General features: G+C 67.8%; 98 protein-coding genes, 2 tRNA genes and 2 pseudogenes (2 of these 102 running past the window's edge). 46 read left to right on the forward strand and 56 right to left on the reverse strand.

The genetic code is table 11. The features are described from left to right. The 3 genes from BM310_RS18715 to BM310_RS18725 all read right to left on the reverse strand — a co-directional run. A protein-coding gene (locus BM310_RS18715; RefSeq protein WP_394328075.1) for a cbb3-type cytochrome c oxidase subunit I crosses the window boundary here: on the reverse strand, positions 1-813 show its 5' portion. The gene continues 1695 nt to the left of window position 1, outside the view; only the first 813 of its 2508 coding nucleotides appear in the window; it begins with the start codon at positions 811-813; its stop codon lies off the left edge, out of view. Between the two features lie 212 nt (positions 814-1025). Next, positions 1026-1760, reverse strand: coding sequence for a cytochrome c oxidase subunit II (gene coxB, locus BM310_RS18720; RefSeq protein ID WP_089810673.1), 735 nt, complete (start codon positions 1758-1760; stop codon positions 1026-1028). A 132-nt stretch (positions 1761-1892) separates the two neighbouring features. Further along, on the reverse strand, positions 1893-2408 hold the full coding sequence (locus BM310_RS18725) for a DUF6789 family protein (protein WP_177232704.1): 516 nt from the start codon (positions 2406-2408) through the stop codon (positions 1893-1895). A 160-nt stretch (positions 2409-2568) separates the two neighbouring features. Between BM310_RS18725 and cyaB the strand changes: the two genes are divergently transcribed. Both cyaB and BM310_RS18735 read left to right on the forward strand, forming a co-directional pair. Next, a complete protein-coding gene (gene cyaB / locus BM310_RS18730) occupies positions 2569-3144 on the forward strand; it encodes a class IV adenylate cyclase (RefSeq protein ID WP_089810676.1) in 576 nt (191 codons plus the stop codon). Between the two features lie 93 nt (positions 3145-3237). Beyond that, on the forward strand, positions 3238-4443 hold the full coding sequence (locus BM310_RS18735) for a methionine adenosyltransferase (RefSeq protein ID WP_089810678.1): 1206 nt from the start codon (positions 3238-3240) through the stop codon (positions 4441-4443). On the opposite strand, the gene ppk1 is transcribed toward BM310_RS18735, so the two are convergent. Then, on the reverse strand, positions 4440-7004 hold the full coding sequence (gene ppk1, locus BM310_RS18740) for a polyphosphate kinase 1 (RefSeq protein ID WP_089810680.1): 2565 nt from the start codon (positions 7002-7004) through the stop codon (positions 4440-4442). The genes BM310_RS18735 and ppk1 overlap by 4 nt on opposite strands. 224 nt (positions 7005-7228) lie before the next feature. Here ppk1 and solA point away from each other — a divergent pair, with 224 nt between their 5' ends. The 5 genes from solA (at position 7229) to BM310_RS18765 (ending at position 11469) form a co-directional block, all read left to right on the forward strand. Then, on the forward strand, positions 7229-8359 hold the full coding sequence (solA, locus tag BM310_RS18745; RefSeq protein WP_089810682.1) for an N-methyl-L-tryptophan oxidase: 1131 nt from the start codon (positions 7229-7231) through the stop codon (positions 8357-8359). Positions 8360-8436: 77 nt separating this feature from the next. Continuing rightward, entirely contained in the window at positions 8437-9600 is a 1164-nt protein-coding gene (locus BM310_RS18750) for a tRNA sulfurtransferase (RefSeq protein ID WP_089810684.1), read from the forward strand. 133 nt (positions 9601-9733) lie between these two features. Continuing rightward, the gene (locus tag BM310_RS18755) at positions 9734-10006 is read left to right on the forward strand and encodes a hypothetical protein (RefSeq protein WP_089810686.1); all 273 of its coding nucleotides are present in this window, start codon (positions 9734-9736) and stop codon (positions 10004-10006) included. A gap of 55 nt (positions 10007-10061) precedes the next feature. Continuing rightward, entirely contained in the window at positions 10062-10517 is a 456-nt protein-coding gene (locus BM310_RS18760; RefSeq protein ID WP_089810688.1) for a DUF5804 family protein, read from the forward strand. 79 nt (positions 10518-10596) lie between these two features. Beyond that, the gene (locus BM310_RS18765; protein WP_089810690.1) at positions 10597-11469 is read left to right on the forward strand and encodes an alpha/beta fold hydrolase; all 873 of its coding nucleotides are present in this window, start codon (positions 10597-10599) and stop codon (positions 11467-11469) included. Here BM310_RS18765 and BM310_RS18770 read toward each other — a convergent pair. Continuing rightward, the gene (locus BM310_RS18770; protein ID WP_089810693.1) at positions 11442-12443 is read right to left on the reverse strand and encodes a PLP-dependent cysteine synthase family protein; all 1002 of its coding nucleotides are present in this window, start codon (positions 12441-12443) and stop codon (positions 11442-11444) included. The two genes, BM310_RS18765 and BM310_RS18770, sit on opposite strands and share 28 nt — an antisense overlap. A 160-nt stretch (positions 12444-12603) precedes the next feature. Here BM310_RS18770 and BM310_RS18775 point away from each other — a divergent pair, with 160 nt between their 5' ends. Then, positions 12604-12990: a thioredoxin family protein gene (locus BM310_RS18775; RefSeq protein ID WP_089810695.1), complete on the forward strand. Its 387-nt coding sequence runs from the start codon at positions 12604-12606 to the stop codon at positions 12988-12990. 53 nt (positions 12991-13043) lie between these two features. Further along, positions 13044-13862 carry a hypothetical protein gene (locus tag BM310_RS18780; RefSeq protein WP_089810697.1) on the forward strand — a complete coding sequence of 273 codons (819 nt, stop codon included), beginning with the start codon at positions 13044-13046 and terminating at the stop codon, positions 13860-13862. 20 nt (positions 13863-13882) lie between these two features. Here BM310_RS18780 and BM310_RS18785 read toward each other — a convergent pair whose 3' ends face one another. Beyond that, entirely contained in the window at positions 13883-16051 is a 2169-nt protein-coding gene (locus BM310_RS18785) for a thioredoxin domain-containing protein (protein WP_089810699.1), read from the reverse strand. A gap of 76 nt (positions 16052-16127) precedes the next feature. Next, positions 16128-17519 carry a PQQ-binding-like beta-propeller repeat protein gene (locus tag BM310_RS18790; RefSeq protein ID WP_089810701.1) on the reverse strand — a complete coding sequence of 464 codons (1392 nt, stop codon included), beginning with the start codon at positions 17517-17519 and terminating at the stop codon, positions 16128-16130. A gap of 183 nt (positions 17520-17702) precedes the next feature. On the opposite strand from BM310_RS18790, the gene purD reads away from it, so the two are divergent. The 3 genes from purD to BM310_RS18805 all read left to right on the forward strand — a co-directional run bounded on the left by purD (position 17703) and on the right by BM310_RS18805 (position 20698). Further along, positions 17703-18995: a phosphoribosylamine--glycine ligase gene (gene purD / locus BM310_RS18795; RefSeq protein ID WP_089810704.1), complete on the forward strand. Its 1293-nt coding sequence runs from the start codon at positions 17703-17705 to the stop codon at positions 18993-18995. Between the two features lie 74 nt (positions 18996-19069). Beyond that, positions 19070-20077: a CPBP family intramembrane glutamic endopeptidase gene (locus BM310_RS18800; RefSeq protein WP_177232705.1), complete on the forward strand. Its 1008-nt coding sequence runs from the start codon at positions 19070-19072 to the stop codon at positions 20075-20077. Positions 20078-20128: 51 nt separating this feature from the next. After that, on the forward strand, positions 20129-20698 hold the full coding sequence (locus BM310_RS18805) for an acyltransferase (protein WP_089810706.1): 570 nt from the start codon (positions 20129-20131) through the stop codon (positions 20696-20698). Positions 20699-20719: 21 nt separating this feature from the next. Here BM310_RS18805 and BM310_RS18810 read toward each other — a convergent pair whose 3' ends face one another. The 6 genes from BM310_RS18810 to BM310_RS18835 form a co-directional block, all read right to left on the reverse strand. Then, positions 20720-21100 (reverse strand): hypothetical protein, encoded by a 381-nt coding sequence (locus BM310_RS18810; protein WP_089810708.1) that lies wholly within the window; start codon positions 21098-21100, stop codon positions 20720-20722. A 2-nt stretch (positions 21101-21102) separates the two neighbouring features. Further along, a complete protein-coding gene (locus tag BM310_RS18815) occupies positions 21103-22137 on the reverse strand; it encodes a sensor histidine kinase (protein ID WP_089810710.1) in 1035 nt (344 codons plus the stop codon). A gap of 51 nt (positions 22138-22188) precedes the next feature. Next, the gene (locus BM310_RS18820; RefSeq protein WP_089810712.1) at positions 22189-22905 is read right to left on the reverse strand and encodes a hypothetical protein; all 717 of its coding nucleotides are present in this window, start codon (positions 22903-22905) and stop codon (positions 22189-22191) included. A gap of 93 nt (positions 22906-22998) precedes the next feature. Then, positions 22999-23817, reverse strand: coding sequence for a mechanosensitive ion channel family protein (locus BM310_RS18825; RefSeq protein WP_089810715.1), 819 nt, complete (start codon positions 23815-23817; stop codon positions 22999-23001). Next, on the reverse strand, positions 23817-24632 hold the full coding sequence (dacZ, locus tag BM310_RS18830; protein ID WP_089810717.1) for a diadenylate cyclase: 816 nt from the start codon (positions 24630-24632) through the stop codon (positions 23817-23819). The genes BM310_RS18825 and dacZ overlap by 1 nt, the downstream gene beginning before the upstream one ends. Before the next feature lie 322 nt (positions 24633-24954). After that, positions 24955-25039 (reverse strand) — tRNA-Leu (locus BM310_RS18835). Between the two features lie 100 nt (positions 25040-25139). Here BM310_RS18835 and BM310_RS18840 point away from each other — a divergent pair. Continuing rightward, the gene (locus tag BM310_RS18840) at positions 25140-25448 is read left to right on the forward strand and encodes a cyclin family protein (protein ID WP_089810719.1); all 309 of its coding nucleotides are present in this window, start codon (positions 25140-25142) and stop codon (positions 25446-25448) included. A 1-nt stretch (position 25449) separates the two neighbouring features. Here BM310_RS18840 and BM310_RS18845 read toward each other — a convergent pair whose 3' ends face one another. The 6 genes from BM310_RS18845 to BM310_RS18870 form a co-directional block, all read right to left on the reverse strand. Continuing rightward, entirely contained in the window at positions 25450-25956 is a 507-nt protein-coding gene (locus BM310_RS18845; RefSeq protein WP_089810721.1) for a phosphopantetheine adenylyltransferase, read from the reverse strand. 73 nt (positions 25957-26029) lie between these two features. Beyond that, a complete protein-coding gene (locus BM310_RS18850; protein WP_089810723.1) occupies positions 26030-26566 on the reverse strand; it encodes a winged helix-turn-helix transcriptional regulator in 537 nt (178 codons plus the stop codon). 51 nt (positions 26567-26617) lie between these two features. Then, positions 26618-27694 carry a glutamate--cysteine ligase gene (locus BM310_RS18855; RefSeq protein WP_089810724.1) on the reverse strand — a complete coding sequence of 359 codons (1077 nt, stop codon included), beginning with the start codon at positions 27692-27694 and terminating at the stop codon, positions 26618-26620. 113 nt (positions 27695-27807) lie between these two features. Next, positions 27808-28443, reverse strand: a complete 636-nt coding sequence (locus BM310_RS18860; RefSeq protein ID WP_089810727.1) for a fibrillarin-like rRNA/tRNA 2'-O-methyltransferase — start codon at positions 28441-28443, stop codon at positions 27808-27810. Further along, positions 28440-29294 (reverse strand): NOP5/NOP56 family protein, encoded by an 855-nt coding sequence (locus tag BM310_RS18865; protein ID WP_089810729.1) that lies wholly within the window; start codon positions 29292-29294, stop codon positions 28440-28442. The genes BM310_RS18860 and BM310_RS18865 overlap by 4 nt, the downstream gene beginning before the upstream one ends. A gap of 212 nt (positions 29295-29506) precedes the next feature. Further along, positions 29507-30163 carry a helix-turn-helix domain-containing protein gene (locus BM310_RS18870; RefSeq protein WP_089810731.1) on the reverse strand — a complete coding sequence of 219 codons (657 nt, stop codon included), beginning with the start codon at positions 30161-30163 and terminating at the stop codon, positions 29507-29509. Between the two features lie 114 nt (positions 30164-30277). On the opposite strand from BM310_RS18870, the gene BM310_RS18875 reads away from it, so the two are divergent. From BM310_RS18875 to BM310_RS18890, 4 genes are all read left to right on the forward strand, one after another. Beyond that, complete coding sequence (locus BM310_RS18875; RefSeq protein WP_089810733.1) at positions 30278-31918, forward strand: NADH-quinone oxidoreductase subunit D; 1641 nt, start codon at positions 30278-30280, stop codon at positions 31916-31918. After that, the gene (locus BM310_RS18880) at positions 31915-32223 is read left to right on the forward strand and encodes a DUF7562 family protein (protein WP_089810736.1); all 309 of its coding nucleotides are present in this window, start codon (positions 31915-31917) and stop codon (positions 32221-32223) included. Before BM310_RS18875 ends, BM310_RS18880 begins: the two co-directional genes overlap by 4 nt. Further along, entirely contained in the window at positions 32210-32911 is a 702-nt protein-coding gene (locus BM310_RS18885) for a class I SAM-dependent methyltransferase (RefSeq protein WP_245778548.1), read from the forward strand. Before BM310_RS18880 ends, BM310_RS18885 begins: the two co-directional genes overlap by 14 nt. Positions 32912-34025: 1114 nt before the next feature. After that, a complete protein-coding gene (locus BM310_RS18890) occupies positions 34026-39248 on the forward strand; it encodes a PAS domain S-box protein (protein ID WP_177232706.1) in 5223 nt (1740 codons plus the stop codon). Between the two features lie 19 nt (positions 39249-39267). On the opposite strand, the gene BM310_RS21960 is transcribed toward BM310_RS18890, so the two are convergent. Continuing rightward, positions 39268-40698, reverse strand: coding sequence for an FAD-dependent oxidoreductase (locus BM310_RS21960; protein WP_143105192.1), 1431 nt, complete (start codon positions 40696-40698; stop codon positions 39268-39270). A 243-nt stretch (positions 40699-40941) separates the two neighbouring features. Between BM310_RS21960 and BM310_RS18900 the strand changes: the two genes are divergently transcribed. The 8 genes from BM310_RS18900 (at position 40942) to corA (ending at position 47523) form a co-directional block, all read left to right on the forward strand. Continuing rightward, positions 40942-41289 (forward strand): ArsR/SmtB family transcription factor, encoded by a 348-nt coding sequence (locus BM310_RS18900; protein ID WP_177232707.1) that lies wholly within the window; start codon positions 40942-40944, stop codon positions 41287-41289. Between the two features lie 221 nt (positions 41290-41510). Further along, a complete protein-coding gene (locus BM310_RS18905) occupies positions 41511-41930 on the forward strand; it encodes a winged helix-turn-helix domain-containing protein (RefSeq protein ID WP_089810744.1) in 420 nt (139 codons plus the stop codon). Between the two features lie 984 nt (positions 41931-42914). Continuing rightward, the gene (locus BM310_RS18910) at positions 42915-43946 is read left to right on the forward strand and encodes an alpha/beta fold hydrolase (RefSeq protein WP_089810746.1); all 1032 of its coding nucleotides are present in this window, start codon (positions 42915-42917) and stop codon (positions 43944-43946) included. A 567-nt stretch (positions 43947-44513) separates the two neighbouring features. Then, the gene (locus BM310_RS18920; RefSeq protein WP_089810748.1) at positions 44514-44972 is read left to right on the forward strand and encodes a hypothetical protein; all 459 of its coding nucleotides are present in this window, start codon (positions 44514-44516) and stop codon (positions 44970-44972) included. 45 nt (positions 44973-45017) lie between these two features. Continuing rightward, entirely contained in the window at positions 45018-45455 is a 438-nt protein-coding gene (locus tag BM310_RS18925; protein WP_089810750.1) for a hypothetical protein, read from the forward strand. A gap of 139 nt (positions 45456-45594) precedes the next feature. Then, positions 45595-46239, forward strand: a complete 645-nt coding sequence (locus BM310_RS18930) for a DUF6517 family protein (protein WP_089810752.1) — start codon at positions 45595-45597, stop codon at positions 46237-46239. A 127-nt stretch (positions 46240-46366) separates the two neighbouring features. Next, positions 46367-46528, forward strand: coding sequence for a hypothetical protein (locus BM310_RS21570; RefSeq protein ID WP_177232708.1), 162 nt, complete (start codon positions 46367-46369; stop codon positions 46526-46528). Further along, on the forward strand, positions 46525-47523 hold the full coding sequence (gene corA / locus BM310_RS18935; protein WP_089810754.1) for a magnesium/cobalt transporter CorA: 999 nt from the start codon (positions 46525-46527) through the stop codon (positions 47521-47523). The genes BM310_RS21570 and corA overlap by 4 nt, the downstream gene beginning before the upstream one ends. A gap of 46 nt (positions 47524-47569) precedes the next feature. Here the strand turns inward: corA and BM310_RS18940 are convergent, their stop codons facing one another. Continuing rightward, the gene (locus tag BM310_RS18940; RefSeq protein ID WP_089810756.1) at positions 47570-48553 is read right to left on the reverse strand and encodes an alkaline phosphatase family protein; all 984 of its coding nucleotides are present in this window, start codon (positions 48551-48553) and stop codon (positions 47570-47572) included. Between the two features lie 293 nt (positions 48554-48846). Between BM310_RS18940 and BM310_RS18945 the strand changes: the two genes are divergently transcribed. Both BM310_RS18945 and BM310_RS18950 read left to right on the forward strand, forming a co-directional pair. Next, the gene (locus BM310_RS18945; RefSeq protein ID WP_089810758.1) at positions 48847-49851 is read left to right on the forward strand and encodes a transcription initiation factor IIB; all 1005 of its coding nucleotides are present in this window, start codon (positions 48847-48849) and stop codon (positions 49849-49851) included. 68 nt (positions 49852-49919) lie between these two features. Then, positions 49920-50099 (forward strand): DUF7836 family putative zinc-binding protein, encoded by a 180-nt coding sequence (locus BM310_RS18950; protein WP_089810760.1) that lies wholly within the window; start codon positions 49920-49922, stop codon positions 50097-50099. Between the two features lie 48 nt (positions 50100-50147). Here the strand turns inward: BM310_RS18950 and BM310_RS18955 are convergent, their stop codons facing one another. Further along, on the reverse strand, positions 50148-50555 hold the full coding sequence (locus BM310_RS18955; RefSeq protein ID WP_089810761.1) for a translation initiation factor IF-2 subunit beta: 408 nt from the start codon (positions 50553-50555) through the stop codon (positions 50148-50150). Between the two features lie 285 nt (positions 50556-50840). Between BM310_RS18955 and BM310_RS18960 the strand changes: the two genes are divergently transcribed. Continuing rightward, entirely contained in the window at positions 50841-51077 is a 237-nt protein-coding gene (locus tag BM310_RS18960) for a UPF0058 family protein (RefSeq protein ID WP_089810763.1), read from the forward strand. A gap of 138 nt (positions 51078-51215) precedes the next feature. Here the strand turns inward: BM310_RS18960 and BM310_RS18965 are convergent, their stop codons facing one another. The 3 genes and pseudogenes from BM310_RS18965 to BM310_RS18975 form a co-directional block, all read right to left on the reverse strand. Beyond that, complete coding sequence (locus BM310_RS18965) at positions 51216-51635, reverse strand: DUF555 domain-containing protein (protein ID WP_089810765.1); 420 nt, start codon at positions 51633-51635, stop codon at positions 51216-51218. A 107-nt stretch (positions 51636-51742) separates the two neighbouring features. Then, the gene (locus tag BM310_RS18970) at positions 51743-52663 is read right to left on the reverse strand and encodes a DNA-3-methyladenine glycosylase family protein (RefSeq protein ID WP_089810767.1); all 921 of its coding nucleotides are present in this window, start codon (positions 52661-52663) and stop codon (positions 51743-51745) included. 68 nt (positions 52664-52731) lie between these two features. Further along, positions 52732-53688 (reverse strand): annotated as a pseudogene (locus tag BM310_RS18975) (mechanosensitive ion channel family protein). Between the two features lie 79 nt (positions 53689-53767). Here BM310_RS18975 and BM310_RS18980 point away from each other — a divergent pair. After that, positions 53768-54328, forward strand: coding sequence for a DJ-1/PfpI family protein (locus tag BM310_RS18980; RefSeq protein WP_089810769.1), 561 nt, complete (start codon positions 53768-53770; stop codon positions 54326-54328). Between the two features lie 9 nt (positions 54329-54337). Here the strand turns inward: BM310_RS18980 and BM310_RS18985 are convergent, their stop codons facing one another. Both BM310_RS18985 and BM310_RS18990 read right to left on the reverse strand, forming a co-directional pair. Then, positions 54338-54661: a hypothetical protein gene (locus tag BM310_RS18985; RefSeq protein ID WP_089810771.1), complete on the reverse strand. Its 324-nt coding sequence runs from the start codon at positions 54659-54661 to the stop codon at positions 54338-54340. A 68-nt stretch (positions 54662-54729) separates the two neighbouring features. Next, positions 54730-55845 (reverse strand): CNNM domain-containing protein, encoded by a 1116-nt coding sequence (locus BM310_RS18990; RefSeq protein ID WP_089810773.1) that lies wholly within the window; start codon positions 55843-55845, stop codon positions 54730-54732. Positions 55846-56010: 165 nt separating this feature from the next. Between BM310_RS18990 and BM310_RS18995 the strand changes: the two genes are divergently transcribed. The 3 genes from BM310_RS18995 (at position 56011) to BM310_RS19005 (ending at position 59560) form a co-directional block, all read left to right on the forward strand. Next, complete coding sequence (locus tag BM310_RS18995; protein WP_089810775.1) at positions 56011-56472, forward strand: Lrp/AsnC family transcriptional regulator; 462 nt, start codon at positions 56011-56013, stop codon at positions 56470-56472. A 165-nt stretch (positions 56473-56637) separates the two neighbouring features. Then, positions 56638-57345: a universal stress protein gene (locus BM310_RS19000; RefSeq protein ID WP_089810777.1), complete on the forward strand. Its 708-nt coding sequence runs from the start codon at positions 56638-56640 to the stop codon at positions 57343-57345. Between the two features lie 31 nt (positions 57346-57376). Then, positions 57377-59560 carry an amino acid permease gene (locus BM310_RS19005; protein ID WP_089810779.1) on the forward strand — a complete coding sequence of 728 codons (2184 nt, stop codon included), beginning with the start codon at positions 57377-57379 and terminating at the stop codon, positions 59558-59560. 15 nt (positions 59561-59575) lie between these two features. Here the strand turns inward: BM310_RS19005 and malQ are convergent, their stop codons facing one another. Further along, on the reverse strand, positions 59576-61108 hold the full coding sequence (gene malQ / locus BM310_RS19010) for a 4-alpha-glucanotransferase (RefSeq protein WP_281246526.1): 1533 nt from the start codon (positions 61106-61108) through the stop codon (positions 59576-59578). A 28-nt stretch (positions 61109-61136) separates the two neighbouring features. Continuing rightward, positions 61137-62057, reverse strand: a complete 921-nt coding sequence (locus tag BM310_RS19015; RefSeq protein ID WP_218156501.1) for an endonuclease/exonuclease/phosphatase family protein — start codon at positions 62055-62057, stop codon at positions 61137-61139. Between the two features lie 199 nt (positions 62058-62256). On the opposite strand from BM310_RS19015, the gene thrS reads away from it, so the two are divergent. Further along, positions 62257-64182, forward strand: a complete 1926-nt coding sequence (gene thrS / locus BM310_RS19020; RefSeq protein WP_089810785.1) for a threonine--tRNA ligase — start codon at positions 62257-62259, stop codon at positions 64180-64182. Positions 64183-64315: 133 nt separating this feature from the next. Here thrS and BM310_RS19025 read toward each other — a convergent pair whose 3' ends face one another. From BM310_RS19025 to BM310_RS19045, 5 genes are all read right to left on the reverse strand, one after another. Next, positions 64316-64684 (reverse strand): hypothetical protein, encoded by a 369-nt coding sequence (locus BM310_RS19025; protein ID WP_143105193.1) that lies wholly within the window; start codon positions 64682-64684, stop codon positions 64316-64318. A 291-nt stretch (positions 64685-64975) separates the two neighbouring features. Then, positions 64976-66457: an alpha/beta fold hydrolase gene (locus BM310_RS19030; protein ID WP_089810790.1), complete on the reverse strand. Its 1482-nt coding sequence runs from the start codon at positions 66455-66457 to the stop codon at positions 64976-64978. A gap of 104 nt (positions 66458-66561) precedes the next feature. Further along, positions 66562-67116: a hypothetical protein gene (locus BM310_RS19035; protein ID WP_089810793.1), complete on the reverse strand. Its 555-nt coding sequence runs from the start codon at positions 67114-67116 to the stop codon at positions 66562-66564. Between the two features lie 99 nt (positions 67117-67215). Beyond that, positions 67216-68496 (reverse strand): MFS transporter, encoded by a 1281-nt coding sequence (locus BM310_RS19040; RefSeq protein WP_089810795.1) that lies wholly within the window; start codon positions 68494-68496, stop codon positions 67216-67218. Between the two features lie 77 nt (positions 68497-68573). Then, on the reverse strand, positions 68574-69533 hold the full coding sequence (locus tag BM310_RS19045) for a DMT family transporter (protein ID WP_089810914.1): 960 nt from the start codon (positions 69531-69533) through the stop codon (positions 68574-68576). Between the two features lie 196 nt (positions 69534-69729). On the opposite strand from BM310_RS19045, the gene BM310_RS19050 reads away from it, so the two are divergent. Both BM310_RS19050 and BM310_RS19055 read left to right on the forward strand, forming a co-directional pair. Continuing rightward, the gene (locus BM310_RS19050; protein ID WP_089810797.1) at positions 69730-70215 is read left to right on the forward strand and encodes an Lrp/AsnC family transcriptional regulator; all 486 of its coding nucleotides are present in this window, start codon (positions 69730-69732) and stop codon (positions 70213-70215) included. Positions 70216-70340: 125 nt separating this feature from the next. Further along, positions 70341-70697 (forward strand): hypothetical protein, encoded by a 357-nt coding sequence (locus BM310_RS19055; protein WP_089810799.1) that lies wholly within the window; start codon positions 70341-70343, stop codon positions 70695-70697. A gap of 352 nt (positions 70698-71049) precedes the next feature. Here BM310_RS19055 and BM310_RS19060 read toward each other — a convergent pair. Next, positions 71050-71123, reverse strand: a tRNA-Lys gene (locus BM310_RS19060). Positions 71124-71336: 213 nt separating this feature from the next. Between BM310_RS19060 and BM310_RS19065 the strand changes: the two genes are divergently transcribed. Beyond that, on the forward strand, positions 71337-72791 hold the full coding sequence (locus tag BM310_RS19065) for a DHH family phosphoesterase (RefSeq protein WP_089810801.1): 1455 nt from the start codon (positions 71337-71339) through the stop codon (positions 72789-72791). A gap of 49 nt (positions 72792-72840) precedes the next feature. On the opposite strand, the gene BM310_RS19070 is transcribed toward BM310_RS19065, so the two are convergent. The 3 genes from BM310_RS19070 to BM310_RS19080 form a co-directional block, all read right to left on the reverse strand. Next, entirely contained in the window at positions 72841-73137 is a 297-nt protein-coding gene (locus BM310_RS19070; protein WP_089810803.1) for a PRC-barrel domain-containing protein, read from the reverse strand. Positions 73138-73321: 184 nt separating this feature from the next. Then, positions 73322-75157 (reverse strand): Nramp family divalent metal transporter, encoded by a 1836-nt coding sequence (locus tag BM310_RS19075; protein ID WP_177232709.1) that lies wholly within the window; start codon positions 75155-75157, stop codon positions 73322-73324. Between the two features lie 93 nt (positions 75158-75250). After that, positions 75251-75877, reverse strand: coding sequence for a helix-turn-helix domain-containing protein (locus BM310_RS19080; protein WP_089810805.1), 627 nt, complete (start codon positions 75875-75877; stop codon positions 75251-75253). A 351-nt stretch (positions 75878-76228) separates the two neighbouring features. Between BM310_RS19080 and BM310_RS19085 the strand changes: the two genes are divergently transcribed. Together BM310_RS19085 and BM310_RS19090 are read left to right on the forward strand one after the other, a co-directional pair. Beyond that, on the forward strand, positions 76229-77989 hold the full coding sequence (locus BM310_RS19085; protein WP_089810807.1) for an L-lactate permease: 1761 nt from the start codon (positions 76229-76231) through the stop codon (positions 77987-77989). Positions 77990-78135: 146 nt separating this feature from the next. After that, positions 78136-81270 carry an FAD-binding and (Fe-S)-binding domain-containing protein gene (locus tag BM310_RS19090; protein WP_089810810.1) on the forward strand — a complete coding sequence of 1045 codons (3135 nt, stop codon included), beginning with the start codon at positions 78136-78138 and terminating at the stop codon, positions 81268-81270. 49 nt (positions 81271-81319) lie between these two features. Here the strand turns inward: BM310_RS19090 and BM310_RS19095 are convergent, their stop codons facing one another. The 3 genes from BM310_RS19095 to BM310_RS19105 form a co-directional block, all read right to left on the reverse strand. Further along, positions 81320-82435 (reverse strand): pyridoxal phosphate-dependent aminotransferase, encoded by a 1116-nt coding sequence (locus tag BM310_RS19095; protein WP_089810812.1) that lies wholly within the window; start codon positions 82433-82435, stop codon positions 81320-81322. A gap of 266 nt (positions 82436-82701) precedes the next feature. Continuing rightward, positions 82702-83205: a GIY-YIG nuclease family protein gene (locus BM310_RS19100; RefSeq protein ID WP_089810814.1), complete on the reverse strand. Its 504-nt coding sequence runs from the start codon at positions 83203-83205 to the stop codon at positions 82702-82704. Next, a complete protein-coding gene (locus BM310_RS19105) occupies positions 83206-83634 on the reverse strand; it encodes a DCC1-like thiol-disulfide oxidoreductase family protein (protein ID WP_089810816.1) in 429 nt (142 codons plus the stop codon). A gap of 99 nt (positions 83635-83733) precedes the next feature. On the opposite strand from BM310_RS19105, the gene BM310_RS19110 reads away from it, so the two are divergent. Continuing rightward, positions 83734-86112, forward strand: coding sequence for a DEAD/DEAH box helicase (locus BM310_RS19110; protein WP_089810818.1), 2379 nt, complete (start codon positions 83734-83736; stop codon positions 86110-86112). On the opposite strand, the gene BM310_RS19115 is transcribed toward BM310_RS19110, so the two are convergent. Further along, positions 86073-86564, reverse strand: coding sequence for an HPP family protein (locus BM310_RS19115; RefSeq protein ID WP_089810820.1), 492 nt, complete (start codon positions 86562-86564; stop codon positions 86073-86075). The two genes, BM310_RS19110 and BM310_RS19115, sit on opposite strands and share 40 nt — an antisense overlap. 102 nt (positions 86565-86666) lie before the next feature. On the opposite strand from BM310_RS19115, the gene BM310_RS19120 reads away from it, so the two are divergent. The 5 genes from BM310_RS19120 (at position 86667) to BM310_RS19140 (ending at position 94099) form a co-directional block, all read left to right on the forward strand. After that, positions 86667-87836 carry an alpha-1 4-glucan-protein synthase gene (locus BM310_RS19120; RefSeq protein ID WP_089810822.1) on the forward strand — a complete coding sequence of 390 codons (1170 nt, stop codon included), beginning with the start codon at positions 86667-86669 and terminating at the stop codon, positions 87834-87836. A 76-nt stretch (positions 87837-87912) separates the two neighbouring features. After that, entirely contained in the window at positions 87913-89115 is a 1203-nt protein-coding gene (locus BM310_RS19125; RefSeq protein ID WP_089810824.1) for an extracellular solute-binding protein, read from the forward strand. Between the two features lie 15 nt (positions 89116-89130). After that, positions 89131-90738: an ABC transporter permease gene (locus tag BM310_RS19130; protein ID WP_089810826.1), complete on the forward strand. Its 1608-nt coding sequence runs from the start codon at positions 89131-89133 to the stop codon at positions 90736-90738. Then, complete coding sequence (locus BM310_RS19135; protein ID WP_089810828.1) at positions 90728-91891, forward strand: ABC transporter ATP-binding protein; 1164 nt, start codon at positions 90728-90730, stop codon at positions 91889-91891. The genes BM310_RS19130 and BM310_RS19135 overlap by 11 nt, the downstream gene beginning before the upstream one ends. A gap of 6 nt (positions 91892-91897) precedes the next feature. Next, complete coding sequence (locus BM310_RS19140; protein WP_089810830.1) at positions 91898-94099, forward strand: DUF7846 domain-containing protein; 2202 nt, start codon at positions 91898-91900, stop codon at positions 94097-94099. On the opposite strand, the gene BM310_RS19145 is transcribed toward BM310_RS19140, so the two are convergent. The 3 genes and pseudogenes from BM310_RS19145 to malA all read right to left on the reverse strand — a co-directional run bounded on the left by BM310_RS19145 (position 94100) and on the right by malA (position 99052). Beyond that, positions 94100-94348 carry a hypothetical protein gene (locus BM310_RS19145; RefSeq protein ID WP_089810832.1) on the reverse strand — a complete coding sequence of 83 codons (249 nt, stop codon included), beginning with the start codon at positions 94346-94348 and terminating at the stop codon, positions 94100-94102. Positions 94349-94609: 261 nt separating this feature from the next. After that, complete coding sequence (gghA, locus tag BM310_RS19150) at positions 94610-97027, reverse strand: glucosylglycerol hydrolase (RefSeq protein ID WP_089810835.1); 2418 nt, start codon at positions 97025-97027, stop codon at positions 94610-94612. A 38-nt stretch (positions 97028-97065) separates the two neighbouring features. Beyond that, a pseudogene (gene malA / locus BM310_RS19155) lies at positions 97066-99052 on the reverse strand (alpha-amylase MalA). Between the two features lie 209 nt (positions 99053-99261). On the opposite strand from malA, the gene BM310_RS19160 reads away from it, so the two are divergent. Next, positions 99262-103791: a glycoside hydrolase family 15 protein gene (locus BM310_RS19160; protein WP_089810838.1), complete on the forward strand. Its 4530-nt coding sequence runs from the start codon at positions 99262-99264 to the stop codon at positions 103789-103791. A 71-nt stretch (positions 103792-103862) separates the two neighbouring features. Then, on the forward strand, positions 103863-104357 hold the full coding sequence (locus BM310_RS19165) for an SRPBCC family protein (protein ID WP_089810840.1): 495 nt from the start codon (positions 103863-103865) through the stop codon (positions 104355-104357). 88 nt (positions 104358-104445) lie between these two features. Here BM310_RS19165 and BM310_RS19170 read toward each other — a convergent pair whose 3' ends face one another. The 11 genes from BM310_RS19170 to BM310_RS19220 form a co-directional block, all read right to left on the reverse strand. Next, positions 104446-106398 carry a hybrid sensor histidine kinase/response regulator gene (locus BM310_RS19170; protein WP_089810842.1) on the reverse strand — a complete coding sequence of 651 codons (1953 nt, stop codon included), beginning with the start codon at positions 106396-106398 and terminating at the stop codon, positions 104446-104448. A gap of 108 nt (positions 106399-106506) precedes the next feature. Further along, positions 106507-107511, reverse strand: a complete 1005-nt coding sequence (locus BM310_RS19175; protein ID WP_089810844.1) for a DMT family transporter — start codon at positions 107509-107511, stop codon at positions 106507-106509. Positions 107512-107646: 135 nt separating this feature from the next. Beyond that, positions 107647-108885 (reverse strand): MFS transporter, encoded by a 1239-nt coding sequence (locus BM310_RS19180; RefSeq protein WP_089810846.1) that lies wholly within the window; start codon positions 108883-108885, stop codon positions 107647-107649. A 214-nt stretch (positions 108886-109099) separates the two neighbouring features. After that, positions 109100-109816 (reverse strand): 7-cyano-7-deazaguanine synthase QueC, encoded by a 717-nt coding sequence (gene queC / locus BM310_RS19185; RefSeq protein WP_089810848.1) that lies wholly within the window; start codon positions 109814-109816, stop codon positions 109100-109102. Between the two features lie 4 nt (positions 109817-109820). Then, positions 109821-110591 (reverse strand): 7-carboxy-7-deazaguanine synthase QueE, encoded by a 771-nt coding sequence (locus BM310_RS19190; protein ID WP_089810849.1) that lies wholly within the window; start codon positions 110589-110591, stop codon positions 109821-109823. Next, a complete protein-coding gene (locus tag BM310_RS19195) occupies positions 110591-111076 on the reverse strand; it encodes a 6-pyruvoyl trahydropterin synthase family protein (protein WP_089810852.1) in 486 nt (161 codons plus the stop codon). Before BM310_RS19195 ends, BM310_RS19190 begins: the two co-directional genes overlap by 1 nt. Positions 111077-111183: 107 nt before the next feature. Next, the gene (locus BM310_RS19200) at positions 111184-111582 is read right to left on the reverse strand and encodes an acyl-CoA thioesterase (protein WP_089810854.1); all 399 of its coding nucleotides are present in this window, start codon (positions 111580-111582) and stop codon (positions 111184-111186) included. Positions 111583-111646: 64 nt separating this feature from the next. Continuing rightward, positions 111647-112681, reverse strand: a complete 1035-nt coding sequence (locus BM310_RS19205) for a 3-oxoacyl-ACP synthase (protein WP_089810856.1) — start codon at positions 112679-112681, stop codon at positions 111647-111649. A gap of 57 nt (positions 112682-112738) precedes the next feature. Beyond that, positions 112739-114019: a branched-chain amino acid ABC transporter permease gene (locus tag BM310_RS19210; protein WP_089810858.1), complete on the reverse strand. Its 1281-nt coding sequence runs from the start codon at positions 114017-114019 to the stop codon at positions 112739-112741. A gap of 31 nt (positions 114020-114050) precedes the next feature. Further along, positions 114051-115067, reverse strand: a complete 1017-nt coding sequence (locus BM310_RS19215) for a branched-chain amino acid ABC transporter permease (RefSeq protein WP_089810859.1) — start codon at positions 115065-115067, stop codon at positions 114051-114053. 7 nt (positions 115068-115074) lie between these two features. Next, a protein-coding gene (locus BM310_RS19220; RefSeq protein ID WP_089810862.1) for an ABC transporter ATP-binding protein crosses the window boundary here: on the reverse strand, positions 115075-115343 show its 3' portion. It continues 436 nt past the right edge of the window; only the last 269 of its 705 coding nucleotides appear in the window; its start codon lies beyond the right edge, outside the window; it ends in the stop codon at positions 115075-115077.

A 115343-nucleotide genomic window follows, 5' to 3' on the forward strand; every position in this document is an offset into this window, starting at 1 on the left:
CCCGACGATGCGCCGACCGGTGAACGTCTGGAACACCTCCGCCATCACGCCGAGGGCGGGGAAGAAGACGATGTACACCTCGGGGTGGCCGAAGAACCAGAACAGGTGCGCCCACAGCATCGACCCGGCAGGCGACTCCAGCGCGAAGTAGGTGGTCCCGAGCAGTCGGTCCGACGAGAGGATGATGAGCGCCGCCAGTAGGGCGGCGAACGCGAACAGCATCATCCAGACGGTGAGCAGGATGGACCACGTGAACAGGGGCAACCGCCTGAGCGTCAACCCCTCCGCCCGCATCGTGTGCATCGAGGTGAGGAAGTTCACCGACGAGACGGTGACGCTGGCGACGAACAGGACGAGCGCCAACACCGCCGTGCTCGCCCCCACGTCCGGCGTGAACGTGGGGACGTTCAACGGCGCGTACATCGTCCACCCGCCGGCGAACGTGCCGCCCTGGAAGAAGGAGACGCCGAACAGGATGCCCGAGAACAGGTAGAGCCAGTACGACAGCGCGTTCAGACGGGGGAACGCGAGGTCCTTCGCCCCTATCTGGAGGGGGACGACGTAGTTGGCGAAGCCGAACGCGAACGGCGAGAGGAACCAGAACACCATGATGAGCCCGTGCGCGGAGACGGCCTGATTGTACGCCAGCGGTTCGAGCACCGTCGTCGTCGGCGTCCGCGGCGCCCACAGTTGGACGCGGAGCAACCACGCGAGGACGCCGCCGAGGACGAGGAAGAACAGCGACGTGACGATGTAGAGGATGCCGACGTCCTTGTGGTTGGTCGTGACGAACCACCGGCGAATCGTCCCCATGCCGGGGAACCCCGACTCCTCCTCGGCCGGGTAGTCGTCCGTCGTCGCGGGGACGGTCAGTTCGCTCCCGACGGCCGTCCCCCCGTCCGACCGGTGGCCGCCGTCGCCGCGGCGGTCCGCGTCGGACGCCGGTTCGGTCGCGTCGTCGCCGTCGGGGTGGTACTTCGTGTCGGTCCGTCGGTCGTCGGTGTCGTCGGTCCGGTCGTCGTGACTCATGCTCCGGCCTCCGTGGTGGCGTTCTCAGCGCTGGCGTTCCGTTCGGTACTCGCGTACCACGATTCGTACTCCTCGGGTTCCATCACGACGACGTCCGCCGTCATGAACGAGTGGCCGGCCCCGCAGAGTTCGTAACACTGCGCGGTGTAGGTGCCCGTCTCGTTCGCGCGGAACCACGTCTCCGTCTCCTGACCGGGGATGGCGTCCGTCTTCACGCGCAACTCCGGGATACCGAAGTTGTGGAACACGTCGTCGGAGGTGACGACGAGTCGGACGGACCGGTTCTCCGGCACCCGCAGGACGCCGTCGGTGGTGTGGCCGTTCGGGTAGGTGAACCGCCAGCCGAACTGGTAGCCCTCGACTTCGACCTCCATCGTGTCGTCGGCCTGCGGCCCCTCCTCGACGAACAGGAGGGTGCCGTACGTCCACGAGACGAGCGAGATGACGACGATGGTACTCAGGAGGAAGGAGGTGAACAGTTTCTTCCCCCCGCCGCCGCCCGTCGGGAGTTCGCCGAGGACGGGGCGGTCCACGTCCGCGTCGTATCCGTTTCCGGCGCGGTACTTGTACGCGTTGTACAGCATGTAGCCGATGACGACGACGGCGACGACCGCCCCGAGGAGCAGGAACACCTCGTAGATGCTCCTGAACACGTACGCGCGTGTCCCCCGGGGAACCAACCCCGACTGCAAGAGGACCGGGACGGCGTCACCCGCGGTACCGTGGTACATGTGAACTCTTGTCGATAATTATTATTAATCGTATTTATCTATTGCGTGGCGACCGGCCCGGACGACGCCGGACCGGCCGCTATCGAAGGGCGGCCGAGAGCGAAGACGGAACGAGGAGAACCGAGCGCGCGGTCAGACCTGATGCTGCGGGATGCCGGTCGTTCGGTGGAGGACCACGCCGAGCGTCAGTCCGTACACCCAGTGTGCGAGGAGCGAGAAGAGGAGGAAGACGACGACGGTGACGGCTGCCGCGTCGGGCCAGAAGGCCGGGACGAACCCCGTCCAGAAGAACGTCGCGAACGTCGCGCCGCGGAGGTACCGCGGTTCCGCCGGCGGGAGGAACGCGCCGAGGACGAGGAACGTCAACGGCAGGACGATGGTGCCCCCCAACCCGAACAGGAGGACGCCGAGCGCCAGCGTCGGTTCGAGGCCGAAGAAGCCCGCGAACCCGGCGAACTGGGTTATCGGTTCGGTCTGGAACAGCCCCAACAGCCCCGGGACGCCGACCAGTACCGGCAGCATCAGTACCGTCCCGGCGAAGCCGCCGAGCATCGCGACGAGGACGACGTTCCTCGTTATCGGTATCTCGAACGACTCCAGCGTCTCCTCGACGCCGACTGACTCTCGTTCCGTGAGTTCTCCACTCATGGTATCACTTGTCACGATAGAGTGTAGCAGATGATAAATGATTACATTTGTAAGATGATGAGAATCGGGACCGGCTCGACGGGAGGCGCGGGGCGGGTCGAACGGCCGACGACGACGGCAGAGCGCACACCTTTTGGTCGGGCGCGGAAAGCCTGCGTACATGTACGAAGTCGAGGTCAAACTCCCCGCCGACCACGAGGCGGTCCGCGAGCGACTCGTCGACGCGGGCGCGGCCCACGAATCGAGCGTCACGCAGCGTGACACGTACTACGGCGCGCCGCACCGCGACTTCGCGGAGACGGACGAGGCGCTTCGCGTCCGCCGCGAGACGCGGTACCCCGGCGAGACGACCGACCCCGACGAGGGCGACGGGTCGGAGACGACGACGAAACTCACCTACAAGGGACCGCGCGTCGACGCCGACTCGAAGACGCGCACCGAACACGAGACGGTCGTCGGCGACGACGAGAGCGCCGACGGCGTTCTCTCGGGACTCGGCTTCGAACCCGTCGCGACGGTGGAGAAAGAGCGCGACTTCTACCGCCTCGACGGCTACACCGTCACGCTGGACGCGGTGACGGACCTCGGTGAGTTCGTGGAAGTCGAGACGGCGGCGCGGTCCGAAGACGAGATAGACGCCGCGCGCGACGGCGCGTTCGCCGTCCTCCGCGACCTCGGCCTCGACCCGGACGACCAGATTCGCACCTCCTACCTCGGCCTCCTCCTCGACGACTGAGCCGCATCGCGGCGGGGTAATGCCCCATAGTAATACTTCGGTGGCCGATGTTTTCCGCAAGTTATAGCACCGAGTGGGTCCGAGGGGCAGTCAATGACCGAGCGGAACATCAAAATCGAGGCGGTCGAGCGACTGGCCGTCGAAGACCAGAGCGTCGAAATCGTCGAGCGAAAGGGCATCGGCCACCCCGACTCTATCGCCGACGGCATCGCAGAGAACGTCTCCCGCGCCCTCTCGAACCTCTACCTCGACCGGGTCGGTAAAGTCCTCCACTACAACACCGACGAGACCCAACTCGTCGCCGGCGAGTCCTCGCCCGCCTACGGCGGCGGCGAGGTCATCGAACCCATCTACATCCTCCTCGTCGGGCGCGCGACCAAGAAGTACGACGGGAAGAAACTCCCCGTCGACGCCGTCGCCCTGAAGGCCGCCCGCGACTACCTCCGGGAGAACATCCCCGAACTGGAGTTCGGGACGGACGTCATCGTGGACGTGAAACTCGGCGAGGGGTCCGGCGACCTGCAGGACGTCTTCGGCGAGGAGACGGCCCAGATTCCGATGTCGAACGACACGTCGTTCGGCGTCGGCCACGCCCCCCTGACGGAGACCGAGAGCATCGTCCTCGACGTCGAACGGCAACTGAACGGGCCGTACGCCGAGCGGCACCCCTACCTCGGGCCGGACGTGAAGGTGATGGGCAAGCGCGAGGACGACCAGATAGACATCACCGTCGCCGCCGCGATGGTCGACAGCCACATCGACACGCTGGCGGAATACAAAGACGCCGTCGAACACGTCCGGGGCTACGTCTCCGACGTCGCCACCAAACACACCGACCGCGGGGTGAACGTGGACGTGAACACCGCCGACGACTACGACGAAGGGTCCATCTACCTCACCGTCACGGGCACGAGCGCAGAGATGGGCGACGACGGGTCCGTCGGGCGCGGCAACCGCGCGAACGGCCTCATCACGCCCAACCGCCCGATGAGCATGGAGGCGACGTCCGGGAAGAACCCCGTCAACCACATCGGGAAGATATACAACCTCCTCTCGACGGACATCGCCGAGGCCGTCGTCGCCGACGTGGACGGCATCCGCGACCTGCAGGTGCGTCTGCTCTCGCAGATCGGTCGCCCCATCGACGAACCGCACGTCGCCGACGCGAAAGTCGTCACCGACGAGGGCGTCGAACTCGGCGACATCGAGGCCGACGTCGAGGCCATCATCGACGAGAAACTCGCGAACGTGACGAACGTGACGCGCCGCGTCATCGACGGCGAGATGTCGACGTTCTAGGCGTAGTACCGGCGCAGTAACTTCTCCGCCGCCTCGCGCGTCTTCCGGTACTGGCGGTCCCCCTCCGGCGTCCGAACCGCGTAGTCGTAGCGGCGACTGTCGGGGACGTACCAGCGGTCCGCGTGGTCGCGCATCACCTGCGGCAGGTCGGGGTCGTCGGGGCCCCCGTCTCTCGCGACGCCCGTCGCCGAGGGCGACTCCTCGGGTTCGTCGCCGGCGTCGCTCTCGGCGCTCGCGTCGCTCCCGTTACCGAGGGCCACCTCGTCGCCGGCCTCCACTTCGTCGCCGGCACCGGCCCCGTCGCTGCCGTCCTCGCTTCCCGTCTCGGACCGGGGCGCGACGAGGAGTTCTTCGGACACGGCCGGGTGGCCGGTGGGGATGCCGCGGGTCGCGTCCCGGCCGTGCGCGGACGCCGCCTGCTCCATCAGAATCGACTGCATGTTGACGACTGGTTCGCCGTCCGCGGGGTGTTGCTGGTCGTACGACCCGTCCGCGTTCATCGTCCACCGCTTGCGGTTGTCGGTCATCGACAGTTCGAGGACGAACCGGAGTTGCTCGCGGATGTCGCGGTCCTCGACCGGCGCGACGGCCTCCACGCGCTTGTCGAGGTTGCGTTCCATCCAGTCGGCCGACCCGATGAACCACGCGGGGTCGCCGCCGGCGTCACCGGTCGCCCGCGAGGGCGGGGGGCTCCCGCCGTTCTCGAAGTAGAAGATGCGCGAGTGTTCGAGGAAGCGGTCCACGACGCTGTGGACGGTGACGTTCTCGCTCACGTCGTCGAGTCCCGGGCGGAGGCGGCAGATGTCCCGCACCACGAGGTCGACGTCCACGCCGGCCATCGACGCGCGGTACAACTCCTCGACCATCTTCGGGTCCTCCAGTCCGTTCACCTTGACGACGATGCGGGCGTCCTCGCCGTGTAGCGCGTACCGGGCCTCCTTGCGGATGTAGCGGGTGAACTCCTCGCGCATCGTCACCGGCGCGATGAGGAGTTTGCGGAACTGCTCGTCCAGCGAAGGGCCGGTGAAGAAGTTGAACACCTTCACGAGGTCCTGCCCGATGTCTCGGTCGGCCGTGAGCAGACCGAGGTCGACGTAGCCCTTCGCCGTCTCGGAGTGGTAGTTGCCGGTGGCGACGTGCGAGTACAACTGCACGCCGTCGTCCTCCTCGCGGACGACCAGCGCCGTCTTCGTGTGCGTCTTCAGGCCGATGGTGCCGTAGGCGACGTGGATGCCCTCCTCCTCCAGTCGGCGGACCCACTCCAGGTTGTTCTGCTCGTCGAACCGCGCCTTCAACTCGACCATCACCGCCACCTGCTTGCCGTTCTCGGCGGCCTCGATGAGGCTCTGGATGACCTGCGAGTCCGAGGCCGTCCGGTAGATGGCGGCCTTGATGGCGAGGACGTCGGGGTCCGTGGCCGCCTCGTCGAGGAACCGCTGGACGGTGTCGTCGAAGGAGTGGTACGGGTGGTGCAACAGGATGTCGTCGCGGCGAATCTCCGAGAACACCGTCGGCGTCGACTCCGCCGACACCTCGGTCGGTCCGGTGCCGCGTTCGAGTCGCGGGTGCAACTGCGGCGTCCACGAGTCGAGTTTCAGGTCCGGTCGGTCGAAGTCCACGAGCGACATGAACTCGCGGTGGTCGAGGGGCCCGGGGAGACGGAACACCTCGTCCTCGGCGATGTCGAGTTGCTCCCGCAGGAGGTCCACCACGACTTCGGGGGCGTCCTCCTCGACTTCGAGGCGGACGACGGTGGCGAAGCGGCGTTGCTCGATGACCTCCTGAATCATGTCGATGAGGTCCTCGGCGACTTCCTCGTTCCGCCGCACCTCCGCGTTGCGCGTGAGGCGGAACACCGTGGTGTCGACGACTTCGACGTTCGGGAACAGGAGGTCGAGGTTCGAGCGGATGACCTCCTCCAGCAGGACGTACTCGTCGTCGTCGACTTCGACGAGTCGCGGGCGGTTCTGCGGAATCTTCACGCGCGTGAACGTCGGTTCCTCGCCGGCGTCGGGCCGCGTCATCACGGCCAGCGAGAGGCTGAGATTGGAGATGAACGGGAACGGATGCGCGGGGTCGAACGCAAGCGGCGTCAGCGTCGGGAGGACCGACTCCTCGAAGTACTGTCGCATCCGCTCCCGTTGGGACGCGGTCAGGTCGTCGTAGCCGTGGACGTAGATACCCTCGTCGGCGAGGGCGCCGCGAATCTCGTCGAGGTAACACTCGGCCTGCGCGCGGAACATCGGCCGGGCCTTCTCCAGCACCTCCGTCAACTGCTGTCTCGGCGTGCGACCGTCCACGGTCTGTTCGGTCACGTCGGCGTCTATCTGCTGTTTGAGCCCGCCGACCCGTTTCATGAAGAACTCGTCCATGTTCTTCGTGAACAGCGAGAGGAAGCGGACGCGTTCGAGGAGCGGTTGCCGGTCGTCCAGCGCCTCGTGGAGGACGCGGCGCTGGAACTCCATCTCGCTCAGTTCACGGTTGAGGTAGAACTGCGGGTCGGTCAGGTCGACGTCGATATCGTCCGGTTCGTACGGTTCGATTCCCAATGTATCTTCCATCAGCGGAGTTCGGCAGTAGATGTTCGAACGTACGGCACGTTTTCCGCGGTCACTCGTTACGAACCGATGACCACGACCGCATTAAGCGTTTTATATTGGTAACCTATGCGCCACACCTTGATATTAGTTCACAAACGTGGAGTATATAGACGCACGACCCCGTCGGGGTACGCCGGCGACGCGTTCGACAGCAGTTACTTTACCGCCGGCCGGGAACGGCGACCATGCAGAGTCGATACGACGCCGTCGTCGTCGGCGTCGGCGGCATGGGAAGTGCGACGGCGTTCCACCTGGCGGCCCGCGGGGCGGACGTCCTCGGACTGGAGCGCTACGACATCCCGCACGAGAGGGGTTCCTCGCACGGGGTGACCAGAATCATCCGGAGAGCGCAGTACGAACACCCGGCGTACGTCCCCCTCGTCGAACGGTCCTACGACCTGTGGCGGGCGTTGGAGGAGCGAACCGGACGCGACCTGCTCTTCGTCACGGGCGGCATCGACGCCGGACCGCCCGACAGTCAGGTGTTCGACGGGTCGCGGCGGTCCTGCGAGGCCCACGGAATCGACCACGAACTGCTCTCGGCGGCCGAGGTGAACGAACGGTTCCCGGGGTACGACCTGCCCGAGGGCCACCGCGCCGTCTACCAACCCGACGGCGGTTTCCTCGTCCCAGAGCAGTGCATCGTCGCCCACGTCGAGGCCGCGCAGGCCGAGGGCGCGGAGATTCGGGCGCGCGAACCGATGCGGCACTTCGCGCCGTTGCCCGACGGCGGCGTGCGGGTGACGACGCCGAAGGGGACGTACGAGGCGGACCGACTCGTCGTGACCGCGGGCGCGTGGGCGCCGAAACTCGTCCCCGAACTCCGCGGCGTCGCCGTCCCCGAACGGCAGGTGCTCGCGTGGCTTCAGCCGACCGACCCGGCGGCGTTCGACCCGGAGAACTTCCCAGTGTTCGTCCACGAAGACGGTGACGCCCACTACTACGGCTTCCCCAGACACGACGTTCCGGGCTTCAAGTTCGGGCGCTTCAACCACTTCGAGGAGACGGTCGACCCCGACGAGATGGACCGCGAACCGCGCCCCGCGGACGAACGGGTGCTCCGAGACTACGCCGAACGCTGCTTCCCGACGGGGGCCGGGCCGACGATGAAACTCGCCACGTGCCTGTTCACCAACACCCCGGACGGCCACTTCGTCCTCGACAGACACCCCGACCACCCGCAGGTCACCGTCGGCGCGGGCTTCTCGGGTCACGGCTTCAAGTTCGCGAGCGTCGTCGGGGAGGTACTCGCGGACCTCGCCCTCGACGGGACCACCGACCACGACACCGACCTGTTCCGGATGGACCGGTTCTGAGTGCGGACCGGGAGGCGTCATCGGTCGCGACTCGGCCGAGACGCTAGCCTCATATCGGTGGACACAGTAGCCCGTCTGTGACCGAAGCGGACGCCGTCCTCGTCGGATTCGGCGAGTTCGGAACCAAGAGCAGCGAGGTGCGCGCGAAGATGGCCGACCGGTTGGCCGGGAGCGTCCGCTCACTCCTCGAAACCCGCGGCATCGCTGGCGAGGTGGACCGGCGGTGGTCCCGTCTCGTCGTCCGCACGCCCCGTCCGGAGGCCGTCGCCGAAGCGGTGGCGACGCTCCCCGGCGTCGCGTTCGCCCGCCCCGTCCTCGTGGTCGAGGCGACGCGGGACGCCGTCTTCGACGCACTCCGAACGCTCGCCCGCGACCACGGACCCGAGGAGTCGTTCGCCGTCGACGGCACGCGGGTCGGCCCCGCGGACAGACACGCGTTCTCCGGTCGGGACCTGAACGTCGAGGGCGGCCGACTCGTCGAGGAACTGACGGGCGCGCCCGTCGAGTTGGACGACCCCGACCGGACGTACCGAATCGAGGTCCGCGGCGACGACGCGTTCGTCTCCACCGTCCGGTTCGAGGGCCCGAACGGGCTCCCCCTCGGCACGCAGGGGCGCGTGGCAGTCCTCGTCAGCGGCGGCATCGACTCGCCCGTCGCGGCGTGGCGACTGATGCGTCGCGGGTGCGTCCCGCTACCCGTCTACGTGGACCTCGGCGACTACGGCGGGGCGGACCACCGCGCCCGGGCGTTCGAGGTGATACGGACGCTCGCCGAACGCGCCCCCGGCGAGGACGTCCGCCCCCGCGTCGTGGACGGGTCGGCGGTGGTGGACCGACTCGTCGCCGACGTCGGCGACACCCGCATGCTGTCGCTCCGCCGGGCCATGCTGGTGATGGCGGAGGCAGTCGCCCGACGGGACGGCGCCCACGCCGTCGCGACGGGCGAGTCCCTCGGACAGAAGTCGAGTCAGACCGGCGCGAACATCGCCGCGACGGACGCGGCGGCGACGATCCCGGTCCACCGCCCCCTCCTGACGGCGGACAAGTCCGACATCGTCGCCGAAGCCCGGCGAATCGGCACGTACGACGACTCGACGCTCCCCGCCGGCTGTGAGCGTGTCGCGCCGGCGCACCCGGAGACGAACGCCTCCCTCGACGCGGTGGTCGACCGCGAACCCGACGAACTACTCGCGATGGCGCGCGACGCCGGCGAGTCCGCCTCGGTGGCGGACCTCGACTGAGCCGACCGCGGCGGTCCGGCGGTTGTGTGAGTATCTGTCCCGTGCCGAGAGATAACTACACGAACGTACGTGTTTTCCAATGAACGACCGGTGTAAAATGGATTTACATAGCTGAAGCGCGTACGTTCGTCCGATGACAGAGACTCGTCGCCCCTCCTCCTCGAACGCCGGTGCGGGGTGGACCGTCAGGCAGGTCACTCCCCGTGCCCGGTGGCGTCGCGGGAGCGACACCTGCCCGGCGTGCGATGCGACCGTCGAACTCGACGACGCCCACTATCAAGTAGAACTCGACCGCGAACGTCCGCGGACCCGCCGCGAGAAGTTGACGCGGGAGCGCAGACTCCTCTCGTTCTGTGACGAGACGTGCGCGGACGAGTGGGTGTCGACGTTCGACCGCATCGACTGACGGCGCGGCCGCCGCATCGGAACCGATAAAGCCCGCCCGCGTCAGGTGACCGAACGTGACGCGGGTCTGTTTCGTCGGGTCGCCCGACGTGAACGTGCAGTACGAACTGCTGTCGAGAGACACGGCGCGGGCCGCCCTCTCGACCTACGAGATTTACGACCCGTTCGAGAACTCGCTTGCCGTCGACACCGTGAGCATCGGCGCCGCCGTCTCGCTGTGTAACGACCTGAACTGGTATCTCGTCCGCTTCGTCGACCACGTGTTCGTGATGGAGCCGAGCATCTCCGGCGACGAGTGGCTCTCGCGCCGCCTCGCGGAGGGCGTCCGCGACGGCGACGTCCGCCCGGAGGAGACGAAGGAACTCCTCGCCGTCTACGGCGTCGAGGACGGACGACTGGTCGAACCGATGTACGTCTCGCGCCGCCCGGACGGGTCGATACCGTCCTACGACCTCCGCGACGTGGCGGAGACGGTGGTCGTTCGCGTGGCCGAGTCGGAGTTCGGCGGGTAGTCGGCGGGTCGTCGTCGCGGCCGGGCGGACAGTCAGACGCGCCTATATCTTTTTTTCCCAGAGCGCAGAAGGGACCCGTATGCAGGTCCCCCACGGCGCGACGAGACGCGAGACGACGCTCGACGGTCTCCGCATCTCCTCGCTGGTCGCCGGAGAACCGTCGGACCCGTCGGTCGTCCTCGTCCACGGCGGGGGACTCGACAGCGCCGAACTGTCGTGGTGCGAGCTGATACCGGCGCTGAGCGACGATTACCGCGTCTACGCCGTCGACCTCCCGGGGTACGGCGACAGCGACCCGCCCGAACGCGTCCCGACGACGGACTACTACGTGCGCGTCCTCGAACGGTTCCTCGACGCCGAGGGCGTCGAATCCCCCGCGCTCGTCGGCGCCTCCCTCGGCGGCGCCATCTCGCTCGGCTACGCCCTCGAACACCCCGACGACGTGTCGGCGCTGGTCGCCATCGACAGTTACGGGCTCGGCGGGTCGGTGCCCGGCGGTCCGCTCGGCGCGCTGTTCGTCCGCCTGCCCCGCCTCTCGGAGTGGTCGTGGCGCGCCACCGCGCGGAGTCGGACGCTCGCGTACTTCGCCGTCCGCGCCATCGTCGCCTACGGGAACGTCCGGCGACGCGTCGTGGACGAGGTGTACGAGGCGGCCGCCGAGAACGACGGGAGCGCGTGGCGCGCGTTTCAGCGGGCCGAAGTCGGCTTCACCGGCCCCCGGACGAACTACGTGGACCGACTCCCGGACCTCGCGGTGCCGACGCTGTTCGTCCACGGCGAGGACGACAGGTTCGTCCCCTCGGCGTGGTCGGTGCGCGCGGGGTCGCTGGTGCCCGACGCCGAGGTGCGAATCCTCCCGGAGTGCGGTCACTGGCCGCCCAGAGAACAGCCGCAGCGCGTGAACTCGCTCGTCCGCCTGTTCCTTCAGTCGAACATGCCGGTGGACATGTAGCGCTCGCCGCTGTCCCAGAACACCGTGACGACGAGGGGGCAGTCGTCGGCCGACTCGGAGCGGCCGGGGCCGCCGTCCGCGCGGGCGTCGCCGTCCTCGGGCACGTCCTCGACGACGTAGCGTTCGGGCGGTTCGGGGCAGTTCGCCTCCGGCGTGGCGAGTCGTTCGGCGACGCGCTTGGCCGCGAGGTTCGACGCACCCGAGGACTGGCCGACGAGGATGCCCTCCTCGCGGGCGAGGCGGCGACACTCGGCCTCGGCGTCTTCGAGCGGGACCGTCTCCACGTGGTCTATCAGGTCCGTGTCGAGGTTCGGGCTGACGAACCCCGGTCCCATCCCCTGGTAGTCGTCGCTGCCGGCCTCGCCCGTCGACAGGACGGGGTTCTCGGCGGGTTCGACGGCGACGACCTCCATCTCGGGGAACTCCTCGCGGAGGCGACGGCCGTTGCCCGAGAGCGTCCCGCCGGTGCCGACGCCGGCGACGAGGGCGTCTATCTCTCGGTCGCCCACCTGTTCGAGAATCTCCTCGGCCGTCGTGCGGTAGTGCGCACGGGGGTTCGCCTCGTTCTCGAACTGACGGAGTTGGGTCATCCCCTCGGCCTCCAGTTCGTCCGCTCGGTCCTTCGCGGCGGAGATGTCGCCCTCGACGAGTTCGATGTCCGCGCCGTAGGCGCGCATTATCTCGCGTCGCTCCTTCGAGGCCGACGCCGACATGACGATGGTCAGGTCGTACCCCTTCGCGGCGGACACCATCGCCAGTCCGATGCCGGTGTTGCCGCTGGTCGGTTCGACCAGTCGGTCGCCGGGCGCTATCTCGCCGGCGCGTTCGGCCGCCTCGATCATGGCGAGTGCCGGGCGGTCCTTCGCCGACCCGCCGGGGTTCTTCGACTCCACCTTGGCCGCTATCGTCGCGCCCTCGGGCGACGACACCTCGACCAGCGGGGAGCCGATGGTTTCGAGAATGTTGGCGTCCATCGTCGTCCGGTAGTAGGTTCGGCCCGAAAACGGTGGCGGACGGGGGCAAGAGACGCCGATACCCGCCGCGGCCGGTACGAATCCGCGTCGCACCGCGCGACGGACGGCGAACCTCTCCGCCACCGCGCGCTTTACGTCGCCGCGGCCGCTACCCGGTCGCATGGCCGACGCCGAATCCGGAACGCTCGACACGATGCAGCCGAACCCCGCGTGGGACGCCGCCTCCTACGAGGACGCAGTGGACGCCCTCGCCGAGGACGGACTCGTCTTCAAGGTGTGGGGCGGCGACTGGTGCAAAGACTGCCGCACTCAACTGCCGGACTTCGCCGCCGCCCTGCGGGCCGCGGAGGTACCCGAGGAGAACGTCGAACACTACCCCGTCGAGAAGGCCGACGACGGCAGCAAGGTCGGCCCCCTCGTCGAGGAGTACGACGTCGAACGCATCCCCACCGTCGTCGTCGAACGCGAGGGGAAGGAAGTCGCCCGCTTCGTCGAGGAGGAACGCGTCTCCGTCGCCGTCTACCTCGCCCGACGGCTCTCCGAGTAGCGCGTCTCCAGCCCCGTCCCCGCTCCGGACCTATCTACCCCTCCCCTCCACAGATGCCCGCAGACGACTTCGAAGGCACGCACACGCTCCTGAGCGACGACTACGCCGGCGCGCTCGCGCGAACGGTCGACTCGCTGGTCCCGTACGCCGACCGAGGACTCGTCAGACTCGACGAACCGTGGCTGGAGGAAGAACCGGACGGCGAGGACTGCCGCGAGGCGTGGGAGGCGGTCCGCGACCGGTTCGAGCGCGCGCCGGACGACGACGCGAGTTCCCGAGAAGCGTGGCGCGTCGAACTCGTGGACGACGGAACGGGTTTGGATGCACTTTCACGTCTGGTCGAACTGGCGGGCGGCATCGCGGGCCGACACTTCGTCTTCGAGGTGGAACTCGCGCGCGAGGGGCGGACCGCGCTGAGCGCGATGCCGCACCACTCCGACCTCCGAGCCGACGCCGACGCGCTCCCCGAGGCGGCGTTCGCGGCCGCCGAAGACGCCCTCTCGGGCCTCGACGCCTGCCTCGTCGCCGACGACCCGGTCGCCGAGTGGGTCGCCCGCGACCGACGGTGGAGCGTCGGTCCGGCCGTCTGCGAGGAGACGCTGGACGAACGGCGGGCGAGTTGCTACGGCATCGCCAATCTCCGCGGCGTCGCCGTCGCCGCCGACGGGACGACGCTCCGACTGTCGTGGGGACTGGACGGCCCCGTCTCCGACGACCCCATCGGGAAGGCGCTGACGTGGACGATGGAGAAACTGTACCGCCCGCCAGCGGCGCTTCCCTGTGGAGACGCCGAACGGGCGGAGCGAGTGGCGACGTTCCTCGCCGAGACGCTCCGGCGGTTCGACGGCCGAGAGATACGCGGCGAGGCGTGAGCGACGGCCGGACGAGCGGGTCAGTCGAAGTCCGCGTCCACGTCGTCCAAGTCCACGTCCGAGTCGAGGTCCACGTCCGGGCCGCCCTCGAACCACGAGAGCGCTTCCTCGACGGAGTGGGCGGGCGGCGAACAGGCGCGGCCCTCGCAGGCGTAGACGGTCGGTTCGCCGTCGCGCATCTCCCGGCCCCGCCAGACCGGCGGCACCTCGTCCAGACTCAGCGCGTCCAGCCACGGCGACAGGTCGTCGTCCGTCGGCGGCCGAACCGAGAGGACGGCGTCGGGCACGTAGCGTTCGGCCAGCGACCGGCGGAACGACTCGGGCAGGCCGTCGGCCGCGACGACGACTTCGGACCCGCCGCGGGCGCGCTTCTCGGCAGCCAGCGCCAGCGAGACGTGTTCGAGCGGCCGGCCGCGGATGCGGTCGGCGTGCGTGTCGAGCACCGTCCCCGCGACGGCGGCGAAGTCGGCGTCCGGGGCGAAGGCGTCGAGGTCCGACAGCAGGGAGACGGCGACGCCGACGCTGGACGGCGTCGACTGGTCCTGTAGCTCCTGCGGCCGGGTGACGAGCGCTTCGCCGTCGGCGGGGGTGAAGTAGAGCGTCCCCGCCGCCTCGTCGTAGAACGACGCGACGATTTCGCGGGCGAGGTCGACGGCGAACGCGAGGTGGGCCACGTCGCCCGTGGTCTGGTACAGGTCGAACGCGCCGCGGGCGAGGAAGGCGTAGTCCTCGAGGTAGCCCGCACCTTTCACGTCGCCGTCCTTGAACCGGCGGGAGAGCCTCCGCTCGTCGGCGTCCCAGAGGCGGTCGCGGACGAACTCGAGCGCGTCGGCCGCGAGTTCGGCGTACTCGTCGCCGAGGACGAGGCCGCCGCGCGCGAGGCTCGAAATCATCAGGCCGTTCCAGCCGGCCAGCACCTTCTCGTCGCGGGGCGGCCGCGTCCGCGACTCGCGGGCCTCGAACAGCGTCTCGCGGGCGGCGTCGAGGTGGTCGACGACGTCCTCGGTCGTCAGCCCGTGCGCCTCGGCCACCTCGTCGACCGGCGTCGAGACGGTGAGGACGGTGGTGCCGTTCTCGAAGTTCCCGCCGGACGTGACGCCGTAGTAGTCGCAGAACACGTCGGCGCGCGTCTCGTCGGCCAGCGCATCCCGCACCTGCTCGGGGGTCCAGACGTAGAACGTCCCCTCCTCGCCGCCGCTCTGCGCGTCGAGCGTGCTGTAGAACCCGCCGTCGGGGTGGCGGAGTTCCCGCGCGACGAAGTCGAACGTCTCGCGGGCGACTTCGGCGTAGTCCGCGCGGCCCGTGAGGCGGTGCGCGGCGAGGTAGGCGCGGGGAATCTCGGCGTTGTCGTACAGCATCTTCTCGAAGTGCGGGACGGTCCACTGTCGGTCGGTCGCGTAGCGGTGGAAGCCGCCGCCGACGTGGTCGTACAGGCCGCCGTTCGCCATCGCGTCCAGCGTCTCCATCGCCACGGCGAGCGGTTCGTCCTCGCCGGAGTGGACGGACGACCGGAGGAGGGCCTCGACGCGGCCGGGTTGGGGGAACTTCGGGCCGCCGGAGCCGAAACCGCCGTACTCGCGGTCCGCGCCGCGGATGGCGGCCTTGGCCACCTCGCCGAGAATCTCGGTGCCGGGCGACTCGCCCGGGTCGTCCGGCGTCTCCTCCAGTTGGTCGCGAATCGCGCTCGTCCACTGCTCGGCGCGGTTCTCTATCTCCTCGCGGTCGTTCTCCCACGCGTCGGCGAACGACCGGCAGAGGTCGAGGAAGCCGGGGACGTTGCCCCTGTCCCGCCGTTCCTCCTTCGGGAAGTACGTGCCGACGTAGAACGGCTTGCCCTGCGGCGTGAGCCAGACGGAGAGGGGCCACCCGCCGCCGCCGGAGACGAGTTGGCAGATGGTCTGGTAGATTCGGTCCAGGTCGGGTCGCTCCTCTCTGTCCACCTTGACCGGGACGTACGACTCGTTCAGCACCTGCGCCACCGCCTCGTCCTCGAAGCTCTCGTCGGCCATGACGTGACACCAGTGACACGCCGAGTAGCCGACCGAGAGGAAGATGGGGCGGTCCTCCTCGCGGGCGGCCTGCAGGGCCGTCTCGTCCCACGGTTGCCAGTTCACCGGGTTGTCGGCGTGTTGCTGGAGGTACGGGCTCTGCTCGTCGGCCAACCGATTGCGCCCCAACGCGTCGCTCATACCCGAAGGACGGTGCCGCGGCGACTAAAGGACCGTGGAGACGGCGACTCGGTGCGCCGCCGGCGGGTCGGCCGCGTCAGGGCGTCAGGGCGAGGAGGGTCGACCGGCCGTCGGCGAGGTAGGCGGTGTCGGCGACGCCGACGGCGTCGAAGACGGTGTCGCGGCCGAACGAGGCGGTGGCCTCGCCCGCGGAGTCGACGGCGTAGACGGTCTTGAACGGGTCGTCGGCGTCCTCGGCGGTGATGGCGGTGGCGACCAGCGAGTCGTTCGTCGCCGCCTCCGGCCACGCGTTGTTCGACGGCGGGGCGAACGTCCAGCGTTCGCCGCCCGCGGCGTCGTACGCCGTCGCGGCGTCCTGCCGGACGCCGGACCGGGTGTAGAGCGTGTCGCCGTCGGGGTCGAAGAGCAACCACTGCCCGTAGTCGTCGTCGCGCCAGACGACGGTGCCGTCGGCGTCGACTGCGACGACGGCGTCGCCGCCGGCGTACAGTCGGTCGCCGGCGAGGCGGAGTTCGTGGACCGGCGCGTCGTACCGCCAGTCCACGTCGCCGTTCGCCGCGACGCCGGACAGGGTCGCCCCCTCGTCCTCGCCGGTGAGGACGAACGCTCGGTCGCCGGCGACTTCGACCCGCGTCGCCGGGCCGTCGCCGACGGTGAAGCGCCTCGCACCGTCGCGGCCGAGGGCGACCAGTCCGCCGTCGGTGGCGACGACGACGCCCCACTCGCCGACGGCGACGTCGTCGACGGCGGCGAACGTCCGTTCCCACGCGACCGTTCCGTCGGTGGGGTCGACCCCGTAGACGACCGTCGTGAGCGGTTCCTCGGGCGTCTGATGGCTCATCGGCGTCTCGTCGGCCGGCGGGAAGAACTCCAGACCGGTGGCGACGAGGAGGCCCGCGGAGACGCCCGCGACGCCGAGTTCCCGGTCGCGTTCCAGCGACCACCGTTCGTCGCCGGACGCCCGGTCGAACGCGTGGAGGGCGGTCCACTCCCGTTCGTCGGCCCGGCCGGCCACCGCGTAGACGGTGTCGCTGTCGAGCGTCACGCCCCACCCGCCGCGGGCGATTCGCTGGTAGGAGGCGTGGGACCCGCCGACCGCCTCGCCGTCCATCGGCGTTCGCCACCGGACCGACCGGTCGCCGGGGTCGACGGCCGCGACGGCCGAGTCGCCGCCGTCCCGACTCAGCGTCACGTACAGGGGCCCGCCGGCGTCCGCGGCGTCGGCGGCGTCCAGACCCAAGACGTGCCAGTCGTCGAACGACAGCGTCCAGTCGGGCGACCACGTCGGTAGGTCGCCGGGCGTCGTCGTCGGGGCGTCGTCGGCCCCGTTCGGGGCCGATTCGGTCGCGTTGGCGGTGTCGGCCGAGGCGGTGCCGTCGCCGCGGCGTGGACTGCCGACGCACCCGGTCGTCGTCGCCCCCGCTATCGCGCCCGCGCCCAGTCGGAGGAAGCGTCTGCGAGAGACCATACACCCCGTCTCGGAGGGACCAGAAAGGGCCTTCCGGTGAGTGAAAGGGGCGTTTGAGAGTTCCTCGCGCGGGCCGGGACGCGGAGTCGCGAGCCCCCGCCGGCCCAAGAATATGCACGAACGTGGTCAGAACCGGTCGTGAAAAGAACAACCTTTACACTCTCGTGCGAGGTGGCTTCGCGTATGACGGAGACGGCGCTTCTCGTCGGCGGCGGCGGCCGCGAACACGCCATCGCGCGTGCGTTGACTGCCAGCCCCGACTGCGAACTGTACGCGTGTGCGAGCAACCGCAACCCCGGCATCGCGTCGCTCGCGGCCGGGTTCGAGCAGGTGTCGGAGACGGCGGCCGACGACATCGTCGCCTACGCGACCGAGGTGGGCGCGGACGTGGCCGTCGTCGGCCCCGAGTCGGCCCTCGAAGCGGGCGTCGCGGACGCCCTCGACGACGCCGGCGTCTACACGTTCGGCCCGCGGGCCGACGACGCCCGCATCGAGACGGACAAGGCGTTCCAACGGGAGTTCATGGCCGAAGAGTCGATTCCGGGCTGCCCCGACTTCGCCGTGTTCGAGGACACCGAGGCCGCCTGCGAGTACGTCGACGACTACGACGGCGACCTGGCGGTCAAGCCCGCCGGTCTGACCGGCGGCAAGGGCGTGAAGGTCACCGGCGACCAGGTGACGAAAGAGGAAGCCAAAGCGTACCTGCGCGACTCCGACTACGACGAAGTCGTCCTCGAAGAGCGACTCGTCGGCGAGGAGTTCACCGTGCAGGCGTTCGTGGCGAACGGCGACGTGCGCCCGACGCCCGCCGTACAGGACCACAAGCGCGCCTACGAGGGCGACGAGGGGCCGAACACCGGCGGCATGGGCAGTTACAGCGACGCCGCCGCGGAACTGCCGTTCATGTCGTTCGACGACTACGCGGCGGCCGTCGAGATTCTGGAAGCCACCGTGGCGGCGTTGGACGACTACAAGGGCGTCCTCTACGGCCAGTTCATGCTCACGGCCGAGGGCGTGAAGGTGGTGGAGTTCAACGCCCGGTTCGGCGACCCCGAGGCGATGAACACGCTGCCCGTCCTCGAGACGCCGTTCCTCGACGTGGTGACGGCCGGCCGCGACGGCGACGAACTGCCGGAACTCGAGTTCGCGGGCAAGGCGACGGTGTGCAAGTACGCCGTCCCCGACGGCTACCCGGCGGACCCCGATTCGGGGGCGCGCATCGAGGTGGACGAGGAGAACGTCGGCGACGCCCTCCTGTTCTACGCCAGCGTCGACGCCCGCGAGGACGGCCTCTACACGACCACCTCGCGGTCGTTCGCCGTCGTCGGCGTCGAAGACACCATCGAGGCGGCCGAACGGTCGGCGGAGGCGGGACTCGCCGCGGCGGGCGAGGGCCTGCGCGTCCGGCACGACATCGGTAAGCCCGAACTCGTGCAACGCCGCATCGACCACGTGGCCGAGTTGCGCGACGAGTAACCGCCTTCTCGGGGGCTGACAATCGGGCGTCGGATTGTTGCTCCGGCGCGACGAACGACGAGTCGGTGGTCGCGATGGACGACACGCGCGGCGTCGACGACGGCGGACGCAACGACGACAACGGACGTAGCGACGGCGACGGCGGACGCAACGACGACAACGGACGTAGCGACGGCGACGGCGGACGCAACGACGACAACGGACGTAGCGACGGCGACGACGGACGCGGGCGGGACGGACAGGTCGCCCGACTCCGCGGCCGCGGCGTCGGTTCGCCGTGGGCGTTCCCCGTCGTCTATCTCGGTTGGACGTACGCCTGGTGGGCGCTCGTCGTCGCTTCCGGGGAGTCGGTGTGGTCGTTCCCGAACGTGGCGTTCTTCCTCGTCGGGGGTCTCAGCCCCGTCATCGCCGGACTGGGTCTCACGTGGCTCGCCAGCGGACGGACCGGACTCCGTGACCTGTGGCGTCGGCTGACCGACGTGCGTCGCGTCCGTCCGCGCTGGTGGGCGGCGGCGCTGCTGGTCTACCCCGCGCTCAACCTCGTCGTCGCCGGCGTGGGCCTGGTCACCGGCGTCACGGACGCACCGCTCGAAGTCGCCGGCCTCGACCGCCTCCTCGACCCGATAGGGCTGTTCGGCCTCCTCGCGTTCTCGCTGCTGCTCCCGTTGCCCGAGGAAGTCGGCCTGCGGGGGTACTGGCTCGACCGGCTTCAGGCGCGGTGGACGGCGCTCGTCGCCAGCCTCGTCCTCGGGGTGACGTGGGCGGCGTGGCACGTGCCCCTGTTGTTCATGGAGGGGTACTACAGCACGACGACGTTCCAGCCCGAACCGGTCCCGTTCCTCGGGAGCATCGTGTTCGGCGCGGTGCTCTACACGTGGCTGTACAACAACACCGGCCGGAGCCTGCTGGTCGTCGTCGCCTTTCACTTCTCGGGTAACCTCGCCGGTGAACTCGTCGGGCTGACGCCCGCCCTGTACGGCTACGGGTTCGCCGCGACGGCCGTCGCAGCGCTCTTCGTCACCGTCTGGTGGGGCGGGGGCACGCTTCGGCGCGGGGAGGAACCGGTCTCCGACCCGGCGTGAGGCGGCCCCGGGACGCGGAGCCTTTTATCCGAACGGGACCAATCGACGGCCGTGAGCGACGACAACGACGCGGCGGGCGGCCGACACCACCGAGTGCAGCGCCATCCGACGCCCGGACCGCTGAACTCCCTGCAGTACTGGACGGACGCCAAGCCCGTCTGGCGAGTCGTCCTGAACTACCTCCTCGTGTGGGTGGCGCGTATCGCCCCCTTCCTCCGGTGGAAGAACTGGGCGCTGCGCCGACTCGGCGTCACCGTCGGCCGCGGCGTCTCGTGGGGGCTGGAGGCGACGCCGGACGTGTTCTGGCCGGAACTCATCACGCTCGGCGACGACGTCATCGTCGGCTACGACTCGGTCATCCTCTGTCACGAGTTCCTGCAGGACGAGTACCGCACCGGCGAAGTCGTCGTCGAAGACCGGGCGATGATCGGCGCGAAGGCCGTGCTCCTGCCGGGCGTCCGCGTCGGCGAGGGCGCGCAGGTGGCCGCGAACTCCCTCGTCACGCGGGACGTGCCGCCGGGGACGACGGTGGCGGGCGTCCCCGCGCGGCCGATGTCGGGCGCGGAACTGGACGACGGAGACGACGCGGACGCCGGAACCGACGCGGGCGACGGCGCGTGACCGTCGCCGGGACGCGGTGACTCACGCCCGGTGGAACGCGTAGTACGAGAGGGGGAGTGCGACGAGGAGCGACGGCCAGAACCACCGCACCTGCGTGAGTGGGTCGGGCGGGGCGAAGACGGCTCCCGCGACGAACGCGGCGGCGACGGCACCCGCGGCCGTGCGCGCCAGTCGCTCGCGGTCGGTCGGCGGGCCGCGCGCGCCGAGTCGGCGGCGGACGAGGAGGTAGACGAGGGCGAACGGCGAGACGGCGCAGACGACGGCCCAGAACCGCGCGTGGTCGCTCCCTCGGGCCGCTGCGTCGGCGAAGACGGCGTACGCGAGTGCGACGCCGCCGGCGGCGGCCGCGACGGCCGCGAGACCGAACCCGACGAACGCGACCGGTCCGGGTTGGAGGAGCATCCTCAGGGGCGCGTGAGCCGAATCTTGAAGACGGCGCCGCGGGGGTCGTTGTCCTCGACCCAGATGTCGCCGCCGTAGCTATCGAAGACGCTGTCGGCGAAGAAGAGGCTGATGCCCGTCCCGTGGTGCAGTTGGTCGTACTCCTCGCGCCCGAAGATGAGGTCGCGTTGCGACTCGGGGACGCCGGGGCCGTTGTCCGCGACGGCGAGGACGACGTGGTCGTCGCGTACCTCGACGGAGACTTCGACGACCGGGTCGTCGGCGTCGTTGTGCGCGACGGCGTTCTCCAGAACCGCCTCGACGGCGGCCGACAGCAGGTCGTCGGCGCGGACGACGACTTCGGGGAACACCTCGAAGTTGAACTCGGCCTCGGGGAACTCCTGCATCACCTCGACCAGCGTGTTGTTGAGGACGATGTCGAGGCGGACCGGGCGGTTCGACGCGTCGTGGGACCGTTCCAAGAGGTCCCGCAGGTCGCGGGCCCGTTCGGTCTTGTGGACGATTTGGAGTATCTTCTCCTGCGCTCGCTCCAGACTCTCGGCGGCCTCGTCGCTGGACGTCTCCGACTGCGCTCGCTGGACGTGGCCGTACATCACGTTGAGTTCGTTGCGCAGGTCGTGTCGGAGCAGTCGGTTCAGCACCTCCGAGGCGTTCTCGTACTGCTGCTGTTTCGTCGTGTCGACGAAGATGGCGACGGTGCCTTCGACGGTGCCGTCGACGACGATGGGCGCCGCGGAACCGCGGCCGTACACCTTCTCGCCCGACCTCGTCTCCGCGACGAACTTCCCGGACCACGTCTCGCCGCGCGAGAGGTGGTCGACGATGTCCTCGTAGATGCGGTCGTCGCCGGAGATGACCGCCGCCGACTCGCCGACGAGGTCACCGGAGTCGTAGCCCAGAAACTGCAGACCGCTGGCGTTGACGTCGCGGATGACGAAATTCGTGTCGGCGATGAGAACCGGAGCCCCGGTGCTCCGGAACGCCTCGCGGTAGACGTTCCCGCCGAGACGGTGTTCGTCGTCGGAACTCCAATCCACAGCACTACCTCGTACTCGGAGTATTTCATTCTCCGGGTTTGACCGGTCGGATCAGAGACGGGGAATCTTGCCGCGCAACTCGAAGATGCGCTGGTAGTACGCGGCGACGACGCCGCGAATCTCGCCGAAGTCCCGGTCGCGGTCGGTCCGACCCCACTCGTCGTGTAACTCGACGCCCAGAACGAACTGCCGCGCGAGTCGCTCCGCCTCCTCGTCGGAGCATCCCGGAACCATCGCCCGCACCTTCAGGCGGTGGGCCGCCAGCGCCGTCCGTCGCCACCCGGCCTCACGCTGACCGTGTCGCCGCCAGAACTCCGTCTGTCGGCGCGCGTACGTCTCGTCGATGCCCGCGTCCGAGCAGACAGCGGACAACAGGTCGCGAACGTCGTCCCACCGCGGGTCGTCGAGAACGTCGGCCCCGCGCGGTGCCGGGCCGCACGTCAGGACGAGGTCCGACGGCAACTGGGACCGGTCGGCTTCGACCGCCGCCCAGTTCTCTATCTCGTCCTGCAGAAAGAGGGCCTGGACGAACGTCTCGCCGGCGCGTTCGGCGTGCCGCCGGGGTCGGCCCGGAAACTCCGCACAGAACACGGTCGACATCGCCGTCGTCGCGGTTTCGGCCGCGGTCCGCGCGCCGTCGGCGTCGCCGCACAGCAGACAGTCCTCTCGGAGGTCCTGGTGGAAGAACGCGTCGAGCAGTCGCTCGCTGACTTCGCGGGCGGTCGGCGAGACGTCTGCGACGTCTCCGAGCGGGAGGTTTCGGCTCATGGCGACATCGGGGACCGTAGCACGACTATTCATCAGTCTATACAGGTCTCGTATCAAAACAGTTTCGGGGAGAGATGTGTCACCGCGCCAACGTCATCGGAGGCGGACGAGCCCCACCTCGAACACCTTCCGGTTGGGGACGATGTACTCCTCGCCGTCGTCTTCGATGTGCGTGACGAACAGGTCCACCTCCTGGACGATGCCGCCCGTGTCGCCGACGCGAACCTCGTCGCCGATGGCGTACGGTTGCGTCAAGAGGAGGTACGTCCCCGCCGCACCCGACTTGAGCAGGTCCGCGAAGGCGATGCCGCCGAGGAAGACGATTGCGAACAGGTAGGCCGCCAGGAGGACGACCAGCGCCAACGTCGCCACCCCGAGTTGCGAGAGGGCGATGAGGAACGCGAGGAAGAACACGGTGTACTTCGCGGCGGCGGGGATGACGCCGACCTGCGGGAGTTTGACGCCGCGCAGTCGCTCTTGGACCAGCAGTCCGACCTTGTCGCCGACGACGATACCGACGATGAGGATGACCACCGCGAAGAACAGCATCGGCAGGAACTCGACGACCTGACTCCAGAACCGGTCGGCGTAGTTCACGTTGGCGATGGACAACGCGGCGAGGACGGCGACGCCGACGACGAAGTAGCGGACCAGCCAGCCGAGGAGTTCGACCGTCGAGGTGTCGAAGTTCCGCGCCGTCCGCTCGAACGCCGTCCCCTCGATGGCGTCGGGGACGCCGAGTCCGTCCAGAACGCGGCGGGTGAGCGTGCCGAGGACGATGGCGACGACGAAACCGGCGACGAGGACGACCAGTGCGAACCAGACGTCTCTGGGCAGCAGGTCGGTGAGTTCGGCGAAGAACGAATCCGCGGGGTCGCTCTCCGCCTGCAGCAGTGTCGCCGCGGGCGTCATCAGTAGTCCTCCGGGTCGATCTCCAGAATCATCTTCCCACCCTTGAACGCACGGACCAACCCGTCGGACTCGGAGAGGACGATGGTCGTCGAGTTCGTGTCGCGAGTGATAGCCGCACCGGCCATGTGCCGCGCACCGAGTCCCTTCGGAATGTCGACGCCCTCGGCTGCGGGTTCGAGGTATCGGTAGGCGCTGACTATCTTCCCCGAGTCGGAGATGATGAACGCGCCGTCCAGTCGGGAGAACTCCTTGAGCATCACGTTCACGATGGGGTCGCCGACGTGGACGTGGGACTTCTCGAACGGGTTGTACGACAGCGGTCGGGACTTGTTCATCACCTTCCCGGCGTCGCCGACGACGAACAGGGCGCCGACGGGCTTGCCCTTCTGGCCCTTCTTTCCGAGTTCGATGGCCACCTCGAACACGTCGCGGATGACGCTCGGGTCCGCCCGCGAGTTGGCGAACAGGTCGTAGATGCCCGAGCGCATCTCTTCGGTGACGCGGACGCGAATCACGGCGTCGTGGTCACCGCCAAACACGGCGACGTTGCAGGCGACGACGTCGTCCTCCTCGACGACGCCGTTCCCCATCGCCCCCTCGATGCCGAAACGGATGCGGTCGCGGACGTTGTCGAACTCCAGGGGGAGTTCGATGTACTCCGCCGCGTCCACGGTGTTCTCGGGGGCGACCACCACCACCGGAGTGTCGAGGCTCTCGTCCTCGAACTGTTCGTAGTACGAACTACTCGGCGAGAAGACGAACAGTGCGTCCACGTCCGCCACGACATCATCGAGGAGGTCCGATAGCGCCACCATCAGTCAATGCTCTCCTGCAGTGAGAAAAAGACTTGTGGGACGTTCTCGGGGGTGATAACGGCTGACGCACGTCGGACAACTGTCGTCGCGTTCGAGCGGGACGGCGGCGAGAGCTGTCAGCGAAGGCGAACGTGCGGGTCTGCCACGTGTCGGGCGTCGAAGTTTCGGGCGGCGGGGTTCGAGCGACGGCGACGGCCAGAGGTGCGGGACCTGATTCGAACCGGAGCGAGAAATGCTCGCTCACTCCGTTCGCTGCGCGTTCCTTGCAGGGTTCGAATCCGCTCGTATCGATGGCTCTCCTCACTGACGTTCGGAGAAGCTATGCGCGGGACCGGATTCGAACCGGCGGACTCCTACGAGACAGCGTCCTAAGCGCTGCGCCGTTGGCCAGGCTTGGCTACCCGCGCGCACTACAGCGTATCAGGAATCGAGGTAAGAAACTGTCGTTCGCGGCCGACAACGACCGAACTGAGCAAGCGTCAAGTGCGTCCGCGCGGTGCTTCAGGTATGTATCGCGCCCGGGACAGAGTGGACAACGAGGAGTGGTTGACGCGCATCGAGGAGGGGGCCGACCGCCTCGAACTCGGGTCCGAAGCCCGGTCGTACGCCGGCGACATGTTCCTCTCGGAGGTGCCGGAGGAGGACCGGTCGAAGCGCGCCGTCGCGGCGGCAAGCCTCTACGCCGGCGCACTCATCGCGGGTGAGGAACGGTCGCAGTCGCGCGTCGCCGACGCCATGGACGTGACGCGACTCAGCATCCAACAGCGCTGGAAGGAGATTCTCGAGACCAACGGGTTCCGGCCGCCGACCTGGTGAGTCAGGCGTCGTCGGCGTCGGGACGGGTCGCCTCGCGACCCTCGCGTTCGGGCGTGCGGTTGCCGTGGCGGTCTATCTCGCCGCGGACGATGCGCGTCGAAGAGATGCGCTGGCCGTCCTCGGCGGGGACGTGGTCGACGACTTCGATGTCCAACGGCGGCAGGTCGCGTTCCTCGCGTATCTCGTTGATGCGCGCGCCGCCGTCCTTCGTCTCCGGGGAGACGATGAGCACGTCGAAGCCGGGTTCGGTGGCGATGCCGGTCGGTTCGGTCAGCGTCCGAATCTCGAACTCGCGGTCGTACTCCGCCGCGAACGGCTCCAGTTCCTCGACGAGGTCGCGCTTTCGCTCCTCGAACGGGCGGACGTACCGGTCGACGTGGCGGGTCCGCGGCGCGAGTTCGTCGCTCGTGAGACCGACGGTCACGTCACCGAGTTCGAAGGCCCGCTCGAACAGCGCGAGGTGGCCGTCGTGGACCGGGTCGAAGGTCCCGCCCAGCGCGACGTTCATATCCGGGCGTCGGCGGCTCGCAACTTAAAAAGGTCGGCTTCGGGACCGCCCCGCGTCGGGGCGGACGTCCCCGTCACTCCTCCGGTTCGTCCCGGACGGTGATTCGGACCGGTTCCACGTCGCCCGCCTCGTCGTCGCCGAGGAGTCGCCGGTCGAGGTTGAACACGGTGTTCAGTTGCGACTGGACCTGACCGACGGCGCTCCGGACGAGTTCGCTCGGCGCGATAGCCGTGTACTCGTAGGGGTTGTTGCCCGCGCCGGAGTTCTTCCGCTTGCGTCGGTCCACCATCTCCTCGTCGTGGAGTTCGGCGAGTGCCTCCCGGACGGTACTCGGGTAGAGGCCGGTGCCGTCGGCCACCTCGTCGCTGGTGGAGTGGGGGTTCTGTCGGAGGAAGACGAAGATGCGGGCGCGCGTCTCCGTGTCGAGCAGCCACGCCAACAGGTCCACGACGTTGTCGTCGAACTCCGAGACGGCGCGGTCGGCCTCCGCTTCGAGTCGGTCGCGCGTCGACGCGCCGTCCGCGTCGTCCGCGGGGTCCGCGGGGTCCGTCACCGGCGCGTCGGCGGACCCGCTCTCTCCGGGGTCGTCTGTGGGGTCGTCCGTAGACATATGTTCTATCACACAGGTCAAAACGGGACGGTGAAAAACCTTTCCGAACGCTCAGTCGAGGCAGAGCGCTTCGCAGAGGGCGTCGAGTCCCTCCTCCTCGTGAATCCGCCGCTGTCGCTCGGTGCCGCTCTCGGCGTCGAACAGGCTTCGGAGTCCGTCCACGCCGAGTCGGTCGCACTCGTCCGCGACGAACCGCTCGAGCGTGACCGTCGATTCGCCGTCCGTGCCGACGAAACTCGCGTCGTGACCGTGCCGCGTGGCGCGCCACTTGTTCTCGTCGAGGAGTTCCCGGCGAATCTCCGTCCCCGTCTCGCCGTCCTCGTACCGGGCGGCCAAGTCGAGGACGAGTGCGTGGACGTACTCCACGAACGCCACCGTCACCGCGGGGTCGACCTGCGCGTCGGGCGTCCGGACCTCGACGGTGCCGTGGCCCGTGTGGGGGCGCACGTCGTACCAGAGTTCGCCGCGGTCCTCGATGGAGCCGTGTTCGACCATCCGACGCTCGAACGTCCGGTACGCCTCGAAGTCCTCGAACCGAGAGGGCATGCCGGTGTTCGGCAGGTTCTCGAAAATCTTCGCGCGGGCCGAAGAGAGACCGGTGTCGAAGCCGTTCCAGAACGGCGAGTTCGCCGACAGCGCCAACAGCGGCGGGAGGTACCAGCGTATCTCGTTGGCTATCCACGTCGCCTTGTCCGGGTCGTCGACGCCGACGTGGACGTGCAACCCGGCCGTCGTGTTGCGGTGTTGCGGGTACTGGATGCGGTCGAGTTGCGACTTGTAGCGCGGCTTCGTGGCGTGGTCGAGTTCGCGCCACTTCGCGGCCGGGTGGAGGCCCGCGGCGGCGACGCGGTAGCCGTGGTCTGCCGCGTGGTCGACGAGTGCCTCGCGGACGGCCCGGACGAGTTCGTCCACGTCCGCGGGGTCGTCGATGAGCGGCGTCTGCGTCTCGACGGTGAACTTGAACAGTTCGTGGTCGATGCGGTCACCGAGAAGCCCCCCGGGCGGGTCGTCGTAGACGAGTTCGGAGATGCCCGAGGCCGGGTAGCCGTCGCTGTCCACGATGTAGAACTCCTCCTCGACGCCGAGGGTACCCATTCGGTCGAAGGCGTCGGCCGACCCTAGTTCCATCGCAGGGTCGTTCGCGGCGGTCGATTAAATAGGTCGTGGACCCCGGCGACCCGTGCAGCAACCGCGAAATCGGCGGACAGAACGCCTGTCGCAGCGACTCTCCGATGCAGCGCTCACTTCGGACGGGCCACGACGCCGAGGTGGTCGTCGTGGAACCGGTCGAGTCGCGTCGTCTCCAGCACCTCGTACGAATCGCGCAACTCCGCGAGGACGTCCTCGAACACGTCGTCGGGGTCGGCGGTCACGTCTTCGCTCCGCGCCTTTACCACCGCGAGGAGGCGGCCGTCGTCTCGGAGGAACCGCCGGTTCCGATTGGCGACGGTCGCCTGTCCCCGCGTCGCCACGTCCTGCACGATGCAGTCGAGGTCCGCCTCGACGACGTGCGCGTACGTCTCGGGCTTTCGCGCGTCCTTGAGGAGGGGAAACAGGTTCTCCCGGTCCTCGGCGACGCCGAGAAGGTCGCGGACCGGCCGCGCCGCGAACTCGACGGCGTACGTCGGCCCCGCGAAGTCGGCGACGTGCGAGACGGTCGTTCCCGACGCCGCACCGAGGTACAGCACCGTCTCCCCCCCGACGAGACCGGTGTCCATCCCGTACTCGAACATCGCGCCGAGTTTCGACCGCCCGGCGTCCCACGCGCGCCATCCCTCGGCGTCCCGCGGTTCGCCGTACACCGTCTCGCCGCGCGTCGAGAGTCGCTCCCGACCGTCGAACGGCCGTCGCTCGACGCCGTCGGGCAGGTCGGTCATTCGCCCACCTCCCGCGCTCGAATCGTCTCCATCCGCTCTCTGAGTTCCTCGTGAACCTCCGGCTTGTACTCCCCGGAGTAGTGGTCGATGCGGGCCGCGATGGCGAGTTTCCCCGCGAACGCGCGCGCCGCCGACCCGCGGTGGTCGGGGTGGGTGCCGCGGACGTAGTCGTGGACGTAGATGACGCCGTGTTTCGGCGACGACGCCCGACCCTCCAGATGCGCGAACAGGGCGTCCTCGGCTCCCAGCACCTGAACGGTGCCGGACGGCATCTTCGCCAACCGCTCCAACCCGCCCGCGAGGGCGACGAGGCGGGCCGCGAGGACCGGGCCGGCCATCTCCGCGAGATTCGGGGCCACGGCGGGCGCGCGCGCCTCGACGAACGCTCGCAGGTCGTCGCGTTCGTCCGCGAGGTCCGCGACGCGGCGGGCGTACGAGACGACGCGCTCCTCGACGGGCGTCTGCGGCTCTCTGTCCGCTACCTCGCGCGCGCCGTCGACGCCGACGCCCGCGTCGTCGTACAAAGTTCCGGCCCACTCGGCGAGGCGTTCGGCCAGTTCGTTCGCGGTGCGTTCGGCGTCGTCCATCGCGCGGACGGCGTGCACGAGTTGCCTGTCGTCGGCTCGTTCGCGTTCGCGGACCGCCTCGGTCGCGGCCCGGAGCGTCGCCTCGCGGAGGCGGTCGTAGTACGCCGCCTCGGAGTCCGCGTATCCCGATTCGACGGCGAGTGCGGGCCAGTCCCGCGGTTCCTCGCTCTCGCCGTCGGCGACGGCCGCGCTCGCGCCCTCGACGTCGTCCGGCTCGATTCCCTCGAACCAGCCCGTCCCTTCCGGGGCGGTTCCGTCGTTCATACGTTCACGCTCGCCTTCGACCGGTATATCCGTCCCGGTACGGCGAGTCGAGGCCGTTCCGGTTACAGACGAACCCCTATGGATGCAGATATGTGGCAGCGCTGAATACGAAGACTGCCGCACTAACGAGGCTCCGTTAAATTCTCGAGACCTACCTGTGGGATGTTGGGAAACTTTCTCGTCGTCTGCGGGGCGGCGACTGTGGGCGAGAGTCAGTGGACGAGTTCGGTGAACACACGTTCTTCGGCTTTCCGCAGGTGCTCACTGACCGTTCCGGGAGTAATCCCCACGACCTCACCGATGTCCTCAAGGGACGCTTGGCGAGGTTCACTGTAGTAGCCCAGATCGACCGCTGCCTCGAGCACTTCCTTCTGCCTAGCCGTAATCATTCTGTCGAACGATGAGTTATTCGCCTCGTAATCACCCATCTTGAGAATGTCGAACGTGAACTGTTCCATCTCGTCAACGTATTCGTACAGCTTGCTGAATGCTTCGTCAGTTCCCAAGTAGGTGATTTTAACTTGGTTATCGGAGGTAAATCGAATCGGTGTTTCAATTACCAGAAGCGATTTTCGTTGCAGTTCGAGCCCCCGGCGAACCTCTTCTGTCGGTTCAAACTGACTCACGGCCATCCAGCGGTCTTTTCCGGCGGTGAGATAACTGCTGACGTAAGAAGAGTCCTCCATAATTTGTTCGTACCGTTCCTTACTGCCGCTTGCCTCGGCAAATAGGAGTACAGTGTCGTCATCGAGCAGTTCGATATGATGAATGGCCCGCCGTTTGATCGACGGGGCGTCTGCCAGTGCCGTCCCGAGCGGATGGAACGCGCCCCGTCCACCCGGTTTGACTAACACAGTGAGATATCGCATAGAAGTATCAAATGTGCGCAGAATTAAACAACCAGGGCTCACCGCCATTTAAACTACACCACGGGTGAGGCAGTATGCCTACTGCACTACACCGAAAACTAGGGCCTGTGGACGATGCAACGCCAACAACGCTCGACCACTGAGCAGTTCATAAACGAGGTGGTCTCAGCCCTCCCCGATAAGACCGTTCTCGGGCGTGATTCACACGAGAACGCCCCCGCACTCGTGATCCGTGCCGACCAGGTCCAGAAGGTTCTCTCGACACTTTACTCCGAGGTCGGACTCGATCACTGCTCGTGTGTGACTGCTCAGGAGTACGACGACCGCTTCGAGACGGTCTATCACCTCACCAGTTACGACGATCGGACGCGCGAGTTGTCCGTTGTCGTCCCGACGACGAAGGACGGCCCGGTCAGTGAGTCGGCTGCACCGGTTTACCGGACGGCCGAGTGGCACGAACGAGAATCCTACGACCTCGTAGGTATCGAGTACGAAGGTCATCCGGACCTCCGGCGCATCCTGCTCCCGGAGACGTGGCAAGGTCATCCGCTCCGCGAAGATTACGGTCGGAACCAGTCTCAGATCGTGGCGCTCCCCGCGCACGCCAACCCTATCCAGAACGACAGTCGGCAGGGTGATACGATATTCCTCAATATCGGGCCTCACCATCCGTCGACCCACGGCGTGCTCCACTTAGAGGCAGTTCTCGACGGCGAGCAGGTGGTGGACGTCGAGCCGGATATCGGCTATATCCATCGGTGCGAGGAACAGATGTGCCAGCAGGGGACGTACCGGCACCAGATTATGCCCTATCCCGACCGCTGGGATTGGGGCGGGGCGGGGCTGCTCAACGAGTGGGCCTACGCTCGCGTCGTCGAGGACCTGGCCGATATCGACGTTCCCGAGTACGCTCAGGTCATCAGGACGATGAGCGCCGAACTGTCGCGCATCCTCTCGCACCTGTTAGCTACTGCCATGTACGCACTCGACGTGAGCGGTGAGTTCACCGCCACGTTCATGTACGGCTTCCGAGACCGGGACGCCGTTCAGAACCTCTTGGAGGACCTGACCGGCCAGCGCATGATGTTCAACTACTTCCGCGTCGGCGGTGTCGTCTGGGATGTCCCCGAGCCTCGAGAGGAGTTCTTCGAGGACGTGCGTGCTTTCACAAACAGCCTACCACAGAAGCTGGAAGAGTATCATAACCTGCTGACTAGCAACGAAGTCTTCCAAGTTCGTTGTGTGGATACTGGTGAGCTACCGCCACAGGTCGCCAAGCAGTACGGGGCCACCGGACCGGTCGCTCGCGGTTCCGGTATCGACTACGACCTCCGGCGGGATGACCCGTACGGATACTACGACCGCCTAGAGTGGGACGTCGTCACCGAGAACGGTTGCGACAACTTCGCCCGCGTGCTCGTCCGACTGCGGGAGATCGAGGAGTCAGCAGCGATCGTGGAGCAGTGCGTCGACCTCCTCGCGGATTGGCCAGAAGAAGAGCGAAGCGTCCAAGCTAACGTTCCCCGGACGTTGAAGCCGTCTGGGGAGTGTTACAGGGCCGTCGAAGGTGCCAAGGGCGAACTCGGGATTTACATCCGCGCCGACGGCACCGATACGCCCGCTCGGTTCAAAATTCGCGGACCATCCTTCTCGAACCTGTCGGTACTACCAGCGATGGCAGAGGGAGAGTACGTTCCCGATCTCGTCGCGACTCTCGGAAGTCTCGATACCATCATCGGGGAGGTCGACCGATGACGACGACCGCTTCACGGCGATGGGTGACCGACACCGGCCAGCAGGTAACCTGCATCGCCTGTGGCGAGACGCTCGACCGAGAGGACGCCCGCGAGTACGACAAACACGGCGACCGCTGGAACCGCGAGGGAAAGAATTTCGAGTACCTCTGTAAGCCCTGCGACCGTGAGTACTGCCGCCAGAACCGCGACGGACTCGAAGAGACGCTCATAGCAGCCGACGCCGGCAAAACCGACCGCAAGACGTTCCTCAGACGGTTCTGCGAGCTGACGACCGACAACAACGACGACAATGACCTCCAGTGAGAAATCGAAGCAGACGAAGGGTCCCCACAATCGAATCGAGTCCGACGCGGCGTCGACTCACTCGATGTCGGTCTCGGACATCAAAGACGCGTATGCGGAGTACGCTGATTCGATGCATCGGCTCGAATGGCTCGACCGTGTTGTTATCGGTCGCTATCGTCAGGCCCGATTCGGAGATGTCGAGGGGAGAGTGCTCGACGTCGCCTGTGGCACTGGAACGAACTTCCGATACCTCCCCAACACGGTTGACCTCGTCGGTATCGACGTTAGTCCAGAGATGCTGGCGAACGCCGAGGAACAACTCACCGAGTTAGAGATCGACGGCGATCTCCGGGAGATGGACGCACAGGAACTCGAATTCGCCGACGACAGTTTCGACGCGGTGATTTCCGCGCTGTCGACTTGTACGTTCCCCGACCCAATTGCTGCACTGCGCGAGATGGACCGCGTCTGCAAGCCTGAGGGAACGATTCGCCTCGTCGAACACGGACGTAGCGACGTCGGTCCAATCGCAAAGTATCAGAAATGGCGTGCCGACGCTCACTACGCGAGGAACGGCTGTCGCTGGACGCAAGAGCCGCGCGAAGTCGTCTCCGAGGCGGGCCTCGAGGTGCGGGAGACCAGCACTGGGCTCTTCGGCACGATCAGTACCTTCGAGATACTTCCGAACCAGAGTGAAGAACGATAATCGAACTGTCTTCCGGAGCGCTGGAGTGGCTCGCCGTCGGTTGCCCCCTGGCGATTGCAGGAGCAGTAATCAGGCTCCGCAGGTGGACGGTTCGCGGGTTGGACGAGACAGCACCTGTTCGATATTGATTCGCAACCCGGGCTTGAAGTCGGGACCTGGCGTGAACTGCCTGCGAGTAGCGCAGACTGGAGTTCTCGTGCCGGGGATAGTGGCGGATTTCGAGACCCTGCACGGTCGTTCACGCGGTGATTTCACTTGTTACTGCCTCTCACCGGAATATATCCGAACGAACAGTACCAGAAGTTTACTCACTGTATCTCGAAGAGGGAACGTGTTTTATTTCACTGCGGTTTTTACCGTCAGAATGATCTGACTCACGGATGTAGCGATGCGCGGGTACTGAAGAACCCCAGTTACGTGAGTGCTGGATTGCTCACTGAGTTATCCCTGCTCGCTTCGGTAGCTACGAGTTGCGGGCGAAAATCGTAGTGAGACAGTAGGCTGATAACCGACTCCGAGTTACGAACTCCCATTTTACGTTGGATGATAGAACTTGAGTATGCTGACGCGGTCAACTTCAGAGCACTCAGCTCAAAATAAACTCTTCGAGGCCACTGCCCGAGGTTGAACAGTCGGGTGGTAGCGAACGCACAGCAGTCAGACCCGAGGCTGCTTTGAGTACCGGAACCGCCCGGCTGTTCCAGTTTCATATATCGTATCGCTCACACGACGAACGATTTACAGGGAGCGAGACAGAGGTAGGAACATGTTTCCTGTCGGGTCTCACTCGCTGCAGGGGGCGGTAGTGGGGACGGAAACGCTCGTCGAGACCCTCGAAGGTCGGGAGAAGGAACGAGGTCTGTCACTCCACGTCGTCGATCCCGAAGTGGTGGAAGCGGGAGCACCGAGCGACGGAACGGCCGATTGCTTAGTGGTCGAAACGTCGGAATCGGACGATGAGAGCGAGACCGTCGTCGAGCGTTGGCAGGACGGGTGGCCGAACGTCCCTGTCGTGTTACTCGTCGCAGGCTGGGCTGACGAGCGAGTCGCAGACGCGGTCTCTGCGGGAGCGGCCGACGTTCTTCCGCGTAGACTCGTCGATACCGACCCCGACGTGGTCGTAGAGAGGATCGTCGAGGTCGTCGAACGGGAACACGCCCTGACGAGCTTTCGGGAGTTGTACGACGAGGGTTCGGAAGCCACGACGGTTCACGACGCGGAGACGGGCCACATGGTCCACGCCAATCGAACGTTCTGTGAACTACTCGGGTACGACCGCGAGACGATTCGGACGATGCGGTTCGGGGAACTCATCGCTCACGTGCCGGGATACGACCACGAGCGTGCGATGGACGTCTTCTCCAGCGTCGCCGAGCGGGACGAGTCGCTGGAGATCCAGTGGCCACTCAAGACCGCCGACGGGGAGGTACGGTGGTCCGATGCACGGCTGTCGTCGGTTCGCGTCGGCAACCGGGAGGTCGTCCTCTCGACGTCGGTGGATATCACCGAGCGTCGCCGTCACGAACACCGATACGAGCAGGTGTTCGACAACGTCAACGACGTCATCTCTATTCACGACCCGTGGGCCGAAGAGATGCTCGACGTCAACGAGACGATGAGCGAGTTGACCGGCTACGGCCACGAGACGCTCCTCGAGATGGACGTTGGCGGGGTCAGCGACACCGACCTCGGGTTCAGCGAGGGCCGCGCGTACGAGATGCAGCAACGCGTCGCCGCCAGCGGCGAGTCAGAGACCGTCGAGTGGATGATAGAGACGGCGTCGGGGGACCGCCGACTGCTGGAGACGAACCTCGCGCCGGCCACCATCGACGGGGAAGATCGGGTGCTCGCGCTCTCGCGAGACGTGACCGAGCGACGAGAGTACGAACGCCGCCTCGAACGGGAACGGGACCGGCGATCGGTCCTGTTCCAGAACAACCCCGACCCGGTCATCAGAGTCCGATTCGAGGGCGGTGAGCCGATCATACGTGAGGTGAATCCGGCATTCGAGGAGGTGTTCGGCTTTCCTTCGGCCGACGTCGTCGGTACGAGCGTCGTCGATGCGGTCGTTCCAGCCGACGAACGTGAGCAACACGAACGGCTCCGAGAGAAGGTCGTCCGTGGCGAACCGGTCGAGCGCGAAGCGCGGCGATTGACTGCCGACGGCGTCAGGAACTTCCAGTTCAAGGTTATCCACTTTGGGTCGAGCTCGGAGGACGACTCGGCGACCGACGCGTACGTGTGGTACACCGACGTTACGGACCGGAAGCGGCGAGAAAAAACGGTCCGCCGCCTCCACGAGTCGACGGACGAAGTCCAAAACGCCGAGACGAGACAGGAGGTCTGCGAAGCGGTCGTCGACGCCGCCGAAAACGTGCTGGGGCTCGCGAATCCGGCGTGCTGGGTCGAAGGAAAGAGCGAGGAGTCGCTGACATCGGTCGCCGGGTACGGAGACCAATGGGGCGGTGCCTCGTCCGACAACAACGCGAGCACGTTCGAACCGGGAGACGAGGGTTACGTGGCATACACGGAGAACGAGCCCCGGGTCGTCGACACGGCCGACTGGGACGAAGGCGACCAGTCGAAGGCTGCGATCCTCCTCCCACTGGGCGACCACGGACTGTTCGGCGCGGCCGAACCGGGCGGTGGGGAGTTCGAGGCAGTCACTCGCACCGCCGCTCGCATCCTGGCCCGCCACGCGACGACCGCACTCGAGAGGGTCGAACGCGGCCGCGAACTCCGGGAGAGCGACCGGCGCTTCCGACTCATCGCCGACCGAATCGACGAGGTCATCTTCCTCTCGGAACCGGATTTCTCGGAGCTCTTCTACGTGAACGACGCCTACGAGACACTCTGGGGAGAGTCCGTCGAGAAGCTGTACGACGACCCACGAGGATTCATCGACAGCATCGACCCGCGGGACCGCGAGTCGTTCGAGGCCGACTTCGAGGAGATGGTCGCCGACATCGAACGCGGCGACGCCGACGAGAGCTACGTCTTCGAGTACCGAATTCGTCCCGACGGCGGGGACGTCCGGTGGGTCCGGGCCACCGGCTACCCCGTCGAACTGGAAGACGGAGACGACACGAGGTTCGTCGGTATCGTCGAAGACGTCACCGACCGGCGTGAACTCGAACGGACGTACCGAGGGGTGTTCGAGAACGTCTCGGACGGACTCGTCATCCACGAGCCCGAATCGGGCCGGATAGTCGACGTGAACGAGCGATTCTGTCGGATGAACGGCTACGAGCGGGACGAACTTGTGGGCGAGACGATAGACGTCGTCACTGCCTCCGATCACGAGTACGAGCGTGCCGAGGCTCTTATCGAAGAGGCACGCGAGCAGGGCTCACAGCTGTTCGAGTGGCGAAACCGACGAAAGAACGGTGAGACGTACCCCGTCGAGGTTCACCTGAGCGTCGTCGACATCAGAGGGAACGAACGCGTGTTGGGGAGCGTCAGGGACGTGACCGAGCGAAAGCGTCGCGAGCGTGAGTACGAGCAGATATTCAACGGCGTTCAAGACGCCATCACCGTGTTCGACCCGTCGACTGGGGAGATAGTCGAAGTCAACGATACCTATCGCGAGATGCTGGGATACGACGACCTCGGGACGATACGAGAGCTGGGAATCAGCGGTCTCAGCGTCAGCGACGAAGGGTACACCGAGGAACGGGGAACGAAACTCATCAGAGAGGTGGCTGAGACCGGCGAACCCCGGACCGTCGAGTGGCGGGGTGAACGAAAAGACGGCGAGTTGCTGTGGCTGGAGGCGAAGTTAGCGCCCGTCGAGATCGGTGGAGAGAGGCGGGTCGTCTCCATGCAACGGAACGTCACGGAACGAAAGCGTCGCGAACACGAGTACGAACAGATATTCGACGGCGTCCACGACGCCATCACGGTCCACGACTCGGACACGGCGGAGCTAGTCGACGTCAACGAGACGTTCTGCGACCTGCTCGGTTACGAGCGCGCGGAGATACTCGAGATGGGGGTCGACGGCTACACCCCCGAACAAGAGGGTTACTCCCTGGAATCCGGCCGGGAGTTCATCCACGAGGTCGTCGAGACGGGCGACCCGAAGCAGATCACGTGGCCGGTCGAGACGCGCGACGGGGAGCTACGCTGGCTGGATATCGAGGGGACGACGGTCGAGATCGGCGGGCGAGTCCGCTACGTGTCGATCGGACGCGACGTCACCGAACGTCGGCGCACCGAACGCAAACTCAGCGCGATCCTCGACCGGATCGACGAGGCGATATTTCTCACCCGGGTCGAAGAGATCACGGCGGCCTCACAGTCACCGGACTACGTCAGTTCCGGCTACGAGTCGATCTGGGGACAATCCCTCGAACAGATCAGAGACTCCAACGAGGACGGGTTCTTCGGGACGTTACATCCCGACGACGAGGAGGAGTATCGGTCGACCGTCGAAGCGATCGTCGCCGACGTCGACGCCGACGCCGCAGACGACCGATACTCGCAGGAGTACCGCATCGAGCGCACGGACGGAACGATCCGATGGGTGCAGTCCGACTACTATCCGACCGAGTGGGGCGCGGGCGAGACTCGAATCGTAATCGTCAGTCGGGATGTGACGGCTCGAAAAGCCCGCGAGCGACGTATCGCCTCGTTCGACGACGCGACCGACGACCTCGCGAGGGCCGACTCGCCCGAAGAAGCCGCGCGTCAGGCCGTCGAAGCGGCGACCGACCTGCTCGAACTCCCTGCAGTCGGGGTTTTGCTGTACGATGACGACGACGGCGTCCTCCGCCCCGAGGTACTCTCGGGGCAGTTCCCCGAGGCGGTCGCGACCGACAGCGTCGGTCCGAGTGACGGGGCGTTGTGGGAGGTGTTCGCCACCGGAACGATCGTCGCCTCGGACGGCGGAACCAGTCGCTCCGGCTTCGTCGGCGCGACTGACGCCAGACCAGACACGCTGTCGGACCTCGAAGCGTGGCGTGCGATGGCCCTCGGTAACCATGGCGTCCTTCTCGTCGGCGCTCCCGAGCAGTCGCTCGACTCGGACACGATACAGGCCGCTCACGTCCTCGCGGCGACGCTCGAAGCCGCTTTCAGCCACCTTCAGAGCAGAGAGCGACTCGCCGCACAGGAAGAACGCCTCCGGACACAGACCGAACGCGCGGACCGACTGGACCGGATCGCACACCTCGCCCAACAGGTGGAAGCCGCCATCACAGACGCCTCCGCCCCTGCGGAGGTCGAACAGGAGATCTGTGATCGCCTCGCCGGTTCCGGCCCGTACGACCTCGCCTGGACGGGCGGCATCGACGTCGGCACGGATCGACTCGCTGCACGAACCGTCGTCGGGGCGACTGACCAGTACGTCGACGAGATGGCCCTGACCACGACCGACAGCACCGCCGACCCGCATCCGACCGTCACGACGTGGCGAACCGACGAGGTCTGCGTGGCGGATTCGATCGTCGACGACGGTCCGACGGGAGACTGGCGACGGATCGTCCTCAGCGAAGGGTATCAATCGCTGTGCGCGGTTCCGTTGACGTACGACGGTATCACGCACGGTGTGTTGACTATCGGGAGGGATACGCCGAACGCGTTCGACGAACGGGAGCGAGCGATGCTGTCGCAACTCGGAACCTCGATCGGATACGCTCTCGCGGCCATCGAGCGGAGGCGGGCGCTGGAATCCGACGAGTCGGTCGAACTGGAGTTCCGCGGGTCGAACGTGGCCCTCCCGTTCGCTCGCGCCGCCGCCGCCGCCGACTGTCGGGTCACGCTCGTACGGACGGTCGCGCGGCAGGACGGACCGACCAGCGTCTACGTCCGCTTCGAGGGCGATCTCCCCGACAACACTGCACGAGTGGCGGACCGGACGTTTTCGGGAGACGTCAGCGTCGTGAGCGAGGCGTCGTCGAAGACCGTGTTCGAGGTCAGAGCCGACGAGTGGTTCGGGTCGCCGCTAGCCGAGTACGGCGGGGTGATTCGCGATGCCTCGGCCGACGCCGACGAAACGACTCTCACCGTCGAGGTTCCCGGGGAGGCGGACGTGCGGTCGTTCGTCGGCCGACTGCAGGAGATGGCACCGTCGCTCGAACTCGTCGCCAGGCGGCAACACCGACGGCGTGACCGAACGCCGGCGGAACTCTCCGACCGCGTCAGAGCGGAACTCACCGACAGGCAGTTCGAGGTCGTACAGACGGCCCTGTCGGCGGGCTACTTCGAGTGGCCCCGAGAGAACGACGGTGGCGAGGTGGCCGACCGACTCGGCATCACCCAGCCGACGTTGAACAAACACCTCCGACTCGCCGAGAAGAAGACGTTCGGTCTCCTGTTCGACACCGAGTCGGTATGAGTCGTTCCCGTCGGCCCTGCTACTCGAAGGCGTTTCGCTGCAGTGCGAACAGGTCGGGGCCACAGAACGACCCCAACGCGACCGTGCGGAGCAACCCGAGCGCGGAGAGCCGCGATTCAGGGGTACGCACGGGATACTCGTGTTCGGCCCGAAGCTTCGTTGCCTGCCGGCGAACCTCCGAGAGCCGGTCTCGGCGGTGTGCGGCGTAGGAGCTGACCGCATCCGAGACGGACGTCGAGTCCTGTCGGAGGTCGACGACGAGTTGCACCGCGTCTTCGATGCCGAGCGGAACTCGGAGCCCACTCGCCGGGGCGACGGGATACGCAGACGGTCCGCAAAAGGCGATGCGGCCGGTTCCCCACCACCTTCGTTCGGCACCCGAGCCACGAAGACGGAGTTGTCGAACGGCCCGCGGTTCCGTCTCGGCCACCGCACTCCCGAGTCTATCCGGTTCGATGGACAGAGCTTCGGTCCACTCGGTCCCGTCGAGCGCCGTCGGCATCGCGCCCTCTGGTGTCGTAATTCGAACCACGCTCTCCGTCCCGTCCGGGAGCGGTATCCGTTGTGCGAGGGCGTCCGAGCACCAGACCTCTCGTACGCCGTCGGAGGAGCTATCGACGTCGACAGCTGTCTCGTGCTGCCGAAGCCGGGTGAACGACGACGACGACCGATCCGCCCGGCGGACCACAGAGGTACCGCTCGCATCGACGACCGCGTCGAACCACTCCCGGACACCGTCGTCGAACTCGACGACGACGCCGTCGTCCTCGTCGGACAGTGCACCGACGCGTCGGTTCGTTCTGTTCTGCGTCACGGGAAGTTGCGCTTCGAGTGCCCGACGGAGGTCTCGCGTCCGAACGACGACTGGTTCGGCTTCGCCCGCCGCCTCTCGCGAGAGGGTGGCGTGAGAGCGTCGCGAATCGATTCGCTCGACCGAGACAGTGTCGACGACTGTCGCGATGTCTCGGAGCGAGACGCCGACCGTCCGGAGAACGCCGAGCGTCGACGGCCACAGGAGGGTAACGCGCGACTCGACGACCTGGTCGGGTCTCTCGAGCAGGAGCGGGTCGTATCCGGCGTCTCGAAGAAGCGCACAGAGGAACACGCCGACGACGGTGTCTCCGACGACGAGCACTTGCCGGTCGGGGCCAGTGCCGACCGTCTTCGCGGTCGTCAGCCACTCGAGGGAGGGGTGAACTGGGACGCCTGCACTATCTCGCCGGTCGGACGCTTTGGATACGAAGTCGGCCCGGTGCGTCTCGTTCACCGGACCGACGGACGGTCCCGAGCGCTCCGACTCGGTGGCCTCGTTCGGAGGTCTCCGGCTGGATTGGCTTCCTTTCGAGTGTGAAAGCTTCGTTCTCCGCGGTTCGTCCGGGTGACAGGACGGCGATAAACGACGGTTCGGACGTCCCCGGTCGCCTCTCCGCGGCTGACACTCGTCTCTCATCCGTACCTCAGACTGTAACCCACTCGTACGTAACGAACCTCTCCGTGTTTCAGAGTCTGCAACAGTTCGGCGTCCCAGCGACCGTGAGAACTGGTGACAGAGTAATATAGCTAGCCACCAGCCCGAACCGGAGGAAACGTTCGTTGACACCAGTTTTGGGGCCGTGGAACGAGAACGACTGTCCGATACGAAATGTCCCTCGCGATGTCTCGACGCGAAGAAACGGAGGCGAAGAAACCGAACGTGACCGAGGAACGGGGTGACACGGACCTCCTGTCGCTGCTGAACACCGAGTACACGCAGACCATCCTCGAACTGATTCGAGCCGAACCGCGGACGGCGCGGGAGATCATCGAAGGATGCGGTGCGTCCAAGCCGACGGTGTATCGACGTCTGAACGACCTCGAAGACGCCGGACTCGTCGAGTCGGGGACCGCCCTTGCCGTCGACGGACACCACCGACGGACGTTCGTGTCGACACTCCGGTCGATTTCAGTCGACGTGTCTGACGACGGCGTCGCCGTTACCGTGACGAAGAGCAACTCGACGCGACTCTCATCACAGAACGGGCAGGTCTCCGCCGGAGACTGACGTTCTCTCTCCCGAGAGCGACGACTCTCACGTCGAGATACCGTGGTCTCCGCCGTCAGTCTCGAGAATGCAGTCGTAGCGTGTCTCCTCGATGCCGTCTGGTGTCCGACGATACGGACGACACAATAGTACTAGCCCCCCGAATTCGGGGGGACACGACTCACGTTGACGGTAGCTTTCAGTCCCAGTAGTGTGAGTCGTTTCGTGACGGTGGGTGAACGGTGCAGACAACATCGACTCGACACGGCAGTACAGCATCGAATCAAACGAACAGTTCGAACTGCTCGCTCTCGACGCTGGTCGAACTACTCGGTGACGAGTACGTACGCGAGTGTCTGGCGGCGATTCGGAGCGAACCGAAGGCCGCCCGAACCATCGCCGAGGAGCGTGACATCTCTCGATCGACGGTGTACCGACGGCTCGAACGCCTTCAGGACGCCGGCCTAGTCCGTACGGAGATGACGTACGACGAACGCGGACACCACCGTCGGGTTTTTGATGCCGTCGTCGAGGGCGTCGAACTCGAACTCGACGGCGACGGGTTCTCCGTCCGCGTCTCGACCTTCGACAGTGATTCGTCTCGCTCTGAGTCCGGTCGGGATGCAGTCACCGAACCCGTCGGTTCCCCCTCGAAGTACTGACTCCCCTCCCGGCTTTCTGGCGGAGACACCTCGTGTAACCGTCCTCTCAGCATCTTCGGGACAGCGACGGTGGCAGCCGTCTCGATATTCGTCTTCGCGATAATTTCGTGGCGAGTACGTAGCTTCTGACTCAGAAACAGTGGAGCGCGTTTAATCTACGCCCACCGAGTAGAGACGTGTGTCCGCCCCCGGTCGGAGGCGGAATCGGAGTATCCGACCACTTGCCCGTCTCAGATCCCACCCAACGCTCCCCCCATCCCGCTCCCTTTCCGGTCCGCCCCTTCGGCCCTCTGCCCTGGGCTGCTCTCTGTTGGCCGTTTCGTTCTCTTTCACCCGAGAAGCGGAACCGCCCGGCACGGAGAACGGATGTACTGACGGAGTCTCGGTCGGACCGCCCGTTCTACCGAGGGAGCGTGCACCGGTGCGCTTCGGCAGCGTCTCCTCCGCAAATCGCGTCACGCCGCGGCAGAAACGTTCGGAAGTCGTACTCTCCGAGACGTCAAATGCGGAGTGGAGTTCTGTGAGCGCTCACCACGCGGGATGTGACGTAGACGGATTTGATCGTCCGAAGGTGCGTCTCGCACTGGGTATCGCTCAGCGACGTGCGTTCCGCGTCTTACTCGGTCCGCTCGTACAATTGGTCGATGTCGAACGGGACATCGTGGTCGCAGCAGCAGCAAGCGTGTGTCGGTTCGACCGTTGCCCCGGTCGGAGAACTGCGCCCGACACCGCCACCACTGGAACGCCCCCGACGAATCCCAGCGGGATTGAAACTGCCAATGGATGGTATCAGCGGAGACTCCCGAGTTACAGACGAACTCCAGCGAGACTGAAGCAGGACGGAGGTGCCCAGTATCGTGAGGGAATCCGCGGTAGCGTCGTGTCGGGATTCATCCGCGTCCGACGACGGGCTTCGGCGGCTTCTCACGGACCGAGACTCACTACGCGCGGTTATGCCGTTTTCGAGCGTCTAGTCGGACGGTCATGAACCGAACGATGCGGACGGTGGCGGGTGGAATCGGGCTGCTCCTCGGAGCGGGCGGGCTCTCGCTGTGGCGGTGGAAGCGGGACCGGCTCGACGAACTCGCGGCGGGGAGCGAACTGGTGGAGACGAGGCGCGGAGCCATCGAAGTCGCCCGGCGGGGCGCGGGCGACCCGGTTCTGGTTCTCCACGGCGACCCCGGCGGGTACGACCAGGCGCTCCAGTTGGGCGAGGCGGTGTCCCCGGACGGGTTCGAGATTATCGCGCCGTCGCGCCCCGGCTACCTGCGGACGCCGCTGGGCGACAACCGCTCCCCGGGCGAACAGGCGGCGCTGTTGGACGCGATGCTGGACGAACTCGGAATCGAGCGGACGCTGGTGGTCGGACTCTCGGGTGGCGGGCCGTCGGCGCTCCACCTCGCTGCCGGCTATCCGGAACGGGTGTCGGGGGTGATTCTCGGCTCCGCGGTCACCACCGCGTTCGACGAGCGAATGTTCGACACGGGCAATCCGCTCCTCGACCCGCTGCTCACGAGCGCGCCCGTCCTCGACGTGCGGTCGGGCCTGATGGCGGTGCTGCGGCGCGTGAACCCGGACGGCTTCGTCCGGGGGATGCACGCCGGTCTCTCGACGCTGGAGGGCGAGGAGCTGGCGTCGTACGTCGACTTCGTCACGACGAACCCGGAACAGCGGGGCCGCGCGCTCGACTTCGCGTCGACGATTCTGCCGACGAGCGTGCGCGTCGAGGGGACGCTGAACGACGAGCGCTGGTTCCGCGAACTCCCGCTGGTGGAGTACGACAGCATCCGGTGTCCCGTGCTGGTGATTCACGGCGAGTTCGACGGTGCGGTCCCCATCGCGCACGCCGAGTTCGTGGCGGACGCGGTGCCGGACGCGAGCCTCCTGCGCCTGAAGGCCGACCACCTGCTCTGGCTCGGACCCGACGCCGAACGTGCCGCAGAGGGGGTGCGCGCGTTCATTGCGTCGGTCGCCGACGCGACAGCGTCGAGCGGGGACGGTCCCGTCGTCGACTGAGTGGCCGAACGCGGACGGTTGGTCGCGGTCCGGCGGAGCGCGGCCCGGCCTATCGTCCGGTTCCTGAGGTGCTGTGTCGCTCGCGGTACTCGCGGAGTCCTCTCCGCGCCGCGCGTCGAGACTCGAACCCGAATCCGACGGCCTGACAGTCCGTTCGCGGGCAGATCCAGCCGTACGTGTCAGTCGCGTCGTCCGCGAACACGTCGGTGTCGCCCCCACAGCGGGGACAGTCGAACCCCCACAGGAACGTATAGTCGACGTCGCGGCGTCTGCCTGGCATCGTCACGCTCGTCTCCCGGGCACCCGGAACGGAAAGCGTCGTAGCTATGCGGATAGCGCGTCGGGAAACGCGGCGCTAGATAGCGAAGTGCGCGGAGCCGCGACGGTCCGTCTTGCGGTAACGTTTAACATGGCGGCACCCCAACAGTGCGTCGTCAACGATGAGTGAGCGGACACCTTTCGTCTGTCGCGACTGTGGCAACCGGGTCTCGGCGGGGTCGTTCCGGTCGACGTGCCCGGAGTGCGATGGGGAACTCGGCCCGCAATACGGTCCGACGCGCGTGACCAGTGACTGACGACGGGCGCTCCGAGGCGGGCGACCCGCATCGGTCCGAGGCGCGCCGGATACGGTCGCTCGCGGTGACGACCGACGACGTGCTCACCGCGCTCGAAGCCAACGAGCGACGCGACCGGAGCGCCGTCCTGCGGGTGACGCCGCCGTTCGCGGGGCGGATGCGTGCTCGTCTCCACCTCGACGGCGCAGAGGGCGAGTACGACGGCGACGTGCGACCGATTCACGTCCCGCCGGAACGACTGCTGCGCGAGACGCCGGCGTTTCCGACCGTGGACGAGACGGGCGACGAACTCCGAGCGTCCGAGGAACCGTACACGCCGGAGCGACACCGCGAGCGTCACGCGGAGGCCGTCGCGGCGTGGCGCGAGGCCGTTCGCGACGCCCTCGCCGACCGAGTGACGCTGTCGACGCCGGAGGGACCGCACGACGTGACGGTGAACTACCTGGGGTGAGGACGCCGCGACGGGCTTTTACTCCGGGCGGCGGACGGGACTGACATGAGCGGTCATCACGGCGACGGTTATCGTCGCGGCCGACAGGTCGAAGAGCAACGGGAGCCGAGAGTTGGGAGCGTCTACCGCCGCCTCCTGCTCATCATCTGGGGACTCGGCGCGGTCATCCTCCTCGTCGTCCCCGCGTTCGGCGTCGGCTGGACGGGAATCTTCGCCGTCGTCCTCGTGATGCACGCCTTCTTCGCGGGCCTCATCTTCCTCGACGTCCGGTCGCTGCGGCAACAGGGCGTCGAGTGGGGGTACTCCCGCCACCTGTGGTTCTCGTCGGCGCTCGTCTTCCCGTTCGTCACGCTCGTCTACTGCTGGTACGTCGCGCGCGTCGTCCGCCGGGAGAACGAGCGGCGCGGCTACACCGACGACGAGGCGGCAGAGGCCGACTCCGACTCCGACGACGAGACGAGAGAGGAGACGGCCGACCGGTAGCGCGGTGCAAGGCGTCGAGGTGCGCGTGACGGTGCAGAGGTGCGCGTGACGGCGACGAGCGCGGGACGTGACGGACGTCTGACGCGCTGAACGGCCAGCCCACGGGTTTATTCGTGTGGCCGAAATAGCCATCGTCGCTATGAGCACCCGTCGTATCGTCGCCGTGACCCTCGCGGTGGCGGTACTCACGACGACGACAGGCTGTATCGGCTTTCTGACCGGCGAGGAATCGCTCACGTTCGCCGCCGAACCCGCCGGCGTGGACGAGTCCGCGGCGCAGAGCGCGGGGTACGCGACGGACGGGCCCCGCGTCGTCGAGGTGAACGAGACGTTCACCGTCGCCGGGGAGGAACGCCGAGTCGTCGCGAAGAACCAGGTGAACACGTACGAGAAGACGCTGGACCTCGGTATCTTCGAGGCGAAACTGGGCGTGTTCACCGTCATCTCCTCGCCCGCCGTCGAGATAGCGGGCCGGACGCTGAACCCCATCGGCGACTACTCGAACCGCGAACTCGTCGGGCTGGTGCAGAGCCGATACCAGGGCCTCAGCGACGTCGACGAGGTGAGTTCGCAGACCATCACCGTGCAGGGACAGGAGACGCAGGTGACGAAGTACGCCGCGGTGGCGAACGTCGAGGGCCAGGAGGTGGACGTCTACGTCCACGTCACGAAGTACCGCGACGGTGAGGACTTCATCGTCGCCGTCGGCGTCTACCCGCAGCAACTCGGCGGCGAGGAGGGCAACGTGCTGTCGATGATGCGCGCCATCGAACACCCGGTCTGAGCGGTCACCGGCCCGGGCGGGCACGACCGAACGGCTCTGACCGTCATCCGTCCGCCCGCCATCCGTCCGCCCGCAATCCGTCCGACGCCCGAACAACGCTTTTCTCCCCCGCGCGGGACGTACGCGCATGAACCGCGAACGGACCGCCGGGGGCGTCCTCACGGCGCTCTCGCTACTCGGGTACGGCGCCGGCGTCGTCGCGCCGTATCCGGGTCGGTCGGCGTCCATCGTCGGCCTCATGGTCGGCGTGACGCTGGTGGCCATCGGAACGGGTGGGGACCGAGCGTGATCGCAGCGCACGTGTACGACGCGGGCGGCGTCGAGACGGTGACGGTCGACTCCGAGTCCGACCTCGAAGCGGCCCGGAACGCCGACGGGACGACGTGGGTCCGCGTCGCCGCCGCGACGGCCGAGGAGATGGACGCCATCTCGCGCGTCTTCTCGATTCACGCGCTCGAACTCGAGGACATCCGGAACGACGTGCGACCCAAGACCGAGGAGTTCCCCGACCACACGTTCGTCCTCGTGAAGACGGCGTCGCTCCGGCGCGGCGAGACGACGTTCGACGAGGAGGTGGAGACGCGACCGGTGGGCCTGTTCGTCGGCGAGGACTGGGTGCTCACGCTGACCGTAGAGGAGACGACGGTGCCCGCCGTCGAACGGGTCTGGCGGTCCGTCGAGAACCGCGAGGGGCGCGTCCTCGCCAACGGTCCGGACTTCGCGGCGTACCGCGTCCTCGACCGCATCGTGGACGGCTACTTCGGACTGCTCGACGAGATAGAGACCACCATCGAGGAGATAGAGGACGGCGTACTCGAAGGGCCCGACCCGTCCGTGCTGGACGGTCTCAACGCGGTCCGCCGGGACCTGCTCTCGTTCCGGAAGGTGGCGTGGCCGACCCGGGAGGCCCTCTCGGTCCTCGCACGCGGCGACGCGGCGCACGTTCGCGACCCGACAGAGAAGTACTTCCGCGACGTGTACGACCAGTTGGTGGAGATAGTTGACCTGACGGAGACGTACCGGGACCTGGCGCGCGGGGCGCGAGACATCTACCTGAACACCCTCTCGCAGTCCACGAACGAGGTGATGCGCCAACTCACCGTCGTCGCGACCATCTTCATCCCGCTCACGTTCGTCGTCGGCGTCTACGGGATGAACTTCGCCGGCGGGGCGTGGAACCTCCCCGAACTGTCGTGGCCGTACGCGTACCCGGCGGTGATGCTGGGGATGACGCTCGTCACGCTCGTCCTCGTCGTCCACTTCCAGCGGGAGAGCTGGCTGTAGCGGCGGCCCGCGGGGCCGGTGGCGAGACCCGCAGTCGCGCGGACGGCTACTCGACGTACCCGAGCGCACGCAGTCGCTGTTCGGTCTCCTCCTCGGTCAGCGTCTCGCTCTCGACGGGCGGGTCGGAGACGACGTCGCGGCGGGGGTCGGTCTGGACGACCTGCCACGGGACGATTCGGAGCGGTTCGGTGAGCAGACCGGTCGTGTGACCGAACTCCCGCGGGCCGAAGGGGACGAGTCGCTCGCCGAGCATCTCGCCGTGGTCCGCGGAGACGACGACTTTGCCGTCCACCGCCGAGACGAGGCGTTCGACGCTCTCGAGGCCCACCTGCAGGCTCTCGCGGTAGGACTGCAGCATCGTCTCGTGGGCCACCGTGCCGTCCTGCACGAGGTCCCAGATGGACCGCCCCGCGTTCACCTTGCTCTGGCCGTCGTGGACGTGGTAGCGGTCCCACCCGCGGAGTCCGACCCGTTCGCGGATGCGGTCCGCCGTCGGACCCAGGTGGGGCGTGTGCGGTTGCATGTAGTGGACGACGAGTCGCTTGTCGGGGAACTCCGCGGCGGCCTCGACGGCCGACTCGGTCAGCGTGTCCGGGAGGACCGTCCCTCGCGACTCGTCCCACTCGTCGAGAAGCGGCAGGATGGCGTGGAACGAGTCGGGTTGGAGCGTCGGGACGTACGGGTTCGAGGAGACGTAGACGGTGTCGTGGAACGTCTGGTCGCGGAAGTTCTCTCGGAGGAACTCCGGCGTCCCCGACCCGCGGGAGAGTCGGGTCTCCACGTCGCCGGAGAACGGCGTCTCCTCCCGGTAGAAGTCCGCGCGGCAGGCGTCGAGGAGGACGAGCACGTCCCAGTCTTCGGCCATCACGTCGAACGGGTCGCCGTGGGTCGCGCGGAATCGGACGTTGTTCAGGACCCGGGCCGCGGACCGTCGGACGTTGCCGAGTTCCTCCGCGAGCAGAGTGGGGTCTCTGACGAGTCGCCGCAGGTTCGTCGTGTTGTACCGGTCCGGAAGGACGCCAGAGAGCACACTGTCCCGGTCCGAAACAGAAGCATAAATATGTGCTCCCTTTGCGCCGGCGACGCCCTGTCGTGGCGCCCGGAAGTCCGAAAGTGATAAGTCTAATTTGGTACCGAGTGGCACGTCGCTCCGAACCGCCGGTTTTTGACGATTATTCGGTTCCGTACGGCGGTTTTCTGGGGTCCAAATTGGGAAAAGGTTTAAATACTCTCGATGATTACTATGGGTAAGGACTCAGCCCATCCGGAGTCTCTCTCACTTCTCCGCTCTTTACCCGGTTGGCGAGGGGTCCGCATCCCACCATGAGCGACACAAAAATCAGAGAGTACGTGAGTACCGACCGGCGGCGGACGGACGCCACCGAGACGGCGGCGGAGAGCGAGGACGAGAGCGAAACGGAGTCGGAGATACAGGCGTGTCCGGAGTGCGGCGGCACGCTGGTGACCGACGAGGCCCACGGCGAGACGGTCTGCAGCGACTGCGGTCTCGTCGTCGAGACGGACGCCGTCGACCGCGGTCCGGAGTGGCGCGCGTTCGACTCGGCCGAGCGCGACTCGAAGTCCCGCGTCGGCGCACCGACGACCCGGATGATGCACGACAAGGGGCTGTCGACCAACATCGGCTGGCAGAACAAGGACGCCTACGGCAAGGCGCTCTCTTCGAGCCAGCGCGAGCAGATGCAGCGGCTCCGCACGTGGAACGAGCGCTTCCGCACCCGGAACTCCAAGGAGCGCAACCTGAAGCAGGCGCTCGGCGAGATAGACCGGATGGCGTCGGCGCTCGGACTGCCGGAGAACGTCCGCGAGACGGCCAGCGTCATCTACCGCCGCGCGCTGGACGACGACCTGCTCCCCGGCCGCTCCATCGAGGGCGTCGCCACCGCGGCGCTGTACGCCGCGGCGCGGCAGGCCGGCACGCCCCGGTCGCTCGACGAACTGGAGACCGTCTCCCGCGTCGACAAGATGGAGCTGACCCGGACGTACCGCTACGTCGTCCGCGAACTGAAGCTCCAGATCGAGCCCGCCGACCCCGAGCAGTACGTCCCGCGGTTCGCCTCGGAACTCGACATCTCCGACGAGGCCGAACGACAGGCGCGCGAACTGCTCCGGAACGCGAAGGAGGCCGGCATCCACTCGGGCAAATCGCCCGTCGGCCTCGCGGCGGCCGCCGTCTACGCGGCCGCGCTGCTCACCAACGAGAAGGTGACGCAGAGCGAGGTGAGCGAGGTGGCCAACATCTCGGAAGTGACCATCCGCAACCGGTACAAGGAGCTGCTCGAAGTGGACGATGCGGGCCTGTTCGCCTGAACGCGGCGCGGGTGGCGAATTTCTCTTTGCGGAAACCTTTATTCGTACACCGGGAGTCAGTTGGAGGCATGGTCGAAGCGTTTGTCCGGCTGCTGTGTCCCGAGTGTGGAAAGGACTGGGAAGCGAGTCCGTCGAATCTCCCCGACCTGAAGCAGAATCAGACGTGCTCCGCGTGCGGCGCGACCCGCCGCCTCGCCGAGTTCATGCGGACGGAACGCGACCTCGAGACGGTAAAGCAGTTCGAGTAGCGGACGGCGCGACGCGCCGGCCACGCGGCGTCTGCCCGCGGTCCCCCTCTACAGGTCCGGAATCGCCGAGAGCGCACCGCACGCGTCGCACTTCAGCACCGTCGCGCCGCGTTCGGTGACCAGGCGCGTGTCCGGCGAGTCGCACTCGCTACAGAGGACGTAGTCGTCGACGTACGCGTCGAGAGCCTCCTGGACGCGTCGCTGATTGAAGTCGCCGGTGAGTCGGAGACGACCCTTCTCGTCTATCTGCGCGCTCGTCCCGAGTTCGGACTGCAGTGCCTTCATCAGGTGAGAGGGTTCGCGCGCGAGGCGGTCGCACGTCTCGTCGAAGTTCTCGTACACCGTCGCGTTGCCCTCTGGACGGACCTGCGGTTCGGGGACCTGGAACCGACTGCCGCCGCCGGCGACATCCGGTGACTCATCCAGTGCCTTCTCGAGTTGGTCCTCGTAGTCCATACGTGCCCGAACGGTATCCGTGGGCTAAAACGTTCGTGGGTTTCGGCTCGTTCCCTGCCGTCGCCGCCGTCGTCTCGAGACGCGTCCGAGCGTCATCCACCACGGCTGTCAATCGAATGACTAATCTGGACCGAGCGCGATTAGTTCGCGTGTAACAGATATTTCATAACAATCTAAAGTACGAGAAACTGGCCCAAAATCGCGTATTCCGGTGATTTCGACGGAGGCATGCTAACGAGGGTCAAGATAGTAATATAATCCTCCAGTCTCAACTCAGGTTTGCTCATGAAGAAGCAGGAACTCATCCACCTGCACGGCCTGCTCGCGGAAGTACACACACAGATCGAGGAGTGGGACGACGACGAAGTTCCACTCACAGCTTACAACGAACTCGGCGTCCGACCGACGTCGATTCACAAGTCGAAGACCGACCACAAAGCTGCTGTTTTCAAACTCGTGAAGGGAATAACGTCGTCCCTCGACGAGGCCGAGCAAGAAGCCGTCGCACCGCACGCAGACTAAATCGAGAGCCGAACAGCGACTCCTCGACACCCGAACTCCCGAGCGGCAGCGCTCTGCAGTCGTGGCGGAGATGGAGCGCGTTAGGTGGCTTCTAACCGGCGCGCGCGAGAAGGGAGTCGACGAGGCGGCCGCGCGCGGTCACCCCTCGTCGACGAGGTCGTCGAACTCCGGGATGAGGTCGTCGTCGGACGCCGCGTCCCGTTCCTCCTCTTCCTCCTCGTCGGACGGGAGCACCTCGACTCGCAACACCTTCAGGGGGACGTTCTCCAGTCGCTGGCCGATCTCCTTTCGCGCGATGCGGGCGGCGTGCTCCTCCTGTTCGACGTTGAACACGGTCATCTCCAGTTCGAGCGCCACCAACGCCTCGTCGGCGGCGACGAACGCGGGCGGGAGGTCCTCGCCCGACGGGGACGTGCGCGAGCCCATGCTAATCTCGACGTAGTTGAGGTCCGGGTTCAGCATCTCACCCGTCTTGGCGATGGCGATGCGAATCGCCTCGTCCGCCGTCTCGACGTCGTAGACGGGAACCGCGGCCTCGACGACGACTCTGCAGTCCATGACAGTATATCGTTACGTCGGACGCCGCAAGAAGGTTAGCCCGAAGGTTTAGGACGGTCAGCGGTCCCCGACGCCGTCGGTCGGACGCCCGGCGACGGCCGGACGGGTCACTCGCCGCCCGCGCGGAGGTAGTAGAACACGTACGTCTGCGCGTACCCGGCGTAGTCGCCGCCGAGGCGGTCCCGGATGGCGCGCGACGTCTCGGCGTAGGTCCCGGCGTCGCACTCGGGGTAGTGGTCGGCGATGGCCGTCTGAATCCACGTGTCTAGCGGGACGGCCTCGAGGAACCCCAGCGAGAACAGCAACACGCAGTCGGCCACCTTGTCACCGACGCCGACGAACCGCTTCAGCGACTCGCGCGCCTCCTCGTACGGCAGTTCGAGGGCCTCCGTCGGGTGCGCCTCGCCGTCGGCGACCATCTCGGCCGTCCGCCGGACGTACGGCGCGCGGTAGCCCAGACTCTGGTCGCGCAGTTCCGACTCGGTCCGCGCCGCCAACTGGTCGGGCGTCGGGAACGCCCGGTACGTCTCGCCCGCGACGGTCACCGCGTCGCCGTACTCCCGCGCGAGGCGCATCTGCATCCCGTGGATGCGCGAGACGCGCATCTGCGCCGAACAGATGAACGAGACGAGGCAGGCGAACGGCGGGTCGCGGACGAGGCGCATCCCCTCGTAGGCGTCGTACGCGCGTTCGAGCAGTGGGTCGTCCGGCGTCGCGTCGAGTATCGCCGTCAGGTCGTCGTCCAGTCGGAGCAGGTGCGTGAGAATCGGCACCGCGTCGGCCGTCGCCTCCCACTCCAACCGACCGTCGGTCTGTCGGACGCGGACGACGACCCGGTCGTCGGAGACGCCCGCGATGGGGGGGACGACCGTCTCGTACCACGCGTCGCCGCCGTGGACGTCCATCGACTCGTACATCCGGCCGTCCGCGCGGTCCCAGAGGTACGACTGCCCGCTCTCCAACGTGGCCTGCAGGTCGAACGGCCCGTCGAGGTCCGCCAGCGGAATCGCCCCGGATTCGAACTCCATCGTCCACGTTCAGGCGGGCGACGAGTATCGGGGTTTCGAAGCCGTCCGAGCGACTGTCGGGGCGGCCGTCACCGGTTCCGACCGAGGGGGAACCGCACTCGGTCGGGTTCCTCGTTGAACCGTGCGACGATCTCCTCGTACAGCGCGTTCTGGTTCCGAGTTATCTGCCTGGGGTGTGAGAGAAAGCGGAGTCGGAGCGTCAGCCACGACTCCTCCTGCACGACGTTGACCGTCGGCTCGGCGTTCACGTCGAGGTCGACGGGCGTCTCCGCCAGTTCGTTGCGGTAGCGGTCGACGGCGGCGTTCATCTCGTCGCCCAGCAGGTCGTCGGCCGTCTCGACCATCACCGACCGCGCGAACGCGAGGTCCGTCTCGTAGGCGACCTGAACGCTCACCTCCGTCCAGACGTGCGCGAACAGGGCGGAGTAGTTCATCACCTGCGTGGAAAGCACCTGCGCGTTCGGGACCGTGACGACCCGACCGGACGGTTGCCCCGTGGAGACGAGCGGTCCGTTCACCTCCCACAGCGTCGTCGCCAGAAATCCCACGTCCACGACGTCGCCGCGCGTCTCGTCTATCTCGACTCGGTCGCCGACGGAGAACGGCCGTTTGAGCATGACGTAGAACTAGCCGACGAACGACAGCAACGGCTGTTGGAGCGCGAACGTGACGGCGAATCCGACGATACCGAGCGAGAAGAGGAGTCCGACCCACTGGTCGGTGGCGACGCCGAGGACGGCCACGACGCCGACCAGTCCGAAGGCGAGTCGGAGGACGTTCCGCACGTCGTGCGCCCGGCGCTTGCTGTCGAGTCGGGCGGCGACGGCCCGTTCGACGACGAGGTACGCCCCGGCGACGACGAGTGCAGTGGCGACGACGGTCAGTCCCCGAGAGACGACGTACGTGAGGGCGAACTCACCGACCGTCGCGTCGCCGAACGCCGAGAGCGTGGAGACGGCGCTGGCGGCGACGAGCAACGCGAGGGCGAGTCCGAGCGAGAGGTAGCCGACGCGACGACGGAGCACAGCGCACCGTCTCGGTGCGGCGGCGAAAAGCTACCGGAGCGGCGGTGGGGTTCTTCTCCTCGCCCGCCGAAGCGAGCGCATGCGCACCGCGTTCGTCGCCTTCGACGACATGACCGCGCTCGACTTCGTCGGGGCGTTCGACCCGCTGACCCGGCTGGACACGATGGACCTCGCCCCGTTCCCGTTCGAGTGGGACGTCTGCGCCCGCGCGGAGACGGTGACGGCGACGGCGAACCTCCGGTTCGAGGCCGACAGCGTCGGGGAGTCGCTCGCCGACTACGACCTGGTCGTCGTCCCCGGCGGCGCGGGCACGCGGGAGTTGCAGACGGACGACCACTTCCTCGCGTGGCTTCGGACCGCCGACGCGGACCTCATCGCGTCCGTCTGTACCGGGTCGCTGCTCCTCGGCGCGGCGGGATTCCTCGACGGGAAGACGGCGACGACGCACCCCGCGGCGACCGACGAACTCGCCGCGTACTGCGAGGTGAGCGACGAACGCGTCGCGGACGAGGGTGACGTCGTGACCGCCCGCGGCGTCACCTCCGCGCTGGACCTCGGTCTCCACCTCGTGGAGCGACTGACCGACGCCGAGACGCGAGCCACGGTCGCAGAACAGATGGACTACCCGGAGCGGGTCTGAAGACGCCGTTCAGGCCGATTCGGCGAACGACTCGACCGAGGCGGAGTCGACGGCGACGAACGACGCGAACAGCAGGAAGGCGACGACGGCGAACGACAGCGAGAGCGTGCGTCGCGCGGACGACGAGAGCCCCAGTCGGTCGCCGACCCACGCCGTGGCGAACAGCCCCGAGAGCGCCAGCGCGGCCCCGATAGCCGCTATCCACGCGCCGCCGAGGAGCGACAGGGGAACGAGCAACAGGCCGTAGCCGAAGACGCCGACGCCGACGAGGACGGTGGCGAGGGCGAAGACGCCGACGGAACGGTCGGCGGAGGATACCGCGGAGGAATTCACGGGGAGGGAACGGCGGGCGGGAAGATAGCCGTTGTGTGAGCGGTGTTACGCCGGTGCTCGCGGGGGCGTTAGCCGGACGTCGGACTGCCTCGTCCGGTTCCGGTTTCGGCGCCGGTTCCGGTCGACTGCTGTCCGTCGCCGAGGGGGTCTTCCAGTTCGCCCATCACGGTCTCCAGCGCGTCCGTGGCGGTGAGGAGACCCACGGTATCGCCGTCTTCGAACACCAGCGCGAGTTCCTGTCGTTCGGCCTGGAACCGGTCGATGGCGTCGCTCACGGTCGTGTCCGCCGAGACGGTCATCGGCGGAGCCGCGATGTCGGCGAAGGTGACGTCGCCCGCTTTCAACTCCTCGATGCGGTCGATGACGCTCGGAACGTAGACGACGCCCTCGACCGTCTCTCGGTCCGCGCCCACGAGCGGATACCGGGTGTGCGGCGTCTCCGACACCCGCCGGAGGTTCTCCTCGGCCGAGGCGTCCGTCGAGAGGAAGACCACGTCGTCTACGGGAACCATCACGTCCCGCACCTCCCTCGTCCCGGCCTCCAGCGCGCCCAGAATCTCGTCGTGGCGCTCCTCGGAGAGTTCGCCTCGGTCCAGCAGGGAACTCATCCGGTTGCGCAGTTGGGCCCGCGTCTCGATGGCGTCCTCCTCGGCTTCCAGCCACGCGCCGGTCATCTCGATGCCGAACAGTTTGAGGGTCCACTTCGCCACGGAGTCGCCGAACGAGATGAGCGGCGAGATGACGACGTAGAACCAGTAGAGCGGCGTCGCGCCGTACCGGCACACCATGCGCGAGCGCTCGACGCCGAGGTACGTCGGCGCCTGTTCGCCGTGCGTCAGGTGGACGAGGTTGATGATGGCGTACGCGATGAGCGCGCCGGCGCCGATGGTCGCGAACACCGACCCGGCGAACAGCGGCTCGAAGAGCGCCGCCAGCGCGGGTTCGGCGACGATACCGACCGCGATACTCGACGCCGTGATTCCGACCTGACAGGTCGTGAGATACAGTTCGAGGTCCTGCGTCATCTCCCACGCGCGCTCCAGTTTCGGGTTCCCGTCGATGAACTCGTCTTCGGTGAACTGACGCGCACGCGTCAGTGCGAACTCGATGGCGACGAAGAACCCGTTCGCGAGGATGAGTAGAACGCCCGCGACGAGACGGATTCCTATCTCGACTCCGTTCATAGTAGTGAGTGCTCTCCGATTCCCGCTCCACGCCTTAGAACGTGGTGGCTGTCCGCGAGTATATATACCGTTCTCCCGAACCGTCCTGCTCGAATCCGGTCGTTGCCGAACCGACGGCGAACGGCGAGCAACGTTAACTGCGTGGCCGTCGAATCGAGGGACCGAATGTCGGTCGGAGAACTCGACGCCCTCGACAGGCGAATTCTCTACCTGCTGCAGGCAGAGGCCAGACACACCTCGTCGAGCGACGTGGCGGCGTCGGTCGACGCGTCGGCCAGCACCGTCAGGAACCGCATCCAGCGACTCGAGTCCGAGGGCATCATCCGGGGCTACCACGCCGACGTGGACTACGAGGCCGCCGGCCACCAACTGTTCACACTCATCGTCTGCACCGCACCGATGCCGGACCGGGAGGAACTCGCGGCCGCGGCCGCCGAGGTACCCGGCGTGGTGGAGGTACAGGAGGTGGTGAGCGGCGAACGGAACGTCCTCGTGCAGGCCATCGGCGTCGACGGCGACGACCTGACCCGCATCGGGGAGGAGTTGGACGAACTCGGCCTGCGGGTGTCGGACGAGGACCTGATTCGAAGCACACACCGGCGTCCGTACTCGGGGTTCGAGGAGTGAGCGTCGCAGCGACCGTGTGAGTGCGGGCACGGTGGGCACTCCGAAAGACCGGGCAGGGCGCGGCGGACGCGCCGACGGAGGTGGTCGTCCGACCACTGTCAGACGGGACGAACCGCCGCGCTCCGCGAAAGATTCAACTCGGGCGGAACTGAACTATCGTTGATTATGGTTCGTCTCGGTGACCTGCGGATTCTCATTCCGGTCGACGTCTCGGAGGCCGACCTGCCCCCACTCGACGTCCTCGACCATCTCGGTGCCGTCGAGGTGGTGCTGCTGGGGTACTTTCTGGTCCCCGACCAGGCCGAACCCGCGCTGATCAGAGACCAGTACGGGTCGGACGCCGCAGACCGACTGGACGCGGTCGCCGCCGAACACGGCGGTCCCACCGAGGTGTTGGTGTTCACGCACGACCGGGAGGCCACCATCGACCGCATCGCAGACGAGTACGACTGCGAAGCGGTGCTGACGGCCGGCCGGACGACCGTGGTCGACCGCATCCTCGTCCCGCTTCGCGGGGACGTGAACCTCGACCGCGTCCTCGCGGTCGTCGCCGACCTGTTGCTGGCGGGCGAGGAATCCGCCACCCTGTTTCACTCGGTCGCGGAGGACGCCGACCCGAGCCACGGGGAACTCCTCCTCGTGGGCGCCGTCGACCGCCTGGTCGAGTACGGAGTCGACCGCGACCGGGTCGACTGGCGGCTCTCGGAGGGGGGCGACCCGGCGGCGGACATCGTCGAACTCGGCGGGGAGTACGACCTCGTCGTCCTCGGGGAGACCGAACCCTCCCTCCGGGACCGCATCATCGGGGACGTCCTCTCGGCGGTGGTCGACGCGCTCGACGTCCCGGCGCTCATCGTGAGGGACGTCGAGTGAACCCACGAGCGACGCGCACGGGAGGGGTGCCATGAGCGCCGAAGGAGGCGAACTCGAACGGACGCTCGGCTTCCTGGAGGCGATGACGCTCGGCGGGGGGACGATGATCGGTGCGGGGATATTCATCCTCCCCGGAATCGCCGCCGAAGCCGCCGGCCCCGCGAGTTCGATATCCTACGCCATCGCCGGCTTCGTCGCGTTACTGGCGGCGCTCTCGCTCTCCGAGTTGGCCACCGGGATGCCCATCGCCGGCGGGAGCTACCACTACGTCAACCGCGCGCTGGGCGGGCTCTTCGGGGCCGTCGTCGGCTGGGGCATGTGGACGGGGCTGATGTTCGCCAGCGCGTTCTACATGATCGGCTTCGGGCAGTACCTCGTCGAACCGATTCCGTTCCTCGACGGGCGGAGCTTCATCGTCGGTCTCGGACTCGTGGGGCTGGCTCTCCTCCTCGGGATGAACTACTACGGCACCGAGGAGTCGAGCGCGTTCCAGAACGTCACGATCGGGGTCGAGACGGCTATCATCCTCGTCTTCGTCGCCGTCGGCCTGTTCTTCATCGACTCGGGGAACCTCGAACCGTTCGCCCCCTTCGGCGCCGGCGGCGTGGTCGCCACGACCGGCATCGTCTTCATCTCGTTCCTCGGCTTCGAGATAATCGCGACCGTGGCGGGCGAAATCAAGAATCCCGGCCGGACGATTCCGCTGTCGATGATTCTGTCGGTGGTGCTCGTAACCATCCTCTACGTCCTCGTCATGCTCGTCAGCACCGGGGTGATTCCCTTCGAGTCGCTCGGCGACTCGCCCATCCCGGTCTCGGACGTCGCCGTCGTCTACCTGGGTCCGGCGGGGGTGGTCGCCATCGTCTTCGCCGCCATCATCGCGGCGATATCGAGTTCGAACTCCTCGATACTCGCCGCCTCGCGGGTCATCTACGCCATGGGCAGAGACGGGGTCGTGACCGACTGGTTCAACGTGAGCCACCCCCGATTCTACACGCCTCACCGAGCCATCGCGGCCACCGGCGGCGTGACGGCGCTTCTCGTCCTCGTCGGCCTCGAAGTGGAGACCATAATCGCGCTCCTCGCGGAGGCGGCGAGCTTCAGCTTCCTCGTCGCCTACTCGCTGGTCCACGTCTCGCTCGTCGTCTTCCGGCGGGCCGACCCCGACAACTACGACCCGTCGTTCACGCTTCCGCGGCCCCTCTATCCGGTCGTTCCGGTCCTCGGCGTGGTGCTGTCGCTCGTCGTCATCTCGCAGATGGCGACGGTCGTCGTCGTCATCGGGTCGAGTATCGTCGCCTTCGGCGTCGTCTGGTACGCGGTCTACGCCCGTGGGCGCGTCGTGAGCGAGGGGCTCCTCCGCGAGGCGATTCGAGGGAAGCCGACCGAACCGTTCCGCGTGGTGGTCCCGGTGGCGAACCCGGCGACCCAGCACGGACTCCTCCGCCTCGCGGCGGCCAGCGCGCACGCCAACGAGGACCGTGGCACGCCCGAACTCGTCGCGGTCAACGTCACGCCGGTCGCGCACCCCTCGCCCCTCCAGAACGTCGAGGCCGACCGCGCGGAACACCAGCGCGACCTGCTGGAAAACGCCCGCGACATCGCCGCGGAGATGGACGTCTCCCTCCGGACCAAGACGGTGGTCGCCCCGGACGTCGGCGAGGCGATACTCGACGTGGTCGAGGCGGAGGCGGCCGACGAGGTCATCCTCGGCTGGGACGGGACGCTCGACCGCGACGGACACGTCTTCGGTGCGACGGTCGATTCCGTGGCCAGGGAGGCGTCCTGCGACGTGACGGTCGTGAACCTCAGACGGGAGACCGTCGGTACGCCGGTGGCCCTCGTCGCTTCCGGGCCGAACGCGCCGGTCGTCGCCCACCAGGCGGTCGAGTTCGCGGCCGTCGACGGAACCGTCCCGACGCTGTTGAACGTCCAACCCCCCCGGCGGGAGTCCGACGGCGACGCCGAGAAACGGGGGCGTTCGGTCGTCGTCGACGCCGCCGAGGCGGCGGGGTTGGAACCCGACCAGTACGACGTGCAGGTCGTCGTCGCGGACGACGTCGGCCGAGCGGTCGTCGAGGCGATAGCCCCGTACGACACGGTCTGCGTCGGCCTCTCGGGACGGACCGACGGACCCAGAATCCGGTTCGGAACGGTCACCGAACGGGTGGTGCGCGACGCCGCGGCCAACGTCGCCCTGGTGCGCGGGTCGTGAGCGGGCCGGTCGGTCTCAGTTCCGGATGTGCTCGTCGGTCAGACTCGCCAGTCTCGCGGCGACGCCCTCGTCGAACCCGTCTCGCGTCACGCGCCAGCCCCAGTTGCCGTCGGTGGTCCCGGGGGTGTTGAACCGCGTCTCCGCGCCGAGACCCAGCACGTCCTGCATCGTGGTGAACGCGATGACGGCGTTCGACCGCCAGACGGCGTCGATGACGGACCAGTGAATCTCGGAGCCGTCGGCGCCGATGTTGTAGTGCAGGCAGTCTCGCTGTTGGTCCGGCAGGTCGTCGTAGTAGCCGACGAACGTGTTCGTGTCGTGCGTCGAGGTGTAGCCGACGCTGTTCTCGGGGTAGTGCATCGGCTGGTACATGTCTCCCTGCTGGCACCAGTTGGCGTACTGCGGGACGCGCATGCCGGGGAACTGGAACCGGTCGCGGAGGTCCACCAGCGACTGGTCGAGGAACCCGAGGTCCTCGACGACGAACGGCAGGTCGCCGAAGCGTTCCTCGACGGCCTCGAAGAAGTCCGCGCCGGGGGCGTCGCGCCACTCGCCCGCCGCGGGGGAGTGGGCGTTCGCGGGGATGGCCCAGTACTCGTCGAACCCTTTGAAGTGGTCGATGCGGGTGACGTCGACGAGTTCGAACAGGCGGTCCAGTCGGTCCATCCACCAGTCGTAGTCGTTCTCGCGCAGGTAGTCCCAGTCGTACAGGGGGTTCCCCCAGCGTTGCCCGTCGTCGTTGGGGTTCGGCGGGACGCCCGCGACGGCGGCGGGTTCGTTCTCCTCGGTCAGGTCGAACGCCTCGGGGGTGGCCCACACGTCGGCGCTGTCGAGGGCGACGTAGATGGGCAGGTCGCCGACGAGTTCGACGCCGCGGTCGTTGGCGTACGCCTTCAGGTCGCGCCACTGCCGGTCGAAGACGAACTGGACGAACTCGCGGTAGGCTATCTCGTCGGCGAGTTCCTCGCGGTGTCGCTTGAGGGTGTCGGGGTCGTGCGTCCGAATCTCCTGCGGCCACTCGATCCACGCGCCGTCGTAGCGGGTGCGAAGCGCCATGAACAGGGCGTAGCCGTCGAGCCACGACGACTCGCGTTCGCGGAACGCCTCGAACGACTCGCGTTCGGCCGCGTCGGCCTCGGACTGGAATCGCTCGTGGGCGGTGCGGAGTCGCCCGCGCTTGTACTCGGCCACGCGGTCGTACTCGACGGCGTGCGGCGAGAAGTCGGGCACCGGTTCGAGGTCCTCGTCGGTGAGGTAGCCGTCCTCGCGGAGGGCGTCGAGGTCGACGAGCAAGGGGTTGCCCGCGAACGCCGAGTACGACTGGTACGGCGAGTGGCCGTGAATCGACGCCGTGGGGCCGAGGGGACAGAACTGCCAGAGCGACTGGTCCGCGGACGCGAGCCAATCGACGAAGTCGCGGGCGCCGTCGCCGAGGTCACCGATACCGTGCGGCCCGGGGAGCGACGTGACGTGCGCGAAGACGCCTGACTGTCGGTCGAATCTCATGACTGTCTCCACCGCCGCCGGAAAGATAAGCGTGTGGCACACCGCCCGTGACCGCGTCGCCGAACGGCCGTTACGGTTCGAAGTGAGTGACGACCGGCAGGTGGTCAGAGCGGTACGCCCCCTCTCGAATCCCGAGCGTGCGGTACTGGAGGACGTCCGCCTCCGCGGGGGTGAAGACGTAGTCGATCCTGTCCTCCAGTTCGTCGGTGAAGCCGTGGTAGGTACCCCACGGACCGTACACCGAGGCCGTCCCGGCTTCCCGACGCCCGTCGACGACTGGACTCGGCCCGGCGCCCGTCCGACCCGTGAGGACGTGGTACGGCGGGGCCGTCGGGACGGAGTTGAGGTCGCCCGTGACGACGACCATCTCGCCGTCCTCCGCGCGACGGGACGCGCGTTCCCGGACGATTTCGGCCGACCGGCGGCGAGCCTCCGCGTCGACGTGAGAGAAGTGGGTGTTACAGAACCAGAAGTCCGCGCCCGTCTCGACGTCGGTCAGTCCGACCCACGTCGAGATGCGGGGGTTCTCCGCGCCCCACCCGACGCTCGGGGTGTCGGGAGTCGGCGAGAGCCAGAAGACTCCCCGCTCCCGCACGTCGAAGCGGTCCGGCGACCAGGCGACGGGTACCGCCTCGCTCTCGTCGCCGCCCTCGCGGCCGATGCCATACCAGTCGTAGTCGGATATCGTCTCACGCAGGTCGGTGAACTGGTTGGGTTGAGCCTCCTGGACGCCGAGCAGTTCGGGGTCGACCCGGTCGACCGCCTCCGCGACGCGAGGGAGACGCGACGTCCACGGGTAGTCGTCCTCCGGGTTGTCGTACCTGACGTTGAACGAACAGGCCGCGAGCGTCCCCTCGCCGTCGGGTTGCTCGAAGTCGTCGCCGTCGGCGTCGAAAACCCGACCGAGGGTGTCGAGACTCCCCGTCGCACCGAGGGCCGTGCCGGCGCCGATGAGCGTCTCGCGCCGTGAGAGTGAGTCGAAGTCCGTCACGATTATTCCAGAACTTCGAGTCTTGAAAAATGTTTTCGCCGGAGCCGTGTGTCTCCGGTCGGAGAGACAGTGGGGGAAAGCCGACGTTCGGTCGAACCCGCCGATTCCCGCGGGGAGGACGGGAGACCGGTCACCGAGCCGTGTGGCCCCGTAGCGCCCTTCAAAAACACTTATTCGTGCGCTCCGATTCCGAACGCACATGAGTGAAATCGTTGTGACGCTCCCCGACGGGTCGGAGTTGTCCGTCGAGGAGGGTGCGACGGTCGAGGACGTCGCCTACGAAATCGGACCGGGACTCGGTTCGGACACCGTCGCGGGCGTCGTGGACGGCGAACTCGTGGACAAGGCCGCTCCGGTCCACGACGGCGCGCAGGTGGTCATCGTCACGGACCAGAGCGACGAGTACCTCCGCGTCCTCCGCCACACCGCCGCACACGTCTTCGCCCAGGCACTCCAGCGTCTGTATCCGGAAGCGAAACTCGCCATCGGCCCGCCGACGGACGAGGGGTTCTACTACGACGTGACGAACGTCGACCTCGACGCCGACGACCTGGCGGAGATAGAGGCGGAGATGGAGGCGATTATCGAGGAGGACCTCCCGGTGGAGCGAGAACTCCGCTCGCGCGAGGAGGTCCTCGAACAGTACGAGGACAACCCGTACAAACTCGACATCCTGAACGAGGAGGCCGCCGACGAGGAGGAACTCTCCTTCTACGTGCAGGGGGAGTTCTCCGACCTCTGCAAGGGACCGCACGTCGAGTCGACGGGCGACGTCGGCGCGGTGAAACTGCTCAACATCTCCTCGGCGTACTGGCGCGGCGACGAGGACAACGAGACGCTGACGCGCGTCTACGGCACGGCGTTCGAGTCCGAGAAGGACCTGACGGAGTACATGGAACTGCGCGCGGAGGCCGAGGAACGCGACCACCGCAAACTCGGACAGGAGATGGACCTGTTCTCCATCCCCGAGGTGACGGGGCCGGGACTCCCCCTCTATCACCCGAACGGCAAGCGCATCCTCTCGGAACTGTCCGGCTTCGCGGAGTCGCTGAACCTCGACGCCGACTACGAACCCGTCGAGACGCCGCACCTGTTCCGCACGGAACTGTGGAAGCAGTCCGGGCACTACGACAACTACGTGGACGACATGTTCCTCCTCGACGTGAACGACGAGGAATATGGACTAAAACCGATGAACTGCCCGGGCCACGCGACCATCTTCGACCAGCACTCGTGGTCGTACCGTGACCTGCCGGTCCGCTACTACGAGGACGGGAAGGTGTACCGGAAGGAACAGCGCGGCGAACTGTCCGGCCTCTCGCGCGTCTGGTCGTTCACCATCGACGACGGCCACCTGTTCTGCCGCCCCGAGCAGATAGAGCAGGAGATTCGACAGGTGATGGACTCCATCTACGAGGTGCTGGAGACGTTCGGCTTGGAGGCGCACGTCGCCCTCGCGACGCGCCCCGAGAAGTCCGTCGGGAGCGACGAGATATGGGAGCAGTCGGAGACGCAGCTCCGGTCGGTCCTCGACAATCAGAACATCGACTACGACCTCGAACCGGGCGACGGCGCGTTCTACGGGCCGAAGATAGACTTCGCGTTCGAGGACGCCCTCGGGCGGAAGTGGGACGGTCCGACGGTGCAGGTGGACTTCAACATGCCCGAGCGGTTCGACCTGACGTACACGGGCGAGGACAACGAGGAACACCGCCCGGTGATGATTCACCGCGCCCTCTACGGCAGTTACGAGCGGTTCTTCATGGTCCTCATCGAGCACTTCGACGGCAAGTTCCCGCTCTGGTTGGCGCCCGAACAGGTTCGCATCCTGCCCATCTCCGACGACCAACTCGGCTACGCCCACCGCGTGAAGAACGAACTCGGGGACTTCCGCGTCTCCGTCGAGGACCGGTCGTGGACGCTCGGCCGGAAGATTCGGGAGGCGCAGGAGGACAACGTGCCGTACATGCTCGTCGTCGGCGAGAACGAGGCGGAGTCCGGCACCGTCTCGGTCCGCGACCGACAGGAACGCGAGGAGAAGGGCGTCGACATCGAGCAGTTCCGCGACCACGTCGCCGCCGAGTACGAGGAGAAGCGCCTCGAACCCGACTTCCTCGCGGACTGAGGTCGGGGGCGTTCGGCGCTGTGTAGGCGTGTACGCTCGGGTGCGAGGAACACGGCAGTCGGAAACGGAGCGCTCAGGGAGAGTCCATATCTCGGGGCACGACGGGCGTATCTTAGACGCCGGGTCGTGTCGATTAAAAACTGGGTTTGCCGGAACCGCCGCCTCTGCCCACGTACGTTGCGGTGAAGACGGTGACGTTGTTGATGGGGAACGCTGAGACCACGGTATCGCCTCCTATCCAGCCGAGTGAGTGCTGAGCCGGCGGGGGGTACACGTCGTTGCCCTTCCCGTCCAACGAGTACGGCGCTGAGGGGAGCGGGTCATTTCCCTTGCCATCGAGTGAGTACAGCGACGGAGGGAACGGATCGTCGCCCTTCCCGTCCATGGGTTCGGCCGCTGTTGTTCCGACGGTGCCGGCGACCCCGGCAGTCAAAACGACCGCGACGAGGAGTGCTCTGATAGCAGTGCGTCCAGCCGTGATGTGGGTGAGTGCCTTCATCACAGATGGATCAAGGAGGGGGTATCCGATGACGATAGACGCTTACTACTGAAGCGGACTCTCGAAAGAGGACTCTAGATAGCTAGAGCGTGCAGAGTCCGTCTCGTACATTTTTCCCACTTCCGTGGCTGTGGCCGCCGGAACAGTCGGCCGCACGAGCTTCGAGACGTGCGCCCTGCACGCAGCACGGCTTGGGAAACCCATCACCCACCAGCCACTTCGACAGGGCCGGCCGTTTCGCTTTTCGGCCAACCTCACTTCGACGTCAGGTCCGCTCTCGTGTCGATGTCGCACCTACGTCGTCGTCTCCGCCGCGTCGGCGTCCTCGTCGCCGTCGTCCGCCGCCGCCCGTTCGGCCCGCCGGTTGGCCGCGGCGAGGCGGTCCAGTTCCGCGGTCAGCAGTCGCTGGAACTCGTCGTCGCGGGCCAGACGCGCGGCCGTCCCGACGTGGCCGCGGTCCCACCTGACGAGGTTCCGGCGGGGTACGTCCCACCGGCGGAGGAGGCTCTCGAACGACGCCGCGGGGGCGACGTCGTCGCGCGCGCCGTAGCAGGCGAGGATGCGTTCGGGCGACAGAGACGGCTTCGCGGGCGGGTTCAACAGCGGCGCGAACTCGTTCAGGTCGTCGCCAGTCCACCCGGCGGCCGTGAGGGCGTCGTCCTCGCCGAGCAACGAGACGAGACGCGACCCCGTGAGGAGTTGCGTGACCGACCCCGCGGCGGCGACGGGGGCCGCGAGGTCCGGGCGCATCGACTCGGGCCAGTGACCGCACCGCCCGGCGACGTGGAGGGCGACGATGCCGCCGAGGCTCAGTCCGCCGACGGCGACGGCGGGCGCACCCTCGCTCCGCGCCCACTCGACCAGCACGCCCGCCTCCTGCGCCGCGGCGCCGTAGAGTTCGAAGTGACCGACCGGCCCGCGGGCGAGGTAGGGTTCGCCCGCGTACGACCCGAGGGGTTCGCGGCGGCCGTGCCACGGCGCGTCCGGGAGGACGACCCGGTAGCCCCGCCGGGCGAGGCGGCGGCCGACGGCCTCCTCCTCGGGCCAGTAGCCCAGTCTGTCGCCGAGCGAACCGAGGCCGGAGAAGAAGACCACCGTCGAGAGTTCGTCGACGGCGTCCTCGGGTTCGTACACCCGCGCCTCGGCGGTGTCGCCGACGTGGAGCGACGGCGTCGCGAACCGGAGGCGGTACTCCACCGTGCCCGGACCGAACACGGTCTTCGACCGGGAGACGCGCGGGAGCGACTCCGTCACCGTGGAGTCGGCGAACCCGTACAGCCGTTCGGGTTCCGCGAGTTCGTGCGCCCAGCGTTCGCGGGCGTCGTCCGGGGGCGGTACGTCGAACGCGACGGACGGGACGAGGTGGTCGTCGACGAGGAAGCCGAACGCGTCGCCCGGCCGGGCGTGGGCGGCGTCGGCGCGGCGGCGTTCGCGTTCGAGAGCGACGCGTTCGTCCGGCGTCGAGTCGTCGTCACCCCAGAACGCTGCCTCCCAGCGCTCCGCGACGTCCTCGTGGCGCTCGCGAATCTCGGCGAACTCGGCGAGTGCCGCCTCGACTCGGTCGTGCAGGTGCGGGGCGGGCGGGGCGTCGGCCTCGCGGAGGAAGGCCGCCGGTCCGGCGCCGAGCGACACGTCCGCCGCGGCGCGGGCGCGACGGACGGCGAACTGTCCCGGGAGACGGCGGAGCGAGAGCGTCTCGAACGGTGCCGTCTCGAACAGGCCGCCGACGGGCGACGCGAGGAGTCGGTGGACGCGCGGTGTGTCGAGTCTGTCCATGGTCCCCGTACGGAGCGAGAACCCATCACTCTATAGTCACGTTCGCGACCGGTCGCGGAACCGAACGGTCGAGGGGTCGGCGGGGAGCGTCGACGGCAGAACGGTCAGAGGCCGAAGTCGCTCGTATCCTCGTAGTGCGCGCCGTGGGAGGACTCGCGTTCGTATATCGGTTCGCGCCGGACGACGGCGGTGCCGCCGGACGGGAGTCCCGCCGCCCACACGTCCTCTAGGAACCAGACCGGTTCGAGGTCCTCGGGAGTGAGGCCGGCCGCGCGTTCGAGGTGGTCGAACGCGGCGCTCCGGGTGGTGAACAGGCGTTCGGCGCGGCGCCGCCGGAAGTCGGGCGCGACGTAGCACTGCCACGTCGTCCCGGTGACGACGACGGGGTCGTCGACCCTGTCGTCGGGGTCCAGGTCGCCCCAGCGGTGTCGTAACCAGACGCGCGCGCCGGACTCCGTCTCGCGACACAGTTCCACCTCGCCGAGGACGATGAGGTCCTGGATGGCGCGGGGGATGTTGAGGTCTGGAAACAGGCCGCCGTAGGCGTGTTCGAACTCTTCGGCAACTTGGGAGAGCGACACCACTCCCTCGGGGAGCGAACGGAGCGTCTTCCGGACTCGCTCGTAGGCTTCCTCGGGTGGTGCGTCCTCGCGGAACATCGACCGAAACGAGGAGACGCGCGTGATAAATATCGACCGGTCGGTTATCCCCGGTGATACTCAGAGACGGGACGCCGGTCCGGTCGCCGCGGCGCGGACTCACCACTCGGTGAGTGCGCTCGGACCGAAGTCGTACGTGAGGATGGCGAGGAAGGAGAACACGCCCGTGATGGCCGACGCGCCGCCGACGTAGAACACCCACGACATCCCCACCTCGGTCATCAGCCACCCGCCGAGGAGGGGCGCGACGACGCTCCCCGGCCGCCAGAGGAGTTCGCGGATGCCGAACGAGGAGGCGACGCCGCCGTCGTCGGTGCCCTCGTCCGCGAACAGCGCCATGCTCGCCGGTTCGCGGAAACTGTCGGCGACGCCGAGCAGTCCCGAGAGGCCGACGAGCGGGAGGAACGCGGCCGAGAGCGGGCCGAGGACGGGGTACGTCTCGGGGAGGCCGAATGCGGCCCCGATGGCGGGCGAGAACGGCACCGCGAGGGCGACGAGCCCGTACGCGCCGCCGCCGACGAAGACGAACAGCGCGCGGCCGTACTCGTCGGAGAGTCCGCCCGTCTTCGGTTGGAACAGCATGTTGGTGAACTTCTCGGCGACGACGGTGAGCGAGACGGCCAGACTCGTGTAGGCCAGACCGCCGCCGGCAGCGGAGAGGCCCGCGTAGATGGGCACCCACGTGCGGACCAGCGTCACGGCGACGGCGTACTGGGTGCGGAAACTGGCGATGGTGAGGATGCGGCGGTTCAGCGCGAGGTCCGAGAACGGGAAGCCGGCGATGCGCGTGTGGTCCGGTTCGAGGAGGACCCACAGCGTGACGGTGGCGACGGTCATGAGGACGACGATGACGGCGAAGACGGGCGTGAAGCCGGCGGCGTCGTACAGCGCACCCGCCGAGAGACTGCCGAGGATGGAGGCGGCGAACCGGGCCGCGTTCGCCTTGCCGATGTTGTTCGCTCGCGTCCCCACGTCGGACAGTTCGCCGACCAGCGCCAGCGACATCAGGCCCGCGCCGGTGACGGCGACGCCCTGGAGGGCGCGCGCGCCGACGAAGGCGAGGCTGGAGTCGACCAGCGGAAACAGCGCGTACGAGAGCGTGCCGAGGGCGAGGACGGCGACGAGAATCTTCCCCTTGTCGAACCGGTCGCCGGCCCACGCGAGGGGGACGACGGCGACTGTCTGCGCGAGCGTGAAGCCCGTGGTGTACATCCCGATGACGAACCCGGCACCGAGCGTGAAGAGCCCGAACACCGAGACGCCCGTGGGGTCGAGCGTCTCGATGTAGTCGGGGAGGAGCGTCACGAGCGTGATGAAGCCGAAGCCGCCGGCGAAGCGCGTGAGGTAGAGCGCGTAGAACTGGAGCCTGTCCCGGTTCACGGCGGTACTGCGGAGGAGCGACGAAAAGCGGTTTCGGTTCGAAGGGCGCTGCGCGCGAACGGAGTGCCGCGAACGTCTCAGTCGGCGTCGTAGCCGTGGCCCGTCGCCGGCGCGGACGTCTCGCCGAGGACGCGGGCGCGAATCGTGTCGCGCTTGACGAGGGCGAACCCGGCGAAGATGGCGAGGAAGCCGACGAGCGTCGTCGTGCTCACGAGGTGGCCGAGGAGCGCCCACCCGGCGACGGCGGCGACGACGGGTTCGAGGTAGCCGACGAGGTTTATCTCCGTCGCGCCGACGCGTTCGTGCAGGGCGAAGTAGATGAGGAAGCCGACGACGCCGGAGACGAGCGTCAGGTAGGTGAGCGAGACGACGGCCGTCGTCGTCCACTCGATGGCGGCGGGGGACTCGCCGCGGGCGAGCGACCCCGCGAAGAGGACGGCAGCGCCGACGAGCATCGCCCACGCCTGCATCGACTCGGCGGGAAGCGTCGTCCGGAGCGGTTCCGTGAGGACGGCCCCGACGGCGAAACTCGCCGCGCTGAGGAGGACGAGGACGATGCCGAGGAGGTTCGTCGAGAGGAGGTTCGCGGGGTTCGGGTCGGCGACGACGACGACGCCGACGACGCCCAGGAGGAAGCCGCCGGCGGCGACGTTGTCGAGCGACTGGCCGAGAATCGAGGCGGCGGCGACGGCGGTCAGCACCGGGGCGAGACTGACGACGACGGCGGCGACGGCGCCGGAGACGTGCATCTCGCCGAGGTACAACAGCGCGTGGTAGGCGGCGATGATGAACACGCCGACGACGCCGACGCTCAGCCACTCGGGTCTGTCTCTGGGGTACCAGCGGTCGGTGGTGACGACGGCGTACCCGAGGATGAGGACGCCGGCGATGGCGTAGCGGATGCCCGCGAACAGGACGGGCGGGAAGTGTTCGAGTCCGGCCTCGATGGCGACGAACGACGTTCCCCAGAACGCGGCGAGCGCGAGGAACAGGAGGGCGTTCCAGTTGGACGTATCGGAGCGAATTCGGAGCGACATGGTCGTAGTCGTCATCAGAGATGGCCCTTCTTAAATTTGACTACAATAGATTCTCGTAACTTCGATTTTGATTCAATATAGATTCCGTTTTGTGCACGATAGACCAGTATAGATGCGAATCGGTTGAAGATACGCTGTAACATGTCGCGAGCGGAACTTACAACCGCCGCGACGTGGATGCACAGACACCGCGGCCATGGACGAACGAGACATCCGCCTTCTGAAGGCCATATCCGACCTCGAGACGGGCAGCCCCGAACGACTGCACGAGGAGACGGGAATCCCCGTCTCGACCATCCACTATCGGTTGAACAACCTCCGCGAGGCGGGCGTCATCAAGAACGACCTGTACGACATCGACCTGGAGAAGGTCGGACTCGGCGTCACCGTCATCGTGGAGTTGCTCACCGACTACAGCGGACCCCACCAGAACTTCGAGGAGAAGATTCTCGACGTGGAGGGCGTCACGCAGGCGTACTTCACGATGGGCGAGACGGACTTCGTCGTCGTCGCCCACCTCTCGGGGCGGGAGATGGTCGAACGACTCATCACGGACTTCGAGACGATAGACGAGGTGGAGCGGACGAACTCGACGTTCGTCGTCTCCTCGCTTCGGGACAGCGCACGCGTCCTCCAGAACTACGAGTTGGAGACGCTCCTGGACGAACTCCTCGACGAGTGAGCGGGCGGGCGGCCGATTCTCGGGACGAGATAGTTCTTCACTAGTTCGAAATGGTTGCAGAAGCTGATAATAAATTCTTTTTCTGCAAACGAGAGTTTAAGATGGAGTAGTGGGTGATAACACTCATGCGTCCCCCCGCCACCAACCCAACCCAGACCGAGACGACGACGGTTCACATCGAGTGGCCGATGAACGACCACGGGGCGATGACGGTCCGCGTCGAGGGGTCGAACGAGGTACGCCAACTGGTCGAGTTCGCGGACGGGAACGTCGAAGGGACGATGGCGAAACTCCCGGCCGGTGCGAGCCTCCCCGTGCGGATGGAGTCGCTCGGCACGCGGGGGAACGCCTGGCGCGTCACCGGACTCGTCGGGCGGACCCCGCAGTCGATAACCGACACCTCAGGGCGCGACGACCCGACGCACCGCGGCCACCGTTCCGACAAAGAGTACGGCGAGGCCAAGGAACGCGCCGAGATGTGAGGGAACCGTCAAGGGGCCGGCCGTCAGCGTCGTCGCGCCGGCGACGAGTCGCTCTCCCACGCCGAGTCGGACGCCGAAGACGGCGGCCGTCCCGAGGACGAGGAGCGAGAGCACGATTCCGGTTCGGTCCGTGGGCATCGGTCGAGATATTCTCTCGAGACTGATAAACACGCGCAACAGAGTGTAACTGAACGGCCGCGCGGCGTTCGCCGACCGATGAGGAACGCCCCTCGTAGGTAGAGATGGAGTATTCTCCGAACTGATAGCCTCACGCGCACGGTTTCACCGGAAACCCGGTGTGGTGGCGAGCGGCACGGCTCGCACGGTACGTGTCGTTTCGGTCCGCAGGAAGCGGGCCGGGAGGGAGTTGAACCCCCGACCGTCTGATTAAGAGTCAGACGCTCTCCCTAACTGAGCTACCGGCCCGTACGATTTCTCGTTTCCGCGGGGTAAGTAAAGACCTTTCGTTTAAGCGCGTTGGTGACAGACCGGCACACGGGAGTCGACTCCGCGGGACGCCGTCCCGGTGAAGGAGAGTCGGGTCCGCGCGTCCGCGGCGGTGGGGCCGCGACGAGTCGGTTCGGCGGACTCTCGGAAACGAGTGCTGTTAAGTGTCGTCCGACCAGACGTGAGGACGATATGAGCGCTGGGGTCACGATATCCTCGATGTCCACCTACGCGATTCTCGGTTGCGGGAGCGTGGGCCACGCGGTGGCCGAGGAACTCACAGAGGAGGGGAAAGACGTCCTCATCCTCGACAAAGACGAGAGCCGGGTCGAAGCCCTCCGCGACCAGGACCTGAACGCGCAGACGACGGACATCTCGGACCCCGAAGTCGCCGAGGCCGTCGCCGATCGGGACGTGGTCCTCATCCTCGCCTCGGACGTCGAGGCGAACAAGGCGGCCGTCTCGGCCATCCGCGACCGCAACACCGACCAGTTCGTGGTCGTGCGCGCCTCCGACCCCGTCTCCGAGGACGAACTCGCCGAACTCGGCGCGGACGTGGTCATCAACCCCTCGGAGGTCATCGCCGACTCCGCGCTTCGCTCGCTGGAGTCCGGCGAGTTGGAGTACAAGGCGCGCCAACTGGCCGACCTCCTGGAGTCGACGGAAGGGAAGCTGGCCATCCTGACGCACGACAACCCGGACCCCGACTCCATCGCGAGTGCGGCCGCCCTGCAGGCCATCGCCGCCGAGTACGACGTGGCGTCCGACATCCTCTACGACGGCGAGATGGGTCACCAGGAGAACCGCGCGTTCGTGAACCTCCTCGGTATCGACCTCACGCCCCTGTCCGAAGCGCCCGACCTCTCGGAGTACGGCGCGGTGGCCCTCGTAGACCACATGAAGTCGGGGGAACCCGACATCGGCACCGAGGTGGACATCTTCATCGACCACTTCGAACCGGACGAGGGTATCGACCCGATGTTCATCGACGTGCGGCCGAACGTCTCCTCGACGTCGACCATCCTCACGAAGTACATCCAGGAGTTCAACATCAGTCCCAGCGAAGCCGTCGCGACGGCGTTGCTGTACGGCATCCGCGCGGAGACGCTGGACTTCAAGCGCGAGACGACGCCGGCGGACCTGACCGCCGCGGCGTACCTCTACCCGTTCGCCGACCACGACACCCTCGAACAGGTGGAGTCGCCGTCGATGTCGCCGGAGACGCTGGACGTCCTCGCCGAGGCCATCCAGAACCGCGACGTGCAGGGGAGCCACCTCGTCTCGAACGCCGGATTCATCCGCGACAGGGACGCCCTCGGACAGGCGGCCCAGCACCTCCTCAACCTCGAAGGCGTGACGACGACGGCCGTGTTCGGCATCGTCGACAACAACATCTACCTCTCGGCTCGGTCGAAGGACATCCGCATGAACATCGGCAACGTCCTGCAGGACGCGTTCGAGGGCATCGGCGAGGCGGGCGGCCACTCGACGCAGGGCGACGTGGAGATTCCGCTCGGCATCTTCACCGGCATCGAGACGTCCGACGACAACCGCGACACCCTCCTGCAACTCACCGAGGAAGCCGTGCGCCGAAAACTGTTCGAGGCGATGGGCGTCGAGAGCACGGAGAGCGGAAACGGCGGCTGAAATCGGGAAGCGAACGCGGAATCGGCGAGACGATGCGCGTCGGCGAACCTCAGGCGACGAGCGACGACTCTTCTTCTTCGTCGGGTTGCTTCAGGCGTTCGATCACGTCGTTGATGAGGATGACGTCGCCGACGGCGCGGACCCAGCGGTAGGGGATGAGGACGCCTTTCCCCGGTTCGATTCGATTGCGAAACAGTTCGTCGTTGAGTCGTCCGAGCGCGAGTCCGGTGACCGACTGCCGGTCGAGGTCGAGGCGAATGTCGTCGACCTCCCCCACGAACACACCGTTGTTCGAGTAGACCTCGCGCCCGACGAGCGTCGTCAACTCTTCGGGAGTCCCGTCCATGTGCAGTCTCTTGAAGGCATCCGCCTTAATTGTTCGTAGCCGCGGGCCCGCAGACCGTCCAGCGGCCGAGAAGACGGCTGACGAGCGTCAGACAACACGTTCCTCAGGAAGACGTTCTCCGCAGGAGTGAGGTCGGTCCGGCGGCACCGTGTGGCGGTCGAGGCGGCGACCCGTCCCCCCGGGGTCAGGGGAACCAGCCCGCCGCCAACTCGGCGTCGTCGACGGTGCCGGCCGCGCGGCGTTTCGCGCCCGCCGACCGGGCGACGGCGTACGACTGGACGACGAAGTAGACGGCCCAGAGGACGTAGCCGCCGGCACCGCTGCCGACGACGAGGGGCACCGTCTGGAACGACCCCAGCCCGAACTCGACCAGCGTCTCGCCGACGAGGAGGACGCTGAAGTAGCCGTAGAACCCCGACGCCCACCACATCGCCCCCACCCGCCCCCATCCGGGCTGGAGGTGTTCGGGGAGGCGCGTCGTGTTCATCACGAGGACCAGCGCCGTGTAGGGCCACATCATCACGCCCGACATCGCCGCGCCGACGACGAGGAAGAAGAACGGTTCGCGCCCCTCGAACGGCGACGTGAACAGGAGGATGATGGCGATGCCCCAGAGGCAGAAACCGGTCAGGACGCGCCAGAACAGCGTCTCCAGGTCCCAGCCGGCCTCACGGCCGTACACCTCGTAGATGGCGTCGACGCTGTTCCGGACGAACGACTCGACGATGGCGTACTCGGTGGTGAAGAGGGCGACGAACAGGACGAGGAAGACGAGTATCCGCCCGGCGGGGCCGAGGAGGGGGACCACGTCGCCCAGCCACATCTGGAGGGCGTCGGCGGTGGTGCCGGGGGCGTAGCGGATTGCGACGCTCATCAGCGCCGGCGCGACCAGGAACAGGCCGAAGACGAAGGTGAGCAGGTGTTCGAGTTGGACGACGCGCCACCATCCGCGCCAGCGCTTGAGGTTCGTCGTCGTCGGCCGGAAGGTGAAGCCGTCGCGTTCGATGGGTTCGGGGTCGTCGCCGCGGAACGGGTTCTTCACGCGCCCCTGGTAGTTCCCCATGCCGTACCCCTTCTCGCGCGCCCAGAGGCTCTGCGAGAGGTTGAGGTAGCCGCCCGCGCCGGCGAACGCCAGTCCGCCGAGGAAGACGGCTATCTCCATCTCCGGCGGGAGGCTCCCGACGGCCGACGCCGCCGCCGGCAGGTCCGCGAGTTCGACCCACGACCCCGAGACGGCGACGAGGAGGACGGCGGCGACGATGGAGACGAACAGCAGGCCTATCTGGAACACCTCGACGGCGTTGTACATCACCGACGACACCTGATACGAGAGCCAGATGACGACCATCAGTCCGACGGCGATGAGTTTCCACGCCGCGATGGACGCGCCGAGGAGCGTGACGGACCCGGTCAGTCCGAGCGCCGCCGTCCCGACGCGCGCCGCACTCGCGGCCCACCCCGGCCACCCGAGGCTGACGAGTCCGCCGACGAGGAACAGCCACGGCCAGTGGTCTGCGATGCGCGCGAAGGCGCGAAAGACGCTCTCGCCGGTGGCGAGCGTCCACCGCTGGAGTTCGGTGTTGATGACGAACTGGGTGAGGACGCCGACGACGAACGCCCAGAACAGCGTCCAGCCGTACTGAGAGGTCAGGACGGGCCAAAACAGCGTCTCACCGCTCCCGAGAGACGCGCCGAGCATGATGGCCGAGGGGCCGACGATGTGGCCGACGCGGGGGACGCGCGGCAGGTCCGTCAGGCGGAACGCGCCGCCGTCGCCCCTGTCGGGGTAGTCGTCCGTCTCGCCCGCCCGCTTCAACTCCTCGTAGCGCAACGGGAGGAACCACGTCCCCCGGTACTGCCTGCCCTCCACCTCCGAGGCGTACACCTCGTCGCCGCGGGCCGGGTGGTCCGACGGTCGCTCCCGCCCCTCGCCCCCGCCGTCGTCGCCTGCACCGGGCGCTGACGACCCGTCCGCCGGTGAAGGCGGGCGGTTCTCGTCGTCGGAGGAATCGGAGGACATCGCTGTGACGGGAGTGAGTCTCGCCGGGTCTGTGATAAATTCGGTGGGTCGCTGATAGCAGGTAGCACGCGGGCCGAGGGAGTCGGGCGTCGGTCAGCCCCCGAGGAAGTGCCAGATGTGCCCCCGTTCCTCCGGCGGGTCGACTCCGGGCAGTTGCTTCAGCGCGGGTTGGATGGCGTTCCACCACCCCTCCGCCGACTCGAACCCCGCGGGGTAGTCGTGGTAGACGTCGCGTAGGAAGTCGGCCTTCTTCGCCTCCGGGTGGTCGGCGAGGTACTCGTACGCCGCGGACAACGCCTCGCGGCGGGCGTCGAGCATCGGTCCACTCCCCGGCAGGTTTGCGTCCGCGATGGCGTTCGAGACGGCGGGGCGACGGTCGGGGACCGAATCGGGGTCCTCCGACACCGCTACGGCGTCCTCCTCGGCCGTCTCGGACGCCGTCGTCGACGACTCCGACGCCGCCCCCGTCATCGGAACCCACCAGACGCGGGACCGCGCCCCGACCTTCCGGGTGGCGAGGTCACCGCACGCTTCGAGTTCGTTCAGTTTGTTGTGCGCCGTCCGACGCGAACAGTCCAGCGCCTCCATCACGTCCGAGGCGGTGAGCGGTCGCGCGCGGTCCTCGCGCGCTTCGAAGACGGCGAGCACGCGGTCCAGCGGAATGCGGTCCACGTACTGACCGTGCTCGTTCCGGGGGCGCGCGCGAGCCTCCTCGTCCATGAGTCGACCTCTACACACGACAGAATAAGCCTTTGCACACGTGGGCATCGCCACGACACACGTGTGGACAGCCACGATACACGAATGTAGAGGACGGCGCGTCGGTCCGCGGCCGCCGGAGGCGAGGCCGCCCGAGAGCCACCGAGTCCGCCATTTTGACGCTCAGTACGGTCTTTAACCGACCGTGAAACCACCTACACACGAGTGAACTGGCCGCGTCACCGGTAGGGCAGTTTTCGTAATTAACGATAGATATATATCACAATAACTGGGTTCGATATGCCACGATGCACCGCATCAGGCACGAATCTGGAATCGAATCGCTCGGCGAGACGCGAGAGGGGGTAACCCATGGCTAGCACGATGGAGATCCTCGTCTCGTTGCTCCCGCTTCTGACGATAGCCGTCCTCATGGTCGGCTTCTACTGGCCTGCGACGCGGGCCATGCCGGTGGCGTGGCTGGTCGCCATCGCCGCGGGCGTCGTCGGGTGGGGCATGAACGGGACCTGGATCGCCGCCGCGACGATAAACGGCTTCATCACCGCGGCGAACATCCTCTACATCGTCTTCGGGGCGATACTCCTCCTGTACACGCTCAAGCAGACGGGCGCGTTCGACGCCATCAACGCCGGCTTCGCCTCGGTGAGCGAGGACCGCCGGGTGCAGGTGGTCCTGCTCGTCTTCCTGATGGGGTCGTTCATCGAGGGCGCGGCCGGCTTCGGGACGCCCGCGGCCATCGTCGGTCCGCTGCTCGTCGGCCTGGGCTTCCCGCCCCTCGCAGCAGTGGTCATCGCCCTGACGGGCAACCTGATGGCCATCACGTTCGGCGCCGTCGGGACGCCGCTCATCATCGGGATGATAGACATCTTCGAGAGCGTCGACACCATCACCGCCGACGTCGTCGCCAACGGTCCCTACGCCAGCATCGCCGCGTGGGTGGCGGACATCGCGGTGTGGGCCGCGGGGTACCACGTCATCGTCGGCATCGGCCTGCCGTTCATCGGCGTGGCGATGATGACGCGGTTCTTCGGCGAGGAGCGGTCCATCAAGCCCGCTCTCGAAGTCCTGCCGCTCACGCTGTTCGCGTGGGCCGCGTTCTCGGTGCCGTACTTCCTGACCGCCTGGTTCCTCGGACCCGAGTTCCCCGGCCTCCTCGGGGCGATGGTCGGGCTGGTCGTGGTGGTCGGCGCGCTACAGGCGGGCTTCTTCCACCCCGACGAGGAGTGGGACTTCGGCCCGGAGGCGGCGTGGCCGGACCACTGGGTCGGCGACATCGAACCCGGCGAGACCACGTCCGACGACGGGGCCATCGCCGCCGACGGCGGGGCGGTGCAGTCGAGCGTCCCCACCGCGTCGATGCCGCTGTGGAAGGCGTGGACGCCGTACGTGCTCGTCGCGGCGTTGCTCGTCGTGACGCGCGCCTTCGACCCCGTGAACGCGTTCGTCACGATGGACGTGTTCACCATCACCTGGTCGGGGCTCCCCTTCACCGGGGACAGCATCCTCGGGACGGGACTCACGAACGACTTCGCCCTGCTGTACCTGCCGGGCGCGGTGTTCGTCGCCGTCCACCTGCTGACGATTCCGCTCCACGGCATGGACGGCGCCGACATCAAGGCGGCGTGGACGGAGACGATAGAGAAAGTCGCGCCGGCCGTCGTCGCGTTGCTGTTCGCCGTCGCGACGGTGCAGATAATGCTCCAGTCGGGGGCCGCGACGGGCACCGACAGCATGCTCATCGTCCTCTCGGAGGGGATGGCGAACGTCGCGGGCGGGGTCTATCCGTTCTTCGCGGCCTACGTCGGCGCGTTCGGCGCGTTCCTCGCGGGGTCGAACACGGTGTCTGACATCCTGTTCGGCACGTTCCAGTACGGCGTCGCCGAACAGATCGGCACGCCGCGAACGATAATGCTCGGGGCGCAGGCCGTCGGCGGCGCCATCGGCAACCTCATCGCCGTCCACAACGTCGTGGCCGCCCTCGCGGTCGTCGGCCTCGTCGGCGAGGAGGGGCGGGTCATCCGCCTCGAACTCATCCCGCTGGTCTACTACGGGACGGCGACGGGCCTCCTGGCACTCCTGTTCAGTTACGTGCTGTTCCCGGGGGTGTTCTGAGCCGGCGACCCGCCGGACGCCGTCGCGTCCGCCGACGGCCCGTCGAACGACGACCGCCGCACCGCACGCCGACCGTACCAGACGAACTACCCGCTACGGGTGTCTTTATTTGACTCACACCACTCGACTTAGAGGACAACTCACACATGGCATCGAACTCTCGTGAACACACCGCCGACCCCGCCGTCGACGGCGACGCGAACTACGACTACGCCAGCGACGACGTGGCGCGTCCGGCACTGGTCTCGGACCTCGAATCGCTCGTCGACGGCGACGTGCGGTTCGACACGTACTCGCGTCAACTGTACGCGACGGACGCCTCGGCGTACGAACAGACGCCGCTCGGCGTCGTCATGCCGGAGTCGACGGACGACGTCGTCGCGGTGATGGAGTACTGCGCGGAGCGAGAGATTCCGGTCCTCCCCCGCGGCGGCGGGACGAGTCTCGCCGGACAGGCGGTCAACGAGGCCGTCGTACTCGACCTGATGAAGCACATGGACGGCCTCCGCGACGTGGACCCGGAGGCCGAGACGGCGACGGCGCAGGCGGGCGTCCGACTGGGCGACCTGAACGCCGAACTCGAACCGCACGGGCTGAAGTTCGCGCCCGACCCGGCGTGGGGCGACAAGTCGGCGCTCGGCGGCGCCATCGGCAACAACTCCACCGGCGCGCACTCGCTGAAGTACGGCAAGACCGACTACTACCTCGAGTCGGTCGAAGTCGTCCTCGCCGACGGATCGGTGGCGACGTTCGGCGAGATAGCGGTTGAGACGCTCCGTGAGACGGGCGACCCCGAGGGGTCGCTGGAGGAGCGAATCTACGCCGAAGTCGCGCGCGTCCTCGACGAGGAGGCCGACGAGATAGCCGAGCGCTACCCCGACCTGAAGCGCAACGTCTCGGGCTACAACCTCGACATGCTGGTGGACGAGATGCGCGGCGAACGCCGCCTGCCCGACGACTCGGGCGTCGACCCCGACAGCGAACCGGGGACGGTGAACCTCGCGCGACTCCTCGCCGGGTCGGAGGGGACGCTCGGCATCGTCACCGAGGCGACGGTGTCGCTGGAACCCGTCCCGAACACGGCCGCCGTCGCCCTCCTCACGTACGACGACGTGCTGGACGCGATGGAGGACGTGGAGCCCATCCTCGAACACGGCCCGGCCGCGGTCGAGGTGATGGACGACGTGTTGCTCGACTTGGCCCGGCAGACGCCGGAGTTCGAGGAGGTGGTCGGGATGCTCCCCGACGGAACGGACTCGGTCCTCCTCGTGGAGTTCTACGCCGACGACGCCGACCACGGCCGCCAGCAGGTGGCCGACCTCATCGCCGACCGCGTCCCGGGCGGCGACAGCGAGGCCGACCCCACGGACGGGGCGTCGGCGACGACGGAGAAACCGCACACCGCCGTCGCCGCGATGGAGGCGTACGACGCCGACACGCGCGCGAAGTTCTGGAAGATGCGCAAGTCCGGGCTGCCCATCCTCCTCTCGCGGACGACCGACGACAAGCACATCGCCTACATCGAGGACACGGCCATCCCGGCGGCGAACCTCCCGGAGTTCGTCGCGGACTTCCAGGACATCCTGGAGGACGAGGGCACGTTCGCCTCCTACTACGCTCACGCCGGCCCGGGCGTCCTGCACATCCGCCCGCTGGTGAACACGAAGACGGTGGAGGGGTTGGAGACGTACGAGGCCATCGCCGACCGAGCGACGGACCTCGTGGTGAAGTACGGCGGTAGCGTCTCGGGCGAACACGGCGACGGCCGCGCCCGAACCCAGTGGAACCGAAAGCTGTACGGCGACGACCTGTGGGCGACGTTCCGCGACCTGAAGACGGCGTTCGACCCCGACTGGCTCCTGAACCCGGGGAACGTCTGCGGCTATCAGGACGACGAGGAACGCCCCGAGGACGCCGGCGGGGCGACGGCGCACGACATGACCGAGCACCTGCGGTTCTCGCCCGACTACGACTTCGACGCCGGGTTCGACCCCGCGCTGAACTGGGAGAACGAGAACGGCTTCCAGGGGATGGTCGAACTCTGTCACGGCTGTGCGGGCTGTCGCGGCCCGCAGGAGACGACGGGCGGCGTGATGTGCCCGACGTTCCGCGCCGAGGAGGAGGAGATGCTCTCGACGCGCGGGCGGTCGAACATGCTCCGGCAGGCGATGAGCGGCGACCTGGAGCCCGAAGCGCAGTTCGAAGACGAGTTCGTCGAGGAGGTGATGGACCTCTGTATCGGCTGTAAGGGCTGTCTGAAGGACTGTCCCAGCGGGGTCGACATGGCGAAGATGAAGGCGGAGGTGACCCACGAGTACCACCAGCGGAACGGGTCGAGCCTCCGCGACAGGCTGTTCGCCAACATCGACTCGCTGTCGAAACTCGGGAGCGCGTTCGCCCCGCTCTCGAACCTCGCCTCGAAGGTGCCCGGCGCGCGCCTCGCCATGGAGAAGACGCTGGGCATCGCCGCCGACCGGGAGTTACCCGAGTTCCACCGCGAGTCGTTCGTCGACTGGTTCGAGTCGCGCGGCCGGGCGGGCATCCCGGAGGCGCAGGCGGAGTCGAAGGTGCTGCTGTTCCCCGACACGTACACGAACTACAACCACCCCGAGGCGGGGAAGGCCGCCGTCCGCGCCCTCGAAGCCGCGGGCGTCCACGTGCGCATCCCCGACGGCGTCACCGGGTCGGGCCGACCGCCGCACTCGAAGGGGTTCGTCGACCGCGCCCGCGAACAGGCGGCCCAGAACGTCGAAGCGCTCGCCCCTCTCGCCGCCGAGGACTGGGACGTGGTCGTCGTCGAACCGTCCGACGCGGTGATGTTCCAGCACGACTACCTGGACCTCCTGTCCGGCGAGGACGTGGAGACGGTGGCGGCGAACACGTACGGCGTGATGGAGTACTTCGACACGTTCCGACTGCTCGAACGCGACGTGGTGGAGACCGGCGGACCGTCGCTGTCGCTGACGTACCACGGCCACTGCCACCAGAAGTCCACGAAGAAGGACCACCACGCCGTCGGCGTCCTGCGCCGGGCGGGCTACCGCGTCGAGCCACTCGACTCCACGTGCTGCGGGATGGCGGGGTCGTTCGGCTACGAGGCCGAACACTACTCGATGTCGAAGGCCATCGCCCAGAACCTCTACGACCAGGTGGACGCCGCCGGCGGCGACACGGTGGTCGCCCCCGGCGCGTCCTGCCGGTCGCAACTCGCAGAGAGAGAGGGCGAGACGGAGGGCGAACCGCCGCACCCCGTCGAGATGCTCGCCGACGCCATCGCCTGAGCGAACGGTCGAGACCGACCGCGACCGCTCTCGTCGCTCCGGTTCGCCCTCACGCCTCGGCGCGGGCGGACACCGACTCGACCACGTCGCCGAGGACGTCGAGGGCCGCCGCGACGTGGTCGGGGTCGCGGCCGAGGGCGACGCGGAAGCCGTCGTCGTCGTCGAAGAACCGACCGGGGACGACCAGGACGCCCTCCTCCCACGCCGCCGCGACGAGTTCGTCGCCCGAGACGGCCTCGTGCGAGAGGAAGGCGAACGTGCTGTCCGGATGGACCGTCCCGGAGAGCACCTCGTGGTCGGCGACGAACGCCGCGAGGAGTTCGTGGTTCGCCCGGAGGTGTTCGCGGGCAGACGCCGACAGTTCCTCGCGGTTGTGGAGGGCCCGGCGGGCGAGGGCGCGACTGGGTTCGGCGACCGTCGGGACGTGGAACGCCGCGTCGCGCGCGGCGTCCAACACCTCGTCGGGCCCGACGAGCCACCCGATTCTGAGGCCGCCGAGTCCGTAGAACTTGGTCAACGACCCGGTGACGACGGTGTGCGGGAGGCCGGCACCGGTGACGCCGCCGAAGGCGGTATCCCCCCTGCTGTCGGCGACGAACGGCGCGTACACCTCGTCCACGAGGAGGTAGCCCCCGGCCTCCCGGCACGCCTCCGCCGTCGCCGAGAGCGACTCGCGGGTGGTCAGGCGGCCCGACGGGTTGTGCCGGTTCGACGCGACGGCGAGGGCGAAGTCCTCCCGCGCGGCGGCGGTGACGCGGCGCGGCGAGAGGGCGTAGCCTTCGCTCTCCGGGCGGAGGTAGCGGTCGACGCGGGCGCCGAGGGCGCCGGGCGTGGCCACCAGCGGTTGGTAGCCGGGTTTCTCGACCAGCGTCTGCGGTTGGGTGTCGTCGCCGTCCGTGGCGACGGCGAGGGCGGCCGACTCGGCGAGGAAGTTCGCGTGCGTCGCCCCCGCCGTGACGAGGACGTTCGTGGGGTCGACGTCGTACTCGTCGGCGAGTTGCGACCGGAGCGTCACGTCGTCCGGGGGGTCCGGGAGGCCGGCCAGTCGGTCGGGGACGATGGCGGACTCGTTCAGGTCGGTTCGGAGGTCGCTCGACCCGAGGTCGTACTCGGCGGCGTCGACCCGGCCGGATATCCACTCCAGATAGGGAAGCGGCGGAAACATGGCTCGGGGTTGACGATGGGGCGAGTAAGCCGTTTGGGTACGGGAACTGCGGTCACTCCCGCGGACGTCGACGCCGCGAACGTGTCGCCCGAAGCGTTGCTGCTCTCGGAGTAGTATTTAAATCAACGCAAGAGATTTAAGCTAGTACCGAGGCGTGGGTGAGAACTCGACAGGTGATTATAAGTCAGTATGAACACTACGTAGTCTCGCCGGGGTGCCTCTGACAACCGGCAGTTATCCGCGCTGGCCTGCCCGGACCGGCGCGGTCACTGGGGGTCCTCCCCCAGTTCTTTCCCTTCGAAACAGTTCACCACCGCAGAGCGGAGCGTCTGTCTATCCGCCCGACGGACGAGATGCGCGTGGCAGTCGCAGTCCGACGCGCCGAACCCGCGAACCGGCGACGACTCCGGTCCGAGTTCGGTCGCGACGGCGCACTCGACGTCTCGGCGAGGCGCGGCGACGATACCGACGAGTTCCACGTCGGCGTGTCCGCCGAGGTAGTCGACGTGCCAGTGGCGCACGTCGTGGTCGCCGGCGGCGACGCGGCAGTGTCGGGCGACGCGTCCGAGGCCGTTCGACCCGAAGGCGCTTCCGACGTAGGCGTAGGCCCCCGCCGGGAAGGCGACGGACCCGAGCGACCCGACGGAAATCTCCGTCGCCGCGGGCGTCTCGAACAGGAGCGCGTAGGTGCCCGGCGGCGCGTCGCCCGCGCCGATTTCGAGTTCGTCCGCGCCGGCGGCGACGGCCGCCGGGTCGACGACGACGACCATCTACGAGAGGGCTTCGGGCCGTTCGGCCGCGGCGTCGACGAGTTCGTCGAACAGGTCGCCGGCGGCGTCGTCCAGCGGATACACGTCGTGGTAGTCGGCCGGGTCGCGGCCGCGTCCGCTGGCGAGGCCGACCGCCTTGGCGATTCGCTCGTAGTTGTCGCGGACGAGCGAACTGACGATGCCGGGCGTGCCGGCCCGGTCCGCGAGTTCCTCGGCGGCGGACCGCCCCGCGTAGACGCGTCGCTCGCGGCGGTCCACGAGGAACATGGCGAACGGCGTCTCGCCGAACTGGCGTTCGAGAAACGCCTGCGCGGCGTCGTCGTACCACGAGATGGCGCCCACGGTGTCCAATTCCCGGAGGGCTCTCGCCGCGATAGAACAGTACGGGCACTCACCGTCGTACACGAGAACCGCGTCGTACTCGGGCATGAGCGGAGGTTAGGACCGCGACGGCAAAACGGTGCTGGAGCGCGTGCGAACTGGTGTCACGACCGAAACGGTCAGGTCGGCGTCGGCCGGAGCACCGACGTGGACGAACTCGTCGCGTGGCTTCGGGACCGGCCGTACTACGAGGGACAGATACGCGACCACCGGCGGGTCCCGGCGCGCGACCCCGAGTTCGCGGACGTGACGCTCGAATCGCGCCTCGAATCCGCGCTCGCGGACCGCGGCATCGACCGACTCTACCGCCACCAGGCCGAGGCCATCGACGCCGTCCGCGACGGCGACAGCGTCGTCCTCGCCACGCGGACGGCCAGCGGAAAGAGCCTCGCCTACACGGTGCCGGCGTTCGAGCGAGCGATGGACCACGGCGGACGCACCCTCTACCTCGGTCCGCAGAACGCCCTCGTCGCCGACCAGGAGGAGACGCTGTCGGACCTCGCCCGCGGCCTCGGCTTCGGCAGTCGCGTCTCCGTCGCGCAGTACACGGGTCGGCTCTCGAAGAGCGAGAAACGGGACGTGCGCGACCGGCGCCCGACGGTCCTCCTCTCGAACCCCGACATGCTGCACTACGCCCTCCTGCCGCACGCGCACCGCCTCTGGGAGTGGTTCTTCTCCTCGCTGGAGACGGTGGTGATAGACGAGGTGCACGGCTACCGCGGCGTGTTCGGCAGTCACGTCGCCCTCACGCTCCGCCGCCTGAACCGCGTCTGCGAGCGCTTCGGGTCGGACCCGCAGTACGTCTGCTGCTCGGCGACCATCGGCAACCCCGTCGAACACGCCGCGCGCATCACCGGGAAGTCCGAGTCGTCGTTCCGCCTCGTGGACGAGGACGCCAGCGGAACGGGCGCGACCCACTGGATGCTGTGGAACCCGCCCGAGTACGAGGGCGACCGGGGCGGGAGCGGTCGTCGCCGGTCGAGCCACGTCGAGACGAAGCGACTGTTCGTGGACCTGCTCTCGCGAGGCCACCAGACGCTGGCGTTCACGCGCGCCAGACAGGCCGCCGAGCGCTACGCCACCGAGAGCGCCGAGGAACTCCGAGAGCGCGGTCGGAGCGAGGCGGCCGCGGGCGTCGCCGCCTATCAGGCCGCGCTGAAACACGAGCGGCGGCGGGAGATAGAGAGCGGCCTCCACGACGGCAGCGTCACCGGCGTCTGGTCCACGAACGCGCTCGAACTCGGCGTGGACGTGGGCGGACTGGACGCCGTCGTGATGGACGGCTACCCCGGCACGCGGATGTCGACGTTCCAGCAGGCGGGGCGCGCGGGCCGCGGCGACGACGACGCCCTCGTCGTCCTCGTCGGCGGCGAGGACCAACTCGACCAGTACCTGCTGCGTCACCCCGAGGAGTTCTGGGAGGGGGACCCCGAGCGCGCCGTCTGCAACCCCGTGAACGAGGAACTGCTCCCGGACCACGTCGCCAGCGCCGCCGCCGAGAATTGGCTGAAGCCCGACGACGACAGGCACTTCGGGGAGACGACGCCAGAGGTGGTGTCGGACCTCGAGGCGGCCGGCCGACTCGAACGCCGCGACACCGCACGGGGCGTCCGGTGGACCCACTCGGGCGGCGGCAGCCCGCAACACGAGATGAGCCTGCGCACCATCGAGAGCCGGGAGGTGGACCTGCTGGACGGCCGGTCGAACGACGTCGTCGCGTCGCTGTCGTTCGGCGACGCCCTGCGGGACGCCCACCCCGGCGCGATATACCACCATCAGGGCCAGTCCTACGAGGTGACGGAACTCGACCTGAACCGCGACACGGCCGTCCTCCAGCCGACGTGGGCGGACTACTACACGCGCGTCCTGCACGAGAAGGAGATAACCGTCGAGGCGGACCTGCGGTCGAAACCGCTGTCGGCCCGGCCCGACACCGAGGTCAGGTTCGCCGAGGTGACGATGCGCAAGCGAATCACCGGGTTCGAGCGCCGCGACCCGAAGCGCGGCGAGGCCATCGGCCGCGAGTCGCTGGACCTGCCGGAGACGACGCTCCGGACGAAGGCGCTCTACTACACCGTCCCCGAGGACGTCGAACGGCGGATGCGCGCCATCGGCGACGCCGAACGCGGGGACGGACTGGGCCAGTACGACCTCTCGGGCGGCGACTACGGCTTCAACGGCGGCATCCACGCCGCCGAACACGGGATGATTTCGCTGTTCCCCCTCTCATTTCTCTGCGACCGGGGCGACGTCGGCGGCCTGTCGACGCCGCACCACCCGCACACCGACCAGTCGACCGTCTTCGTGTACGACGGCTACCCCGGCGGCGTCGGACTGACCGAGAGCGGGTACGGCGAGGTGGAGACGCTCCTGCGCCGGACGCACGGGCTGATTCGGGACTGCGACTGCGAGGACGGCTGTCCGGCGTGCGTCCAGTCGCCGCAGTGCGGCAACGCGAACGACCCGCTGTCGAAGGACGAGGCGGTCTACCTGCTGGCCGCGTTGACCGGGCGGACGGGCAGGTAGCGGGCGAGTGCGGCGTCGACGACCAGCAGCGACCCCACCGCCGGGAGCACCAGCGCCGCCTCCCACAGCGCGGACATCAACCCGAGGGCGACGATGAGCGTCGTCGCGCACGCGGGCGGGTGGACGGCGTCGACGGCGAGCATCCCCGAACTCGTCAGCCCCACGGCGGCGATACCGCTGAGGACCAGCCACGGCGTCCCGAAGTCCAGCGGCGTCGCCGGGACGGCGAACAGCGTCGAGACGGCGGCGTACGAGAGGAGGCCGCAGACGACGCCGACGGCGTGACCGCCGAGCACCGCCCGCGGCGTCGGGCCGCGGTCCCGGAACGCGAGGACGAACGCCGACGGACCGAGACTGGGGAACAGCGCGGGGACGCCCGTCACCCACGCCGTCGCTCCCGCCGCGGTCAGAAGCAGCGAGGCCCGGACGCCGACGGTGAGTGGACGCGACACGCACGACGTTCGCCGGCGGGAGGGTATGAACGCGACGGCTTCGAGCGAGGCGACCGGCGGGGAACGACAGACATTTTAGGCTGGCCTAAACAGAGGGGAGTAATGAGTCAGGACATCTGCGTCGTCGTTCCGACGATTCGGGAGTACGAGTGCATGCGAGCGTACTTCGAGAACGCCCGCGAGCACGGTTTCGACCTCGACAGACTGTTCGTCCTCCTCGTGACCGAGGACTTCTGCGACACCGAGGCGATGGAGGCGATGCTCGAAGACGAGGGCGTCGCGGGCGCGGTGTACGACGGGTCGGCGCGCGAGGAGTGGTTCGAGCGACGCGGACTGGAGTCGTACACGCACCTGATTCCGGCGGCGTCGCACGCGCAGACGAGTTTCGGCCTCCTCTACATGTGGGCGAACCCCCGCTTCGAGCGCGGCGTGTTCATCGACGACGACACCCTGCCGCACGACGAGTGGGACTTCTTCGGCCGCCACCTCGACAACCTCGACTACGAGGGCGAACTGGAGTCGGTGCGCTCGGACGAACGCTGGGTGAACGTGCTCTACCAGAACGCCGAGAAGCACGGTCTGTACCCCCGCGGATACCCCTACTCCGCGATGGACGAGTCGGTGGAGACGCAGACCCGACCGGTGGAGAACGTCGTCGCCTCGCAGGGCCTGTGGACGAACGTGCCGGACCTCGACGCCGTCCGCATCCTCATGGACGGCGACCTGGAGGGGCAGGCGCAGACGCGGACGGAGAAGTCCGACTTCACCGGCGACTTCGTCGCCGACGTCGGCCAATATCTCACCGTCTGTTCGATGAACCTCGCCTTCGAACGGGAGGTGATTCCGGCGTTCTACCAACTGCCGATGGACGACAACGAGTGGGACGTGGGCCGGTTCGACGACATCTGGTCGGGCGTCTTCCTCAAGCGCGCGGCGGACCTCCTCGACGGCGAGGTGCTGACGGGTTACCCCCTCTGCGAACACAACAAGGCCCCGCGGCCGACGTTCGACGACCTGAACAACGAGGTGCCCGGACTCGAACTGAACGAACACGTCTGGGAAGTCGTCGACGACGCCGGCGCGGACGCGACGACGTGGACGGAGGCGGCCGAGACGATGGCCGACGCCCTCGCCGACGGCGACTTCGCCGACTGGAACAACGGCGCGTTCCTGAACCACTGCGGGGAGTACTGGCGCGACTGGTTGGCCTGTCTGGACGACATCGAGGCGGGTGCCGAGGCGGAGGCCGTCTCCGTCGCCGCGGACGACTGAGCGACTGCCTCGACACCGACCGTCGCTCGATAGACAAACCGGAAGTTATAAGCGGATTAGGTTGGCCTAAAACACTATGGACGAACAGGACGGTGAGCCTCGCGGCCGGAGTCGGCGACGATTCCTCGAAGCCGCCGCGGCCGTGGGTATCACCGGTGTTGCGGGTTGTAACGGACTGACAGGTAGCGGAACGGAGACGGGGACGGGCACCGCCACCGAAGCGGCGGGCACCGGCACCGGAACGGCGGCCGGGTCGGCCCCCGAACAGATCGGCTCCGGCCGGTCGCCGTTCGGCGGCCGCGACCTCTCCGACGCCGTCTCGATGCAGGAGATGCCCGACCTCGAGGGCGAACTCACGCTGTACTCCGGCCGCGGGGAGGCACTCGTCGGCGAACTCATCGGCTACATCGAGGACCTCTATCCGGACTTCACCGTCCGGCCCCTCTACAACTCCGCCGCCGAACTCGTCAACCAGATAGTCACGGAGGGGCAGAACAGTCCCGCGGACGTGTTCTACTCGGTCAACGCCGGGTCGCTGGGCGCGCTGAAACAGCGCGACCGGACGCAAGCGCTCCCGCAGGAGGTGCTGGAGTTCGTCCCGCAGAACTTCTACGACCCCGACGGCATGTGGGTCGGCACCTCCGGCCGCGCCCGGTCGATACCGTACAACACGAACACGTTCTCGGAGTCGGACATCCCGGACGGCATCATGTCGTTCCCCGACCAGTCGCGCTTCCAGGACGAACTCGGCTGGGCGCCCACCTACTCGTCGTTCCAGGCGTTCGTCACGGCGATGCGCATCCTCGAGGGCGAGGAGGCGACCCGACAGTGGCTGAACGGCGTTCAGGAACTCGGCGTCAGCCAGTACGCCGACGAGTTCCAGGTCGCTCGCGCCGTCGCCGACGGCGAGATTTCGGCCGGGTTCACGAACCACTACTACATCCAGCGCGTGCTGGCGCGGCGCGGGCTGGGCGCACCGCTCAGGACCGCGTTCACGGAGGGCGACGCCGGCGCCATCTTCAACGTCGCCGGGGCGTGCGTGATGGACACCGCCGAAGACGCCTCGCTGGCGTCGAACTTCGTCCGCCACCTCCTTTCGGCGGAGGCGCAGGACTACTTCGCGCGAACGACGTTCGAGTACCCTCTCGTGCCCGAAGTCGAGCCCATCGGCCGCCTGCCGAGTATCGACGAGTTGAACCCGCCGGAGGGGTTAGACCTCACCCAACTGGCGGACCTCGAGGGGACTATCCGGCTCCTGCGTGAGACCGGTATCCTCTGAGGACGCCGACACCCAATGGCAACCGAGCAGCGGACCACCACCGAAGGCGGCGACCCCGACGAGCAGACCGACGCACCCCTCGGTCTGACCGTCGCCAGCGGTGCCGTCGCCGCCGCCGTCGTCCTCCCGCTTCTGTGGCTGGTGAAGACCAGCCTCGACGTCGGCTTCACGCAGGCGGTGTCGCTGCTCACGCGCCCGACGACGCTCACCGTCTTCGTCAACAGCACCGTCCTCGTGACGCTCTCGACGGCGGCGTGCGTCCTGCTCGGGGTGCCGCTGGCCTACCTGACCGTCCGCACGGATCTGCCGTTCCGGCGCTTCTGGACCGTCGCCGTCTCGTTACCGCTGGTCATCCCGAGTTACATCGGCGCGTTCGCGTTCGTCTCGGCGTTCAGCCCCCGGGGGGGCTTCCAGCGGTTCCTCGCGCCGTTCGGCGTCGAGCGACTCCCCGAGATATACGGGCTGGAGGGCACCGTGCTGGTGCTGACGCTCTACACCTACCCGTACGTCTACATCACGGCCCGGGCGTCGCTGAAGTCGATGGACACGACGCTCATCGACGCCGCGCGGACGCTCGAACACGGGCGCTGGGAGGCGTTCAAGCGCGTGACGGTGCCGCAGATTCGCCCCGCCGTCGCCGCCGGCGCGTTGCTGGCCGGGCTGTACGTCCTCTCGGACTTCGGGACGCCCTCCATCATGCGCTACGACGTGTTCACGCGCGTCATCTTCGTCGAGTTCGGCGCGTTCGGGCAGGACATGGCGACGCTGCTCTCGTTGCAACTCGTCGGCGTGACGTTCGTCATCCTCTGGCTGGAGTCGCGGATTCGCGGCGACGAACGCACCTCCGCCGGGGGCCGGTCCCGCGACGTGGTTCCGCTCGGCAAGTGGAAGCTCCCCGCGATGGCGTTCTGCGCGGCCGTCGCGGGACTCGCGCTGGTCGTCCCCCTCGCCATCCTCGTGACGTGGCTCGGCACCTCGTCGGCCTCGGTCAACCAGTCGCTCGCGTTCCGGTGGCAGTACGCCCTCAACTCCGTCTCCGTCTCGACGGCCGCCGCCCTCGTCGCCGTCGTGGCCGGGGTTCCCGTCGCGTACCTCTCGGCGCGACACGGCGACCGGCTGTCGTCGTACTTCGAGCGCGCGACGTACGTCGGCTACGCCGTCCCCGGCGTCGTCCTCGGCCTCGCGCTGGTCTACTTCGGAAGCTCCGTCGGCGCGCCCATCTACCAGTCGCTGTACCTGCTCGTGTTCGCCTACGTCATCCGCTTCCTGCCGCAGGCGGTGGGGTCGCTCCGCGCCTCGTTCCTGCGGGTGGACCCCTCGCTCCCCGAGGCGGCGCGGACGCTCGGGCGAACCTCCGTCGGCGCGTTCCGCCACGTCACGCTCCCCCTCGTCGCTCCCGGCCTGTTCGGCGGCGCGGCGCTGGTGTTCCTCACGACGATGAAGGAACTGCCGGCGACACTGTTGCTGCGACCGCCGGAGTTTAAAACGCTCGTGACTCATATCTGGGCAGCGTACGGATCGGGGTACTTCGGACAGGCGGCGATACCCGCACTCGTCCTCCTCTTCGTCTCCGGGCTGTCGATGCTCGTCATCATCACGCAGGAGGGATACGATGTCAAATAGCACCACAACGACCCAACCCACAGACGCACCGAACCGGCAGTCGGACGACGACGGCGAGTCCGACGTCGTCCTCGAACTGGACGGCCTCCAGAAGTCGTACGGCACGGAGGAAGTCATCCACGACCTGTCGCTGTCGGTCCGTGAGGGCGAGATTCTCACGCTCCTCGGCCCCTCGGGCTGCGGGAAGACGACCACGCTCCGACTCCTCGCGGGCCTCGAACGACCCGACGCCGGCGCCGTCCGACTGAACGGCCGGACCGTCTCGGGCGACGACTTCGTGCCGCCCGAGGAACGCGGCGTCGGCGTCGTCTTCCAGGAGTTCGCGCTGTTCCCGCACCTCACCGCCCGCGAGAACATCGCGTTCGGACTCGTGGACTACTCGGAAGCGGAGACGGACCGCCGCGTGGACGAGTTGTTGGACCTCGTGGACCTGCCCGGACAGGGCGACAGCTACCCCGACGAACTCTCGGGCGGGCAGCAACAGCGCGTCGCCCTCGCGCGGTCGCTCGCCCCCGAACCCGACATCCTCCTGCTCGACGAACCGTTCTCGAACCTCGACGTGGACCTGCGCGTGCAGATGCGCGAGGAGGTGCGCGACATCCTGAAGGAGGCGGGCGTGACCGCCATCTCGGTCACCCACGACCAGGAGGAGGCGCTCTCCATCTCCGACCGGGTCGCCGTGATGAACGACGGCAACCTCGAACAGGTGGGCGACCCCGAAGTCGTCTTCCAGCACCCCGAGTCGCGCTTCGTCGCCGGCTTCCTCGGCTACGCGAGTTTCATCCCCGGCTACGTCTCCGGCAACTCCGTCGAGACTGACCTCGGGCGCGTCCCGCGCGAGCAGATTCACGGGCTCGCTCCCGAGTACGACCACACGCGCATCGACGTGCTCGTCCGCCCGGACGACGTGTCCGCGCGCGCCTGCGGCGCCGACGAGGAGCCGTCCGGCCGCGTCACCGCCCGGCGCTACCTCGGCCCGACGTTCCTCTACGAGGTGGAACTGGAGACGGGCGAACGCGTCCAGTGCATGCACAACCACGACGAGAACGTGCCCGACGACGGGCCCGTCGTCGTGGAGATAGAGGCCGGACACGAGTTGGCGTGGTTCCCGCGGGAGCAGCGACCCGAAGACGACTCCCGCTACGGCGACTGACGCACCGTGTCTCGGCTCTCGCGTCACTCTCGGTCGCTCTCAGCTCGTCTGCGCGACGCCCTCCGCCGCCGCCCCGAACGCGCCGCCGCCGTCCTCCTCGTCGCCGCCGTCGGGGGCCTCGTGCTGTTCCTCGCGGTAGACCTGTTCCCGTACCACTCGGTCAACGACGACGAGGGCGTCTACCTGTATCAGGCGGCGATGCTGCTCGAAGGGAGACTGTTCCTCCGACCCGGCGCGATTCCGACCGACGCCGTCCGGCCGTGGTTCTTCGTCGTCAGCGAGGTTGGCGGCGAGACGGCGATGTACGGCAAGTACTCTCCCGTCGCGCCGGCGATGTTCGCCGTCGGACGGCTGCTGGGCGACTGGAACTACGCGCTCGGACTCGTCGCCGCCGGCAACGCCGCGGGCGTCTACTACCTCGCGGCGGCGGCGTTCGACCGTCGCGTCGGACTGGTCGCCGTCGTCGCCCTCGCCGCCTCACCGCTGTTCCTGCTCACGTCGGCGACGTTCCTCTCGTACGCGCCGGCGACGGCGCTGAACCTCGCGTTCGCCGTCGCGTACGTCCGCGCCGCCCGCACCGACGACTATCGGTGGGCCGTCGCCTCGGGGGTCGCGATCGGGCTGGCGTTCTTCGCGCGCCCGTTCACCGCGGTGCTGTTCGCCCTGCCGTTCATCGGGCACACGCTGGCCGTCCTCTGGACCGGGGTCCGCGCGGGCGAGGACGCCGTCGACCCCGCGTTCCGACGGGTCCTCGGTCGCGCCGTCGCCGTCGCGGTTCCGGGCGCACTCGGCGTCGGCGTCGCCCTCGCGTACAACGCCGTCGTGACGGGCGACCCGCTCCTCTTCCCGTACGCCGCGTTCGCGCCGAACGACGGCATCGGCTTCGGCCCGCACGAGATACTGGGCTACGAACGCGACTACACCGTCGCGCTGGCCGTCGAGACGTCGGCGTTCGTCCTCGAGTACTTCCTCACCGAGTGGACGCCCGCCGGCGTCGTGGGGAGCGTCCTCGCGGCCGTCGGCCTCGGCGTCGCGGCGTGGCGGCGGCGCGCGTCGCTCTCGCGGTATCGACCCTCGCTGTCGGGGATGACCGACGGCGAAGTCGCCGCCGTCGTCGCCGGCGTCTTCCCGGCCGTCTTCCTCGGCGAGACGTACTTCTGGGGCACGCACAACGGCCTCCGAAACGGCCTCATCGACCTCCTGGGGCCGTTCTACCACTTCGACGCCCTGCTCCCGGTGAGCGTCTTCGCCGCCGCCGGCGCCGTCGGCATCGTGCGTGCGGTCCGCGACCGGCTTGCCGACCGGACCACGCGACGCCGCGCCCGCGTCGCCGTCGCCGTCCTCCTCCTCGTCGCCGCGCCCGTCGTCGTCACCGCCGAACGGGACGCCCTCGACCGCCCGTTCGCGGAGAACCGGCAGCGAACCGAGAGCCTCGACGCGACGTACGACCCGTTCGTCGAACGGGCGGCGGACGCGCCCGACGGCACCGCGTTCGAGGACGCCCTCGTGTTCACGCCCGACACGTACGGCGACTGGCAGGCCCACCCGTTCCAGTATCTCCGGTCCGACCCCGGGTTCGACGGCGACGTCGTCTACGCCACCGACGGGTCGCCCGAGCGGGATATGGCGGTCCTGACGGCGACGAACCGGACGCCGTACCGCTTCACCTACCGCGGGGACTGGACCGCCGCGTTCCGGCCGGTGACCCCCGAGATTCAGCGGCTACGCGTCCTCTCGGGGGCGTCGGTGGACGCGACGACGACGGTTGGCGCGCCCGCGAACGCCGAGAGCGTCAGCGTCCGCGTCGAGACGACGGAGGGGTACGCGCGGTACCGCGTGCCGGCGTCGGCGCGCGAGAACGAGACGGTGACCGTGCGGTGGCGCGTCACGCCCGACGGCGCCCGCGCGACGAACCTCGCGTTCGCCTCGGGGTCCGACGGGGCGGCGGTCCCCCTCCCGGACGGCGCGTCGGAGGTGGACCTCGTGGCGACGTTCGTCGGGCAGGGGGGCGCGAGCGTGACGTACCGGCAGGAGGCGACGGTCGACGCGGGGGACGACCGGATTCGGGTCGTCTGGCCGCCGGAGACGCGCATCTGTCGGCTGACGACGGAGTGCGGGAACGAGGGGACGTGGGTCGGGTCCGACGGGTCGTACGTGTCCGGCGTCACCGTGGAGACGGCCGCGACGGCGGCGAACCGGAGCGCGTAGTCAGTAGAGGCCGACGTCGACGTCGAGCAGACCGCGCTTCACCGCGTCGAGCAATCGCTCGTCGAGGGGCATCCGCTCCCACTCCTCCGGCCTGTCGGCTTCGGGAACGTCGTCCAACAGGTCCACGTACGACGCGTGGACGTGCCGCCCGTTCTCGTCGCACTCCGGACACGTCACGATGATGAGTTTGACCCGATACGGTCGCTCCTGGGTCGCACCGCAGTGCGGGCAGACGTACGTCTCTGTCACTAGTCCGTCGTTTGGACCGCGGGTATTCAGGGTTTGCGGGTCGCGTCTCCACCGGCGCGTCGTCTCGGCAGGCGAGTACGGCGTGATTGCGGAGAACGACCCGAAAGCTCCGGCCCCGTCCAGAACCGTCCGCGCGGGGTGGTCGGAGTCGTCGAGAGCGAGCGTCCGGCCGCAGGTCGAAACAGACTCGTCGGCTGTACGTCGAAACGGACGCGTCCGCTGCGCGCCGAAACGGACGCACCGGGCGCTATCGCCGCCGTCTCACGGCGCTCGCCGCCACACGATGGCGTCGGCGTTGTCGAGTTCGACGGCGGTGTCCTCGGCGACGTTCGGCGCCGTCAGGGCCGGTTCCCAGCCCTCCGTCGGGATGTCGGGCGCGTTCTCGTCGTCCGCGGCGTCGGCCGCGAGCGACGCCGGCGACACCTCGACGGGGACGCCCTCCATGTTCGCGGCGAACAGGAGTTGCTCGTCGTGCGCTGGCGACTCCCTGAACCCGTAGTAGAGGACGGTGCCGTCCGTCGGGTGTCGGTAGGTGAAGTAGTCCTCGTCCATCAGGTCGTCGCGAAGCCACGGTCGGTCGTGGCGGAACTCCCGCGTCGCCAGTCGGGCCGCCGTCCGCGCGTCGGACTGATCGTCGTGCCAGTGCGTGAGGTTGGCGAAGTCGTACACGTCGCGCATCCACGCGTCGGCGTAGGCTTCGAGGTCCGCGGCGGACAGGTCGTCGCCGAGGGGTTGGTCCATCGCCGACAGCATGGCGGCCATCACGTCGAGTTCGTAGTCCGTCGCGTCGACGGTGCCCGCGAGGGCGTCCATGAACGAGTGCAGTTCCTCGACGGAGTCGAAGCCGAGGTCCTTCACGCGGCGGAAGTGCGCGGGGTCGGCGAACTGCTCGTCGCGCACCTGCCAGAACAGGAAGTTCGACTCGTCGGCGACGACTTTCACGTTCCACTCGGGGTCGGTGTCGCGGACGAACCCCCACGGCGCGCGCATGTTGGCGTGGACGAAGTCCATCGGCACGCCCGGCAGGAAGCAGTGGAACAGCATCGCCGTGGCGGGGTTGTCGTACGCCGCGTCCAGCGTCTCCGGGTAGTCGTCGCCGAGGTAGGGGTTCACCGGCGACTGGTTGAACTCCACCGTCGGGTCTATCTGCGTCCCGCGGCGGACGGTGTCGTGGTTGGCGACGCCCGTCAGCCAGTTGCCGCCGAACTCGCCGACTTCGCGGACGCGCCACCACTTCGTCGCCCAGAAGGTGAGGAGGGCGGGCGTGTTGTGCGCGAACGTGATTGGCGACCACTGGAACGAGTGGGGGTGTTGCTCGATGAGGGCGCGGTAGGAGGAGGCGAGTTCCCAGTCCTCGCGCGGCCACGGCCGGCCGTCCTCGTATATCATCCACGGGCGGTACTCGGTGCCGGCGACTTCCTGCGTGACGGCGTCCATCTCCGCGAGGAAGTCGTCGTCGTGGTACATCTCGCCCGTCTCCTCGTCGTAGGAGGTGAAGTCCTGCGCGCCGTCCACCCGGATGCCGTCCGCGCCGAAGTCCATCTTCCGCTTCTGCATCTCCAGAAAGACGGCGCGGGCGGTCGGTTCGGTGTAGTCGAGGTGCTTGCCGTACATCCCCGGGCCGAGGACGTAGCGGTCCGAGAGTAGTTCCGCCCCCCGGTCGTCCGCGTGGCCGAGGGCCACGTCGAAGACGACGCGGATGGGTCGCGGCAGGTCGTGGCACGCCGCGATGAAGTCCACGAGTTCGTCCGGCCGGCCCGACTCGAGGATGGCCGGGTTCGGCGCGGAGAACGCGCTGACGACGATGTCGTACCCCCAGTTCAGCATGTTCGGGCGGGCGACGGCGGCGGTGAGTTCGTCGTCGGACTCTTCGACCACCGTCCAGTACGCCTGCGTCTCCTCGTTCTCCGTGAGCGGTTCGACCGGCATCACCTGGATGGCGTCGTAGCCGGCGAAGTTGCGCTCCCACAAGTCGAGCGGTTCGCCCGCGCGCTGTTTGCGGGCTATCTCCTCGTACACCTCCGCGAGTCCGGCGAGCGACCCCGACTCGGTCGCGGTGCCGGGGTGAATCTCAAGCATGCTCACCGCGGGGTCGACGCGCGGCAGACCGTCGTGTTCGGTCGTCGGGACGCGTTCGTCGTCGGTGCCGAGCGACTCGAAGTACTCCCTGTCGGCGCGCGTCTCGTCCAACCGTTCGAGGTCGTACAGTTCCGCGGGGCCGAACGCGCCGAACGGGACGGAGTGGGCCACGGGGTCGGTGACGACGTGCCACTCGCCCTCGCGGCGGTACGTCAGGTGGTACAGCGACCCGAGGCGGTCGCGGGTACCGGCTCGCACGCCCGCGACGACGCCCCAGTGGTACTCGCCCTCGCGGCGCAGTGGGACGCGTTCGCGGCGGAACGTCACCTCGCGGGCGTCCGTCGTCGCGGGGTCGACGTCCGCCGGGGGCGTGAGCACTTCGAGGTAGACCTCGTCGGCCGGGACGCCGGCCTCGGCGAGTTCGGGCGTCCAGAAGCCGACTTCGGCGCGCCCCTCGTCGTCGAGGTGGGCGCCCAGACGGTCGGTGAGTCGTTTCGCCGCCTCGAAGGGGTCGTCGTGGTCGGCGACGACGCCGCGGTGCCAGTCGAGGAGTTCGTCGGTCGGTTCGTCGAGGAGTCGGGGGTCGGCGTCGGATGTCATCTAAGAGCGGTGTGAGTCGGTTCGAAGAGCGGTGAGAGTCAGTTCGCGTTCGCGGGGAGGACAGCGACGTGGTCGACTTCGAGACCCTCGGCGGTGGCCGTCTCCTCCCCGGTGACGAGGTCGGTCGAATCGACGCTGTAGTCCGAGAGCGTCACCGTCGCGGGCTCCTCGCCGAAGTTGAGGATGCAGACGTAGGCGTCGCCGTCGAGTTCGCGCAGGAAGGCGACGGCGCGGTCGGTGTCGGACTCGTAGTCGACGCGGTGGTAGGTGCCGTCGAAGCCGAGCGCCGGCGTCTCGTTGCGCACGTCGATGAGTTGCTGGTAGTGGTCGCGAATCTCCTCGCGGGCGTGGTCCCACGCGATGGCGTCGCGGCGGCCCCGTTGGCCGAGTTCCTGCCCGCCGTACAGCATCGGGACGCCCGGCAGCGTGAACAACGCGCCGGCGGCGGCCATCGCGGCGTCGTCGCCGCACTCGACGATGTAGCGCGTCTCGTCGTGGTTCTCGATGTAGAGCATGAACGACGCGTGCGGCGGGAAGCCCACCTCGGCGCGTTGGTCCACGGCGTCGAGGATGGCCTCCGCGGGCTGGTTGCCGTCGCCCACCTGCCGCATCGTGAAGTAGAGCGTCGTGTCGAAGTGCATGTCGAACATCCCGTTGTGGAAGTCCGCGATGTACGGGATGGTCTCGTCGAGGAGGAGGAACTCGGGGTCTTTCGCCTTCACCCGGTCGTGGAGCTCCTGCCAGAACGTGTTCGGGACCGCCCACGCCATGTCGCAGCGGAAGCCGTCCACGAGGTCCGCCCACATGTCGACGGCGTCCAGCAGGTGGCGGCGGACCTTCAGGTTCTCGTAGTTGAAGTTCGCGATGTACTCCCAGTCGAAGTACGTGCCCGGTTCCCCGTTCTCCTGCCACTCGTACCAGTCGTAGTACTCCGAGTCGGGGTTCTCGTAGGCGTCCTGGAAGAACGGGTGCGCCCGCGCCGAGTGGTTCAACACGAGGTCGAACAGCACCTTCATGCCGTGGTCGTGGGCGGCGTCGACGAACGACTCGTAGTCCTCGCGGGAGCCCAGGTCCTCGGCGATGCTGTAGAAGTCGGTGATGTTGTAGCCGTGCGGCGCGTGGTCGTTCTCCAGGACGGGCGTCAGCCACAGGCAGTCCACGCCGAGGTCCGCGAGGTAGTCGAGGCGTTCCTCGAACGCCTCGAACACGGACTCGTGCTCGTCGTCGTCGGTGAACCCGCGGACGTAAATCTCGTACAGCGTCACGTCCTTCGACCACTCCGGCGGGTCGTTCGGACGAGAGACGCCGAAGCCGGTTCGCTCGGCGTCGTCGGAGGCCGTCTCTACTTCGCGACCCTCACTCATCGATGCCACCGTCGGTCGTCGGTTCGCGCGTGAACTCCACCGTGTCGGGGACGCTGTAGGCGTCGGCGATGGCGACGCCGTGGACGCGCACGCGGTCACCGACGGCCGAGAGCGGGATGCGGAGTTCCCAGCCGTCGACTTCGACGGCCGACTGGGACACGTCGTCCCGGTCGTCGACGAGGAACTCGACGACGATGTCGTCGCGGTCGGTGTCGCTGTCGGGGTGCGGTTGCGGGTCCGCGCGGACGACGAGGGTGTCGTCCTCGACGGTGCCCTGAAGCTGCACGCGCGGCCGACCGCCCTCCTTGCTCCCGCCCGACCCGGCGCCGGAACCCGAACCGGAGACGCCACCGCTCTGCTGGACGGGGCGGGCGGACCCGCTCTGGAACCCGCTCATCCCGCTCATCCCGCTGGCGCCCGTGCCGGCGCCGACGGGGGCGAGTTCGCCGGAGAAGACGCGGACCGTGAGCCGGTGGGTGTCCTCGGGCGAGTCGAGTTCGAGGACGTACGTTCCGGACGCGTCGGGCGAGAAGGAGACGACGCTGTCGTCTCCGGGCAGTTCGAGTTGGCTCCCCACGGGGGCGCTCTTCAGATGCCAACTGTACGACGCGTCGGGGTCGGGGTCTCTGGGTGCGAGTTGTACTGTCTCGCCGACAGCCATGAATCTCGGTGGGCCGGGATGATGCATGGTGGGAGAAAGCACCCCTCGGAACTTTGCCTTTGCCCTCGCTCGAACGGCCGTCGCCCCGTTTTCTCCATCATCTTCGGTCGTATATCACGGTCGTCCGGATATTTACTACAGCACAAATGTATATTTATCTAGACAAACCCAGTCAATACTTATGCTCCGCGGGCGCACCCCGTTGATATATGAGACTACGGACCGCGCTGAACGAATACAAGCGCGACAACGGGCGCTTCCCCGAGGAGTTTCCGACTCGGGACGGCGCGTTCTCTGGCCACGGCGACCGGTTGGTCTACGTCGGACCGACCGGATCTCTCCGCGACTACTCGTCTGCACTCTCCGGACTGTACGGCGTCGACCGGTCACGGTTCGCCATCGAAGCGAACGGCGAGATGCGGTGGTTCGACACGCTCGACACGGTTCGACAGCACTACTACCGAGAGACGAGCCTCGTCGAGACGGAGTACGACGCCGGCGAGTACACCGTCCACCAGTACGACCTCACGCTCGGCCGGGCGCACGTCACGCACGTCGAACTCCGCGGGGCGATTCCGACGGACGCGCACCTGACGGCGTTCCTGACGTTCGCTCCCGAGGGCCGCGAGACGCGCGTCGGCCGCCTCATCCACGAGGGAGGCGGGCCGAACGGGACGCAGGCCGTCGAGGTGTTCCACCGGGACGAACACGACTACGTCACCGCCTCGACGGGACTGGACGACGTGCGCGGGCAGATTCCCGAACGGTTCGACGAGATGCTCTCCGACGAGGTGTTCGAGTTCCCCCGCGAGGCGGTGCTGGACCGCTACGAGGACACGCACCTGAGCGGCGACATCGTCGTCTCCGCACCGCTGGAACCCGACGGCCGCGCCGCGCGGACGACGCTCGTCACCCAGTTGTCCGACCACGAAGTGCTCTCCCGCGAGGAGGCGCTCTCCGACCTCACGCACTGCGCGCTCGAACACGCCTCCGCCGACAGCATCCGGGCGGCGGCGCGCGAACGCGCCGAGGTGTACGTCCCCGACCACGTCCCCCGCGAGGACCTCGTCCGGTCGGACCTGCGTGCGCTGTCGCTCCTGACCGCACCGACGGGAGCGCACATCGCCGGACCCGAGTTCGACCCGTTCTACGCCCACTCCGGCGGCTACGGCTACACGTGGTTCCGCGACGAGGCGGAGGTGTCGCGGTACCTCCTCGCCGCCGACGACCGGTTGGACCTCGAACTCACGGACCGGCTGGCGACGAGCGCGGAGTTCTTCTGTGACACGCAGTTGGCCGACGGGTCGTGGCCGCACCGCGCGTGGGCCGTCGACGGGTCGCTCGCGCCCGGGTGGGCGCACTCGCGCGTCGAGAACTCGAAGAAGCCCGAGTACCAGGCCGACCAGACGGCCAGCGTCGTCACCTTCCTCGCGAACGTCCTCGAACGCCGGGACCAGATGGACCCCGAACTCGTCGGCGAGATTCGGGACAGCATCGAACGCGGCGTCGACTGTCTCGACGGGAGCCTCGAGGACGACGGCCTCCCCGAGACGTGCCAGAACGCGTGGGAGAACATGGTCGGACGGTTCACCCACACCGCCGCGACGTTCCTGCAGGCGTACGCCACCGTCGCGCAAGCGCCCGTAACCGACTCGCTCGCCGACCACGCCGCCGAACAGGCGTCGGTGGTGTTCGAGGGCATCGACCGACTGTGGGACGACGAGTACGAGGTGTACGGCCTCCGGTTGCAGGGGGACTCGCTGGACTCCCGGCTCGACTCCGCCACGTTCTCGCTCGTGGACGCCTTCGCCGCGTACGACCGGCTGGAGAGCCTCTCTGAGACGGTGCTCGACCAGTTAGAGTCGCACATGGAGACGGCGCTGACGGACCTCTACCGCGAGACGGACGCGGTGGCGGGCCTCGTCCGCTTCGAGGACGACTGGTGGCGCGTGGCCGAACAGGACGAGCCGAAGATATGGTCGCTCTCGACGGCGTGGGGCGCGAACGCCGCCGCGACGCTGGCCGTCCTCCTCGACGACTACGGCCGGCCGAAGGAGGCCGACCTGTTCCTCGAAGAGGCGACCAAACTGTACGACCTGCTCCGACCCGACGGGCCGTTCACCACCGCGGGCGGCTACCTGACCGAGCAGGTGTTCGACGACGGCGGCGCTGACAGCGCGGCCCCCCTCGGCTGGTCGCACGCGATGCGCCTGCACGCCACCGCCCTCCTCGCCGAGTACGACGCCCTCCCCGCGCCGAAGCCCGCGCCCTCCGGTCCGGAGAGTCGCCCCCGGTGGACCACCGGCGAGAAGTACGGCGTCGGCACCGTCGCCGACCACACCGAGGAGGACGCCTCGCGGGTCTGGTTCACGCTCACCGAGGGCTCTCTGACCGAGGTACGGTTCCCCCGAGTGGACCTGATGAACCTCCGGACGCTCGACATGCTGGTGGTGGACGCCGACCCCGAGTCGACGTACACGGCGCGGACGCACAACGAGACGCGCCGCGACGACGCCGCCGACACCATCGAACGCCGCGCGGAGATGGTCGAGGACGACTCCCTCCTGTTCCGACACGTCATCACCGAGTCCGGCGACGGACGCGGCCACGAGTGGACGCTCACCGTCGAGTACGCGACGGACCCCGAACACGACGCGTTGCTCGCCGACGTGTCGTTCGAGGCGGAGGACGGTCACGAGTACGACGTGTTCGCCATGGCCGACACCGCCCTCGTGAACACGGGCGACAAGGACCGCGGCCTGCGCCTCGGGCAGATGGGGAGCTACCACCTCGTCGCCCGCGACGCCGGCGCGTACGACCAGGAGGGCGAGGTACGACCGCTCCTCATCGACGAGAACGGCGAGGAGTACAGCGTCGCCGTCGCCATGACCGCCGCCGGGCGGTTCGACTGGGCGACGGTGGGCGTCGCCGGCTCCGACCACCTCGCGGGGCTGTTCTCCGAGGGCGAACTGCCGAACGCGCAGGAGCGAGTCGACAACGAGAACGTCGTCCTCGTCGGACGCATCGGCAGCGGCGCGCGACTGAAGGAGACGCTGGCGCTCGGGTTCGCCGAACACGCCGACACCGCGGCCGCCCTCGGCGAGGCCGCTGGCGCGCTGACCCGCGGGTACGAGACGGTGCGCACGGGCTACGCCGACTCGTGGGCGAACTTCCTCGCGGACAAGGAACTGCCGACGTCGGTACAGGACGACGAGACGCTGGCGAACCAGTACCGCGCCTGTCTGATGTCGCTGCGCGCCGTCGAGGACAAGACGTTCCTCGGCGCGGGCATCGCCTCGCCGTCGGTGCCGTGGGGCGAGGCGGTCACCTCAGAGGAGCCGAAGGGGTACGGCTACAACTTCGTCTGGTCGCGCGACCTGTATCAGGTGTTCACCGTGTTCGACGCCGTCGGCGACGTGGAGACGGCCATCGACGCGCTGGAGTACATCTACGAGTACCAGCAGGACAAGCGCGGCTTCATCCCGCAGAACACCTACCTCAACGGTCGCACCCGCTGGGGCGGCGAGCAGATGGACAACATCTCGTTCCCCGCCGTGATGGCGTACACGCTCTCACAGCGCGGCGTCGACTTCGACGACGTGGGCTACGACTACGTGAACGTCAAGCGCTCGGCGGACTACGTGGCGCGGAACGGGCCGCCGACGGCCCAGGAGCGCTGGGAGGAGGAGGCGGGCTACTCGCCCTCGTCCATCGCCGCCGAAATCGCGGGGTTGGCCTCCGCCGCCGCCATCGCCATCGACGAGGGGCACGACGCGGACGCCCTCATCTGGTTGGCACTCGCCGACGACTGGACCGACAGCGTCGAGTCGTGGACGGCGACCCGGACGGGCACCGAACGGCACGACGAGACGCCCTACTACGTGCGCGTCACCCGCGACGGCGACCCGGACGCGGGCCACCTGCGCACGCTGGCGAACAACGGACCGACGCTCGACGAACGCGAAATCATCGACGGCGGGTTCCTCGAACTCGTCAGACTCGGAATCAAGCCCCCGAGCGACGAGGTGATGCAGAACTCCGTCACGGAGATGGACAACACCATCCGCGTCGACACGCCGTACGGCCCGGCGTTCTACCGCTACAACGGCGACGGCTACGGCGAACGCGAACGCGACGAGGAGGGTGCACCGTGGTCCATCGAGTCGAAGGGGAAGGGTCGGCTGTGGCCCATCTTCACCGGTGAACGCGGCGAGTTCGAACTGCTGAACGACACCGAGGAGGACGCCCTGCAACCGGAGAACCTCCTGCAGACGATGGCCGGGTTCGCCAACTCCGGGCGGATGCTGGCCGAACAGGTGTGGGACCGCGAGCACAGCACGGACTACAACTGGGAGTTCGGCGAGGGGACCGGCGCCGCGACGCCACTCGCGTGGTCGATGGCGCAGTTCGTCCGTCTCGCGCACGGCGTCGAGGCGGGCGAACCCGTCGAGACGCCCGAGTTCGTCCGTCGCCGCTACATCGAGACCGACCGTCCCGAATCGCCGAAACTGCAGGTGAGCACCCGCTTCATGGGCGACAACCTCGTCGTCTCCGGGCGGACGAACGCCGCCGTCGTCGCGGTGAAGACGCCGAGCGAGACGGCGCTGGTCGAACCCGAGGACGGGTCGTTCGAGGCCTCCCTCCGGATAGAACACGGCGAGAATCAGGTCACCGTCGCGGCTGCGACGGACGCGGACCTGACCGCCGCGGGGACGAGAGTCACCCGGTTCACGCTGTAACCCCGCCACCGGACCGCCGTCGCGGACGCCCTCCCCCGCGAACTTTTACTCGGGTCGTCCCAAGTGACTGCATGGCCACGTACACACGCCGAACGCGGGTCGCCGCACCGCTCTCTGCGGTCTGGGAGTTCCACTCGAACGTGTCGGGACTGGAGGCGTTGACGCCCGACTGGATGGGTCTCGACGTCGTCTCCGTCCGCGGCCCGGACGGCGAACTCGACCCCGAGGTGCTGGAAGTCGGAGCGAAGATACGGATGTCGATGCGGCCGTTCGGCGTCGGCCCGCCGCAACGGTGGACGTCGCACATCGTCGCTCGCGACGCCGACGAACACAGGGCGATGTTCCGCGACGAGATGGTCGGCGGACCGTTCCAGCGGTGGGTCCACACGCACCGATTCTACGCCGACGGCGACGAGACGCTGGTCGAAGACCACCTGGAGTACGAACTCCCGGGCGGGGCCGTCGGCCGCGCACTGTCGCCGTTCGGCGTGGTCGGGTTCGAGCCGATGTTTCGACAGCGACACGCGACGACGAAGCAGTTGCTGGAGTCAGTTACCCACGACTGAAGTCGTGGACTTCCTCCTTGCATCTGTGTGAGTCGTCGGTGCGGGCGGTTCTCTGAGTCGTCGGTGCCGGCGGTTTCGCGAGGATCGCTCAGGCAGGGTCGGCCGGTCCGAACGGTTGCGCGTGCGGCGAGGTCAGAATCTCGAACCGCGCGCCGCCCGCGGCGCTCTCGGCGACCTCGATGTCCCAGCCGTGGGCCTCGACGATGCTCTCGACGATGGAGAGCCCGAACCCCGACCCGTCCTCGGCGGTGGTGTGGCCCTGCTCGAAGACGGCGGCGCGGTCCTCGGCGGGGATGCCCGGGCCGTCGTCTTCGACGTAGAACCCCGCTCTGTCGCGGAGGGGTCCGACGGCGATGGTGACCTCGTCGTCGCCGTGTTCGATGGCGTTGCGGACGAGGTTCTCGACCACCTGCGTCAGTCGACTGGCGTCCGCGGAGACGGTGCCGAGTTCGTCCACCAGTTCGAGCGTCGCGCCGTCCGTCTCGACGGCCGCCCACGCGCGTTCGACGACGCCCGTGAGGTCCACGGGCGACGTCTCGCCGACGGTCCGGCCCTGTCGGGCGAGTTCGAGCACGTCGCTGACGAGCGTGTCCATCCGGTCGAGGGCGTCCACCGCGCGGTCGAGGTGCGACACGTCGCCGGTCTCGCGCGCGAGGTCGACGAAGCCGTCGACGACGTTCATCGGGTTTCTGAGGTCGTGACTCACGACGCTGGCGAACTCCTCCAACCGCTCGTTCTGCTGGCGGAGTCGCCGCTCGCGCTGCTTCCGTTCGAGCGTGTACGACAGCATGTCGGCGGCCGTCCCGAACAGCGACACCTCCTTGTCGGACCACGAACGCGGCGTGGTGGAGACGAACGCGACGGCGCCGACGAGCGACCAGTTCGACACCATCGGGAGCGCGAGCAGGCTCCCGTCGTCGGGGAGGGCCGAGGAGGTGATGGACGTCGGGAGCGACCGAAGCTCCGTCGAGCGGACGTTCTCGAAGCACCGGAGACGGTCGAGTAACCACTCGCAGTCGTCGCCCGGGACGGCCGTCGGGAGCGAGGGGCCGGACGCCGCGGTCCACTCGTGCGTCTTCTGAAGCGCGTCCACGTCGGGGTCGTACGAGTAGACGGCCGCGCCGTCCGCGTCGGCGAACTCTCCGAGACTCTGGAGCGTCCAGTGAATCTTGGTGCCCACCTCGTCCACCTCGGCGCTCATGAGCGTCGTCGAGGTGTCGAGGACGACGTCCTTCAACCGAGCGCGGTACTGCTGTCGGTCCTGCCGGGAGCGCTGTTCGGTCACGTCGTGGAGTGTCCCGACGGCGCGGCGTTCCTCGCCGTCGAACGCCTTCAGCGAGATGGTGGCGACGCAGTGGACGCGTTCGTCGTCGGCGGTACACACGTCCGTCTCGAAGCGCGTCGTCTCCGGGCCGTCGTCGGCGAACAGGCGGTCGAGTTCCTCGCGAATCTGTCGTTCGTCGTCCGGCGAGACGTCCGAGACGTGACTGCCGAGAATCCGCTCGCGGTCGTAGCCCATCAGGTCGACGAACACGTCGTCCACCGAGACGAATCTACCGTCGCCGTCGATGACGTAGACGGCGGTTTCGAGGGCCTCGAACACGCTGTCGTAGCGTTCGGTCGCCTCCTCGGCGCGGTTCCGCGAGACGGCGTTCACGACGCGCTTGGCCAGCACGGCGTACTGGTCGGTGCCGCTCGTCTTCTGCATGTAGTCGGTCGCGCCGACGCGAAAGGCGTCGCGAGCGACCGCTTCGGAGCCCTTGCCGGTGTAGAGGACGAACGGGAGGTTCGGCCGCCGGGAGCGGACGGCGCGGAGCAGTTCCAGCCCGTTCATGCCCGGCATCTCGTAGTCGCTCACGACGCAGTCGAAGTCGGTGTCGGCGTCGGTCAGCCGTTCCAGGGCGTCGTGCGGGTCGGTCACGGTGTCGACGGTGAGCGCCGTCTCGCCGGCTTCCCGTTCGAGGTACGTCGCGACCAGCGTGGCAAGCTCCGGTTCGTCGTCGACGTAGAGCACGGCGATGTCCTCCCGGAGCGTCGTCATATTTCGTTTACGCGAGGCGACGGGTTATCAGCGTTGTGACCGTGGTATCACGATTGATATTCAAATCGGGGAGAGACACCGGGGCGATACCGACGCGTCAGACGGGCGTCAGCCGTTCGGCTGCTTCTGCCGTTCGGTGCCGCTCTGTCCGGGTTCGGCGCCCGAACTACCGGTCGTCGTCAGGTAGATGCCGACGAGGACGACGGCGCCGCCGAGGACCGTCACGGGCGTGGGAATCTCACCCAAGAGAACGAACGCGAGTATCGTACTTCCGACGGGTTCGCCGAGCAGGGAGACGGAGACGACGCTCGATTCGAGGTAGCCGAGCGCCCAGTTGAGCACCGTGTGGCCGAACACGCCGGGGCCGACGGCCATCGCGAGGAACAGCGCCCACTCGCGGGCGGCGTAGTCGAGCAGCGGGTGGCCCGCGGCGAGCGTCAACCCGAGCAGGACGACCGCGCAGACGCCGTAGACGACGGTCACGTAGGGGACAAGCGAGACTCGCTGGCGGAGCGACCGACCGGCGAGCACGTAGGCGGCGGCGGTCACCGCGCCGACGAGGGCGAGGGCGTCGCCGTAGAGCGGAGCCTCGCCGGCGAGCGTCGGGGCGGCGGCGGTGCCCGCGTCGAGTCCGCCGAGGCCCGGAAGCGCGGCGAGTGCGGCCGCGACGTCCGGGACGAACAGGTCGCCGAGCGTCATCGTCGCCATCCCCGCGAGGGCGACGGCGATGCCGGCGACGACGCCGCGGGTGATGCGTTCGTCGAGGAGCGCCCACGCGCCGAGGGCGACGAACAGCGGTTGGGCCTGCACGAGGGTGACGCTGGCGGCGACGCTAGTCCACGCCAAGCTCTCGAACCACGAGGCGAAGTGGACGGCGAGGGCGACGCCGGCGGCGGCGGCCCACAGCACGTCCCGGCGCGGCAAGTCGCGGAGTTCCTCGCGTGACCGCGCGAACGCGACGGGCGCGAGGAGGCTCACGGTGAACACGACCCGGTAGAGCGCCTTCACGAGGCTCGGTGCCTCGCTGTACCGGACGAGTATCGCGCTGGTGCTGACCGCGACGACGGCGACGAGGAGACCGACGAGCGGTGAGACGGGCGGGTCGCGGGACACATCGCTTCCTCCGCGTGCGCGACCTTACCGATTTCGGAGGCGGTCGTCGGTCGCGGGGGCGCCCTCCCCGTCTGCGCGTCGGTCGTCGTCCATACGCGCGGGTTCGCGACCCGACGAGAAATAGCCTCGCCGGGGTTACTGTGATACTGATTCGTCGCCGACGGGAACCTCCCAGAGGAGGATGGTCGTCGCCCCGACGATGAGAACGACACCACCGACACCCAGCGCGAACAGCGGAGAGACGGCGTCAGATACGACGCCGCTTCCGAGTTGAAACGGGACGACCGCGAGGCCGCTGACCATCGCCATCGCGCTCAGAACGGTGGCGCGACCGAGCGTCTCCACCCGGTCGTTGATGTACTGTCCGGCGAACGAGCGTGTCACGTCCGAGACCCCTCGAATCAGGAGGAACGTCGGAAGGGCGAGTACCGGCAGAAAGTACATCCCGATCAACGCGCCACCGACGGCGAACGGGAGGACGAGAAACCACGTTCGCAGCCCGATCGTCTCTCTGATCGTCCCCGTGTAGTAGTTGAGTACCGCGCCGACGAGGCTGTACGCCGCATAGAACCACCCCAGCAGGGCCTCGACCTGTGATCGCTGGATTCCGAGGTCGAGGACCACCGTCTCGAAAATCGGCTGGAGGAAGACGAACACGAGGTACGTGACCGCGGCGTACAGAACGTAGTAGTAGAGCAAGAACGACCGCAGACGACGGCGCGCGAGGACGTCTCTCACGATGCGAACCGTCCGACGGAGGCTCAGTTCCTCGGTCGCGGTCTGCTTGTACGTCTCGGGTTCGTCGAGCGTGAGCAGTACCGCGACACCGAGACTCGTCACGCCCGCTGCGACGAACCACGGATACGAGAGGTCGATGCTCCCGAGATACCCACCCAGAATCGCCGCACCGGCCCCGACGACCAACGCCGCCGACTCCCCGCGTCCGCGAACGCGAGCGAACTCGTCTTCGGAGAGGTCGTCCGTGAGCGTGTCGTAGAGCCACGCGTCCTCGCTCCCGGAGCGGAAGTTGTAGCCCAGCGACCAGCAGACGTAGAGGCCCGCCAGCGGAAGAAACGAGTTGGACAGGCCGATGCCGAGGAGCGTCACAGAGATGAGGGAGGTCCCGATGAGGAGGCTGTTGCGTCGTCCCACCCGGTCGCCGACGTAGCCAGTCGGTATCTCTCCGAACAGCGTCGTCAGGTTGTAGAGTACCTCCAGGACGGATATCTGCGTGAAAGATAGCCCTTGAGCCAGGAAGAAGAGGTACATGATGGGTCGATAGAACTCGACCGCTTTCGTCGATTTGTAAACGTAATACTTCAGGATGCTTCCGGAGACAGCCCCCCCGAGAACATCGCCTGTGCGACCTGCCATACGTGTGCCGGCGAAGGAAGAGCCGACAGGTGTATCCTGTTATTACGGAATCGCCCACCGGGCACATATACCGGCTTATTTGGCCGGTACACTCGGTCGATCGGTCGTTCTGAGGGGCGGTCGACGACGGGGCGACCGATGGACGGCACGCGTCCACGACCCGGGGGCGCCCGACGTGACCACTCCGACCCTCGACGGCCGAGTCGGCGGCCCGCTACTCGGTGTACGTGGGACGCTCGGTGTACGGGATGGGGTCGCGCAGGCCGACGTTCTGGAACGCCTGCAGTCGGTAGGCGCAGGAGTCGCAGGTGCCGCAGGCGGGTTCCTCCGCGCGGTAGCACGACCACGTGTGCTCGAACGGCACGTCGAGTTCGCGGCCCCGCCGGACGATGTCCGTCTTCGAGTCTCTCACGAACGGCACCTCGATTCGAATCTCCGTCTCGGGCTTCGTCCCCACGTCCGCCATCGCCTCGAACGCCTCGAAGAACTCGGGGCGGCAGTCGGGGTAGCCCGCGTAGTCCTCGGAGTGCGCGCCGACGAACACCGCCTCGCAGTCGTTCGCCTCGGCGTAGGAGACGGCCATCGAGAGCAGGTTTGCGTTGCGGAACGGGACGTAGGAGGTGGGAATCTCCGCGGCGTCCATGTCGGCGTCGTCCACGTCGATGTCGTCGTCCGTGAGGCTGGACGCGCCGATGCGAGAGAGGTGGTCCGTCTCGATGTGGAGGAACTCCTCGGCGTCGAGGTCCTCGGCCAGTCGCCGGGCACAGTCGTACTCCTTCGTCTCGGTCTCCTGTCCGTACGAGGTGTGCAGGCAGTAGAGGTCGTAGCCGCGGGCCGTCGCCTCGTAGGCGGTCGTCGCGCTGTCCATGCCGCCGGAGAGGAGGACGACGGCGGTCTGTCGGTCGTCGGATGCGTCGGTCGTGTCGGTCATGAGTTTACGTCTCGGGTGCGTCGTTCCACAGGTCCACGTGGAGACGCGGGGTGTAGCGGTAGCCGCGTTCGAGCGCGAGGTCCGCGACGACGGTCCGCGTCGCCGCCAGTTCCTCGCGGGTCTGTCCCTCTGGCATCAGGAGGACGTCGTCGTCGCGAATCGCCGCGTCGGCGACGCCGCGCAGGTCCGCGACCAGTTCCTCGATTTCGGGCAGGTCCTCTGGCCCGGTGACGACGAACTTCAGCTGGAACGCGTGGCGCTCGACCAGCGTCGCGAGTGCTTCGAGGTCGATTCGGCGTTCCTCGTGCCGCGCCTCCCACGCGCCCACGTCGACGCCGTCCGGCGCGTTCTCGGGCGTCGGCGTCGAGGTGGAGAGCTTCGGGCTGACGGAGGCGAGGTCGACGGGCGCGTCGGGGACGACGGTGCCGTTCGTCTCGACGGTGACGTGGTAGTCGTCGGCGAGGCGTTCGAGGAGCAGTTCGCTCTCGTCGTGAATCAGCGGTTCGCCGCCGGTGAGGACGACGTGGGTCGGGTCGCGTGCGTCGACTTCGTCCACGACGTCGTCCACGCCCATCCAGGCGTGCGTCGGGTCCCACGAGGTGTGGTAGGAGTCGCAGAACCAACAGCGGAGGTTGCACCCGCTCGTCCGGACGAACGTGCTCGGGACGCCCGCGAGCTTTCCCTCCCCCTGCAGCGAGGCGAACAGTTCGTTGACGGGGAGGGCGGGACCCTCTGGCGCCGTCTCGGGTCGTTCGACACGCGAGGAGACGGGCATTATCGGTGGCTCGCGCAGAGTTCGCCCGTCTCGCGCACCTCGACGGCCACGTCGGAGACGGTGTCGGGCAGGCGCGCCGCCAGTTTCTCCTCCAGGAGGACGGCCATCACCTCGGCCGTCGGCGGCGCGTCGAGGACGACCAGCGAGTCGGCGTCGCCGCTCGCCTCGAACGCCGCCGCGAGGGGGTCGCCCGACTCCACGAGGAAGCGGTGGTCCCACTCGTCTATCACGGCGGTCACGTCGCCCTTGTCCACGACCCACCCCTCCTCGGTGAGTTCGCCCGTCACCGCGACGGAAATCTCGTAGTTGTGACCGTGCGGCCGACTGCACTTTCCGTCGTGGTGCAGGAGTCGATGGCCAGCGCTGATGCGGATGGGTCGGTCGTCGCCGATTCGGAGGACGCGTTCGCCCGCCCGCGCGGCGACGCCGGCACCGCCGGCCGAACCGCTACGACTGTGGTCGGACTGGAGGAGCTTCTCGGGCATACTCAGGGATTATCTGCCGGTGTGAAAAGTGCGCCGTTTCGGCGACGGCGACAGGGCTCATCGGGAAGGAGTGGTCGTGGAAGGTGAGAGACCGGAACGGGCGCGAGTCAGCGCTCGAACTTCGCGAACTCGGCGCGCGCGTCGTCCGGAACGGGGGCGGGCTGGTTCGTCTCGGGGTCGACGACCACCTGTACCGACGAGGCGGTGGCGGCCACGTCGCCCTCGAAGACGAGTTCGTACTCCATCTCGAAGGAGGTGTTCCCGACGTCCACGACGGCGACGCCGACGGTGACGTCGCCGAGGTCGTCGATAGAGGTGCGGTAGTCTATCTCCGAGTGCGCGAGGACGGTGTTCACCTCGCCGCTGTCGATGCCGAGAGCGTCCTGGAAGAAGTCGATGCGCGCCTGTTCGCAGTAAGAGGCGTAGACGGCGTTGTTCACGTGTCCCAGCGGGTCGAGGTCACGGAAGCGAACCTGCAGTTCGGTTTCGTACGGGTACGCTGTCACGGACGAGTCGTCGACCGCCGGGCGCTAAACACCGCCGGTCCCGGCAGCGTCCGTCCCCCACCGTCTACCCACGCCACTCCAGCACCGTCGCGGCCCACGTGTAGCCCGTCCCGGCGGCGAGGAACAGCACCACGTCGCCCGCGTCGGGGCCCTCGCCCGCCTCGACGGCGGCGTCGAGGGCGAGAATCTGGTCGGCGCTCTGCACGTGGCCGAACTCGTCGAGGTAGTGGCTGCCCGCGGGGCCGACGCCCAACTCCTCGGTGAGGTAGTCGTGGAAGGAGCGCTTCATGTGCGTCAGCGCCACGAAGTCGAGGTCGGAGCGGTCGTGGCCGGAGGATTCGAGAGCGTCGTCCGCGACGGTGAGGAAGTTCGGCAGACTCACCTCGCCGAGTCGCTCCTTCATCGACTCCTGGTCGGGTACGTCCAGCGTGTGGAGGCCGTCGGCGACAGTCTCCGCCGTCGGCGGGCGTTTCGACCCGCCGGCGGGCATCACCACGTCGAGGGCGAACCTCCCGTCGGTGACGGCGGCGCTCTCGCGGACGCGGGCGCGGGAGCGGTCCGCGGCGTCGTCGACGGCGTCCGATTCGAGCACCGTCGCCGACGCGCCGGCCCCGAAGTTGAACATGAACGACGAGCGCTCGTTGTCGTAGTCGACGAGGTCCTCCTCCCTGCTCGCGCCGACGAGGAGGGCGCGCTCGACGTCGCCGGTGCGGAGTTGCGCCGCCGTGTGGCGGACGGCGATTGGCGCGCCCGCACAGAGCGCGTACGACTCGTGAGCGTAGGCGTCGTCTGCGCCGAGACGCTCGGCGACGTGGGCGGCGGCGCTCCAGACGACGTGGTCCTTGTACTCGCTGCCGTGGTACAGCACCAAGTCGAGGGCCGCGGGGTCGCAGTCGGCGTCGGCGAGTGCCGCCTCGGCGGCGGCGACGCTCATGTCGGACGCGTGGTCGTCGTCCGGCGGGCAGACGTGCTTCTCGCGGACGCCCATCTTCTCGACGACGACGTCCTCGGGGACGCCGCTTCGGTCTGCGATCTGTGCGCCGGTGACCGTCTCGTCGGGAACGTACGTCCCGAAGCCGGTGAGGTGTACGTCGTGCATCTGTGGGGGTCGTGGGTTAGTGGGTTCGTGAGGGGACGAACGCCGTCGGCGGGCGGGTCAGTCGTCGTCGCTCGCGGGCCGGGTCTCGGTCCGGGACCGGACGGCGCGGGCGACGTGGCCGGGTAGTCGGTCGGCGACGGTGCCGCCGAGTCGGTCTCTGAGCGTTCCGAGGAGGCCGTTCGGCACGTAGAGGACGAACAGGACGAACACGATTCCCAGATAGAGGGCCGCGTGGCCGTTCAGGAACGTGTCGATGGCCTCGCCGACGGTCAGCCCGTTGTAGAGCACCGCCGAGAGCGTCGCCTCGCCGAGACTGCCGTCGAGGAACGGCAGGAGGCCGCCGCCCTCCCCGCCCTTCGAGAGGAACTCGCGGACCGTCTCGTCGAACAGGCGGCCGTAGAGGGGGCCGGCGACGGTGCCGAAGCCGCCGATGATGGAGGCCAAGAGGGCGTCGCCGGCGACGAGGAAGTAGAAGCTGTTCTCCGGCGTCACCGACCGGCGGAAGCCGGCGAACAGACCGCCCGCGACGCCGGCGAAGAACGCGCTCAGCGCGAACGCGCCGAGTTTGTAGCGGAACGTGTCGTAGCCGACGGCGCGGGCGCGCTCCTCGTTCTCGCGGATGGCGACGAGGACGCGGCCGAACGGCGAGTGGACGATGCGCTGGAGGGCGAAGTAGCAGCCCACGACGACCAGTCCGACCATGTAGTAGGACACCTCGGCGGGCGAGAACGTGAGGAAACCGAGGAAGCCCTCGACGGACTCGCCGGCGAGTTGACCGATGGCGAGGTTGAGCGAGTCGACGCCGGGGACGCCGACGTTGAACGGCGCGGTCCGTTCGAGGACGGCGACGCCGTCCCGCGGGTTCGACCCGACGTAGTCCCAGTCGCGGACGAACACGTACAGCACCTGCGAGAAGCCCAGCGTTATCATGGCGAAGTAGACGCCCGTCAGGCGGAACGACACCGCGCCGATGACGAGGGCCAAGGCGAGGGCGACGAGTCCGCCGAGGACGAGGAGGGCGAGGAACGGCGTGTCGACGGGCAGGAACGGTACCTTCCCGTTCGAGGCGAGGACGACGAGGTACGCGCCCGCGCCGTAGAACGCCGCGTGGCCGAACGAGAGGTAGCCGGTGTACCCCGACACGAAGTCGAACGACATGGCGAACAGGCCGAAGTAGAAGACGGCTATCATCGTCTCCACGCGCGGGAGGAGGTACGCCATCTCCTGTCCGACCGGCGAGTTCGTCGCGACGGCGTACAGGCCGGGGTACGCGGCGAAGAACGCGACGACGGCGACGTGGACCAGATGGTCGCGGAGGTACTGGACGGGCCACGCCACGTCCTCGCCGTCGCGGGCGCCGAAACGGACGCTAATGGCCCCCCACCTCCTCGACGCCGAACAGTCCCTGCGGTTTCAGAATCAGCACCACGACGAGGATGAGGAAGATGGTCATCTGCGGGAGGCCGGTGAAGGCGATGGCGTTCTGGAACCACCACGTCGTCGTCGCGTCCACGAGGCCGACGAGGGTGCCGGCGACGACGGTGCCGCGGAACGTCCCCAGACCGCCGACGATGACGACGACGAACGCCGGGAGCAACGTCTCCGCGGCGAGGGGGACGCTCGCGCCCCAGTTGGGGTCCCACGCGAGGAGGACGCCGGCGACGCCCGCGATGCCGATGCCGATGGCGAACACGAACGTGAAGACGCGCCGCACGTCGACGCCGAGAGCCGCTAGCATCTCGGAGTCCTCCGACCCCGCGCGGATGAACAGGCCGTAGCGCGTCCGCGTGAGGAACGCCCAGATGGCGGCGACGGTGAGGACGCCGAACAGAATCTCGAACAGCGCCAGCCCCGAGACGGAGACGAGGCCGAGGTCCACCTGCTGGGAGAGCGCGGCCGGTTTCGTCGCGAACGCGGCCTGCCAGTCCGAGATGGGCTGGAGGCCGTAGAACGAGACGGCGATTCTGACGAGTTCGTCCAGCATCAGCGTGAGGCCGAACGTGAGCAGAATCTGGTACAGGGGCGGCCGGTCGTACAGCGTCCGGATGAGGCCGACTTCGATGACGCCGCCGAGGGCCGACAGCGCGGCGAACGCGACGGCGACGGCGACGAGGAAGGCGAGGAGGCGCGACCCCGGCCCCGCCCCGGAACTCACGAGGAGCACCATGACGAGGCCGCCGAGGTACGCGCCGATCATGGTCAGCGAACCGTGCGCGAAGTTGAGCACGCCCATCAGACCGAAGATGAGCGTGAGACCGCTGGCGAGCATCACGTACAGCGCCGCCTTCGACAGTCCGTTGACGAGGACCGACGACAGCGTCTCCGCCGTGAGGAACTCGCCGAGGGCGTCGAGGAACAGCGGTGCGGTGAGGAGTGCGTCTGTCATGTCTGAGTCATGCCGAGAGATATCGCGTGAGTCGTTCGTCGTCCGCCGACACGTCCGCCGTCTCGCCCGAGTCGACCACGGTGCCGTGGTCGAGGACGTAGAAGCGGTCCGCGAGGTCCAGCGCCAGCGGGAGGTTCTGTTCGACGAGGAGCAGCGTCGTCTCCTCGGCGGCGGCGGTGAGGGCGTCGGCCACGGCGTCGACGATGAGCGGTGCCAACCCCTCCGACGGTTCGTCCACGAGGAGCAGGTCGTTCGCCCCCACGAGGCCGCGGGCGA

It is taken from the genome of Halogeometricum rufum, from assembly GCF_900112175.1.
Classification (GTDB): domain Archaea; phylum Halobacteriota; class Halobacteria; order Halobacteriales; family Haloferacaceae; genus Halogeometricum; species Halogeometricum rufum.

What these genes read in the sequence shown, in the direction of transcription:
- coxB (WP_089810673.1), bottom strand. Translation starts at nt 1,760, where the DNA reads ATGTACCACGGTACCGCGGGTGACGCCGTCCCGGTCCTCTTGCAGTCG.
- BM310_RS18725 (WP_177232704.1), bottom strand. Translation starts at nt 2,408, where the DNA reads ATGAGTGGAGAACTCACGGAACGAGAGTCAGTCGGCGTCGAGGAGACG.
- cyaB (WP_089810676.1), top strand. Translation starts at nt 2,569, where the DNA reads ATGTACGAAGTCGAGGTCAAACTCCCCGCCGACCACGAGGCGGTCCGC.
- BM310_RS18735 (WP_089810678.1), top strand. Translation starts at nt 3,238, where the DNA reads ATGACCGAGCGGAACATCAAAATCGAGGCGGTCGAGCGACTGGCCGTC.
- ppk1 (WP_089810680.1), bottom strand. Translation starts at nt 7,004, where the DNA reads ATGGAAGATACATTGGGAATCGAACCGTACGAACCGGACGATATCGAC.
- solA (WP_089810682.1), top strand. Translation starts at nt 7,229, where the DNA reads ATGCAGAGTCGATACGACGCCGTCGTCGTCGGCGTCGGCGGCATGGGA.
- BM310_RS18755 (WP_089810686.1), top strand. Translation starts at nt 9,734, where the DNA reads ATGACAGAGACTCGTCGCCCCTCCTCCTCGAACGCCGGTGCGGGGTGG.
- BM310_RS18765 (WP_089810690.1), top strand. Translation starts at nt 10,597, where the DNA reads ATGCAGGTCCCCCACGGCGCGACGAGACGCGAGACGACGCTCGACGGT.
- BM310_RS18770 (WP_089810693.1), bottom strand. Translation starts at nt 12,443, where the DNA reads ATGGACGCCAACATTCTCGAAACCATCGGCTCCCCGCTGGTCGAGGTG.
- BM310_RS18775 (WP_089810695.1), top strand. Translation starts at nt 12,604, where the DNA reads ATGGCCGACGCCGAATCCGGAACGCTCGACACGATGCAGCCGAACCCC.
- BM310_RS18780 (WP_089810697.1), top strand. Translation starts at nt 13,044, where the DNA reads ATGCCCGCAGACGACTTCGAAGGCACGCACACGCTCCTGAGCGACGAC.
- BM310_RS18785 (WP_089810699.1), bottom strand. Translation starts at nt 16,051, where the DNA reads ATGAGCGACGCGTTGGGGCGCAATCGGTTGGCCGACGAGCAGAGCCCG.
- BM310_RS18790 (WP_089810701.1), bottom strand. Translation starts at nt 17,519, where the DNA reads ATGGTCTCTCGCAGACGCTTCCTCCGACTGGGCGCGGGCGCGATAGCG.
- purD (WP_089810704.1), top strand. Translation starts at nt 17,703, where the DNA reads ATGACGGAGACGGCGCTTCTCGTCGGCGGCGGCGGCCGCGAACACGCC.
- BM310_RS18800 (WP_177232705.1), top strand. Translation starts at nt 19,070, where the DNA reads ATGGACGACACGCGCGGCGTCGACGACGGCGGACGCAACGACGACAAC.
- BM310_RS18810 (WP_089810708.1), bottom strand. Translation starts at nt 21,100, where the DNA reads ATGCTCCTCCAACCCGGACCGGTCGCGTTCGTCGGGTTCGGTCTCGCG.
- BM310_RS18820 (WP_089810712.1), bottom strand. Translation starts at nt 22,905, where the DNA reads ATGAGCCGAAACCTCCCGCTCGGAGACGTCGCAGACGTCTCGCCGACC.
- BM310_RS18825 (WP_089810715.1), bottom strand. Translation starts at nt 23,817, where the DNA reads ATGACGCCCGCGGCGACACTGCTGCAGGCGGAGAGCGACCCCGCGGAT.
- dacZ (WP_089810717.1), bottom strand. Translation starts at nt 24,632, where the DNA reads ATGGTGGCGCTATCGGACCTCCTCGATGATGTCGTGGCGGACGTGGAC.
- BM310_RS18840 (WP_089810719.1), top strand. Translation starts at nt 25,140, where the DNA reads ATGTATCGCGCCCGGGACAGAGTGGACAACGAGGAGTGGTTGACGCGC.
- BM310_RS18845 (WP_089810721.1), bottom strand. Translation starts at nt 25,956, where the DNA reads ATGAACGTCGCGCTGGGCGGGACCTTCGACCCGGTCCACGACGGCCAC.
- BM310_RS18850 (WP_089810723.1), bottom strand. Translation starts at nt 26,566, where the DNA reads ATGTCTACGGACGACCCCACAGACGACCCCGGAGAGAGCGGGTCCGCC.
- BM310_RS18855 (WP_089810724.1), bottom strand. Translation starts at nt 27,694, where the DNA reads ATGGAACTAGGGTCGGCCGACGCCTTCGACCGAATGGGTACCCTCGGC.
- BM310_RS18860 (WP_089810727.1), bottom strand. Translation starts at nt 28,443, where the DNA reads ATGACCGACCTGCCCGACGGCGTCGAGCGACGGCCGTTCGACGGTCGG.
- BM310_RS18865 (WP_089810729.1), bottom strand. Translation starts at nt 29,294, where the DNA reads ATGAACGACGGAACCGCCCCGGAAGGGACGGGCTGGTTCGAGGGAATC.
- BM310_RS18870 (WP_089810731.1), bottom strand. Translation starts at nt 30,163, where the DNA reads ATGCGATATCTCACTGTGTTAGTCAAACCGGGTGGACGGGGCGCGTTC.
- BM310_RS18875 (WP_089810733.1), top strand. Translation starts at nt 30,278, where the DNA reads ATGCAACGCCAACAACGCTCGACCACTGAGCAGTTCATAAACGAGGTG.
- BM310_RS18880 (WP_089810736.1), top strand. Translation starts at nt 31,915, where the DNA reads ATGACGACGACCGCTTCACGGCGATGGGTGACCGACACCGGCCAGCAG.
- BM310_RS18885 (WP_245778548.1), top strand. Translation starts at nt 32,210, where the DNA reads ATGACCTCCAGTGAGAAATCGAAGCAGACGAAGGGTCCCCACAATCGA.
- BM310_RS21960 (WP_143105192.1), bottom strand. Translation starts at nt 40,698, where the DNA reads ATGAGAGACGAGTGTCAGCCGCGGAGAGGCGACCGGGGACGTCCGAAC.
- BM310_RS18910 (WP_089810746.1), top strand. Translation starts at nt 42,915, where the DNA reads ATGAACCGAACGATGCGGACGGTGGCGGGTGGAATCGGGCTGCTCCTC.
- BM310_RS18925 (WP_089810750.1), top strand. Translation starts at nt 45,018, where the DNA reads ATGAGCGGTCATCACGGCGACGGTTATCGTCGCGGCCGACAGGTCGAA.
- BM310_RS18930 (WP_089810752.1), top strand. Translation starts at nt 45,595, where the DNA reads ATGAGCACCCGTCGTATCGTCGCCGTGACCCTCGCGGTGGCGGTACTC.
- BM310_RS21570 (WP_177232708.1), top strand. Translation starts at nt 46,367, where the DNA reads ATGAACCGCGAACGGACCGCCGGGGGCGTCCTCACGGCGCTCTCGCTA.
- BM310_RS18945 (WP_089810758.1), top strand. Translation starts at nt 48,847, where the DNA reads ATGAGCGACACAAAAATCAGAGAGTACGTGAGTACCGACCGGCGGCGG.
- BM310_RS18950 (WP_089810760.1), top strand. Translation starts at nt 49,920, where the DNA reads ATGGTCGAAGCGTTTGTCCGGCTGCTGTGTCCCGAGTGTGGAAAGGAC.
- BM310_RS18955 (WP_089810761.1), bottom strand. Translation starts at nt 50,555, where the DNA reads ATGGACTACGAGGACCAACTCGAGAAGGCACTGGATGAGTCACCGGAT.
- BM310_RS18960 (WP_089810763.1), top strand. Translation starts at nt 50,841, where the DNA reads ATGAAGAAGCAGGAACTCATCCACCTGCACGGCCTGCTCGCGGAAGTA.
- BM310_RS18965 (WP_089810765.1), bottom strand. Translation starts at nt 51,635, where the DNA reads ATGGACTGCAGAGTCGTCGTCGAGGCCGCGGTTCCCGTCTACGACGTC.
- BM310_RS18970 (WP_089810767.1), bottom strand. Translation starts at nt 52,663, where the DNA reads ATGGAGTTCGAATCCGGGGCGATTCCGCTGGCGGACCTCGACGGGCCG.
- BM310_RS18980 (WP_089810769.1), top strand. Translation starts at nt 53,768, where the DNA reads ATGCGCACCGCGTTCGTCGCCTTCGACGACATGACCGCGCTCGACTTC.
- BM310_RS18990 (WP_089810773.1), bottom strand. Translation starts at nt 55,845, where the DNA reads ATGAACGGAGTCGAGATAGGAATCCGTCTCGTCGCGGGCGTTCTACTC.
- BM310_RS18995 (WP_089810775.1), top strand. Translation starts at nt 56,011, where the DNA reads ATGTCGGTCGGAGAACTCGACGCCCTCGACAGGCGAATTCTCTACCTG.
- BM310_RS19000 (WP_089810777.1), top strand. Translation starts at nt 56,638, where the DNA reads ATGGTTCGTCTCGGTGACCTGCGGATTCTCATTCCGGTCGACGTCTCG.
- BM310_RS19005 (WP_089810779.1), top strand. Translation starts at nt 57,377, where the DNA reads ATGAGCGCCGAAGGAGGCGAACTCGAACGGACGCTCGGCTTCCTGGAG.
- thrS (WP_089810785.1), top strand. Translation starts at nt 62,257, where the DNA reads ATGAGTGAAATCGTTGTGACGCTCCCCGACGGGTCGGAGTTGTCCGTC.
- BM310_RS19030 (WP_089810790.1), bottom strand. Translation starts at nt 66,457, where the DNA reads ATGGACAGACTCGACACACCGCGCGTCCACCGACTCCTCGCGTCGCCC.
- BM310_RS19035 (WP_089810793.1), bottom strand. Translation starts at nt 67,116, where the DNA reads ATGTTCCGCGAGGACGCACCACCCGAGGAAGCCTACGAGCGAGTCCGG.
- BM310_RS19045 (WP_089810914.1), bottom strand. Translation starts at nt 69,533, where the DNA reads ATGTCGCTCCGAATTCGCTCCGATACGTCCAACTGGAACGCCCTCCTG.
- BM310_RS19050 (WP_089810797.1), top strand. Translation starts at nt 69,730, where the DNA reads ATGGACGAACGAGACATCCGCCTTCTGAAGGCCATATCCGACCTCGAG.
- BM310_RS19055 (WP_089810799.1), top strand. Translation starts at nt 70,341, where the DNA reads ATGCGTCCCCCCGCCACCAACCCAACCCAGACCGAGACGACGACGGTT.
- BM310_RS19065 (WP_089810801.1), top strand. Translation starts at nt 71,337, where the DNA reads ATGAGCGCTGGGGTCACGATATCCTCGATGTCCACCTACGCGATTCTC.
- BM310_RS19070 (WP_089810803.1), bottom strand. Translation starts at nt 73,137, where the DNA reads ATGGACGGGACTCCCGAAGAGTTGACGACGCTCGTCGGGCGCGAGGTC.
- BM310_RS19075 (WP_177232709.1), bottom strand. Translation starts at nt 75,157, where the DNA reads ATGTCCTCCGATTCCTCCGACGACGAGAACCGCCCGCCTTCACCGGCG.
- BM310_RS19080 (WP_089810805.1), bottom strand. Translation starts at nt 75,877, where the DNA reads ATGGACGAGGAGGCTCGCGCGCGCCCCCGGAACGAGCACGGTCAGTAC.
- BM310_RS19085 (WP_089810807.1), top strand. Translation starts at nt 76,229, where the DNA reads ATGGCTAGCACGATGGAGATCCTCGTCTCGTTGCTCCCGCTTCTGACG.
- BM310_RS19090 (WP_089810810.1), top strand. Translation starts at nt 78,136, where the DNA reads ATGGCATCGAACTCTCGTGAACACACCGCCGACCCCGCCGTCGACGGC.
- BM310_RS19095 (WP_089810812.1), bottom strand. Translation starts at nt 82,435, where the DNA reads ATGTTTCCGCCGCTTCCCTATCTGGAGTGGATATCCGGCCGGGTCGAC.
- BM310_RS19100 (WP_089810814.1), bottom strand. Translation starts at nt 83,205, where the DNA reads ATGGTCGTCGTCGTCGACCCGGCGGCCGTCGCCGCCGGCGCGGACGAA.
- BM310_RS19105 (WP_089810816.1), bottom strand. Translation starts at nt 83,634, where the DNA reads ATGCCCGAGTACGACGCGGTTCTCGTGTACGACGGTGAGTGCCCGTAC.
- BM310_RS19120 (WP_089810822.1), top strand. Translation starts at nt 86,667, where the DNA reads ATGAGTCAGGACATCTGCGTCGTCGTTCCGACGATTCGGGAGTACGAG.
- BM310_RS19125 (WP_089810824.1), top strand. Translation starts at nt 87,913, where the DNA reads ATGGACGAACAGGACGGTGAGCCTCGCGGCCGGAGTCGGCGACGATTC.
- BM310_RS19130 (WP_089810826.1), top strand. Translation starts at nt 89,131, where the DNA reads ATGGCAACCGAGCAGCGGACCACCACCGAAGGCGGCGACCCCGACGAG.
- BM310_RS19135 (WP_089810828.1), top strand. Translation starts at nt 90,728, where the DNA reads ATGTCAAATAGCACCACAACGACCCAACCCACAGACGCACCGAACCGG.
- gghA (WP_089810835.1), bottom strand. Translation starts at nt 97,027, where the DNA reads ATGACATCCGACGCCGACCCCCGACTCCTCGACGAACCGACCGACGAA.
- BM310_RS19160 (WP_089810838.1), top strand. Translation starts at nt 99,262, where the DNA reads ATGAGACTACGGACCGCGCTGAACGAATACAAGCGCGACAACGGGCGC.
- BM310_RS19165 (WP_089810840.1), top strand. Translation starts at nt 103,863, where the DNA reads ATGGCCACGTACACACGCCGAACGCGGGTCGCCGCACCGCTCTCTGCG.
- BM310_RS19170 (WP_089810842.1), bottom strand. Translation starts at nt 106,398, where the DNA reads ATGACGACGCTCCGGGAGGACATCGCCGTGCTCTACGTCGACGACGAA.
- BM310_RS19180 (WP_089810846.1), bottom strand. Translation starts at nt 108,885, where the DNA reads ATGGCAGGTCGCACAGGCGATGTTCTCGGGGGGGCTGTCTCCGGAAGC.
- queC (WP_089810848.1), bottom strand. Translation starts at nt 109,816, where the DNA reads ATGACCGACACGACCGACGCATCCGACGACCGACAGACCGCCGTCGTC.
- BM310_RS19190 (WP_089810849.1), bottom strand. Translation starts at nt 110,591, where the DNA reads ATGCCCGTCTCCTCGCGTGTCGAACGACCCGAGACGGCGCCAGAGGGT.
- BM310_RS19195 (WP_089810852.1), bottom strand. Translation starts at nt 111,076, where the DNA reads ATGCCCGAGAAGCTCCTCCAGTCCGACCACAGTCGTAGCGGTTCGGCC.
- BM310_RS19205 (WP_089810856.1), bottom strand. Translation starts at nt 112,681, where the DNA reads ATGCACGACGTACACCTCACCGGCTTCGGGACGTACGTTCCCGACGAG.
- BM310_RS19215 (WP_089810859.1), bottom strand. Translation starts at nt 115,067, where the DNA reads ATGACAGACGCACTCCTCACCGCACCGCTGTTCCTCGACGCCCTCGGC.